Source organism: Arthrobacter sp. Z1-9, from assembly GCF_054792695.1.
Window position 1 is genome coordinate 3,642,351 of record NZ_CP096456.1, and the last position, 114,832, is coordinate 3,757,182.

98 protein-coding genes, 4 pseudogenes and 2 riboswitches (2 of these 104 only partly in view) are annotated in these 114,832 nt (G+C 63.7%); of the genes and pseudogenes, 44 read left to right on the forward strand and 58 right to left on the reverse strand.

The genetic code is table 11. From position 1 onward, the window contains the following. The 3 genes from M1D93_RS16935 to M1D93_RS16945 all read right to left on the reverse strand — a co-directional run. On the reverse strand, positions 1-476 hold the beginning of the coding sequence (locus M1D93_RS16935; protein ID WP_461172621.1) for an MFS transporter. 880 nt of this gene lie to the left of the window's left edge; only the first 476 of its 1,356 coding nucleotides appear in the window; its start codon is at positions 474-476; its stop codon lies beyond the left edge, outside the window. Positions 477-708: 232 nt separating this feature from the next. Continuing rightward, entirely contained in the window at positions 709-921 is a 213-nt protein-coding gene (locus M1D93_RS16940; RefSeq protein ID WP_461172622.1) for a hypothetical protein, read from the reverse strand. 3 nt (positions 922-924) lie between these two features. Further along, a complete protein-coding gene (locus M1D93_RS16945) occupies positions 925-2,985 on the reverse strand; it encodes a beta-galactosidase (RefSeq protein ID WP_461172623.1) in 2,061 nt (686 codons plus the stop codon). Between the two features lie 193 nt (positions 2,986-3,178). Between M1D93_RS16945 and M1D93_RS16950 the strand changes: the two genes are divergently transcribed. The 4 genes from M1D93_RS16950 to M1D93_RS16965 all read left to right on the forward strand — a co-directional run bounded on the left by M1D93_RS16950 (position 3,179) and on the right by M1D93_RS16965 (position 7,545). After that, on the forward strand, positions 3,179-4,501 hold the full coding sequence (locus tag M1D93_RS16950; RefSeq protein ID WP_461172624.1) for an ABC transporter substrate-binding protein: 1,323 nt from the start codon (positions 3,179-3,181) through the stop codon (positions 4,499-4,501). 136 nt (positions 4,502-4,637) lie between these two features. Beyond that, a complete protein-coding gene (locus tag M1D93_RS16955) occupies positions 4,638-5,603 on the forward strand; it encodes a carbohydrate ABC transporter permease (protein WP_461175054.1) in 966 nt (321 codons plus the stop codon). Positions 5,604-5,605: 2 nt separating this feature from the next. Beyond that, entirely contained in the window at positions 5,606-6,508 is a 903-nt protein-coding gene (locus M1D93_RS16960) for a carbohydrate ABC transporter permease (RefSeq protein ID WP_461172625.1), read from the forward strand. Positions 6,509-6,528: 20 nt separating this feature from the next. Further along, positions 6,529-7,545, forward strand: coding sequence for a LacI family DNA-binding transcriptional regulator (locus tag M1D93_RS16965; protein ID WP_461172626.1), 1,017 nt, complete (start codon positions 6,529-6,531; stop codon positions 7,543-7,545). A gap of 94 nt (positions 7,546-7,639) precedes the next feature. Here M1D93_RS16965 and M1D93_RS16970 read toward each other — a convergent pair whose 3' ends face one another. After that, on the reverse strand, positions 7,640-8,671 hold the full coding sequence (locus M1D93_RS16970) for a hypothetical protein (RefSeq protein WP_461172627.1): 1,032 nt from the start codon (positions 8,669-8,671) through the stop codon (positions 7,640-7,642). Positions 8,672-8,911: 240 nt separating this feature from the next. On the opposite strand from M1D93_RS16970, the gene M1D93_RS16975 reads away from it, so the two are divergent. Further along, positions 8,912-9,334 (forward strand): universal stress protein, encoded by a 423-nt coding sequence (locus M1D93_RS16975; RefSeq protein ID WP_461172628.1) that lies wholly within the window; start codon positions 8,912-8,914, stop codon positions 9,332-9,334. A 192-nt stretch (positions 9,335-9,526) separates the two neighbouring features. Here M1D93_RS16975 and M1D93_RS16980 read toward each other — a convergent pair whose 3' ends face one another. From M1D93_RS16980 to M1D93_RS17035, 12 genes are all read right to left on the reverse strand, one after another. Continuing rightward, positions 9,527-9,769: a hypothetical protein gene (locus tag M1D93_RS16980; RefSeq protein WP_461172629.1), complete on the reverse strand. Its 243-nt coding sequence runs from the start codon at positions 9,767-9,769 to the stop codon at positions 9,527-9,529. Positions 9,770-9,984: 215 nt separating this feature from the next. Then, complete coding sequence (locus M1D93_RS16985; RefSeq protein WP_461172630.1) at positions 9,985-10,203, reverse strand: hypothetical protein; 219 nt, start codon at positions 10,201-10,203, stop codon at positions 9,985-9,987. A gap of 4 nt (positions 10,204-10,207) precedes the next feature. Continuing rightward, a complete protein-coding gene (purU, locus tag M1D93_RS16990) occupies positions 10,208-11,137 on the reverse strand; it encodes a formyltetrahydrofolate deformylase (RefSeq protein WP_461172631.1) in 930 nt (309 codons plus the stop codon). Beyond that, positions 11,134-12,609, reverse strand: a complete 1,476-nt coding sequence (gene cycA / locus M1D93_RS16995; RefSeq protein WP_461172632.1) for a D-serine/D-alanine/glycine transporter — start codon at positions 12,607-12,609, stop codon at positions 11,134-11,136. Before cycA ends, purU begins: the two co-directional genes overlap by 4 nt. A 71-nt stretch (positions 12,610-12,680) precedes the next feature. After that, positions 12,681-13,433, reverse strand: a complete 753-nt coding sequence (locus tag M1D93_RS17000) for a methylenetetrahydrofolate reductase (protein WP_461172633.1) — start codon at positions 13,431-13,433, stop codon at positions 12,681-12,683. A gap of 36 nt (positions 13,434-13,469) precedes the next feature. Beyond that, entirely contained in the window at positions 13,470-14,477 is a 1,008-nt protein-coding gene (gene lipA, locus M1D93_RS17005; protein ID WP_163166089.1) for a lipoyl synthase, read from the reverse strand. Between the two features lie 13 nt (positions 14,478-14,490). Beyond that, positions 14,491-15,918: an L-serine ammonia-lyase gene (locus tag M1D93_RS17010; protein ID WP_461172634.1), complete on the reverse strand. Its 1,428-nt coding sequence runs from the start codon at positions 15,916-15,918 to the stop codon at positions 14,491-14,493. A gap of 173 nt (positions 15,919-16,091) precedes the next feature. Beyond that, on the reverse strand, positions 16,092-17,405 hold the full coding sequence (gene glyA / locus M1D93_RS17015) for a serine hydroxymethyltransferase (RefSeq protein ID WP_461172635.1): 1,314 nt from the start codon (positions 17,403-17,405) through the stop codon (positions 16,092-16,094). 11 nt (positions 17,406-17,416) lie between these two features. Next, on the reverse strand, positions 17,417-17,800 hold the full coding sequence (gcvH, locus tag M1D93_RS17020; RefSeq protein WP_163166083.1) for a glycine cleavage system protein GcvH: 384 nt from the start codon (positions 17,798-17,800) through the stop codon (positions 17,417-17,419). 291 nt (positions 17,801-18,091) lie between these two features. Then, entirely contained in the window at positions 18,092-19,240 is a 1,149-nt protein-coding gene (gcvT, locus tag M1D93_RS17025; RefSeq protein ID WP_461172636.1) for a glycine cleavage system aminomethyltransferase GcvT, read from the reverse strand. Positions 19,241-19,252: 12 nt separating this feature from the next. Then, entirely contained in the window at positions 19,253-22,105 is a 2,853-nt protein-coding gene (gcvP, locus tag M1D93_RS17030) for an aminomethyl-transferring glycine dehydrogenase (protein ID WP_461172637.1), read from the reverse strand. Between the two features lie 52 nt (positions 22,106-22,157). Continuing rightward, a riboswitch (glycine riboswitch) is annotated at positions 22,158-22,264 on the reverse strand. Between the two features lies 1 nt (position 22,265). Next, a riboswitch (glycine riboswitch) is annotated at positions 22,266-22,363 on the reverse strand. Positions 22,364-22,498: 135 nt separating this feature from the next. Continuing rightward, a complete protein-coding gene (locus M1D93_RS17035; RefSeq protein WP_461172638.1) occupies positions 22,499-22,810 on the reverse strand; it encodes a hypothetical protein in 312 nt (103 codons plus the stop codon). Positions 22,811-22,888: 78 nt separating this feature from the next. Here M1D93_RS17035 and M1D93_RS17040 point away from each other — a divergent pair, with 78 nt between their 5' ends. Next, positions 22,889-23,248, forward strand: a complete 360-nt coding sequence (locus M1D93_RS17040) for a VOC family protein (RefSeq protein ID WP_461172639.1) — start codon at positions 22,889-22,891, stop codon at positions 23,246-23,248. A 139-nt stretch (positions 23,249-23,387) separates the two neighbouring features. Continuing rightward, positions 23,388-23,672: a DUF427 domain-containing protein gene (locus M1D93_RS17045; RefSeq protein ID WP_461172640.1), complete on the forward strand. Its 285-nt coding sequence runs from the start codon at positions 23,388-23,390 to the stop codon at positions 23,670-23,672. Positions 23,673-23,763: 91 nt separating this feature from the next. Here the strand turns inward: M1D93_RS17045 and M1D93_RS17050 are convergent, their stop codons facing one another. The 4 genes from M1D93_RS17050 to M1D93_RS17065 form a co-directional block, all read right to left on the reverse strand. Beyond that, positions 23,764-24,108 carry a hypothetical protein gene (locus tag M1D93_RS17050; protein ID WP_461172641.1) on the reverse strand — a complete coding sequence of 115 codons (345 nt, stop codon included), beginning with the start codon at positions 24,106-24,108 and terminating at the stop codon, positions 23,764-23,766. A 104-nt stretch (positions 24,109-24,212) separates the two neighbouring features. Next, the gene (locus M1D93_RS17055; protein ID WP_461172642.1) at positions 24,213-24,347 is read right to left on the reverse strand and encodes a hypothetical protein; all 135 of its coding nucleotides are present in this window, start codon (positions 24,345-24,347) and stop codon (positions 24,213-24,215) included. Between the two features lie 318 nt (positions 24,348-24,665). Beyond that, positions 24,666-25,439, reverse strand: coding sequence for a GOLPH3/VPS74 family protein (locus tag M1D93_RS17060; RefSeq protein WP_461172643.1), 774 nt, complete (start codon positions 25,437-25,439; stop codon positions 24,666-24,668). Positions 25,440-25,529: 90 nt separating this feature from the next. Next, a complete protein-coding gene (locus M1D93_RS17065) occupies positions 25,530-27,176 on the reverse strand; it encodes a serine hydrolase (protein ID WP_461172644.1) in 1,647 nt (548 codons plus the stop codon). A 187-nt stretch (positions 27,177-27,363) separates the two neighbouring features. Here M1D93_RS17065 and M1D93_RS17070 point away from each other — a divergent pair, with 187 nt between their 5' ends. Together M1D93_RS17070 and M1D93_RS17075 are read left to right on the forward strand one after the other, a co-directional pair. After that, complete coding sequence (locus M1D93_RS17070; protein WP_461172645.1) at positions 27,364-27,681, forward strand: hypothetical protein; 318 nt, start codon at positions 27,364-27,366, stop codon at positions 27,679-27,681. Between the two features lie 150 nt (positions 27,682-27,831). Then, a complete protein-coding gene (locus M1D93_RS17075) occupies positions 27,832-28,620 on the forward strand; it encodes an IclR family transcriptional regulator (protein ID WP_461172646.1) in 789 nt (262 codons plus the stop codon). A gap of 24 nt (positions 28,621-28,644) precedes the next feature. Here M1D93_RS17075 and M1D93_RS17080 read toward each other — a convergent pair whose 3' ends face one another. Genes M1D93_RS17080 through M1D93_RS17100 form a run of 5 tightly spaced genes read right to left on the reverse strand, consistent with a single transcriptional unit; the run spans position 28,645 to position 34,324 of the window. Then, complete coding sequence (locus M1D93_RS17080) at positions 28,645-29,616, reverse strand: glycerate kinase (protein ID WP_461172647.1); 972 nt, start codon at positions 29,614-29,616, stop codon at positions 28,645-28,647. Continuing rightward, a complete protein-coding gene (locus tag M1D93_RS17085; protein WP_461172648.1) occupies positions 29,613-30,602 on the reverse strand; it encodes a 2-hydroxyacid dehydrogenase in 990 nt (329 codons plus the stop codon). The genes M1D93_RS17080 and M1D93_RS17085 overlap by 4 nt, the downstream gene beginning before the upstream one ends. 2 nt (positions 30,603-30,604) lie before the next feature. Further along, on the reverse strand, positions 30,605-31,591 hold the full coding sequence (locus M1D93_RS17090) for a beta/alpha barrel domain-containing protein (RefSeq protein WP_461172649.1): 987 nt from the start codon (positions 31,589-31,591) through the stop codon (positions 30,605-30,607). Then, entirely contained in the window at positions 31,588-32,838 is a 1,251-nt protein-coding gene (locus tag M1D93_RS17095) for a CaiB/BaiF CoA transferase family protein (protein ID WP_461172650.1), read from the reverse strand. Before M1D93_RS17095 ends, M1D93_RS17090 begins: the two co-directional genes overlap by 4 nt. 49 nt (positions 32,839-32,887) lie before the next feature. Further along, a complete protein-coding gene (locus M1D93_RS17100) occupies positions 32,888-34,324 on the reverse strand; it encodes a GntP family permease (RefSeq protein WP_461172651.1) in 1,437 nt (478 codons plus the stop codon). Positions 34,325-34,826: 502 nt separating this feature from the next. On the opposite strand from M1D93_RS17100, the gene M1D93_RS17105 reads away from it, so the two are divergent. Then, positions 34,827-35,591: a zinc metalloprotease gene (locus M1D93_RS17105; protein ID WP_461172652.1), complete on the forward strand. Its 765-nt coding sequence runs from the start codon at positions 34,827-34,829 to the stop codon at positions 35,589-35,591. Positions 35,592-35,629: 38 nt separating this feature from the next. Here the strand turns inward: M1D93_RS17105 and M1D93_RS17110 are convergent, their stop codons facing one another. The 8 genes from M1D93_RS17110 to M1D93_RS17145 form a co-directional block, all read right to left on the reverse strand. Next, a complete protein-coding gene (locus M1D93_RS17110; protein ID WP_461172653.1) occupies positions 35,630-36,613 on the reverse strand; it encodes a cyclase family protein in 984 nt (327 codons plus the stop codon). Then, positions 36,610-36,864, reverse strand: coding sequence for a hypothetical protein (locus M1D93_RS17115; RefSeq protein WP_461172654.1), 255 nt, complete (start codon positions 36,862-36,864; stop codon positions 36,610-36,612). Before M1D93_RS17115 ends, M1D93_RS17110 begins: the two co-directional genes overlap by 4 nt. Before the next feature lie 11 nt (positions 36,865-36,875). Further along, entirely contained in the window at positions 36,876-38,213 is a 1,338-nt protein-coding gene (locus M1D93_RS17120; protein ID WP_461172655.1) for a TRAP transporter large permease subunit, read from the reverse strand. 79 nt (positions 38,214-38,292) lie between these two features. Then, complete coding sequence (locus M1D93_RS17125) at positions 38,293-39,072, reverse strand: NAD(P)-dependent oxidoreductase (RefSeq protein ID WP_461172656.1); 780 nt, start codon at positions 39,070-39,072, stop codon at positions 38,293-38,295. Positions 39,073-39,109: 37 nt separating this feature from the next. Continuing rightward, complete coding sequence (locus M1D93_RS17130; RefSeq protein WP_461172657.1) at positions 39,110-39,739, reverse strand: RraA family protein; 630 nt, start codon at positions 39,737-39,739, stop codon at positions 39,110-39,112. Positions 39,740-39,772: 33 nt separating this feature from the next. Next, positions 39,773-40,777 carry a tripartite tricarboxylate transporter substrate binding protein gene (locus M1D93_RS17135; protein ID WP_461172658.1) on the reverse strand — a complete coding sequence of 335 codons (1,005 nt, stop codon included), beginning with the start codon at positions 40,775-40,777 and terminating at the stop codon, positions 39,773-39,775. Positions 40,778-40,823: 46 nt separating this feature from the next. Beyond that, a complete protein-coding gene (locus M1D93_RS17140) occupies positions 40,824-42,326 on the reverse strand; it encodes a tripartite tricarboxylate transporter permease (protein ID WP_461172659.1) in 1,503 nt (500 codons plus the stop codon). A gap of 2 nt (positions 42,327-42,328) precedes the next feature. Continuing rightward, complete coding sequence (locus tag M1D93_RS17145) at positions 42,329-42,832, reverse strand: tripartite tricarboxylate transporter TctB family protein (protein ID WP_461172660.1); 504 nt, start codon at positions 42,830-42,832, stop codon at positions 42,329-42,331. A 141-nt stretch (positions 42,833-42,973) separates the two neighbouring features. Between M1D93_RS17145 and M1D93_RS17150 the strand changes: the two genes are divergently transcribed. Then, positions 42,974-43,765, forward strand: a complete 792-nt coding sequence (locus M1D93_RS17150) for an IclR family transcriptional regulator (RefSeq protein ID WP_461175055.1) — start codon at positions 42,974-42,976, stop codon at positions 43,763-43,765. 107 nt (positions 43,766-43,872) lie between these two features. Here M1D93_RS17150 and M1D93_RS17155 read toward each other — a convergent pair whose 3' ends face one another. After that, positions 43,873-44,346: an SRPBCC family protein gene (locus M1D93_RS17155; RefSeq protein ID WP_461172661.1), complete on the reverse strand. Its 474-nt coding sequence runs from the start codon at positions 44,344-44,346 to the stop codon at positions 43,873-43,875. Positions 44,347-44,619: 273 nt separating this feature from the next. Here M1D93_RS17155 and M1D93_RS17160 point away from each other — a divergent pair, with 273 nt between their 5' ends. Next, positions 44,620-45,096, forward strand: coding sequence for a GNAT family N-acetyltransferase (locus M1D93_RS17160; RefSeq protein ID WP_461172662.1), 477 nt, complete (start codon positions 44,620-44,622; stop codon positions 45,094-45,096). Positions 45,097-45,168: 72 nt separating this feature from the next. Here M1D93_RS17160 and M1D93_RS17165 read toward each other — a convergent pair whose 3' ends face one another. After that, positions 45,169-46,611: an HNH endonuclease signature motif containing protein gene (locus M1D93_RS17165; RefSeq protein WP_461175056.1), complete on the reverse strand. Its 1,443-nt coding sequence runs from the start codon at positions 46,609-46,611 to the stop codon at positions 45,169-45,171. A gap of 198 nt (positions 46,612-46,809) precedes the next feature. Between M1D93_RS17165 and M1D93_RS17170 the strand changes: the two genes are divergently transcribed. The 7 genes from M1D93_RS17170 to fdhA all read left to right on the forward strand — a co-directional run bounded on the left by M1D93_RS17170 (position 46,810) and on the right by fdhA (position 58,129). Continuing rightward, entirely contained in the window at positions 46,810-47,376 is a 567-nt protein-coding gene (locus tag M1D93_RS17170) for a hypothetical protein (protein WP_461172663.1), read from the forward strand. Beyond that, positions 47,373-50,255: an ATP-binding cassette domain-containing protein gene (locus M1D93_RS17175; RefSeq protein WP_461172664.1), complete on the forward strand. Its 2,883-nt coding sequence runs from the start codon at positions 47,373-47,375 to the stop codon at positions 50,253-50,255. Before M1D93_RS17170 ends, M1D93_RS17175 begins: the two co-directional genes overlap by 4 nt. 97 nt (positions 50,256-50,352) lie before the next feature. Then, positions 50,353-50,937 (forward strand): TetR/AcrR family transcriptional regulator, encoded by a 585-nt coding sequence (locus M1D93_RS17180; protein ID WP_461172665.1) that lies wholly within the window; start codon positions 50,353-50,355, stop codon positions 50,935-50,937. Between the two features lie 423 nt (positions 50,938-51,360). Beyond that, positions 51,361-53,070 carry a choline dehydrogenase gene (gene betA, locus M1D93_RS17185; protein ID WP_461172666.1) on the forward strand — a complete coding sequence of 570 codons (1,710 nt, stop codon included), beginning with the start codon at positions 51,361-51,363 and terminating at the stop codon, positions 53,068-53,070. A 31-nt stretch (positions 53,071-53,101) separates the two neighbouring features. Further along, a complete protein-coding gene (locus M1D93_RS17190) occupies positions 53,102-54,655 on the forward strand; it encodes an aldehyde dehydrogenase family protein (RefSeq protein WP_461172667.1) in 1,554 nt (517 codons plus the stop codon). A 119-nt stretch (positions 54,656-54,774) separates the two neighbouring features. Then, a complete protein-coding gene (locus M1D93_RS17195) occupies positions 54,775-56,376 on the forward strand; it encodes an APC family permease (protein WP_461172668.1) in 1,602 nt (533 codons plus the stop codon). A 535-nt stretch (positions 56,377-56,911) separates the two neighbouring features. Further along, positions 56,912-58,129 carry a formaldehyde dehydrogenase, glutathione-independent gene (gene fdhA / locus M1D93_RS17200; RefSeq protein WP_461172669.1) on the forward strand — a complete coding sequence of 406 codons (1,218 nt, stop codon included), beginning with the start codon at positions 56,912-56,914 and terminating at the stop codon, positions 58,127-58,129. A 654-nt stretch (positions 58,130-58,783) separates the two neighbouring features. On the opposite strand, the pseudogene M1D93_RS17205 reads toward fdhA, so the two are convergent. After that, positions 58,784-59,032: pseudogene (locus M1D93_RS17205) on the reverse strand (TerC family protein); the annotation flags it as partial. 160 nt (positions 59,033-59,192) lie between these two features. Here M1D93_RS17205 and M1D93_RS17210 point away from each other — a divergent pair. The 8 genes and pseudogenes from M1D93_RS17210 to M1D93_RS17245 all read left to right on the forward strand — a co-directional run bounded on the left by M1D93_RS17210 (position 59,193) and on the right by M1D93_RS17245 (position 66,356). Then, positions 59,193-59,549, forward strand: a complete 357-nt coding sequence (locus tag M1D93_RS17210; protein WP_461172670.1) for a MerR family transcriptional regulator — start codon at positions 59,193-59,195, stop codon at positions 59,547-59,549. A 54-nt stretch (positions 59,550-59,603) separates the two neighbouring features. Further along, the gene (locus tag M1D93_RS17215) at positions 59,604-60,947 is read left to right on the forward strand and encodes an NtaA/DmoA family FMN-dependent monooxygenase (RefSeq protein WP_461172671.1); all 1,344 of its coding nucleotides are present in this window, start codon (positions 59,604-59,606) and stop codon (positions 60,945-60,947) included. After that, a complete protein-coding gene (locus tag M1D93_RS17220) occupies positions 60,944-61,456 on the forward strand; it encodes a flavin reductase family protein (protein WP_461172672.1) in 513 nt (170 codons plus the stop codon). Before M1D93_RS17215 ends, M1D93_RS17220 begins: the two co-directional genes overlap by 4 nt. 117 nt (positions 61,457-61,573) lie before the next feature. Continuing rightward, positions 61,574-62,320: pseudogene (locus M1D93_RS17225) on the forward strand (NADPH-dependent F420 reductase); the annotation flags it as partial. Positions 62,321-62,375: 55 nt separating this feature from the next. Then, positions 62,376-63,395 carry an MFS transporter gene (locus M1D93_RS17230; RefSeq protein WP_461172673.1) on the forward strand — a complete coding sequence of 340 codons (1,020 nt, stop codon included), beginning with the start codon at positions 62,376-62,378 and terminating at the stop codon, positions 63,393-63,395. Between the two features lie 54 nt (positions 63,396-63,449). Then, positions 63,450-63,599 (forward strand): hypothetical protein, encoded by a 150-nt coding sequence (locus tag M1D93_RS17235; RefSeq protein ID WP_461172674.1) that lies wholly within the window; start codon positions 63,450-63,452, stop codon positions 63,597-63,599. 108 nt (positions 63,600-63,707) lie between these two features. After that, positions 63,708-65,213: a DHA2 family efflux MFS transporter permease subunit gene (locus M1D93_RS17240; RefSeq protein ID WP_461172675.1), complete on the forward strand. Its 1,506-nt coding sequence runs from the start codon at positions 63,708-63,710 to the stop codon at positions 65,211-65,213. Positions 65,214-65,357: 144 nt separating this feature from the next. After that, positions 65,358-66,356, forward strand: coding sequence for an MsnO8 family LLM class oxidoreductase (locus tag M1D93_RS17245; protein ID WP_461172676.1), 999 nt, complete (start codon positions 65,358-65,360; stop codon positions 66,354-66,356). Positions 66,357-66,550: 194 nt separating this feature from the next. On the opposite strand, the gene M1D93_RS17250 is transcribed toward M1D93_RS17245, so the two are convergent. The 3 genes from M1D93_RS17250 to M1D93_RS17260 form a co-directional block, all read right to left on the reverse strand. After that, on the reverse strand, positions 66,551-66,844 hold the full coding sequence (locus M1D93_RS17250; RefSeq protein ID WP_461172677.1) for an SDR family NAD(P)-dependent oxidoreductase: 294 nt from the start codon (positions 66,842-66,844) through the stop codon (positions 66,551-66,553). A gap of 108 nt (positions 66,845-66,952) precedes the next feature. Then, complete coding sequence (gene metH, locus M1D93_RS17255; RefSeq protein WP_461172678.1) at positions 66,953-70,603, reverse strand: methionine synthase; 3,651 nt, start codon at positions 70,601-70,603, stop codon at positions 66,953-66,955. Positions 70,604-70,766: 163 nt separating this feature from the next. After that, the gene (locus M1D93_RS17260) at positions 70,767-72,077 is read right to left on the reverse strand and encodes a hypothetical protein (RefSeq protein ID WP_461172679.1); all 1,311 of its coding nucleotides are present in this window, start codon (positions 72,075-72,077) and stop codon (positions 70,767-70,769) included. A 213-nt stretch (positions 72,078-72,290) separates the two neighbouring features. Between M1D93_RS17260 and M1D93_RS17265 the strand changes: the two genes are divergently transcribed. The 4 genes from M1D93_RS17265 (at position 72,291) to M1D93_RS17280 (ending at position 79,323) form a co-directional block, all read left to right on the forward strand. Then, the gene (locus tag M1D93_RS17265) at positions 72,291-74,261 is read left to right on the forward strand and encodes a type I restriction-modification system subunit M (RefSeq protein ID WP_461172680.1); all 1,971 of its coding nucleotides are present in this window, start codon (positions 72,291-72,293) and stop codon (positions 74,259-74,261) included. After that, positions 74,258-75,571, forward strand: coding sequence for a restriction endonuclease subunit S (locus M1D93_RS17270; protein ID WP_461172681.1), 1,314 nt, complete (start codon positions 74,258-74,260; stop codon positions 75,569-75,571). The genes M1D93_RS17265 and M1D93_RS17270 overlap by 4 nt, the downstream gene beginning before the upstream one ends. Further along, entirely contained in the window at positions 75,572-76,090 is a 519-nt protein-coding gene (locus tag M1D93_RS17275; protein ID WP_461172682.1) for a hypothetical protein, read from the forward strand. Positions 76,091-76,233: 143 nt separating this feature from the next. After that, entirely contained in the window at positions 76,234-79,323 is a 3,090-nt protein-coding gene (locus tag M1D93_RS17280; RefSeq protein ID WP_461172683.1) for a type I restriction endonuclease subunit R, read from the forward strand. Between the two features lie 117 nt (positions 79,324-79,440). Here the strand turns inward: M1D93_RS17280 and M1D93_RS17285 are convergent. Then, positions 79,441-80,001 (reverse strand): annotated as a pseudogene (locus tag M1D93_RS17285) (homocysteine S-methyltransferase family protein); the annotation flags it as partial. A gap of 45 nt (positions 80,002-80,046) precedes the next feature. Here M1D93_RS17285 and M1D93_RS17290 point away from each other — a divergent pair. From M1D93_RS17290 to M1D93_RS17300, 3 genes are all read left to right on the forward strand, one after another. After that, positions 80,047-81,501 (forward strand): hypothetical protein, encoded by a 1,455-nt coding sequence (locus M1D93_RS17290; RefSeq protein WP_461172684.1) that lies wholly within the window; start codon positions 80,047-80,049, stop codon positions 81,499-81,501. Positions 81,502-81,994: 493 nt separating this feature from the next. Next, a complete protein-coding gene (locus tag M1D93_RS17295; RefSeq protein WP_461172685.1) occupies positions 81,995-83,446 on the forward strand; it encodes a GNAT family N-acetyltransferase in 1,452 nt (483 codons plus the stop codon). Positions 83,447-83,451: 5 nt separating this feature from the next. Continuing rightward, positions 83,452-83,871 (forward strand): ASCH domain-containing protein, encoded by a 420-nt coding sequence (locus M1D93_RS17300; protein ID WP_461172686.1) that lies wholly within the window; start codon positions 83,452-83,454, stop codon positions 83,869-83,871. A gap of 179 nt (positions 83,872-84,050) precedes the next feature. On the opposite strand, the pseudogene M1D93_RS17305 reads toward M1D93_RS17300, so the two are convergent. From M1D93_RS17305 to M1D93_RS17320, 4 genes and pseudogenes are all read right to left on the reverse strand, one after another. Then, positions 84,051-84,708 (reverse strand): annotated as a pseudogene (locus M1D93_RS17305) (ABC transporter ATP-binding protein); the annotation flags it as partial. Between the two features lie 144 nt (positions 84,709-84,852). Continuing rightward, a complete protein-coding gene (locus tag M1D93_RS17310; RefSeq protein WP_461172687.1) occupies positions 84,853-85,308 on the reverse strand; it encodes a hypothetical protein in 456 nt (151 codons plus the stop codon). Positions 85,309-85,477: 169 nt separating this feature from the next. After that, positions 85,478-87,514 (reverse strand): ABC transporter ATP-binding protein, encoded by a 2,037-nt coding sequence (locus M1D93_RS17315; RefSeq protein WP_461172688.1) that lies wholly within the window; start codon positions 87,512-87,514, stop codon positions 85,478-85,480. Continuing rightward, complete coding sequence (locus tag M1D93_RS17320) at positions 87,511-89,256, reverse strand: ABC transporter ATP-binding protein (RefSeq protein WP_461172689.1); 1,746 nt, start codon at positions 89,254-89,256, stop codon at positions 87,511-87,513. Before M1D93_RS17320 ends, M1D93_RS17315 begins: the two co-directional genes overlap by 4 nt. A 256-nt stretch (positions 89,257-89,512) precedes the next feature. Between M1D93_RS17320 and M1D93_RS17325 the strand changes: the two genes are divergently transcribed. Then, positions 89,513-89,725: a YegP family protein gene (locus M1D93_RS17325; protein WP_461172690.1), complete on the forward strand. Its 213-nt coding sequence runs from the start codon at positions 89,513-89,515 to the stop codon at positions 89,723-89,725. An 18-nt stretch (positions 89,726-89,743) separates the two neighbouring features. On the opposite strand, the gene M1D93_RS17330 is transcribed toward M1D93_RS17325, so the two are convergent. Continuing rightward, a complete protein-coding gene (locus tag M1D93_RS17330; protein WP_461172691.1) occupies positions 89,744-90,733 on the reverse strand; it encodes a GlxA family transcriptional regulator in 990 nt (329 codons plus the stop codon). 137 nt (positions 90,734-90,870) lie between these two features. Here M1D93_RS17330 and M1D93_RS17335 point away from each other — a divergent pair, with 137 nt between their 5' ends. From M1D93_RS17335 to M1D93_RS17345, 3 genes are all read left to right on the forward strand, one after another. Continuing rightward, complete coding sequence (locus M1D93_RS17335; RefSeq protein WP_461172692.1) at positions 90,871-91,509, forward strand: isochorismatase family protein; 639 nt, start codon at positions 90,871-90,873, stop codon at positions 91,507-91,509. A 115-nt stretch (positions 91,510-91,624) separates the two neighbouring features. After that, a complete protein-coding gene (locus tag M1D93_RS17340) occupies positions 91,625-91,981 on the forward strand; it encodes a DMT family transporter (protein ID WP_461172693.1) in 357 nt (118 codons plus the stop codon). Next, on the forward strand, positions 91,978-92,298 hold the full coding sequence (locus M1D93_RS17345; protein WP_461172694.1) for a DMT family transporter: 321 nt from the start codon (positions 91,978-91,980) through the stop codon (positions 92,296-92,298). The genes M1D93_RS17340 and M1D93_RS17345 overlap by 4 nt, the downstream gene beginning before the upstream one ends. A gap of 159 nt (positions 92,299-92,457) precedes the next feature. On the opposite strand, the gene M1D93_RS17350 is transcribed toward M1D93_RS17345, so the two are convergent. After that, positions 92,458-94,323 carry a glycoside hydrolase family 3 protein gene (locus M1D93_RS17350; protein ID WP_461172695.1) on the reverse strand — a complete coding sequence of 622 codons (1,866 nt, stop codon included), beginning with the start codon at positions 94,321-94,323 and terminating at the stop codon, positions 92,458-92,460. Positions 94,324-94,726: 403 nt separating this feature from the next. Here M1D93_RS17350 and M1D93_RS17355 point away from each other — a divergent pair, with 403 nt between their 5' ends. Both M1D93_RS17355 and katG read left to right on the forward strand, forming a co-directional pair. Next, on the forward strand, positions 94,727-95,830 hold the full coding sequence (locus M1D93_RS17355; RefSeq protein ID WP_461172696.1) for an ROK family protein: 1,104 nt from the start codon (positions 94,727-94,729) through the stop codon (positions 95,828-95,830). 191 nt (positions 95,831-96,021) lie between these two features. Then, entirely contained in the window at positions 96,022-98,316 is a 2,295-nt protein-coding gene (gene katG / locus M1D93_RS17360) for a catalase/peroxidase HPI (protein WP_461172697.1), read from the forward strand. Positions 98,317-98,415: 99 nt separating this feature from the next. On the opposite strand, the gene M1D93_RS17365 is transcribed toward katG, so the two are convergent. Together M1D93_RS17365 and M1D93_RS17370 are read right to left on the reverse strand one after the other, a co-directional pair. Further along, positions 98,416-99,432, reverse strand: a complete 1,017-nt coding sequence (locus tag M1D93_RS17365) for an SIS domain-containing protein (RefSeq protein ID WP_461172698.1) — start codon at positions 99,430-99,432, stop codon at positions 98,416-98,418. 34 nt (positions 99,433-99,466) lie between these two features. Beyond that, positions 99,467-100,339, reverse strand: a complete 873-nt coding sequence (locus M1D93_RS17370; RefSeq protein ID WP_461172699.1) for an ABC transporter substrate-binding protein — start codon at positions 100,337-100,339, stop codon at positions 99,467-99,469. Between the two features lie 278 nt (positions 100,340-100,617). On the opposite strand from M1D93_RS17370, the gene M1D93_RS17375 reads away from it, so the two are divergent. Next, positions 100,618-101,439, forward strand: a complete 822-nt coding sequence (locus tag M1D93_RS17375) for a PfkB family carbohydrate kinase (protein WP_461172700.1) — start codon at positions 100,618-100,620, stop codon at positions 101,437-101,439. 73 nt (positions 101,440-101,512) lie between these two features. Then, the gene (locus tag M1D93_RS17380; protein WP_461172701.1) at positions 101,513-102,604 is read left to right on the forward strand and encodes a LacI family DNA-binding transcriptional regulator; all 1,092 of its coding nucleotides are present in this window, start codon (positions 101,513-101,515) and stop codon (positions 102,602-102,604) included. A gap of 51 nt (positions 102,605-102,655) precedes the next feature. On the opposite strand, the gene M1D93_RS17385 is transcribed toward M1D93_RS17380, so the two are convergent. The 5 genes from M1D93_RS17385 to M1D93_RS17405 form a co-directional block, all read right to left on the reverse strand. After that, positions 102,656-103,837 carry an NAD(P)/FAD-dependent oxidoreductase gene (locus M1D93_RS17385; RefSeq protein WP_461172702.1) on the reverse strand — a complete coding sequence of 394 codons (1,182 nt, stop codon included), beginning with the start codon at positions 103,835-103,837 and terminating at the stop codon, positions 102,656-102,658. Positions 103,838-103,922: 85 nt separating this feature from the next. Further along, a complete protein-coding gene (locus M1D93_RS17390) occupies positions 103,923-104,966 on the reverse strand; it encodes a Gfo/Idh/MocA family protein (RefSeq protein ID WP_461172703.1) in 1,044 nt (347 codons plus the stop codon). Continuing rightward, positions 104,966-105,748: an amino acid ABC transporter ATP-binding protein gene (locus M1D93_RS17395; protein ID WP_461172704.1), complete on the reverse strand. Its 783-nt coding sequence runs from the start codon at positions 105,746-105,748 to the stop codon at positions 104,966-104,968. Before M1D93_RS17395 ends, M1D93_RS17390 begins: the two co-directional genes overlap by 1 nt. Then, positions 105,745-106,533, reverse strand: a complete 789-nt coding sequence (locus M1D93_RS17400) for an amino acid ABC transporter permease (RefSeq protein ID WP_461172705.1) — start codon at positions 106,531-106,533, stop codon at positions 105,745-105,747. Before M1D93_RS17400 ends, M1D93_RS17395 begins: the two co-directional genes overlap by 4 nt. 106 nt (positions 106,534-106,639) lie before the next feature. Then, the gene (locus M1D93_RS17405; RefSeq protein ID WP_461175057.1) at positions 106,640-107,473 is read right to left on the reverse strand and encodes an ABC transporter substrate-binding protein; all 834 of its coding nucleotides are present in this window, start codon (positions 107,471-107,473) and stop codon (positions 106,640-106,642) included. A 211-nt stretch (positions 107,474-107,684) separates the two neighbouring features. On the opposite strand from M1D93_RS17405, the gene M1D93_RS17410 reads away from it, so the two are divergent. Next, the gene (locus M1D93_RS17410; protein WP_461172706.1) at positions 107,685-108,764 is read left to right on the forward strand and encodes a LacI family DNA-binding transcriptional regulator; all 1,080 of its coding nucleotides are present in this window, start codon (positions 107,685-107,687) and stop codon (positions 108,762-108,764) included. A 320-nt stretch (positions 108,765-109,084) separates the two neighbouring features. Then, entirely contained in the window at positions 109,085-109,771 is a 687-nt protein-coding gene (locus M1D93_RS17415) for a hypothetical protein (protein WP_461172707.1), read from the forward strand. A gap of 135 nt (positions 109,772-109,906) precedes the next feature. Here the strand turns inward: M1D93_RS17415 and M1D93_RS17420 are convergent, their stop codons facing one another. The 5 genes from M1D93_RS17420 to uxaC all read right to left on the reverse strand — a co-directional run. Continuing rightward, a complete protein-coding gene (locus M1D93_RS17420) occupies positions 109,907-110,341 on the reverse strand; it encodes a MarR family winged helix-turn-helix transcriptional regulator (protein WP_461172708.1) in 435 nt (144 codons plus the stop codon). 160 nt (positions 110,342-110,501) lie between these two features. Further along, entirely contained in the window at positions 110,502-111,029 is a 528-nt protein-coding gene (locus M1D93_RS17425; RefSeq protein ID WP_461172709.1) for a gluconokinase, read from the reverse strand. Further along, entirely contained in the window at positions 111,026-112,255 is a 1,230-nt protein-coding gene (manD, locus tag M1D93_RS17430) for a D-mannonate dehydratase ManD (RefSeq protein WP_461172710.1), read from the reverse strand. The genes M1D93_RS17425 and manD overlap by 4 nt, the downstream gene beginning before the upstream one ends. Beyond that, positions 112,252-113,700 carry a mannitol dehydrogenase family protein gene (locus M1D93_RS17435; protein WP_461172711.1) on the reverse strand — a complete coding sequence of 483 codons (1,449 nt, stop codon included), beginning with the start codon at positions 113,698-113,700 and terminating at the stop codon, positions 112,252-112,254. Before M1D93_RS17435 ends, manD begins: the two co-directional genes overlap by 4 nt. Beyond that, positions 113,697-114,832, reverse strand: partial view of a glucuronate isomerase gene (gene uxaC / locus M1D93_RS17440; protein WP_461172712.1) — the 3' portion only. Its footprint extends 277 nt past the window's final position; only the last 1,136 of its 1,413 coding nucleotides appear in the window; the start codon falls outside the window, past its right edge; its stop codon occupies positions 113,697-113,699. Before uxaC ends, M1D93_RS17435 begins: the two co-directional genes overlap by 4 nt.

Consider the following 114,832-nt stretch of genomic DNA (forward strand, 5'->3'; position numbering starts at 1 on the left):
GCGTCCGGCGAGTGCTCCACGATCATGGCGCTGGCGCCGCCGAGTTCGCCTGCCACCGCAAACCCCTGGATCAGGCGGAGGGCCACCAGGAGGATGGGAGCGAGGATACCCACCTGCCCATACGTGGGCAGGAGCCCGACTGCGAACGTCGCGAAGCCCATCAGCAGCATCGCCATGACAAGCACGTTCTTGCGCCCGTGCCTGTCACCGTATGCACCCAGGACAATAGCGCCGACAGGCCGGGAGACGTATCCCACCGCGTAAGTCGCCAGCGACGCGATGATCGCCACCGTGGGATTTTCGGACGGGAAGAAGATGGCAGGGAAGATCAGGGTCGCGGCCAGGCCGTACAACGCGAAGTCGTAGTACTCGAGTGCGCCGCCGATCCACCCGCTCATCGCGGCTCTCTTCGGATCCCTGCCTTCGACGCCGGATGTGAGGCCGGGCTGGGCGTTCCCGGTGGTCGTTATGCTCATCCGTGATTTCCTTCTCGTCATTGGCAAGGAACCGGAGGTGTCCCATTCCGGATTGTCTTATTGGTGGCCGCGATTCCCGCAGGGCTTTTTAGCTACGCCCGCGATCCGTCCCAAGCCGCTCCTTGAATCGTTTCATCAAAAGTATAGGCAGTGCCGTGCATCACGTCAACGCTAGAGGAAAGCCCTTTCCGCCCCCTTGGGCCAAAGGGAGCCGAGGGGTGCGGAAGCGCGCCTAGTGGATCAGTTCGCGGGTCAGGCCGAAAGGCACCTGGTCGCTCAGCGAGACGCGGAAGTGGCCCGGATTAAGCCGGGCGACCAGGATCCCTTGTGTCCGGCTGCGGGTTGCCAGTACCTGCAGATCCTTCACGGCCGCATTCAGCCGCTCCGCAATCTGGCCGGCGCTGTCGACCCTTACTTCTATGCACTCAGCGGTTGCGGTGGTCACGTCCTACCCCTGTTCCTTGTTGGAGTGGATCACGCACACGGTGCCGGCCGGGACCACAGCGGTGCCGGTGACGGTTTCGCCGCTGAGGAGGTCGAGCCCGTTGGCCGGGTATTCGGCATCGGTGTCCGCGTGGTTGATCAGGAAGGTGAAGGTATCCGTCCCGGCGCTGCGGGAGGCGACTTCCAGCCCGGCCGACGGCCGCGGTGCCGTTTCAATGCCGGCGCTTTCGACGGCGTCACGCACCACAGCGGCGAGGTCGCCGTCGTCGAGCTTGGTGGAGACGTACCACGCAGTTCCGCTGCCGAAGTTGTTGCGGGTGACCGCGGGCCGAGAGGCTGCCGGCCCGTCCACGTAGTGACTGAGAACGGTTGCGGTACCGGGATGGATTTCCTCCGTCCAGACGCTGCCCGCGGCACCGCTGCTAAGGGTGACTGTTTCATCCTCGCGCAGCGGCAGGAACTCGTGGATTTCCAGGCCCAGCACGTCCCGGAGGCCGCCGGGTGAGGCCCCCATCGGAACGGTGTCATTGGCGTCCACAATGCCGGAGAAGTAGGAGACCAGCAGGTTGCCGCCGCCCTCGACGTAGTCCCGAAGGTTGGCAGCAGCCTCGTCCCCCACCAGGTACAGGGCGGGGGCGAGCACCAGATCGTATTTGGAGAGGTCCGCCTCCGGGTGCGCGAAGTCGGTGCTGATGCCGGCCTGCCAAAGAGTGGTGTAATACGCCTCGATACGTTCCCGGTGGTTAAGGTCACTGCTGGGCCGCCATTCCAGGTCCTGCGCCCAGAAGGACTCCACGTCCCAAAGGATGGCCACCCGGGACTTGACGGTGGATCCCTTGGCGGCGGCAAGCTTCTTCAGGTCGTCGCCGAGGTCCAGCACTTCGCGCCAGATCCGGGTGCCGGTGCCGGCGTGCGGAAGCATGGCGGAGTGGAACTTTTCGGCGCCGAACCGGGATGCCCGGAACTGGAAGAACATCACGGCGTCGGCCCCGCGGGCCAGGTGCGAGAGGCTGTTGCGCGCCAGCTCGCCGGGACGTTTGGCGATGTTACGCCCCTGCCAGTTCACGGCACCGGTTGAGTGTTCCATCAGCATCCAGGGCTTGTTCCCTGCCAGCGAGCGGGTGAGGTCTGCGTCCATGGCGAGCAGGATGTGGTTGTCCGTCCGCTGGGCTACCAGGTAGTGGTCGTTGGCAACGATGTCCACCTCTTTGCTCCACTTCCAGTAGTCCGCCGCGAGGCAGTTGGTGGCCATGAAGTTGGTGGTCACGGGAATGTCCGGCGTGTACCGCCGGATGACGTCCCGCTCGTTGATGTAGCACTCCAGCAGCGCGTCCGAGGTGAAGCGGCGGAAGTCCAGGCGCTGGGACTGGTTGCTGACGCTGGCGGAGAGCCGGGGCGCGTCGATTTCGTCCCATTCGCCGTACTTCTGGCCCCAGAAAAGGGTGCCCCAGACGTTGTTCAGTTCCTCCAGGGTGCCGTAGCGGGCACGCAGCCAGTCCCGGAACGCTGCCACAGAGTAATCATCGTAGGAGTCGCTGACCGGCGCACCGTACTCGTTGTGCACATGCCAGAGGACCAGCGCGGGGTGTGAGGCATAGCGGGAGGCCAGCTGCTCCGTGATGTTGGCGGCGGCGCGGCGGTACTCGGGCGAACTGGGACTTGCCATCCCCCGCGAGCCGTTGCCCAGTGTGACACCCTCGCGCGTGACCGGACGGGCCTGCGGGTACTTTTTCCAGAACCATGCCGGCGGCGCTGCCGTAGGCGTGCCCAGATCAACACTGATGCCGGCGTCATGCAGGAGGTCCATCAGGTGGTCCAGCCACTCGAAGTCGTACTCGCCTTCGCGCGGCTCCAGCAGCACCCAGGAGAAGATGCCGATGCTGACCAGGTTGATTCCGGCCTCCTTCATCAGCGCGATGTCCTCCACCCACACCTCGCGTGGCCACTGCTCCGGGTTGTAGTCCCCGCCGTAGCAAAGGCCGGCAGGCCGCCGGACCCAGGGCGCAGGTAAGCGCTCTGGTGCCGCAGCGGTCTGCGGCACCGTGCGGTGAAGGACGTCTGTCATGGGGATTCTCCTTAGGACTGTGTGCGGTCCCAGTTTTATCACAGTGCCAAGCAAGGGCGATAGCCTGAAATCCCTATTGACATAGCTCACATCATTGTGAATTACTGGAACCGCTCACAGTCATGCGGCCTCGGTTCGGATGAGCGGTGATAATTCAGACAGACCCATTCAGCTTTTCGACAAGGAGGACGAAATGCGCAAGTCATTTCGTGCAGGCGCCGTGGCCATGCTCGCCGCGGCCGCAATGCTTACCGCAGGATGCTCCGGCACTTCAGGTACGGACGCCGGCGGATCGGCAAATGATCCCAACCAGAAGGTGGAACTGACCTATTGGGCCTGGGCGCCCAACCTGGACAACGTAGTGGAGGTCTGGAACGAAAAGAACCCCAATATCCACGTCACCGTCAACAAGCAGGACGGCGGCGACCCCGCCGTCACCAAGCTGCTCACCGCCGTCAAGGCCGGCAGCGGCGCCCCGGACCTCATCCAGGCCGAATACCAGAAGATCCCCACGCTGGTCGCAGCCGATGCCCTCGCAGACCTCTCCGGCACCGAAGCCAACGAGACCAAGAGCCACTTCCCTGAAGGCGTCTGGGACTCGGTAACCCTCGGTGGCGACACCCTCTACGCGGTTCCGCAGGACACCGGCCCCATGGTGTTCTACTACCGGGCCGATATCTTCGAGAAGCTGGGCCTTTCCGTTCCCACCACCTGGGATGAGTATGCGCAGGCCGCCAAGGCAGTCCATGCCGCTGATCCCGAGGCCTACCTTGGCACTTTCTCTTCCAACGACGCCGGCTGGTTCACCGGCATGGCCCAGCAGGCAGGTGCCTCCTGGTGGGGCGTCGACGGCGACGCCTGGAGCGTCAACATCGACGAGGACCCCACCAGGAAGGTTGCAGAGTACTGGGGCGGCCTCGTGGAAGAGGGCACCATCGACAACAAGCCGATGTACACCCCCGAATGGAACACCGCCCTGAACACCGGCAAGCAGGTGGGCTGGCTAAGTGCAGCCTGGGGCCCGGGCGTTCTCTCCGGCAACGCCGGCGCCACCGCCGGGCAGTGGAAGGTGGCACCCATGCCGCAGTGGGATGCTTCCAAGCCCTCCACCGGCAACTGGGGCGGTTCCTCCACCGCAGTAACAACACAGTCCAAAAACGCCGAGGCCGCCGCGAAGTTCGCCACCTGGCTGAACACCGACCCCGAAGCAGTCCAGGCCCTGGTCAAGGAAACCGGTGTCTACCCGGCCGACAACGCAGGCGCCAAGTCTGCCCTCACCGAGGCACCGGAGTTCTTCTCCAACCAGCCCGACTTCTATGACGTGGTGGGCGACGCCGCGCAGAACGTGGGCTCCTTCACCTACGGGCCCAACGTCAACGTGGCCTTCAACGCCTACAACGACCAGTTCGCCAAGGCTGCACAGGCCAAGCAGAAGAGCGCCTTCCTGGACGCCGTGAAATCCATGCAGCAGGTCACCGTTGAGGACCTGAAGCAGACCGGCTTCACCGTCAAGTAACCCCGGCAGGCAGCAACAAACTCCGGTTCCGGGAAGGGCATCCCCAAGGTCCTTCCCGGAACCGGCACCACCTCAAATCCGGGCCATCCCGAATCCCGACGAGCTCCAATCCACACAAGGAAGTGCACCCGTGGCAATGACCGTGACAAAGCCCGGTCCGGCGGCAGACACCGCAGCCGGACCCTCCAGGCGGGCGAAGAATTTCAAATCCCGGGTGATCATTCCCTACGCGATGCTCGCCCCGGGCATCATCCTTTTCCTCGTTTTTATGGCAGCCCCCATCGTCTACACGCTGGTGCTGAGTTTCCAGAAAAAGAAGGTTAGCGGCCTGGGCCTCGGCAAGGGCTCCCAGAGCCAGGTTTTTGCAGGCTTTGAAAACTATGTCAGCGCCCTGACGGACCCGGAGTTCCTGGGCAGCGTGCTGCGCGTGCTGCTGTACGGCCTCATCCTGATCCCGCTGATGCTCGGCTTCGCCCTGCTGTTCGCGCTCCTGCTGGATTCCCGCCGAACCCGGGCCGGCAGCTTCTCCCGCACCGCCATCTTCCTTCCCTACGCCGTGCCCGCAGTCATCAGTTCCCTTCTGTGGGGCTTCCTGTACCTGCCCGGCGTGAGTCCCTTCCACTTTCTGGCCCGGCAGTTCGGCGTCGCGCTTCCCTCGCTGCTGGACCCGAACCTCGTGACGTTCGCCATCTGCAACATCGCCCTCTGGGGCGGCGTGGGCTTCAACATGATCGTGATGTACACATCGCTGAAGGCCGTACCCAGCGAAATCTATGAGGCAGCGAAGCTGGACGGCTGCTCAGAGATCCAGACCGCCCTGCGGATCAAGATCCCCATCATCGCCCCGTCGCTGGTCATGACAGCGCTGTTCTCGATGATTGCCACGCTCCAGGTCTTCGCCGAGCCCACCACCCTGCGGCCCCTGGCCAACAGCCTTTCCACGAGCTGGTCCCCGCTCATGCTGGTCTACCGCGACGCCTTCACGCGCAACGACGTCTACTCAGCAGCCGCCACCAGCATCGTGATCGCCGCGGCCACCTTCATCATTTCCTTCCTGTTCCTGCGCGTTGTGCAGAAGCGGGCCTTCGGACAGGAGAACTGACCGTGACCACCCTCGCCCCCAGCCGCACCCCGAATACAAAATCCGCTCGTACGTCCAAGGGCGCAGTTTCGGCCCACGACAAGCCGAGCTACCTTTCCACCGGGATCCTGATCCTCGGTGCGCTGTACTGCCTGTTCCCCGTGATCTGGGTAGTGGCCGCTGCCAGCAAGGACGGCAACGAGCTGTTCTCCACCTTCACCCTCGCTCCCAGCACCCACCTCTGGGACAACATCGTGGCCCTCACCGAATACCGGGACGGCCTGTTCTGGCGCTGGATGGCCAACACCGCACTCTACGCAGGCGTGGGCGCCATCGTCTCGACCTGGGTCTCCGCCCTCTCCGGGTACGTGCTCGCAAAGTTCGACTTTCCCGGAAAGTCCGGGATCTTCAAGGTGCTGTTGATGGGCGTGCTGGTGCCCGGCGTCATCCTGGCCATCCCCCAGTACCTGATGCTGGCCCAGGCGGGGCTGACCAACACCTACTGGTCCGTGCTCCTGCCCCAGATCATCAGCCCCTATGGCATCTACCTCGCCCGGATCTACGCAGCAGCGTCGGTACCCGGCGATGTCATCGAGGCCGCCCGCACCGAGGGTGCCAAGGAAATGTACATCTTCAACCGGATTGCGGCCCCCATGATGCTGCCCGGCCTGGTGACCATCTTCCTTTTCCAGTTCGTAGCCATCTGGAACAACTTCATGCTGCCGTACATCATGCTCGGCGACGACCACTTGTTCCCCATTACCGTGGGCCTGAACGGGCTGCTGAACCAGGGCGCCTCCGCTCCGGCCCTGTACACCCTGGTCCTGGCCGGTGCCCTGCTGTCGATCGTCCCGCTGGTCATTATGTTCCTGCTCCTGCAGCGCTACTGGCGGGTTGACCTCGCCGCCGGCGCTGTCAAGGCCTAGTCCTAGATAGGCTTTGAACCATGACTCAACCCACCTCCCGGCCGAGGCCAAAGATTGACGACGTGGCCAAAGAAGCCGGAGTCTCGCGCGGCACCGTCTCCCGGGTGCTGAACGGCGGACACTGGGTCAGCCCGTCCGCGCTGGAAGCCGTCAACGCCGCCATCAAAAAGACCGGCTACCGCGTCAACCCGCATGCCCGGAACCTGGCAACCAACCGGGCAAATTCGGTGGCCTTCCTGCTGACCGAAACCCATGACCGCCTGTTTGAGGATCCCAACTTCGCGGTCCTCCTGCGCGGGGCGGCAGACGCGCTGGCAGTCCATGACATTCCGCTGGTCCTGATCCTGGCCGGCACCGACGACGAACAGCGCCGCGCCACCGATTTCCTCACCGCAGGCCATGTGGACGGCGTGCTGCTGGTGTCCTCGCATGCCACCCGGAAAGGCATCATCTCGGACATCATTTCCGCTGGCATCCCTGCCATCTCCTGCGGTATCCCCCTCGGGTTCGAGAAGAAGATGGGCTACGTGGCGGCCGACGACTACGAAGGTGCCCGCGACCTGCTGCGGTACCTGCGGGACGCGGGCCGCCGTCGGATTGCCACGATCACGGGGCCGCAGGACACCTCCGGCGGCATCCGCCGGCTTGAGGCGTACCGCGACGATCAGGGCGCGGACATTGATGAGGCGCTCATTGTCCACGGTGACTACAGCAAGGAGAGCGGCGGGAAGGGAATGCGCGAACTCCTCGACCGGGCTCCCGATATCGATGCTGTTTTTGCCGCCAATGACCTCATGGCACTCGGCGCCCTGGAGGTGCTGCACGAGGCGGGGCGCCGGATACCTGAGGACGTCGCCGTCGTCGGCTTCGATGACATCAGCGCCTCTTCGGCTGCGGCGCCCGCGCTGACCACCGTGCGCCAGCCCTTCGAACGCATCAGCGAGGAAATGGTCCGCCTGCTCCTGGATGTCATCAACGGCAAGCGCCCCGCGGCCATCACCATTCCCACGGAACTGGTGGTCCGGGAATCAGCCTGACCTTCTTCACCTGACCACAAGAAAAACGACAGCGGACGACGCCGGGACCTCCCGCCGTCGTCCGCTTCCGTAGTTGCCGCTGCGTTACGTGCCGCTACCGGCTGAAGCGGACCTGCTTCCAAGACAGGACAGGGGCGCTGGAGGCGCTGTTGCGCGACGCCGTGAACCGGACGTAGTGGGTAACTTCTTCTGCGCCAGCCACGGTGATGCGCTGCAGGTCATCCGCGGCCGGCAGGTTGTAGACGTCCAGCCATTTTGAGCCGGCCGCGAGCGGCTTGTCCGCGGCAAAGACGTGGCTGTCGCCGTTGATGAGATAGACCGGCCCGTCGAAGCTGTTCGTTTCCTCGATGATGGTCTTCACTATCTCCTTGAAACCGGACACCGAGCTCGGGCTGGGCTGAGAGCCCTTCGGGGTCGGGGGAGCGAACATGTCGGCCTGGGTCATCAGCACCACGGCCCGGAGGCCCGCGGCGTCAGCAAACGTGTCGCGGATCTGTTGCACCGCAGCCTTGATCCGGTCATTCACGTCTTTCCGCTGCTCCGGCATAACGGTAGTTTTTTCCAAACCGGTCCAAAGCTGCAGCCCGTTGTTGCTGCCTTGGATGTTCAGCACGGAGAAGGCCACGCGGTTCTGGGTGAAGCGGACGTTTTCCGGAAGCCCGATCCCTACCTGGGACGTGACGGGCATGGCGGCACCGAGGGTGTTGCCGGGCTCGTCGAAGAACACTTCCCGCAGCTTGTCCAGCCGCTCCAGCGGGTTGTACGCGCCGTTGTCAATACGGTGGCAGTCCACCCACTCGTTGTCGCCAGGCGTAAAGACCAGGGGGTGCTCGAAGGTGTCGAACTGCTCCCGGATTTTGGTGAAATAGCCGTCGGTACAGCGGGACGTTCCGTTTTTGATGTCGCCCACGTGGGCCACGAAATCAAGCCTGCTGTCCGCGTTTAGGTCCTGGATTCGCGCGGGGAACTTGTTGACTTCCGCGCCGCCGTAGGGCATGTCCCCAATAACGCCGAAACTAAAGGAATCCTTGTTGGGGGCTTTGTCAGCAGCGTTGGCGGGCTGGGACGTCAGAAGGCCGAGCGCCAGCAGCGCCGTGGTCGTTGCAGTGAGGGTTTTCGAAGTCATCAGTTTCGCCTGTCTGCTTACCGGGTGGCTAGTTGTGCAGGTGATGAGGAGCTGCTTCAGCGCCTCGACAGCGTCAGTGTGACGTAGTCTACTCCGACGGCGAAAGCTCGTTCCAGATGATTTTTCCGAGTGCGGCACTCCTCCTGATGCTAGGCGTGGCCTGCCGTGGGGGCTTCAAGCCCAAGTTCTCTAGACTTGCCAGTGGACGCTTTAGCCACAACAGGAACAAAGGAGCCAATAATGAGCGGAGTAGTTGTTGTAGGAGTGGATGGCAGCGAGTCGGCCAGGAAGGCTGCGGAAGCGGCGAGGGACCTGGCGGTATCGCTGGGAACTGGCCTGCACATCGTGACCGCATTCGAGACCGAGAGTGCCGAGACCTTCGGTGTGGGGTCGGACCAAGTGCGGATTTCGAACGCCGACAGCGCAGAAATCGTCGCAAGGTTGCTGGGCAATTCGGGACAGGGCCTGGAGATCACCCACTCGGCCGCCCGCGGCAAGCCGGCTGATGCCCTGATCAAGGAAGCGATCCGCCTGGACGCAAAGGTGATCGTGGTAGGCAACCGCAGGATGCGCGGCATCGGCCGGCTCCTGGGCAGCGTCGCCAACAGCGTGGCGCACAACGCCCCCTGCGATGTGTACATCGCGAACACGTACGACGACTAGCAGCGAAGGCAAGCAAGCGGCCGACGACGGGACCTCCCGCCGTCGGCCGCTTGCTTTTTCTCAGCAGGGTAAGTGCGGGCCACCTGGACCATTGGTATTGCTCCCTCCACCCGGAGTGTTAGGAGCCATGCGCCCAACACGGCCAGCGCACTGATCCAGGTTGTTGCCTGCCGTTTCCGGCCCGCACGGTCCCTAGCTGGAGACGTCCTTTTCGATCTCCTCGGCGAGGTCGTCCACCTCTTCCGGGCGCAGTTCGATGCCGGCTTCCTCAAAGCGTTCCTCGAGCACATGGCTCACGTCATCCTCCACGTGGCCCAGCCGGATCTCGTCCCGGACCTCGTCCGCGATGCTTTCAGGAGTCTCTGTATGGGCTGTGTCCTCCACTGTTTCGTCGTCGTCGAAGGGGGCGTTTGAGGTATCGGCTGAGTCAGTCATACCCCATGGTTACCGGTTGCCCGTGAACGGTCAATAACCGGAACCGCAGAAGGGAAGGGGCCGACGGCGGGCCCCTCCCGCCGTCGGCCCCTCACCCTTCTGTTCAGTCCCCCAGTGGCAGCGACTGTGCAACCGTGACCGCGATCAGGACAACGAGCGTGGCACCAACCGCCCACGCTTCCAATCGCTGCCGCAGGGTCCTGCGCTTTGATCCGTTACTCGTTGATCTCCACTTGTACATAGTCCTCCCGAAGGAACATCCGTCGTTCCTGCCAGCCGTCGAGTACAACCCAGATGACGGAGCCGTCGGGCGCGGCGGCGTCCACGAAGCCGGAGCCGACAGGCAGCCCGTGCTGCGAAAGCCGCACCCGCTGCCCCATCGGCAGGGCGTTCCACGACACCCGCCGCCACTGTTGCCCGCTTGCCGCTTTCACGGGACTACCGCAGGATGACCGTGCGGTTGCCCAGCAGCAGGATCCTGCCCTCGCAGTGCCAGCGGACGGCGTTCCGCAGCGCAACGCATTCGGCGTCCCGGCCCGCGGCCACCAGATCATCGGCCGTGTACGTGTGGTCCACCTCGATGACCTGCTGGGAAATGATCGGGCCCTCGTCCAGTTCGGCGTTGACGTAATGCGCGGTGGCCCCCACGGTTTTGACGCCCCGCTCATAGGCCTGGTGATACGGCTTCGCACCCTTGAAGCTGGGCAGGAAGGAGTGGTGGATGTTGATGGTCCGGCTGGCCAGCTTGGCGGAGAGCTCGTCGCTAAGCACCTGCATGTAGCGGGCCAGGACCACGAGTTCAACGTCGAGTTCGTCCACAAGTTCCAGGAGCCTGGCTTCGGCGTCGGGCTTGGTATCCCTGGTCACGGGCACGTGGAAGAACGGGATGCCGTCCCACTCCACCAGGCTTGCCTGGTCCAGGTGGTTGGACACGACGGCGACGATCTCCACCGGAAGGTCGCCCGTCCGCGCCCGGAACAGCAGGTCGTTGAGGCAGTGCCCCATCCTGGACACCATCACCAGCACGCGGCGCTTGCGTCCGTGGGGTTCCAGCTGCCAGTTCATCTGCCACTGTTCGGCCAACGGGGTGAAGCTGGTGCGCAGGTCCTCGGTACTGAACGGCTGCTGCTGCGGACCTGGCCCGGAGGCGAAATGCACCCTCATAAAGAAGTGCCCCTGGGCCTTGTCCCCGTACTGCTTGATGTCAATGATGTCGCAGCTGTGCTCCAGCAGGAAGGCCGAAATCGCGTGGACAATCCCAGGCGACTCAACACAGTCAACCGTCAGGACATGTTCGACGGCGGCAGGAGGTTCCGCCGTCGAGGCACCTCTGGCGGGCGCTCCCGCGGGCGTTTCCAGCGTGCTCACTTTTTTACCCCGTCAAAATCCCGGCCGATGGCAGAGGCCTCGGTATCCAGGTCCTGCGCAAGCTCCGACTTGAAGGTGGCGTAGCGGGCCAGGTGAGCAGGCCGCCGTCGCAGTATCAGCCATGCGGCGCCGAGCACCAGGAACCACACCGGTGTCACCAAAAGTGCCAGCAGGGTGTCCGGCTGCGTGGTCAGTGCCCAGAGGACGAAGGCGAAGAACGCGAACACCACCCACACCATCGGCACACCGCCGGGCATCCGGTACTTGGAGCCCTCGTGCAGCTGCGGGCGGCGGCGCCGGAATGCGAGGTAGCTGGCCAGGATGATGGACCAGACGAACACGAAGCAGACGGCGGACACGGTGGTCACCATTTCGAAGGCCTTGCCGATGTCCTGGCCCGCGTACATCAGGATGACGCCGGAGAGCAGCAGCACGCAGGAGAGGAACAGCGCGTTCTGCGGAACCTTGCGCCGGGACAGACCGCGGAAGACCGCCGGCGCGTCCCCCTCCTGCGCCAGCCCGTAGACCATGCGGGAGGTGGAGTAGATGCCGGAGTTGGCCGAGGACATGGCTGAGCTGAGCACCACCAGGTTCACCACAGTGGCTGCGGCGCCCAGGCCTGCCAGGGAGAACATGGCGATGAAAGGGCTGTGGCCGGCCTGGAACTGGGTCCAGGGGGTGACGGACATCAGGATGATGAGGGCGCCCACGTAGAAGAGCAGCACGCGGATGGGGATGGAGTTGATGGCCTTGGGCAGGTTCTTCTCCGGGTCCTTCGCCTCGGCGGCCGTGGTGCCCACCAGCTCAATGCCCACAAACGCGAACACCGCGATCTGGAAACCGGCCACAAAGCCCATGAATTCGTTGGGGAACATACCGCCGTGGCTCCACAGATTCGTGAAGGTGGCAGGGCCGGCGTCGGACTGGAAGCCCGTGAAGATCATGAACATGCCCACGATGATCAGCGCCGCGATGGCGATGATCTTGATCAACGCGAACCAGAACTCGGTCTCGCCGAACGCCTTCACGGTGACGAGGTTCAGGAACAGGAGGATGGCCACGGTGGCCAGGCCCGGGATCCACAGCGGCAGGCCCGGCCAGAGTTCCTTGGAGTAGCCGGCGATCGCGATGACGTCGGCTATGCCCGTGATCACCCAGCAGAACCAGTAGGTCCAGCCGGTGAAGAAGCCTGCCCAGGGGCCCAGGAGGTCCGCGGCGAAGTCGCTGAAGGATTTGTAGTTCAGGTTGCTCAGCAGCAGTTCACCCATGGCCCGCATAACGAAGAACAGCATGAAGCCGATGATCATGTAGACGAAAATGACGGACGGTCCGGCCGCCGAGATGGTTTTGCCCGAGCCCATGAACAGGCCCGTGCCGATGGCGCCGCCAATGGCGATCAGCTGGATGTGCCTGTTGGTGAGCTGCCGCTCAAGATGCGGCTCCTGGTGGGGCGTTACAGGTTTAGTTGTCACGTGCTGCTCCTCGAATCAATGCTGTCTGGAGTGCTGAAGTTGCAGCCTTGTCCGGTCCCGCGGGCACGGAATCAAGGCTGTTGAAGCTGTAAAGATGGATGCCGGCGATGTTTGCCTGGCTGGCTTTCCAGGCCAGCGATCAGGCTGTCCGGGGAGTAGCGGTCCCCGCTCAGGAGTTTCCGGGCCAGCGGGCCCTTGCGGCTGAGGAACTTCAGGGAACTTCCGACGCCGATCTGCGCGGACAGTGCCACCAGCTTGGTCCGCGGGACGGCCCCGGCCACCCCCGCCCAGACGGGCAGGCGGACACCTTCGCGGCGCAGGAGCGCCGAGAAGTCATGGATCTTCCCCGCGGAAAAGCACATCTGCGTGACCACATGCGAGGCCAGGTACTGCTTCGCCAGGAGGCTGTCCAACAGGTCCACCGGGCTGACGAGGGGGTGGCCCTCCGGGTAGCCCGCGACGCCGGCCCGCATCATTCCACTGCTGTACTGGGCAATGTCTTCCAGCACCGGAAGGGCGGAGTGGTAAATGCCGGCGGGCTGCTTCCGGTCTCCCCCGATGACAAAGACGTCACGGATGCCGGCCGAATCGCAGCCGCGGACTATCTCGGTGAGCTCGCCACGGCTGCGGATGCTTCTTGCCGCGAGGTGCGGGATGACCTTGTAGCCGGCGTCGCCCAGCTCCATGGCAGTGCGCATGGTCCGCTCGATGCCGTGGTGCGGCAGGCACGTCACGCTGAGCGTGGTGGTCTTGGGCACCAGGGCTTTGACCTGCTCAACGATTCCCTGGGAGGGGATGATTTCGATTCTGACGGGGAACATCATTGGTCCTGTCTCTTCATCAGGTTTGGTACTCCGGGCTCAGGCTGTGGCTGCCAGGAGTGAGCTGGCTTCCTGGCGGGTGGTGCCGGAGGACTCGATGTGGGCGAGTTCTGCCGGGATGTCCCAGCCCTTCTTGCGCATCGCGGTGGCCCAGAGCCGGCCGGCGCGGTAGGAGGAGCGGACCAGCGGGCCACTCATGACGCCGAGGAAGCCGATCTCGGTGGCCTCGTCCTGGAGGTCCACGAATTCCTGCGGCTTGACCCACCGGTCCACCGGCAGGTGCCGCTCGGACGGGCGCAGGTACTGGGTGATGGTGATCAGGTCACAGCCGGCCTCGTGCAGGTCCCGGAGCGCTTCGGAGATCTCTTCGCGGGTTTCGCCCATGCCCAGGATCAGGTTGGACTTGGTCACCATGCCCAGGTTCCGGCCCTGCGTGATCACATCCAGGGACCGCTCGTAGCGGAACGCCGGCCGGATCCGCTTGAAAATCCGGGGCACGGTTTCGACGTTGTGCGCGAACACCTCGGGCTTGGAGTCGCAGATCGCGGCGATGTGTTCGGGTTTGCCGGAGAAGTCGGGGATCAGCAGTTCCACCCCGGTGCCGGGGTTCAGTTCGTGGATCTTGCGGACCGTCTCGGCGTACAGCCACACGCCCTCGTCCTCAAGGTCGTCCCGGGCCACCCCGGTGACGGTGGCGTAGCGCAGCTGCATCGCCTGCACCGACCGGGCCACCTTGGTGGGTTCGAACCGGTCCACCGGGGAGGGTTTGCCGGTATCAATCTGGCAGAAATCACAGCGCCGGGTGCACTCGGACCCGCCGATCAGGAACGTGGCTTCCTTGTCCTCCCAGCACTCAAAAATGTTGGGGCAGCCGGCCTCCTCACACACCGTGTGCAGGCCTTCCTTCTTCACCAGGTTCTTGAGCTGGACAAACTCCGGCCCCATCTGGACCTTGGCCTTGATCCAGTCCGGCTTGCGCTCCACCGGGACAGCAGAATTGCGCTGTTCAACGCGCAAAAGCTTCCGGCCTTCAGGTGCCAATGTCATTAGTCTTCTTCCTTCAGCATTCGACGACGTTGACGGCGAGGCCGCCCATCGCCGTTTCCTTGTATTTGGAGCTCATGTCCTTGCCGGTTTCCCGCATGGTGATGATGACCTCATCGAGGGAGACCCGGTGGGAGCCGTCGCCCCAGAGCGCCATCTTCGCGGCGTTGATCGCTTTCGCCGCGGCGATCGCGTTCCGTTCGATGCACGGGACCTGGACCAGCCCGCCGATCGGGTCGCAGGTCAGGCCCAGGTTATGCTCCATCGCGATCTCCGCGGCGTTTTCCACCTGCGCCGGGGTACCGCCCATCACCTCGGCCAGCCCGGCGGCGGCCATCGATGACGCCGAGCCCACCTCGCCCTGGCAGCCCACCTCAGCGCCCGAAATCGACGCCTGCTCCTTGTACAGCACCCCGACGGCGCCGGCGGCGAGCAGGAACTTCACCACGACGTCGTCGCGGTCCTCCTGGGTGGCGTTCTCCATCCCCGGCGCAAAATGCAGCGCGTAGTACAGCACCGCCGGGATGATCCCGGCAGCGCCGTTGGTCGGAGCGGTGACAACGCGGCCGCCGGAGGCGTTCTCCTCATTCACCGCAAGGGCGATCAAGTTAACCCACTCCTGCCAATATTTCGGGTCGTGGAAGTCACCGTCCTGGCCTTCATCGTCAGGGCGGGTGCTTTCCTTCTTGAGCCGCTCGTACCAGTCAGGGGCACGGCGCCGGACCTTCAGCCCGCCCGGCAGCACGCCTTCACGCTTCAGAGACGTGGCCACGCAGCCTTCCATGACGGAGTAGATGTGCAGCAGTCCTTCACGGATTTCCTCTGGCGTGCGGCTGTCTTCCTCGTTGACCCGCATCACCTCGCTGATGCTCAGGCCGGTTTCCCGGCAGTGCTCCAGCAGTTCGGCGGCCGTCCGGAAGGGCAGGGGCAGTTCTTTCTTGGACTCGTCCAGCTCCTGCTGCGCCGCGTCCTCCTCACCTTCGCGGACGATGAACCCGCCGCCGACAGAGAAGAACGTTGCGGTGTGCAGGACGTTGCCGTCGGCGTCGGAGACCGTGAACGTCATGCCGTTGGTGTGCCGGGGCAGGATGGTCAGCGGCCGCAGCACCATGTCCTTCACCCCGTAGGGCAGCGGAACAGCACCGGCCAGCTGCAGCATCCCCGAGTCGGCGATGGCGGCAAGTCGTTCCTCCACCTCGTCCGGCAGGATCAACTCCGGGTGGAACCCCTCCAGCCCCAGCAGGATCGCCGTCATCGTCCCGTGGCCGTGGCCCGTCGCCGCGAGCGACCCATACAGGTCAACCCGCAGCGACGCGACGTCAGCCAGCAAGCCGGAAGCCTTAAGCTCCTCGGCAAACACAGCAGCAGCCCGCATCGGCCCAACAGTGTGCGAGGAAGAGGGACCGATCCCAATCGAAAAGAGATCAAAGACTCCAACAGCCATTACGGGTATTCCTAACTAAGTTCTGGTCGGGGTGGAGGTGCCGTTGCCAAGGCGACGGAACCGCGAGCGTCGGTGGAGCCGGGCTTTTCGAAAGCGTGCGTCAGAGGCGAGGAACGAGCCAGCACGCGTGAAAAGTCCGGTCCGCCGTCGCGGACGCAACCGGGACAAGCCACTCAGGCGAGGTTCTGGACACCCGGATAGAGGGGGTGGGCTTTGGCGAGTGCCTCTACGCGGTGGCGCAGGCCGGAAAGGTCCGCGTCGGCGTCGGCCGTTAAAGCCTCGGCGATGATGTCCGCAACTTCACGGAACGCTGCCTCGCCGAAGCCACGCGTTGCAAGCGCCGGTGTGCCGATCCGGAGGCCGGAGGTGACCATCGGCGGGCGGGGGTCGAACGGGACGGCGTTGCGGTTAACGGTGATGTCGATAGCCGCGAGCCGGTCCTCGGCCTGCTGCCCGTTGAGTTCGCAGTTGCGCAGGTCAACGAGGACCAGGTGCACGTCGGTGCCGCCGGAGATCACGCTGATGCCCTTAGCGGTGACGTCGGGCTGGACCAGGCGCTCGGCCAGGATCCGGGCACCGGCGAGGACGCGCTCCTGGCGCTCCTTGAACTCGGCCGACGCGGCGATCTTGAAGGCCACGGCCTTGCCCGCAATGACGTGCTCCAGCGGGCCGCCCTGCTGGCCGGGAAACACAGCCGAGTTGATCTTCTTGGCGATGTCGGCGTCGTTCGTCAGGATGATGCCGCCGCGCGGACCGGCGAGGGTCTTGTGGGTGGTGGACGTGGTGACGTGGGCGTGCGGCACCGGCGACGGGTGCAGCCCGGCGGCCACAAGCCCGGCGAAGTGGGCCATGTCCACCATGAGATAGGCGCCCACGGAGTCGGCGATGCGGCGGAACTCGGCGAAGTCCAGCTGGCGGGCGTAGGCGGACCAGCCGGCCACGATCAGCGCGGGCTTGGTTTCCTGGGCCAGGCGCTCCACTTCGGCCATGTCCACGGTGTGGGTGTCCTCGCGGACGCCGTACGGGACCACGTTGTAGAGCTTGCCGGAGAAGTTGATCTTCATGCCGTGCGTGAGGTGTCCGCCGTGGGCCAGGTTCAGGCCCATGATGGTGTCGCCGGGCTTGATCAGCGCGTGCATCACCGAGGCGTTGGCCTGCGCACCGGAGTGCGGCTGCACGTTGGCGAACTCCGCACCGAACAGTGCCTTGATGCGGTCAATGGCGAGCTGCTCGACGACGTCCACGTGCTCGCAGCCGCCGTAGTAGCGCTTGCCCGGATAGCCCTCGGCGTACTTGTTGGTCAGCACCGAGCCCTGCGCCTGCATCACGGCGACGGCGGTGTGGTTTTCGGAGGCGATCATCTCCAGGCCGTCGCGCTGGCGGGTCAGTTCGTCGTCGATCTTTGCGGCGATCTCGGGGTCCAGCGCGGACAGGTCGGCGTCCAGGGACGGGGAGACTACCTGCTCGAAGGCTGCGGTTGTGGTCATGCCGGCGCCGCTCACAGCTCGCCGCCGTTGGCTGCCGCGTACTCTTCGGCGGACAGCAGGGGGCCTTCTTCGGTGACGGCCACCTTGAAGAGCCAGCCGGCGCCGTAGGGATCGTTGTTGATCAGGGCGGGGTCGGAGACCACTTCGTCGTTGATCTCCACAACCTCGCCCGTGACGGGTGCGTAGAGGTCGGAGACGGACTTGGTGGATTCAACCTCGCCGCAGGTCTCCCCCGCGGTCACGGTGGAGCCAACCTCTGGCAGGTCCACGTACACGATGTCGCCCAGGGCCTCGGCGGCCACGGCCGAGATACCAATGTTGGTGGGGCCGGATCCGTCAGCAGCAACCCACTCGTGCTCGGCGGAGTACTTCAGTTCAGCAACAACTTTTGCCATGGTGTGTTTCCTTAGGTTCGTGTTTGAAAAGTGAGAGAGCCTTAGCCCAAACCCCACATCAAGTGCGAGAGCGTCGGGCCAAACCCCGCATCAGGTGATGGAGCGTGAGCCCAAAACGTGCGGAAGGTGATGGAGCGTTGGGTTGAAAGGCGCATCAGGTGATAGAGCGTTCGGCCCCTTCGGGTCCGGCGTCCGGCAGCATGCGTCTAAGGGAGCGTCACGTCCGCTCAGCGGGCGTCTTCGCGACCGAGCATGCAGAGGAGGCCGGACCCGACGGGCCGTCGGCGTCCGTTACTTTTGGCGCTTGTAGAACGGCAGCTCTACTACTTCAAAGGGTTCTGCCTTGCCGCGGAGGTCGATGTCCAGGGCGGTGCCGGGCGCGGAGTGTTCGACGTCGACATAGGCCAGGGCGATCGGGTAACCCAGGGTGGGGCTCGGCTGGCCGGAGGTGACTTCGCCCACGACGTTGCCGTCCTTGAGGACCGGGTAGTGGCTGCGGCCGGCGCGGCGGCCCAGGCCCTTCAGGCCCACGAGCTTGCGGCCGGAGGTGGAGCCGGCGCCCAGTTCCTTGAGCTCGGCCAGCACCGCCCGGCCCACGAAGTCCGACTCCTTCTTGAGCGAAACCACAGGGCCCAGGCCTGCGGCGTAGGGGTTGCCCTCGCGGGAAAGCTCATTGCCGTAGAGCGGCATGCCGGCTTCCAAACGGAGCGAGTCGCGGCAGGCCAGCCCGGCGGGGATGAGGCCGTGTCCGGTGCCAACTTCGAGCAGCGCGTCCCACAGGCCGGCGGCGTCCTCGTTCGGGATGTAGATTTCGAAGCCGTCCTCACCGGTGTACCCGGTGCGGGCCAGCAGCAGCTCCTGTACTGTGCCGTTGACGGTAATCCCTACCTCCACAGCCGCGTAGTACTTCAGCTCCGTCACCAGCGAGTGCTGTTCGGCGGGGACCAGCTTGAGCAGGATGTCCTCGGCGTTCGGTCCCTGCACGGCGATGAGGGAGGTCTCGGCGGAGACGTCATCCACCACGACGTCGAACGCTGCAGCGCGCTCGGCCAGTGCGGCGGCAACCACCGCAGCGTTGCCCGCGTTTGGCACCACCAGATACTTGGCTGTCCCATCCGCAGCCGCGGGAAGGCGGTACGTGATGAGGTCGTCGATGATGCCGCCGTCTTCCTGGCAAATCAGGGAGTACTTGGCCTTGCCCACGGCCACAGCGGACAGCTTGCCGGCCAGGGCGTAGTCGAGGAAAGCCCCGGCGTCGGGACCGGTGACCCAGACTTCGCCCATGTGGGAGAGGTCGAACAGGCCGGCGGCGTTGCGCACGGCGTGGTGCTCGGCCAGCTCGGAGCTGTACTTCAGGGGCATTTGCCAGCCGCCGAAGTCGGTGAAGGAGGCGCCGGCAATCTTGTGTTGCTCGTAGAGCGCTGTGTAGTTCTCGGTCATTTGAAGAAGTCCTTAGTTTTCGAACTCGGAAAGCGGAGGGCAGGAGCAGACCAGGTTGCGGTCCCCTGCCGCGCCGTCGATGCGGCCGACCGGCGGGAAGTACTTGTCCTGGCGGAGCGAAGCCACCGGGAAGGCTGCCTGCTCACGCGGGTAGGTGCGGTCCCAGTCGGAGGAGACGACGGCGGCTGCCGTGTGGGGTGCGTTGCGCAGCGGAGACTTTTCCACCGGGAAGTCACCGTTTGCCACCTGGTCGATTTCCTGGCGGATGGTGATCATGGCTTCGATGAAGCGGTCGATTTCCGCGAGGTCCTCGGACTCGGTGGGCTCCACCATCAGCGTGCCGGCCACCGGGAAGGACAGCGTGGGGGCGTGGAAGCCGAAGTCGATGAGGCGCTTGGCCACATCCTCGGCGGTGACGCCGGTCCTGGCCGTCAGGTCGCGGAGGTCCAGGATGCACTCGTGCGCCACCAGGCCGGTCTCCCCCGTGTAAAGGACAGGGAAGTGCTCGTCGAGCCGCGCCGCAACGTAGTTTGCAGCCAGGAGCGCGGACTTGGTGGCCTCGGTCAGGCCCTGCCCGCCCATCAGCTTTACGTACGCCCACGAAATCGGCAGCACGCCCGCGGAACCAAAGCGGGAAGCCGAAATCGCAACCCCATGCCCGGCTTCGTGGGCAGCCTTGTTGGCATCGCCCGGCATAAACGGTGCCAGGTGCGCCTTGGCAGCAACAGGTCCGACGCCGGGCCCGCCACCGCCGTGCGGGATGCAAAACGTCTTGTGCAGGTTCAGGTGGGACACGTCGCCGCCGAACTTGCCCGGCTGCGCCAGCCCAACGAGGGCGTTCAGGTTCGCGCCGTCAACGTACACCTGGCCACCGGCGGCGTGGATGGCATCACACACCTCGCGGACGTCCGAGTCGTACACGCCGTGCGTAGACGGGTACGTGATCATGATGGCGGAGAGGACGTCCTTGTGGGCCTCGATTTTGGCCTGCAGGTCGGCGTGGTCGATCGTGCCGTCAGCGGCGGTTGCCACCACAACAACCTTCATGCCCGCGAGGACAGCGGACGCCGCGTTGGTGCCGTGGGCGGAGGCCGGGATCAGGCAGACGTTGCGCTGCTGGTCACCGCGGGAGTGGTGGTAGCCACGGATCGCCAGCAGCCCGGCGAGCTCCCCCTGGGATCCGGCGTTGGGCTGGATGGACACCTGGTCGTAGCCGGTGATCTCGGCGAGGTCGGCTTCGAGTCCGGCAATGAGTTCCCGCCAGCCTTCGGTCTGGGAGTCAGGAGCGAACGGGTGGATTGAGGCGAACTCGGGCCAGGAGATGGCTTCCATCTCGGCGGTGGCGTTCAGCTTCATGGTGCACGAACCCAGCGGGATCATGGTGCGGTCCAGCGCCAGGTCCCGGTCGGAAAGGCGGCGGATATAGCGCAGCAGCTGGGTTTCCGAGCGGTGCGTGTTGAACACCGGGTGCTGCAGGAAGGCGGAGGTGCGCAGCACGGACTCCGGCAGCTCAAACCCGGCAGCCTCAACAACCGGACCGGCACCAAAGGCGACGGCAACCGCGGAGAGGACCTCCGGCGTCGTGGTTTCATCGACTGACACGCCAACTGTGTCCGCATCGATGAGGCGCAGGTTGATGCCGCGGGCTTCGGCGGCGGTGATCACCTTGGCGGCCTTGCCGGGCACGCGGACGGTGAGGGTGTCGAAGAAGGTGTCGGACACCAGTTCGCGTCCGGCGGTCTTCAGCGTGGTGGCCAGGGCGCGGGCGTTGTTGCGGACGGTTTCGGCGATCGCCTTCAGTCCGTCGGGGCCGTGGTAGACGGCGTAGAAGGACGAGACGATCGCGAGCAGTGCCTGCGCGGTGCAGATGTTGGAGGTGGCCTTCTCGCGGCGGATGTGCTGCTCGCGGGTCTGGAGGGCCAGGCGGTAGGCGGGGACACCGGCGTCGTCCTTGGAAACGCCCACGATCCGGCCGGGAAGGGTGCGTTCCATGCCCTGGCGCACTGCCATGTACGCGGCGTGCGGTCCCCCAAAGAACAACGGCACGCCGAGGCGCTGTGTGGAGCCGACGGCGATGTCCGCGCCCTGCTCCCCCGGCGGGGTGATGAGGGTGAGGGCCAGGAGGTCAGCGGCGACGGTGACCAGGGCACCGCGGTCCTTGGCCTCGGCGATGACGCCGGACTGGTCCCAGACCCGGCCGGAGACGCCGGGCTGCTGGAGGACGACGCCGTTGATGTCGCCGTCGGGCAGTCCGTTGGTGAGGTCGGCGACCTCCACCTCGAAGCCGAGGGCCTCGGCGCGGCCCAGCACGATGGCGATGGTCTGCGGGAGGAGGTCGGCGTCGAGGACGGTCTTGCCGTCCTTGGCCGTCTTGGACTTGTTGGCCCGGCGCATGAGCAGCACCGCTTCGGCGACGGCGGTGGCTTCGTCGAGCAGGGACGCGTTGGCCACCGGGAGCGCGGTGAGGTCCTGGACCATGGTCTGGAAGTTCAGCAGTGCTTCGAGCCGGCCCTGGGAGATTTCCGGCTGGTACGGGGTGTAGGCGGTGTACCAGGCGGGGGCTTCGAGGATGTTGCGGCGGATCACCGGCGGGGTCACGGTGTCGTAATAGCCCTGGCCGATCATCTGCACGGCCATCTTGTTCTTGCCGGCAAGCTTGCGGAGCTCGGCGAGGACCTGGACTTCGCTCAGGGCGCCCTCGAGGGTGAGGGGCTTGTCCTGGCGGATGGAATCGGGGACCGCGCTGTCGACGAGGCCATCGACGCTGTCGTAGCCGACGGCCTTGAGCATGGTGTCGATGTCGGACTGGCGGCGCGCGCCGATATGGCGGTCTGCGAAGGTGGTTGGGGACGATTGAACCGTCATGAGAGGAACTCCATAATTCAGGTGGTGCCGAAACACCACGTTGATTCGGGTTCCTCCCCGCTCTGTATTGGACCTGAGAGTTTTGCGTTGCCCTGCTGTCAGCAGGACGCCACTTGCACCGTCGGTGAGCCCGGTTGCCCGGACTGCTTTCCAGAGTTGCCTTGCCGCGGCGGTACGTGGGCCTGAGAGATTCCTGGGGAGGATTTGCTCCTACGGCGCCTGCAGAACGTACCGGCAGGACTCTCCCGCCGCAGATCATCAGCACGTGCCACTGGTGGGTGACACGGCTCACACCATACCGGGTTCCGGGGCGGGATGCAAAACGGGGGCCGCTTTTCAGGCAAGCGTACGACGGCGGGAGGTGCCGCCGTCGTGCCCTCACCGAAGCGCGGGTCAGGGGTTCCTGGTGCCGGCTTTCCTGCCGATTCGATACCCGGCCCAGAATGCCAGGACGAGCAAACCCGCGACGGCGATTGCCAGGCCGGCCTGCGTCCCCGGCGTGACGAAAGACAGGCCGCTTCCGCTGAAAGGCTCGTTGTCCAGCGGCGCATAGGCGAACCAACCGAAGCTGACATTCTGGCTGTTGCTCCACGCGATGAAGCACCCCGCGAGCACCACGGCGAGCGCCGCTATCGGCAGGACGGCTCCGCGGAGGCGGGCAGTCCTTGGCCTTGTGTGTTCTCCAGGTGTGTTGTTTTCCCCCATGCTGGCGAGTCTAGTGGTGCTGCTGATTGTTACCCGGCACCCGGGACAGACGACGCCGGTGGTGGCTAGGCTGGGCGGATGTTGACCATCGGCAGCACCGTTCTTGGCGTCAATGACGTCGCCCGCGCCACAGCTTTTTGGCAGGCCGCCCTCGACTATGTCCCCCGCGGGCCCGGCGACGAAACCTGGGTGATCCTTGTGCCGGCGTCGGGACCGGGAACGCAGCTGGCACTCATGCTGAGCGAGACGCCCGTCCAGGACCGCCCGCGCATCCACTTGGATTTGTACGCGGACGATCAGGCAGCAGAGGTGGAGCGGCTGATCTCACTCGGTGCCCGGAGCGTCGACTGGGACCTGTACCCGGAGGACTCCGACTTCGTGGTGCTCGCCGACCCCGACGGGAACCGTTTCTGCATCATCGACCAAAGCCCGCGGTAGCACCGCCGTCGAACCTTGTGCCGGTAATACTCGTTGTGGGCGGTTGTACGGGCAATCCGGGAACAAGCGCGCCCTCCATGCCGTTTGCATGCCTACGAGCGGCATTCCCATGCGGCGGCACCCAACAGAACGGAACCACATGGTCAGGGCTATCTGGAACGGAAAAGTCATCGCCGAATCCACGGACACCGTGGTGGTGGAGGGCAACCATTACTTTCCGCGCGACGCGGTCAACGCGGGCTACCTCAGGGACAGTGACCTGTATTCGGTCTGCCCCTGGAAGGGCAAGGCCAGCTACCACTCGCTGGAAGTGGACGGAAAGCTGAACGTGGATGCGGCCTGGTTTTACCCGGAGCCCAAAGTGCGCGCCAAGCAGATCGAGGACCGCATCGCGTTTTGGCGCGGCGTGACCATCGAGGCGTAGCAGCGGACAGCAAACGGGCGGCGTCGGGACTTCCCGCTGTCGCCCCTTGCTTTTGCCAGGGCCCGCCATCGCACCTCCGTGTCCAGTCGGGCTACGCCGCCAGCGGCAGATCGAACAGTTGCTCGGCCAGCCGGATGAGGTGGCGGGGAGCGTCGGTCTCTTCGCCGGACTTTGTGTGGCCAAGGAACATGGCGGTTCCGTGGATGGTTTTATCGAGATCGATGCCCGCTTCTCGGATGAGGACCTCGGCGCGGAGGTTCTCGGTGTACCTGATCCCCTCGCTGTCCAGGTAGGCATGCCAGTCAGTGCCGGCAATACGCCCTACTTCCCCTGCAGCCACCCGCTGTAGTGCTGAAAGGTCCAGCTCCACGGTCTTGATGTGAACCGGATGAACGAGGCGGGCAGGGACTACTAAGGCGTTGACGGAAGTGTTCATGGTGGTGTCCTTGTAGCTGAAAAACGTGGGTAAGGCGCCGCTGGCGGAATGGCGCGGGCAGCCGACTGGGCTAGGAGTCCCGTTTCGGCTGCCCGCTGGCTTGTTTAGCACTGGTTTTTGCGCGGCTTTATGAAGTTAATTTCGCTGTTTTCGCTTTTGGCTCTTTTGTCGGCTCTTTTTTCGAGGATCGATTTGCCGGCTTTTTTCGCGGCTCCGCTTTTCGGGGTTTTTCCTGACATGGGAATCACGCCTTTCCATGCTTTGCGTTACCCGATACCATACCTACTTTTATTTTTTATGCCAGTCCTGGAAAAACCTGGCGCAGCGGCAGTCCGGCGGCCCCAGCACTGGGCGAGGAGTGTGACCACGACGGTTATCTCCTTTTCCAGTTCCTGGCAGAAGGACCTTTATTCGTTTTTTCTTTCAACGATCGCAAGGAAAGCTGGAATAACAGCGAATTCGTGGCGCGGCTTTTTGCTGCAGTCTGGCTACATGCGATCCGGTGGCTCCTTAACGGGGATTGGCCCTATAGCCGAGCGTCGACAGTTCCCGCAGGATCAAAGATTTGCGGCTTCTTCCTCCGCCAGCCTGATCATGCGGAGCTCATCCTCCACGGCGCGGGACGGCCAATAGTCCTTGGACAGCTCACTTGACCGGATCCTGTCTGCCTCCGGGAAGAGCTTCCCGAGCAGTCCGGACGCCTGAAGCAGGGCGATCAGCACAATGGTCCGGACATCGGTCGCCTTGGAAACGTGCTTGGCCCCGGGCGGGTTGGGGCCACGCTCCGCAGATGCGGTCGCCCCGCCATCCGCCGTCCCCACACCAGGTGCTGGGCCCCCGGCTGCCGTCGTATCCGGCACTTCGAGGTTGGACGGTGCGCCGCTGAGCGCGGCCTCGATCCTCTTCAGGAGCGCCGCCTCCGGGGCATGGTCCTTCTCCGGGAACCGCACGGCCCGGAACCGGCCCAGGTGCTTTTCACCCACATGTTCCACGATGCCAAGCGACACCAGCCCGTCGTAGACACGCAGCACTTCTGCGCGGCTCTCCAGCACCGACACCCACCACTTGGGAGTGTGGGGACGGGATTTGCTGCGGATGAGTTCCAGTTCGTGCTGGTAGTCCGTTGCGGGGGCAAAGCCGGTAGCCCTGACGTGTTTCCCCTGCAGCTCGATCGCGTCGAGCAGGTCCAGCTCGGCCAAAATCGCCCCGGCCACAGTGGTCCTGAGTGCGAACAGCGGCACTTCAGGTTTGCCGTTCTGGTCATTTGTGGCCAGGAGCAGGAACTCCTGGGGAAGGCTCAGTTCCACCGGTCGGGTTGTTTCAGCATCCATAGCATCATGGTGGACCAGTTGGGCACCCACCACAACGAAGTTTTATAACGGATGACGGCGGGGCCTCCCGCCGTCATCGAATCCATGGCCTTACTCGGCCCGCGTGAAGGTCCCCAGCCCCGTTCTGTTGTAAAAGTCCAGGGTGACGCGGGGCGAGGAGCCGCCGCCTCCCCCTGCAAAGATCGCACCGGCCAGGCCGTTGCCGTTCTCGCCAATGGTCTCGAAGCTGAACGTGTCTCCGTCGAAATGGGTGAGGGGGAAAGTGGTGGGACCGCCAGCCGGCCCCATCCTCATGGCCAGCTTTCCGCCCTCTTCGAAGACCACAAGCGGACCATAGTAGTAGCTGTCATAGGTGCCTGTGTAGGCCCTGTTTTGCCTGGCAGGCGAGGGGTTGGCGGGAACCTTGGTGTAGTCGACCTCAGGTTTGCCGGCCTCGTCCTGATGCTTGAAAATGCCAGCGATAAAGGTCAGCCAGTCGACCGTGGGCGATCCGTGCTGGGCGGTGTCCATAAAGTCGGCGTTGACTGCTTCAGGAATCCCTTGCGGGCGGCCGTTGGTCAGGGCCACAATGGCCAGCTGTTCACCGGGAAGCATCGACACCGCGGTGGCTGCGCCGAGGCTGAATGCGCCGGAGTGTCCCAGCTGGACGCGGGCCTGGTCGTCGTAGGAAACGTTCCAGCCCAGCCCGTAGAAGCGGGAGCGGGCTGCAGGGGCCGAGGCCGGACCGGAGAAGGCATGGGGAACATGCGTTGTTTGGAGGGCAGCGGCATCAATCACCGGTTTGCCCTCGTAGCTGCCGTTGCCCAGCTGCAGCCGGAGCCACTGGGCCAGGTCCCGCACGGACGAACTCGCGCCCCCGGCCGGAGCCTCGGCGTCAGGGTAGCGGCGGTATTTCGCCGCCCACTCCTTGTTCCCGACCGGCACATGGAGGATGGCCTTGTTTCCGGCTGCCTCATAGTCCGAGTGGCGGTAACTGGATGCGGACATGCCCAGCTTGCGGAACAGGATCTCGTCGGCCAGATCCTCCCAGGTCGTCTTCATCGCGTCGGCTGCGGCCTGGCCAGCCTCGGTGAAGCCGAAATTGCTGTAGTTGTAGCTGGCCCGGAACGTGTCAAGTGGTTGCTGGACGAGGTGGCTGAGGATGTACTCACGATCGAAACCGAGATCCTCCAGCAGGTCACCCGAACTCGTTCGTAGCCCGCTGCGATGGGACATCAGGTCAGCGAAGGTTGCATTCCGGGTGACGTAGTCATCGTTGAACGCGAAGCTCTTGTTGTGTTCGATGACGGGGTCGGTCCATTCGATGACCTTTTCTCCCACTACCCCTGCCACCACTGTTGAGGCCAGGGGCTTGGAGACGGAAGCCACCTGGAACACGGTGTCAGGGGTGATCGTCTCAGGCTTTCCGACTTCCCGGACCCCAAAGCCTTTGGAGAACACCACTTCGTCCCGGTACACCACCGCGACCGCCATACCCGGGAGCCCGGTACTTTCCATCGCGTCCGAAATGAATACGTCGAGCCTTGCGAGGGCATTATCGACTTTCGCCCGGTCCAGCAGTGGTTCAACTTGTCCGGGCGGGGCAGGGAGCAGCGATGCCGGCGGCGGCGCCGGTGCATGCTGTACAGCTGTGGCGGCGGAAGCGGACAGAACGTGTGCACCGGCTGCCCCGGCCGCCCCAATCCCGGCCGTCTTCAGCAGCGTGCGTCGGTTCGGGAAAACGGAACCATTATTCATGTCGAATCCTTGATCCTCAGGCGGTGGGCGTTTTAGTAGGCCCCAGCCTTCCCGACAGGCTTAATGGTGGACCCCGCACAGGAAGCAGGCAATGGAAACGGCGGAAGTTGGGTAGGCCCGGGCGCCTTTACCATCAGCGGGCATAAGCTGGTACCACCAGTTCCCTTCCAGCATCCGGGAGGTCATCGTGGACGCTGAAACCGCCGATGTGGTGGGCCATGATGTCACCACCATCACCTGCGTCTGCGGCAACACTGTCAGCCAGGATGGTTTGATTCAGGCGAACTCTGAGGGCATGCCTGTTTATGCCGAGTCCCCTGTCCCCGAAGGGCTGGCGGCGTGGCCGGCGGACGAGGACCTCTACACATTGTGCCCTCGATGTGGCCGCGTGTACCGCGACGCCGTTATTGAGGAGACAAGCACAGCGCCCGTCGCTTTCCGGGTGGACGTCACCACCGGCCCCGTCGCAGAGGCAATCCAGGTCCACTGGGACCTCAGCCCGTAGAACCGGGCGGCAAGACCCGCAGCAAACGCAAGCGGACGACGGCGGACGCTCCCGCCGTCGTCCGCCTGCGCTGGGCAGCAAGCACTTTCGCCCAGCGCCGCTGGGAGGGGCGAGTGGATTCAGCTGCGGGCAGCGTCTAGCGTGAGTTCCATGGCGTCCGATGCTTCAGCGAATTCCAGCGGCAACCCGCTCCTTGTCCTGGGCAAGATCACCTCGATCCTCGACGCGTTCTCCCTTGCCAGGCCGGTTCTGTCGCTGAGTGATATCCGCGAGCACACGGGACTGCCCACGTCGACCGTCCAGCGGCTCGTCACCAACCTGACATCCCAGGGATTCCTTGACCGCGAGGAAGACGCCTACCGCATCGGGATGCGGATGGCCTATTGGGCGGCGCCCGCAACCCGCGGGATGGAAGTTGTGGACATCCTGAGCCCGCTGCTCAAGACCTTGCGCGACACTACGGGCGAAACGACGTGCTTCTTCAAATCCGAACAGCATTACCGGGTATGTGTGGCCATGGCGGAAACCCGGCATGCCCTTCGGCGGGAGATGCACCTGGGTAAGGTGGCGCCGCTTCATGCCGGCTCGGCCGGGCGCGTTTTGTTGGCCTGGGATCCGGAGTTGATGGACGCGGTCCTCCGTGATCCTTTGACCCAGATCACGGAGTCCACCATCACCACCTCCGAGGAGCTTGCTGTTGCCGTCAAGCAGACCCGCAGGGATGGGTTTGCCATTACGGTGGGCGAGCGTGAAGACGGGGCTTCGGGTCTTTCGGCCCCGGTCTTTGACCCCGCGGCGGCTTTGGTGGGCGCTGTCACCATCAGCGGTCCTACCCTGCGGATGCCGCTTGAGGCGTGCGAAGCGTGGGTGGAGCCCCTGCTCACCACGGCGGAGCACATGACACGACTGATCGGCGGCCGGTTTCCTGGTGAGTCCTGAGTCCCGCCAGGAGATTAAGGGGCGCTACCGCGCCGCGATAGCCTTTCCGGCCGCGCGCATTGCAGCAGTATCTGTAGCGATGAGGATGTCGGCGAAGTTTTCCGCGTAGTTTCCCAGGTCGTCGGCTACGGAGCCCACAACGGCCACGAGTGGAATCTTTCGGCCGGAGTTCCGCACGCGTTCCAGGATCGCGGAGATGATCTTTCCTTCGCCGGTCTGCGAATCCAGCCGCCCCTCCCCCACCACCACGGCTACGGCAGACTCAAGACGCCGGTCAAAGTCCCCCGCGTCCAGGACGGCATCCGCGCCGGACAACAGTTCTGCCCCGAAGTGCGCCCACAATCCACCCGACAGGCCTCCGGCGGCACCCGTTCGCGGTACGCCGGTCGGGTTGCGCGGATATAACGCGGCCAGCTGCTCCAGCCGTTCTTCCAGCAGCTTTACCGTGGCTGGATCTGCTCCCTTCTGGGGTCCGAAGACGCGGGCAGCATCCAGGAAGCTGGTGGTGACGTCGGACAGGACAGTGATCCGGGCACCCTGAAGACCGCCCCTTTCGGAGATGGCCTGCACAGCACCGGCCCCGCCGTCGGTAGTGGCGGAACCGCCAGCCGCCACCAGGACGTGCGTGGCGCCATGGCTGACAGCGGCTGCAATAAGCAGCCCGGTCCCGTACGTGCTGGCCGACAAAGCGTCAGCCGGGGTGTTCCGGGCGGCGGTCAGGCCGTTTGCCTGCGCCACCTCGACGACGGCGGTACCGTCGGCAGCCAGCCCCAGGACGGCCTGGAGCGGCTCACCCCAGGAATCAACGACGTCGACAGTCACCGGCGAGGCCCGCAGACTGCGGCAAAGGGCGTCGAAGGTTCCCTCGCCGCCGTCGGCGACAGGCAGTTCGACAGCCTGCAGTCCTCCGTCCTCGATGCCTGCGGCAATGGCAGCGGCGACTTCAGCGGCAGAATAAGTCCCTTTAAAACTGTCTGGGGCAACAAGGATCGTCATGCCGGGACGGGCCGGTTGACCGGGTGAAGCGGCAGGCGGCCCTCGGCGATGGCGATGGCGTTCAGTGCGCTCAGCCGTGCCATTTCGCACCGGACCCGCACGGTGGCACTGCCGACGTGCGGCAGCAGCACGGTGTTGGGCAGCTCTGCCAGCCCGGGTGCGAGCTGCGGCTCGTCCTCGAACACGTCCAGCCCGGCACCGGCAATAACCCCGGTGCGGAGCGCCGCCACGAGGGCGGCTTCATCCACCACAGGACCGCGCGCAGTGTTGATAAGGATGGAGTCCGGCTTCATCCGCGCCAGCACATCCGCATTCACCAGATGCCGGGTCTGGTCATTCAGCGGAACGTGGAGGGACAGGAAGTCGCTCTGCTCCACGAGTTCAGTCCAAGGAACCTGGCGGATCTTGCCGGCGAACTCCCCCAGTTCCTCATCGCTGACAGGACGGTCCCCTGGCGGCCGCGGCGAGAAGACCACCTCCATCCCAAACCCGAGGGCACGGCGGGCCGTTGCGCGGGCGATCCTTCCGAACCCGGCCAGGCCAAGCACGGCGCCGGAGACATCCCTGCCGAGCAGGAGTTCCGGTTCCCACCCGAGGAAGTTGCCGTCGCGGACCAGCCGGTCGGCCTCCACCACACGCCGGGCGGTGCCGAGGATGAGCAGCATGGCGATGTCCGCCGTCGCGTCCGTCAGGACACCGGGGGTGTTGCCCACCCGGATGCCGTGCCGGGTGGCGGCGTCGACGTCGATGTTGTTGTAACCGACGGCGTAGTTGGAGATGCCCTTCACCCTGGCGTCGGCGAGGAGCGGCGCGTCGATGACGTCGCGCAGCTGGGTGAGGACGACGTCGAAATCCCCCGAAGCGCATAGTGTCGCCAGTGTCCGGTAGTCAGGCGGTTCGGGCAGGACCGTGACCTGGCCGGCGTGGGACAGCAGCTGCAGCCCGGGTTCCGGGATGGCAGTGGTGACCAGGAAGTGGTTGCCCATCGTCACTTTCCTCCAGTGGTGCAGTCAGGGGCGGCGGAATCTGCGGGAAGGACCCATTCAAAGGCCGGCGCCTTGGAGCGCGCGCCCTGGGCAGCTTTCGAGCGGTTGGGTTCGCCCAGCTCGGCAAGCAGTTTCTCGGAGAGGACAACCAGGTCCGCGAAGGTTTCCGTGGTGAGCCACTCTGGCCGGGTGGCGAACAGGATGTCTTCGCTGGAGGTGTTGCCGCTGGCGCCGGGCGCGAAGGGGCAGCCGCCCAGCCCGCCGAGTGCGCCGTCCACCATCGCTGCGCCGGCCTGGATGGCGGCGAGGGTGTTGGCTACGCCCAAACCCCACGTGTCGTGGCCGTGATAGACGATCCGCCGGGCCGGAGATTCATCCCGTACCCGTGCAATCAGCCCGGAGACCTGGGCCGGAAAGGCCTGGCCCAGGGTGTCGCAGAGGACGATGTCCGTGGTGCCCTCAGCCCGGGGATCGTTGGCGATGGCCAGGACCCGCTCCTCCGGAACGTAGCCTTCGAACGGGCAGGTGAAGGACGTGGCGATGCAGAGCTGGATCTTCCCGTTGACGGCCTTGGTGTACTCGATCGCCCGCGGCAAGGCGGCCAGGCTTTCTTCGGTGGTGCGGCCGATGTTCGCTTTGTTGTGCGAGTCCGATGCGGAGAGGCAGTACTGGAAGTTCCGCGCTCCGGCGGCTGATGCCTTGGCGACGTGGCCTGGCGTGGCCACCCAAATCCAGCACTTTTCCAGTTCCTCGGGAGTGAGGGCCTGGACAACTTCGAGCGTGTTGGCCATGGTGGGGACCAGGTCCGCGCGGGCCATTGATCCAAGTTCGATCGAGGGCACGCCCAGCCGGATCAGTTCCCGGACCGTTTCGACTTTCCGCTCCGTGGAGAGCATCTTGCCGGTGAGCTGGAGCCCGTCCCGCAGGGTCACGTCCCTCAGGATGGTGTTGCCCAGGGTGGTGGCGAGGCTGTTTTCGTGCTGATTCATGGCTGGAGTGCCTCCTCGCGGCCGGAGGCCGCACTGATCTCTGCCGGGTCCATGTGGAGGAGCCCGCTGAGGATTTCTTCGGTGTTTTCGCCCAGGTCCGGTCCGAGGTTCCGGATGGGGAGCGACTGGTCGCCGATCACGGGGACAATGCCGGGGAAGCCCACCCCGGGCAGGATCTCTTCGCCGGTTGAGACGTCGAACTTCTGGATCATGTTGCGGGCTTCGTACTGGCTGTCGGTGCTAATGTCCGCGGCCGTGTAGATGGGACCGGCCGGAACGCCGGCGGCGTCCAGGGCTGCCAGTGCATCGGCGGCGTCCAGCTCTGCCGTCCACTTTCCAATCGCCTGGTCGAGCTCTTCACGCCGTTCCCAGCGGCCGGCGTTGGTCTGCAGGGCGGGGTCGGCTGCCAGGTCGGGCCGGCCGATGGTGTCCATGTACCGCTGGTAAATCGAGTCTCCGTTGCCGGCCACCACGATGCTGGCGCCGTCCTTGCACACGTAGGCGTTGGAGGGCGCGATCCCTTCCATCCGGCCGCCCACGCGCTGGCGGTCCACGCCGTAGGCCTGGTAGTCGGGAATCAGGGATTCCATCATGGAGAACATGGCCTCGTTAAGGGCAACGTCGATGATGCGCTCGGTGAGGGGTGCGGCGCCGGCCGAGTCCCGCCGTCGTGCTTCCCTTTGGTAGAGGCTCATCATGGAGCCGAAGGCGGCGTACAGGCCCGCGATGGAGTCTCCGATGGAGACACCTACCCGGACGGGTGCGCGGTCCGGGTCGCCCACGAGGTTGCGGAACCCGCCGTAGGCTTCGGCGACGGCGGCGAATCCGGGCCGCTCGGACAGGGGGCCTGTCTGTCCGAAGGCTGAGATGCGGGTGATGATGAGGTCGGGGTTGGCCTGGTTGAGGACATCGGGACCCAGGCCCCACCGTTCCAGCGTGCCGGGCCTGAAGTTTTCGAGCAGGATGTCGGACTTGGCGGCGAGGGCGAGGACTGCCTGTTTGCCTGCCTCGGTCCGGAGGTCCAGCACCACCGACTTCTTGTTGCGGTTGATGGTGCGGTACAGCATGGAGGTGTCGCCCTTGTGGAGGCGCCAGTTGCGCAGCTCGTCGCCGGTGCCGGGGCGTTCAACCTTGATGACTTCGGCGCCGAAATCGGCAAGCAGCCTGCCCGCGGTGGGGGCGGCTATGTAGTTGCCGAGTTCAAGGACGCGTACCCCCTCCAGGGGTGCGATGGGTGTCTGTGTCATGGGATTCTTCTTTCGTTGGCGGGTGTCCGGACGGGGGTGGTGGGCCCGGTCAGAACAGCAGGCTCATGGGCAGGATCAGGAGAATCGCTACGACGGAGGCCACCGAGACGCCGACGGTCACGGATTTCAGTGCGCCCCGCACGCTCTGCCCCAGCAGCGACTGCAGGAGCCAGAAGGTGTTGCTGGTGACATGGACCATGAACAGGGATCCGGCGCCGGCGGCAAGCGCGAGGAGCACGGGATCCAGCCCGATGGCCGGAGCAATCGGCGCCAGCAGTCCGGCCGCGGTGATGGCGGACAGGGTGACGGAGCCGACGGCGATGTGAAGTACGGCGGCAATGGCCCAGACCACCAGGAGCGGGGCAACCGTGCTGGCGGAGAAGAACCCGCCCAGGATGTCTCCAAGGCCTGCTGCGGCGACAGTTGCGGCGAGGGATCCGCCCACGCCGGTGAGGATCAGGATTTGCCCGCTTTCCTTGAAGCCAATGGTGATTGCTTCTTCAACGCGGGATTGGCCGATGGCGGAGCGGGTGACGAGGCAGGTGCCGATCAGGCCGATGAGCAGGGCAATGACGGGTTCGCCGAGAAGCTGGAGCCAGGGCAGGTCGATTTCGAGGATCTGAAGGATGGCGCCGGCCCCGATCAGGACCAATGAGGTCAGGAGCGGGGCGAAGAGGGCAAGCAGCGGAAATTCCTTCTTGCCCCGCTTGGCCAGTGCAACGGTGCTGGGCTGCAGGTCCGCAGCTTCCCTGACCGAGTTCCGCTGTGGCGTATTGGTTGGCTGGTCCGCAGCAGCTTCGTAGTCGTCTTCGCCTTCACGGTCTTCTTCTGCCACGAAGGTGTGGTCTTCGTCCTTCTCTTCATTCCAGAAGCCGCGGCGGAAGAGGAACGTCATGATGGCAATGGAAATGATGATGGTGGGGATCACCAGCAGGAGGCCGAACAACAGCATTTTGCCCAGGGGCACGTTCAGGAGGCCGGCAAGGGCCAGGGATGCGACGCCGGGAACCATGAACACAATGCCGCACTCGAGGGCGATGGCCATGGCCGTTGCCATCCGTGCGGTGCCGAGCTTGCCGATCTTCGGCGCGAGCTTGCGGGCCAAGGGGGCGGAGATGACCAGCAGGACGTCCAGGAAGATCGATTGCAGGACCGTTCCGATGGCCAGGCCCATGGTGTACGGCAGGCGTTTGGGGCCGAACGTATTCAGCAACAGTTCCACCAGGCGGCGGATAGCTCCGCTTTGATTGAGGATGGAGCCCATCAGCACACCGAAGGCGATCAGCAGGCCTACTTCCACCATGATTTCACCGAATCCGGAGGTGATGGTTTCAACGGTCTTTTCGACTCCGAGGCCAACAGCGAGGCCCAGGTAAACCGAGCCGATCACCAAGGCGATGACGGGGTTGACTCTAAAACGGACGATCAGCACGACGGCGGCAAGGACTGCCACGGCCGTGTTGATAAGGACGGCTATGTCTGACATGAGGGGGAATCCGATCATTGGGCCTTCCACTTTGAAGGCTTGGGAACAGATGGGCATCGTGAGGAGGGCCACATCGCTAAACCCATATTATGGGATGCATCTCATAATGCAAGACATTTCTTTTGCTCGCAGTTATCGCGCTACCTTGCGCGGGCTGGATCTCCTTCGTCTGGTATCGCCACCGCGGCCCTGGCTGCCGTCCTGACCAGCCGTTATGCTGATTCAGCTATCCCAGGGGGATGGTTGGGGGCACAAGGGGGCGCTGGTGGAATCAGGTTTCGGCAAGGACACTTCGGGCAGGTTTGGCAGGGGGCATGATGTTCCGGGCGTTCGGCGTTCGCCCAGCGGGCGCATCCCGCAGTGGTCCATAGATGAGGCACTCGGAAAACTTCAAGATCCCGAGCCGTGGCGTGCAGCCCCGCCGCCAACTGTAAGAAAGAGCCGCGGGTATCGCAGGATCAAGCCAGGGAACACCCGCAGGTGGAAGTTCCGGTGGGCCACCGTGCTGGGCCTCGCACTCGTCGTGGGGCTTTACTTCACACCCACGCTCTTCGACCGGTTTGTCTGGTCGGCGGCGCTGCCACACCTCCCTGGCTCCGATGTCCCTCCACCGGGGTTTGAGGCCGCTTCGTCTCCCCTTGGCGTCCCGCCTGCCACGACCGGATCCACCGCCTATGTCCTGCAGGAATCTCCCGATCCGGACCAGCCCTTTGTTGCCTACGACCCCTGCCGCCCGATCCACTACGTGATCCGGCCGGACTTAGCGCCAGCCGGAACGGATCAGCTCATTCGTGAATCCGTCGCCGCGGTCTCCGCTGCCACCGGACTGCAGTTCGTGTACGACGGACCCACGTCCGAAGCGCCGGTGAAGGACCGCGAGGCGTACCAGCCTGATCGGTACGGCAAGAAGTGGGCTCCGATCCTGATTGCGTGGTCCACGCCGGAGGAAGCACCTGAGCTGGCGGGGAGGGTTGCTGGGACAGGGGGCAGCACCTCAATTCAGGTTCAGGGTGAGCCCTATGTGTATGTCTCCGGCCAGGTTCTTCTTGATGCACCGGGCCTGGCAGAAACTCTGGCCTTTCCTGATGGACCTGCTTTGGTCCGTGCCGTCATCATGCACGAGTTGGCGCATGTGGTGGGGTTGGGCCACGTGAATGACCCCACGCAGTTGATGTTCGAAGAGAACAACGGCCAGCTCGACTTCGCGGCCGGCGACCGCGCAGGACTGGCGTTGTTGGGAACCGGCGAATGCGTACCGCGTTTGTGACCGGAAACAGACGACGGCGGGAGGTGCCCGCCGTCGGATCACGTCAACGCGATGGCGTTCGCGGGTGAGCCAGTTCCGCCGGTGATATTCAGCGGCTTGATGCTGAGGAAGGCGTCCCAATTGCCGGTGCTTCGGGTGTGCCTAGTGAGAGGGCCGAGACGCCATAGTTCGCCAAGGGGCATGCCGAGTTTGGCGAGGAGTTGCTGGTGCATCATGCCGTGGTCGTTGAAAGCGCTCTCAAGGTAGGGGCTGGAGGGAACAGCTGGCAGGCATTCGAAGGCGAAGTTGTCGGCCGCAAGGAGGGCGAGCCGGTTGTCCCACGCCCAGGCGACAAAGTCTTCGGACTGGGCAATGCCCGTGGCCCGGCGCCTGTCCCTCGTTCTTTGTTTTCCCTCCGGCGGCAGCGCCAGGAACCATTCGCACCAGCCGGTGTGCAGCATCAGGATGTCCCCCGGCAGGAGACCGACGGACTGCTTCTTGATTGCCGCCTCGATCAGGTCGAGGCCCAGGGGCTCACCGGCGGCATGGTCGATGGGATCTCCCTGGCCATTGCGGTATCCCTCAAGGTCAACCACCACACCCCTGCCGACGATGGGACTGTCCGCCCAGTCCTGGATGCCGAGATCCGGCGTACCTTCCCGGACCCGGTCATCGGGGGTGCCGTTGTAGAAGCCGATGTCGTCCGCCCGGCGGTGCCGCAGACCGTCAATCTGGGTTGATCCCTGCAGGTAGTAACCGTCAAGGTAATCGTCCCGGTGCGCAGGGTGGGACGAGTAGATGGTGTGCCGGGGAGCGCCGCGCTTGAGGGACATTCCGGGGTCGAAGGCATCCGCCGGATAGTCCAGGCCGAACGCGGTGCCGGTTCGAATGCAGTTCCGGGCCTCCAGTATTGCGCCCGGTGTGATGAACGACGGCGTTCCGCGCGTCGGCTCCGGAAACAATCCCCAGGAGGTCCCCGCCAGCACGCCTTCCCGCCGCAGCAGCCCGGCGAACGAAGGATAGTTCCCCGCTGGGGAAGTCATCGCGCCCCTGCCTTCTGCGGCTGTTCCTGGTTCTGGTGGCGTTTGTAGCTCAGGAGAAACCCGGCGATGGCGCAGGCGGAGGCGGCAATACACATCGGCGTCTTGATGGTCTCGTTCAGCGCCGTCAGCCATGCGCCCTGCCCGGCGACCAGCGCAACGGCCTGGCCGGTCACGAACACAACTCCGCCAACGAGCAGCGCTGCCAGGGTCAGGACGAAGAAGACTTCAACGGCCCTTCGGATCTTATGCATGTGGTGTTCCTTTAGATCGGCAGGACGCCAAGGATGATCAGCACGCCGATGCCGAGCAGCGGCAGGGCGTAGTGGGTCAGCAGCCGGGCGAAGGTCTTGATGGGGTCCACGTCAGCGATCCCGCACGCCACATACAAAGGGGCCCCTCCCGGCGGGACCGCCGCCTCGCAGGAGGAAAAGACCAGGACGGCAACGGCTGCGGTGGTTGCCGGCACACCTGCCGCGACGAGGGTTGCGACGCCGACCGTACCGACGGCCGCCATCGTCGCCGTCGCGGAGAGCGGTGCTGCAACGGCGATGATAATCAGCCCAATCAGGATTGCCAGGAGCCACAGGGGCAGGTTCATCCCGTTCAGCAGTTCCGTCATCTGCTGCGGCAGTCCGGTGGCGGCGAGCGCGTTCGCACCGGCAAAAGCGAAGACAACCGTCACGCCGACAATCCCGAACCGTGGTGCGGAATCCTGCAGCAACGCCCACCAGGCACGTCCCTTACGAGGAAGATTCTTCCAGCCCAGCAGTAAACCGGTGATGATGAGGACCACCGGGATCCAGACGATGACGCTTACTGCCTTGGTGACATCTCCCCCGGTCCAGTCCGACACGGCTTCGGCGATGGCGCCGGACGTGATGACCAGCGGAATGGCCACCACGACGAACAGCAGCAGGGTGGCCCAGCCACGGCTGAACGCTGAACCGACAGAAAGCCGGTGGGCGGCATCAAGCGGCGTCATCCCGCTTTTGCGGACCAGCAGCCAGGTGACAATCAGCCGGTGCAGGAAGCACCAGAGACCGCCGAACAGCAGGGGCAGGACGAGCGCGTTGATGTCCAGCAACGGCCCCACCGTGGCTGACCCGACGAGAACGAACATCGACGCACTGAACGGGAAGGTGATACCCATGCCGGCGTTGCCCGCGACGAGCGTGGCCGCCGCGGGCTTGTCCAGCTTCGATTTTTCCATCCAGGGGATGGTGACGGAGCCTACGGTGGCGGCAATGGCGGCCTGGTTGTGGACTACTCCGCCCAGGCCTGCCGATGCCACGGTGGATACCCAGGCTGGTCCCCCTTTGACTCCCCCGATGAGGGAGTTCAGCAGGTCGATCAGCCGGTCGAGCACCCCGGTTTTGTCCAGCAGGTATCCCATAAAAACGAACGCCATGGTTGCGTAGACGATTTCGTCGGTTATCGCCGAGTAAAGCGCCGTCCATCCGATCTGGCCGGCTGCCGCACCGGTGAAGGGGAGCACAACCAGGAAGCCGAGGATCATGGCTTCCCCGACGCTGCGCTTGATCACTGTCGTCCAGAGCAGGATCACGGTCAGGTAGGCGCCAAGGGCCCAAATGCCGATCATGCTGCTGCTCCTGACCGTGACCTGCTGGTGGTGTGGATACTCAAGTGATACCTGTCCATGATTGTGCCCCACACCGGGGTCAGCGCAAGGCCGGCACCGTCTCCCCGGCCATGCGGCTGAGGGCGGCGGCGGAGGCAGTGGTCATTTCTGCAGGCACTCCGAGGTCGGAAAGGTAATTCGCAGTGTCTTGCATTTCCTTTGAGCGACGGAGGGCATGCTTGGCTGTGCCGGCCAGGAAACGGTCGATGACTGCCTGGCCGTCCCCGGCCAGCTGGCCCGCGATCTGGGCCCGGATCCATTCTTCCAGTCCAGCTGCCTTCCCGGCGTTGACGGCTTCGACCACCACTGAGGCCAGCCCCTTCATCAGGACGCTTCGCAGGAGTTTGTGGGCCATGGCTGCACCGGGCTCCCCTTCCGCGATTTCGATGTCCACACCAAGCGGGCTCAACAGATCCGCGACTGCCTGGGCGCCGGGGCCGCTGACCATCAGCGGTGTCTTTTCGCCCAGTGCGGATACCGGTCCGAGAATGGCGACGTCTGCGAAATCGGCTTTGCCGGGAAGCTGTCCGAGCTCGCACATCACGCCCGGGGAGGATGACGTGAAATCGGCGTAGCAGCTCCCTGCTTCCAGGACCGGAAGGCATTCCTGCGCGACGCTCCGTGCTGCCGCAGCTCCTGTCAGTACCAGGACGATGTCAGCCCCGGAACAGGCTTCGGCCGCAGTTGCTGCACGGGTGACGCCGGCAGGAGTGGACGGGGCAACCGGATCAAACCCGGTGACCTGGTGGCCGGCGGCTGTAAGTGCCGCCGCGTAGGTGGCTCCGGCTTCGCCGAGACCGATGACGGTTACCGCTGTCATGATTTTCTCTGTCTTTCTTGTAATGGTGGCGGGCTGCTTAGTGGCGGGCTGCGACGATGGCTTGCCGGCGGTTGGTCTCGTCGGCAAAAACTGCTTCCGCAGCTTCGGCAACTGCCGCTGCCTGCTCACGGGGAATGACCACGACGCCGTCCGAGTCACCGATGATGACATCGCCCGGCAGGACGGGGACGCCGCCGAAGGCGAGCGGCGTTCCCAGGCGGAACGGGCCGTTTTTGTAGGGACCGGCCGGGGTAGTAGCCCGGGCGAAGACGGGCATGCCGATCTCAGCCAGCGCCTCGGCGTCGCGCGCTGCTCCGTCCAGTGCGAAGCCCGCGATGCCCAGGTTGATGGCGCGCTCCCCTATGAGTTCTCCCAGAAGTGCGCGGGACTCATCCCCGCCGCCGGCGACAACGATGACGTCTCCGGGCCGGGCTGACTCCAGGGCCTTGTGGATGCCCTGGTTGTCACCGGGCCGGGTCCAGACGGTGAAGGCAGGCCCGGCGAGGAGGGCGCCGGGCCAGATGGCCTGGATCGCGGAGCTGGCGACGCCGAGCCGGTCCATGGCGTCACCGATGTTGGCGGCAGGAAGCTTGGCGAGCCGTTCCACCAGGTCCTTCTCGGGGCGGGGAAAGTCGGCGCCGATGGTGTCAAGTGCTGGAGTTGTCATGATGGGTTCTTCCGTCAGGTCGATGCGGGAGGGTTAGTCGGTTTTCTGGACCAGCGGGAGGGCCTTCTTGAAGTCCTCTTCCTGTCCGGCCCAGAACTGCTTGTAGTCTTCGGCGGGGAGGTAGCTGGTCTGCAGGCCAAGGTCGTTCATCTTCTGCACCACTGTCGGGTCTTCGACGGCCGTCTTGATGGCGGCTTCGAGCTTCTTCGCGACGCCTTCCGGCAGCCCTGCCGGGGCGGAGTAGCCCCGTGCGGTCCCGGCTTCGAGCTCGTAGCCGGATTCCTTGAACGTGGGAACGTCGGGCAGCGAAGGTGCGCGTTCTGAGGTCATGACGCCCAGGACGCGGGCCTTGCCCTGCTTGGTCAGGTCGGTCACGTCGCTGACGTTGGCCACGAGGATGTCAACGTGCTTGCCCAGGAAGGCGGTGGTTGCCTGCGAAGCACCTTCGGAGAAGTGAACAGGGGCGAATTCTGCGCCAGTGGTCTCCTGGACCTGTGCCAGCGCGAAGTGTTCGCCTGTCTGCAGGCCGGTGGTGCTGGCGGTCATGGACTTCGGGTTTGCCTTCGCAGCGTCCAGGAGGTCCTTCAGCGTCTGGTACGGGCTGTCCGGCTGGACGGCGATGACGGTGGGGTCGATGACCTGCCGGCCGAGGGGCTGGAAGCTGTCGCGGGTGTATTTGGCGCCGCGGGCCGGATCCAGGGGTGAGACGACGACGGACGGGGAGCCCGTGGCGCCGATGGTGTAGCCGTCGGGAGCGGCGCTGGTCAGCTGGGTGTAGCCGATCTGGCCGCCGGCGCCGGGCTTGTTGATGACCTCGACGTTGGTGCCGAGCTCCTTTTCCAGGATGGGCTGGATGAGCCGGGCGGCAGTGTCGACGGCGCCGCCCGAGGAGAAGGCGACAACCAGGTCGATGCTCTTGCCTTTCTTGGGGAAGTCGTCGGCGGCGGTGTTGCCGGCCCCGGCGTTGGCGCCGCAACCGGTGAGGGCGATCAGGGTGGCTGCCGCGAATGCAGCGATGATGCGTGAACGGGTGTTCATTGTTCTTCTCCTTTGAAGGCGTATGGAGGGCAGTGCGGTGAAGGGTTTAGGTTTCGGGGTCTTCGTTCAGTGCCTTGGGCTTGCGCAGCTTGAGCAGCGGGCTGAAGACGATCAGGAGGCCGAGTCCGATCAGGACGGCGGAAAAGGGACGGTTGACGAAGATGCCGAAGTCGCCTTGGGAGATCTCGAGGGATTCCCGGAGGGAGCGTTCCATGAGGGGTCCGAGCACGAGGGTCAGCACCATGGGCGCCAAGGGGATCTCCAGGTGCCGCAGGGCGAGGCCAAGGAGGCCGAACCCGATCATCACGAAGACATCGAAGACGCTGAAGTTGATGGTGTAGGCGCCGATGACCATAAAGAGCAGGATCAGTGCGGTGAGGATCGACGACGGGACGCGGAGGATGGAGGTCCACAGGCCCACCAGCGGAACGTTCAAAACCAGCAGGAGCAGGTTGCCGATGAAGAGGCTGGCGATGATGGCCCAGGCAATTTCGGAGTGTTCAGTGAAGAGGGTTGGCCCCGGGGTCAGGCCCTGCTGGAGGAAGGCTCCCATCAGCACGGCGATGGTGGGTGATGCCGGGATGCCGAGGGTGAACAGCGGGATCAGTGCGGCGTTGGCGTGGGAGTTGTTGGCTGTTTCGGGGCCGGCGACACCTTCGATGGCGCCCTTGCCCAGTTCGTTGCGGTGGCGGGAGAATTTCTTTTCCGCGCCGTAGGCCAACAGGGAGGATACCGAGCCGGTCATGCCGGGGATGAGTCCCAGGCCGAAGCCGATGCCGGTGCCGCGGGCCATGGCCGGGGCGCTCCGGCGCCATTCCTTGCCGGTGGGGAGCAGCGAACGGAAGTTGGGCGCGTGCACCGCAGCCGGCTGGTCGCCCTTGCGGTATGACAGGAGTTCCGAGAGGCCGAAGACGCCCACGATCACCGCGACGAAGCTGAGGCCGTCCAGGAGCCGGTCCATGCCGAACGTGAAGCGCGGGGCACCGGCCACCGGGTCGATGCCCACCATGGCGATCAGAAGGCCCAGGGCGCCGGAGATGACTGCCTTCACCATGGATTTTCCGGCCAGCGCGACAAGGAGCGATATGCCCACCACCATCAGGGCGAAGAATTCCGGTGGTCCTACAAGCAGGCCGAGTTCGCCGAGGGGCTTCGCGGCTGCGACCAGGCCCAGGGTGGCTACTGTTCCCCCGACAAAGGATCCAACGGCGGCGATGGTCAGTGCTGCACCGGCCTTGCCGAGCTTGGTCATTGCGTAGCCGTCGATGGTGGTGATGGCTGAGGCGGCTTCACCGGGAGTGTTCAGCAGCACGCTGGTGATGGTTCCCCCGTAGGCGGTGCCGTAGAAGATGGCACACAGCATGATGATTGCGCCGGTCGCATCCAGGTTCAGCGTGAGGGGGATCAGGAGGGCGACGCCGGCCACCGGCCCGATGCCGGGCAGGACCCCGATGATGGTGCCGAGGAGGCAGCCCAGGAAGGCAAAGAGCAGGTTTTGCCAGGTCATGGCGGCGGCGAAGCCGCCCAGAAGTTCGTTGAAGATGTCCACGGCTAGAGTCCGATCGTGTTCAGCAGGGGGAAGGCCGAAACGGGCAGGGACACGTTCAGGCCGTAGTTGAAGGCGTAGAAGGCGCCCACGCTGCCGGCGAGGGCGATGATGAGGGACGAGATCCAGGTCCGGTGTCCGCGCAGCTTCAGGTGGTACATCAGGAACAGGAACATGCTCAGCTGAAAACCGAGCAGGTCCATGACTGCTGCGAGGATCACCAGGCTCAGGACGACGGCGATGACCAGGCCGCGGTCAACGCCTTCCACGGTGTCGCTGGGCCGGCGGAGTTCCTGGATCAGCCAGAGGACGGCCATGGCTGCGAGAACTGCACCCATGGCGAAGGGGAACAAGCCGGGGCCGGGTCCCAGGGAAGTCCAGAGGCCAAGCTCGATCGAACTGACCAGGACGTAAACGCCGACTGCCGCGAAAGCACCGATACCCACCAGCACGGAGGGAGCCACTCGTGCGGCGCTCTCGGGTTTCGTCATGAGTGACTCCGTTGTCATCGGGTTCCTTCTAACTCTGGGTGTTTTCACTCCGTGTTGTTTTATTTCACAGAATGAAACTATATTGCGTACAAAGAAATAGTGACAGCAGACACACCCACTGTCAAGCGCAAGGAACTTACATAGAATGAAAGAATGGCAATGACGACATCCACGGAACCTTTGGCTGAGGAGGGCCCCAAGGCCTCCAACATGCGCTCCCTCTCCCGGGCCCTGGAGGTCTTCGCGGAACTTCAGCGGGCCGAGCGCCCGCAGCGGCTCAGCGATCTTGCCAAGGCCTGCGGGATGAGCCTGCCTACCACCCTGAGAATCCTGCGGGTGCTTCAGGATTTCGGCATGGTCAGCCAGACGGACAAGTCCTACCGGATCGGCCCGGCTGTCCTGCCCGCCGCCCGAAGCTTCCTTGAGAATGACCCGCTCGTCGTCTCCGCCCGCCCCGTCCTCCAGCAGGTGGCCTCACAGACCGGACTTACGGCGTCGCTCTATACGCGGCTCGGGTTCGAACGCATCCTGGTGGCCCGGGTCGACGGCGAGGCTCCCCTCCGGTACGACCTCCCCCTGGGTAAGCGGCTCCCCCTCACGCTGGGCGCTGCGGGCAAGATCCTGCTCGCGTCAGCGTCCGACGACGAACTTCAGCAGGTGGTGGCCGCGGCAATCGCAGGCGGCCAGGAGGGCGCCGGGTTCACGGTGGAGGTGCTGCGCTCCCGGCTGCCTGAGCCCACCGCCGACTACGCGTACTCAGCTGATGAGCGGGCCACAGGAGTTGTCTCTGTGGCCGTCGCCGTGCCAAACAGGCTGGGGCGGCCCAGCGAGTCCATCTCACTCACCAGCCCGGTGGAGGCAGCCAGCGAAGCCACGCTGAAAGCCGGGGTGCCAGAACTCCGCCGCGCCGCCGGCAGGCTTTCGGAACTGCTTGAGGGTTCCGTCTACTAGGGGTTCCAGCCACGGGCGCGGGCAAAATGAACGACGGCGGGAGCCTCCCGCCGTCGTTCTTTCTGTTGGTTCCGCGTCGATTTCCTCAGCTGGTCCCACTGGCACTTTCAGAACTGCCCCGTGGGGCCGCTGTCCTTGACTTCGCCACGCCAGCCGCCGGTTTCGGTACCGCGTGATTCGATGAAGGCCTTGAACTTCCGCATGTCGGCCTTCACCTGCATCTCGTCAATTTTCAGTGCCGCACCCGCCTTTTCAGTGACGGTTTCCGGTGCCCATTCGAAGTGGACCTTGACCTTGGTGTGATTGGCATCCACCGGCGTGAACCTGATGATGCCGGCGTGGGACTTGCCGTCGGTGCTGCGCCAGGCAATCCGGTCGTCAGGTTCCTGGTCGACTATTTCGGTATCGAATTCCCGCTGGACACCGCCCACCTTGGTCACCCAGTGGTTGGTCTTGTCGGTCAACTGGGTTACTGATTCCACCCCGGACATGAACTGCGGAAAGGACTCGAACTGGGTCCACTGGTTGTACGCGGTCCGCACCGGGACAGCGACATCGACGGTTTCTTCAACGTGTTCCATCTGCTTCCTCCTCGTGACGGGCGGCAGCAACAGCGGACTGGCAGCATTTGCCTTCCTGCCAGTCAGGCAGCCGCCACATTTGCACGATAAGTCCGCGGGTTACCAGTGTCCATACCCTCTGAATCTGAAGTTCACCGCACCCCCACTGGCCCAATGTGCCACGACAATCAGGCGCCGAAGGTAGGAGCTGCGACGGACGACGGCGTGAGGCACCGCCGTCGTCCGCTTCCGTTTTGGTGCCCATTGGCAGCCGCAGCCGGTAGATTTGAGCCGATGATTTCCATTGACCGGGACAACCCCGCACGCGGCGACGTCCATCAACTCCTCAGCGAACACCTGGCCGACATGTACGCCACCTCACCGGCCGAAAGCGTCCACGCCCTGGACCCCTCCGCCCTGTCCGCACCGTCCATCACGTTCTGGACAGCCCGCGAGCACGGCAATCTTTTAGGGTGCGGCGCGCTCAAACTCCTCGATGCGCCGCCCGGGGCAGCGGCGGACGGCGAGATCAAGTCCATGCGCACTGCGGCAAGCGCACGCGGACGGGGCGTAGCCACATTGATGCTCCGCCACATCCTCGATGACGCCCGCGCCCGGAACCTCGGGCGCCTCTACCTTGAGACCGGCACCGAGGACTACTTCGCGCCAGCGCGCCGCCTGTACGCCCGCAACGCCTTTACGGAATGCCCGCCGTTTGCGGGTTACGCCCTGGACCCCAACAGCGTTTTTATGGAGCTCCGCCTCTCGTGAAGGACCCCCTCCAACGGACACGTTGAAACACAGCCCGTTCAGACACGGCCCGTCCAAACACAGCCCGCGGCATCAGGCAGCGAGGCGCATCAGGATGGCCTGTTCCAGGGGGCTCACAGAAGCAGGCAGGCAACCTGGAGGCATGAGTGGTGGTTCCCGGTCCGGGTGCTCGCCTGGATAGTATCGGCCGGTCGGCGACATCCAGCCAGGTGGCCGGTCCTTCGTTGCCTGCGTTGGTGTCCATGGTCGCCGGTGTTTGAGCCGGTGGTGTTTTGGGCATAGCTGTCCGAGGTTGCTGATCCCGGTGGTTCCGCCGTGCTGCCAGGCGGTGAGATGGTCCGCCTCATTGTCCAGGCTGTGGTTGCTGCAGCCCGGAAAAGTGCATCTGCCGTCCCGCATCTTGAGCCACCGCTTGAGCGTTTCCGGGAGACGGTAGTTGGTACGGCTGATTTCCAGCGGTGCGCCGTCACGGGGGTCCAACAGGACGCGATAGAACGAACTGGCACCGTCAGCAACCAGCTTCCGTGCCATCGACGCCGGGACTGGCCCCAGCCCATCGACTTCGGCGGGTTCGTCCGTCAGTCCGAGAAGGGAGAAGACCGGAACGGTCACGAGCACCTCAACTTTAGGAGGAGGCACTTCTCCGGCATTCTGGTTCGCACCGCCCAGCAGCAACCCTGCGGCGATGTCGGCGCGCAACTGGGTGAGGGTGCGTGATTCCTCCGGGCCTTGGAGGCCGCGGGCCTGCGCGGTTGTCCTGTTCCGGATGGCACAGGCAGTATCCCCGGGAACGTACAGCGAGATCCAAGCCATGCCGTCCCGGTCCGGGCTGTACTCCATCCGCCGGTCCGCCGCGCTCTTCGCGTGGCGTTCCTCAATTGACTCGGGGTGGTGGCGTTCGCGCCAGTCCCGGACCTTCCTCCGGAACCGGGCGGGCACCAAATCTCCGGGTGCGGCTCCGGGAACCTGTTCGTCGGGGCCGAAGAAGTGTGCCTCCAGGGCAGAGGCTGCTGCGGGGGTGAGGCCGGTAGTTTCCTCGACCACGATGCGGGCGTGCGGCCAGCCGATGGTGCCGGATTGCAGGGCATCGAGTGCCGCCGGCAACGAGGTGGTCAGCGCATGGGCTTCCCCAAGGAGGGCAGCTGCGGCGCGTTCGCCGATGGTGAGCGTACACGCGACTTCTGCCACGCGGCTCATCTCCTGCGCGGTCGCCTCGTATGCGCTGGCCGGCGGCCCCTCCATCGCGTCTGTGGCTTCCGCGTAGCCGGCCACAAGCCGGACCTTCGCCGCCGCCGTCGCAGCCTCAACCCGTGCCAGCACCTCGAGGCCATCCAGACACGCTTCGGAAAACTCCTGCAACGGATCAGTATCAGCGTCGGGACAAACCACAGCTCCATCCGCGGCCATCGGGCAGGCAACAACACCGGCGAGCTCATTAACCAGCCCTGCCATCGAAGCGACGGCAGCCGCCAACGCCGCCCTGCCTTCCGCATCGACAACCACACCGGTCTCCATAACCAAAAGCATGGCAGGGGGGTGTGACATTCGGGCTTATGACGGCGGCACCCGCCCCGAAGTAACAACGACGGCGGGACCTCCCGCCGTCGTCCGCTTAATTTTTGAACGGGGCGTCCGCCAACACCCCGGGAAGAGCTGACGTCACAAAACGCGACGGCCTCCGGATCCTGACAGCCAACGCCCTACCCTTAACAGGTGACTTTGACTAAGATTCGCACCGCCGCCGCGAGCTCGCTCGCCGCCGCCGGTCTCCTGTTTTCCCTGGCCGCCTGTTCCGCGCCGGCCACCCAGCCAGCCGCCTCTGAGCCCGCCTCCACGGCAGCGGCTTCATCGAGCGCTGCACCCAGCACCTCCGATGGGCCCTGCGACGGCGTGAAGGTCATCGTCGATTCGGGCGCCCTGAAGCAGGCTGCCGCTGACACCTCCGTGTGCGTTCCCGTCAACGAGCCCACTGTCGCTGCCGATGTGCTCAAGCAGGCCAACATCAAGACCGAGGGAACCGAGCAGTACCCCACCGAACTGGTGTGCCGCGTGAACGGTGTGCCCGCCGCTGACCTCGACATCACCCACAAGGGCGGCACGTACCGGGAAGAATGCAAGGGCATGCCCGCCGCCTTTGCCTACTGGTCCCTCTGGGTCAAGCCGGCCTCCGGTGACTGGGCCTATGCCCAGGAAGGCCACGCCACCCTGAAGGTGAGCCCCGGCGAGAGCCTCGAACTGCTCTACACGGTCGACGGCGAACCGGCCGCCCCCACGGCATGACCTTCCGACCCGCGCCGTTACGTGCAGCGGCGGCCCTCGCCGTCGTCTTCATTGCGGCGCGGGTCATCTACCGCATCCTTTTCAACGGGGCGGGCATGGGCGAACCGGTCCTGCTCGACCTGCCGGCGATGCGGCTTCCTGCCCCGTACGCGCATGTGGTCTTCCTTGGCCCGGTTACGGGACAGGGCCTGTGGGCGGCGGTTGTGTCCGCCCTGCCGATTGCCGCCATGTTCCTTGGCTTCGGCCTGCTCAACGCGTTCGTGGACGTGGCCCGGGGCTTCGTGCACCTGGCCCGCCGCGGCCCCATGCAGGGCATCGGCCGGATGCTTGTGGTGGCCTGGGCGGCGCTTCCGGCGCTGGCCGACGCCGTGACCTCCGTGCGCCTGGCGTTCCGGTTGCGCGGCGAAAAGTTTGGACCCCGCGCCCTGGTGCCCATCCTCGAGCGCACCCTCGAACACGCGAGCCGGGTTGCCGCAGCCCTGGAGTTGCGCGGCTTCGGGAGCCGGGCGCCACACAACCTCAGGAACGACGACGACGGCCCGCTTCTGGTGCGGGACGCCCAGTTCCGCATTGGCGACGCACAGGTGCGCGTTTCAGAATTCACGCCGTCAAGCGGTTCAGTAACCGTCATCACCGGGCCGACCGGCTCCGGCAAGTCCACCATCCTGCGTGGCATCGCCGGCCTCCTCTCACACGTTGACGGAGGTGAGATCACCGGGACGGTGCGCGTCGCCGGAGCCGACCGTGCCGCCAGTCCCCCGCGTGACACCGCCCGCGCTGTAGGCGTCGTCCTGCAGAATCCCCGCGCCGCCTTCGCCAGCACCCGGGTCCGGGACGAAATCGCCCTCGCCCTTGAGTTGCGCGGTATGCCATCCGCTTCCACCAAGGCCCGCTTGCTGGGGGTCGCCGGGCGTATCGGGGTGACCGATCTGCTGGACCGGAATCTCAGTACCCTCTCCGCCGGTGAGGCAACGCTCGTCGCCATTGCAGCCGCGGTTGTGGATCATCCGGCCCTGCTCCTGGTGGATGAGCCCCTGGCCGATCTCGACACTACAGCCCGCGGACGCGTCATCGCCGTGCTCAACGCCCTTGCCCGCGATGCCGGTGTCTGCGTCATTGCGGCCGAGCACCGGGCGGAAGCGCTCGTGCCGATCGCGGATTCATGGTGGACCATCAACGACGGCGCCCTGGTACCGGGTACCGCGCCATCGCTTTCGCACTCTATGAAGGCCCGTGAGTCACCGGCCCAGGCTCAGCCGACGGACCTCGCGCCCGTGCTGACGGCGACAAACCTTGCGGTGCACCGCAAGGGCAAGCCACTTGTGCGCGACGCGTCCCTCACGCTGCACCGGGGTGAAGTGGTGGCCCTGGTGGGGCCGAACGGGGCCGGGAAGTCCTCCCTCCTGGTGGCGCTCGCCCTGGGTGAGGACACGGGCAGTGAAGGCTCAGGCGTTGTAGAAACGTACGACGGCGGCACGGCCGACGGCGTCCGCGTCGCCCTCGTGCCGGACGCCTCGGACGACCTCTTCACCAGGGATACCGTCGCGGGCGAGCTCCGTGGCGCAGAGCGGCGCCTTGCGCGCCGAAAGAACGGCGAACAACCCGCGCCTGGATCCGCAGCTGCACACCTTGCCCGGTTGCGCGGCGACATCTCCATTCCCATCGGGCACGAGCATCCCCGCGACCTCTCTGCAGGCGAGCGCAGGATCCTGGCCATCGCGCTTCAGACCATGGACGATCCCCAAGCGCTCCTGATCGACGAGCCCACCCGCGGACTCGATCCTGCGGCGCGCACAGCAGTCTCGGCGGCGCTCCGTGCCGCAGCCGACGCCGGTGCAGCAGTCCTGATCGCAACCCACGACCTCGACTTCGCCCACGGTCTCGGCGCCCGGATCCTCCCGATGCGGGACGGCGTCGCACCGTCTTCCGCGCCGGAAACCGCCCGGGCGGTTTCCGCTCCTGCACAGCCCGCCGCAGCACCGTGGATCCCGGCACCACGATCCGTCACCGAACCAACTGACATCACCAGCGCGAAGAAGCCACACCGCATCCGGATGCCGCGCGGCGTCGAGCTCACAGTCCTGGCAGCCGCGAACCTCCTCGCCTTGGGTGCCTTCTGCTGGCCGCTGCTCGCCGCGGCCCTCCCCCAGGACGCCGCCGCAGCCCTGCCCTACGCGGCGCTGGCCATCGCGCCCGTCGCCGCGGTCGCCGTCGTCATTTCTTTGGACGGCTCAGTCCGTTCCGCACACATGGTGGCGCTGCTCGGCGTCCTGGCAGCGGTAGGTTCGGCGGTGCGGGTGGCGAGCACCGGCGTCGGGGGCGTGGAGGCGGTCTTTATCCTGCTGATCCTGGCCGGCCGGGCGTTCGGTCCCCGTTTCGGCCTGCTGCTCGGCGCCGCCACCATCGCCGTCTCCAGCGCAGTGTGGGGTGGCATCGGGCCATGGACACCGTTCCAGATCTTCGCCTGCGCATGGGTAGGCGCGGGCGCCGGCCTGCTCCCCCGCCGGGTGCGCGGGCGGGCGGAACTGTGGATGCTCTGCGGCTACGGCGCCGTGGCGTCCTACCTGTACGGGTTGCTGCTCAACCTGTGGTTCTGGCCCTTCGCGGTGGGCGCGGGCACCGGCATCTCGTACCAGCCCGGCGCACCGCTGGGCACCAACCTCAGCAGCTTCCTGCTGTATTCGCTGGTGACGTCGACGGCGGGCTGGGACACCCTGCGTGCCGTCACCACGATCATCGGAATCGTGGTGGTGGGGCGGGCCATTCTCGCCGCGTTCCGGCGGGTCAAGCCCGTCTCCAGTGCGGGCGGAAGCCCGGGCGGGCACGCCACGCAGGCGCGCTCCGATCCGACCAGTGACCGGGTTGATCTCGGGGTCTAAGTATTCTGTCGGCCGCCGCACCCATGAGATGCCGATGACCCCCGCCATCCACCTGCTGCAGGATGCGCCACCACGGCATTGCCCATAGTCTGGCCAAGTGGAGACCAAGACTGTGAAACCCGGCGAACAGGTCGACAGGCAGTCGCGCATCCTGGAAGCGGCCTTGGATCTGCTGTCGCGCCACGGTATTTCGGGAGTCAGTATGCGGGCCGTGGCCCGTGAGGCTGGCGTGGCTCTCGGGCTGGTGAACTACTACTACGAAGACAAGCTGAGCCTGATCCGTGCGGCTCTGCACCGGGTAGACCAGCATGACCTGATGCTGGTCACGCCCGACCTCGATTCATCCCCCTGCGAGCAGCTGAAGAAGGCCCTTCAGCGGGTCGCGGGCCCGGAATTCCTTACCACGCAGTACCTGTCCCTGCGGCTCCACCTATGGGCCCTGGCACAAGCCCATGAAGACTTCGCCTCCATCAATGCCGCAGCGTTTGAACGCTACCTCCAAGGGCTCGCGACGTTGATCGGCAATGCCAGGCCCAAGCTTTCCAATGACGAATGCAGGGAGCGGGCAGCAGACATCGTCGTCGTGCAAAACGGGATGTGGCTCACCGCGCTCCTTGGTGTTGACGAGGATTCCATCCGGCGGAGCATCGCCCGGACCGAAGAGATCGCCTTCGCCGCTTAGCAGGCTGCTTTACCCTCTTTCGCGGATGGAAGTGCGGCTGGAACCGATCCGCACTTCCATCGCTGCGCCCTTCCGTGCGGTTCCCGCGTTCATGACAGCCGCCCGTCATATTGATGCCCGAAAGCGGCTTTTCACCTTCATTTCACGGCCCGATGTTTCAACCGCGTTAAATATTGAACGTTTGTCCAGTCGGACTATTGAACACTCGTTCAACGTCCATTACTGTGCATGAGTATGACGTACACCACACCCCAGGGATTTCCGGCACCGCGTTGAGTCAGCGCTGACGCATCAGCAGTTCCGCATCCACCACTTCAGGATTTCCAACGCTTGTCCGGTATCGCGGCGCATCGCCGGCTTCCGGAAGAAGGACCACCAGCCCTCAGCGGCTGGCCTGCACCAGGTAGAAAGAGAGTTTCCAGCATGACAAAAACCCACTACGACTACGTCATCGTCGGCGGCGGAAGCGCGGGCTCCGTGCTCGCCAACCGCTTGAGCGAAGGGGGCAACAGCAGCGTCCTGGTTCTCGAGGCCGGACGCAGCGACTACCCCTGGGACCTGTTCATCCAGATGCCTGCCGCGCTGACCTTCCCCAGCGGCAACCCGCTGTATGACTGGCGCTACGAATCGGACCCGGAACCCTTCATGGGCGGCCGCCGCGTAGCACACGCCCGCGGCAAGGTCCTGGGCGGCTCCAGCTCCATCAACGGCATGATCTTCCAGCGCGGCAACCCCCTCGATTACGAGCGCTGGGGCGCCGACGCCGGTATGGATACCTGGGATTTCGCGCACTGCCTGCCCTACTTCAACAAGATGGAAAACGCGCTGGCGGCGGATCCGGATGACGAACTGCGCGGCCACGACGGCCCGCTCGTCCTGGAACGCGGCCCGGCCACCAATCCGCTGTTCCAGGCGTTCTTCAAGGCAGCCCAGGAAGCCGGCTACCCCCTGACCGACGACGTCAACGGCTACCGCCAGGAAGGCTTTGCGGCCTTCGACCGCAACGTCCACAAAGGCCAGCGCCTCTCGGCATCCCGGGCACACATCCGCCCCAACGCCGGCCGTCCGAACCTCACCGTCCTCACCCGGGCGATGGTCACCAAAGTCAACTTCAAGGGCACGGTAGCCACCGGCGTCACCTACCGCCGCAACGGCCAGACCCACGTGGTGAACGCCGGCGAGGTCATCCTGTCCGGCGGTGCCATCAACACCCCGCAGCTGCTGCAGCTCTCCGGCGTGGGCGAAGCCGGGCACCTCAACTCCCTGGGCATCAACCCCGTGGTCAACCTTCCCGGCGTCGGCGAGAACCTGCAGGACCACCTGGAGGTCTACATCCAGCACGCCTGCACCCAGCCGGTGTCCATGCAGCCCAACCTGGACCTCTGGCGCTACCCGCTCATCGGCCTGCAGTGGCTCCTGGGACGCAAGGGCCCCGCGGCCACCAACCACTTCGAAGGCGGCGGGTTCGTCCGCTCCAACGAGGACGTGGCCTACCCCAACCTGATGTTCCACTTCCTGCCCGTGGCAGTGCGCTACGACGGGCAGAAGGCGGACGCCAAGCACGGCTACCAGGTGCACATCGGCCCCATGTACTCCGATGCCCGCGGCACCCTGAAGATCAAGTCCACGGACCCCACCGTCCACCCGTCCATGATCTTCAACTACCTCTCCACCGAGCAGGACCGGCGCGAATGGGTGGAGGCCATCCACGTAGCCCGCGACATCCTGGGCCAGTCCGCCATGACGCCCTTCAACGGCGGGGAACTCTCGCCCGGACAAAGCGTCCGCACCGACGCCGAAATCCTGGACTGGGTGGCCCGGGACGCCGAAACCGCCCTGCACCCCTCCTGCACCGCCAAGATGGGCCCGGAGTCCGATCCGATGGCGGTGGTGAACCCGCTCGACATGTCCGTCCACGGAACGCAGGGCCTCAGGGTTGTGGACGCCTCGGCCATGCCCTACGTGACCAACGGCAACATCTACGCCCCCGTCATGATGCTCGCCGAGAAGGCCGCCGACCTCATCGCGGGGAAGGCCCCGCTGGCACCGCAGCATGCCGAGTTCTACCGGCACGGAATCAGCCCGCTGGAGCGTAACGGTGCCGCGGCAGCTGCCCCTGCGGCAAAGGCATAGGCATGATTGATGGACTGGAAAAGGAGAAACGATGACCGCCACCGCTGAGAAGATCCGCGACGCCGGACAGGCGCAGGACGCCATCAAGGGCTTGTACATTGACGGCGCCTGGCACCAGGCATCCGACGGCGGCACAACCGTTGTGCGCTGCCCGGCGGACGGGCGCGAAGTGGCGGTAGTCGCCTCGTCCACCCCGGAGGACGCGGAGCGGGCAATCGCCAGTGCCCGGGCAGCGTTCGACGGCGGTGCGTGGCGCCGGCTGACCGACATCGAACGCGGCGAGGTCCTGCTTCGCGTCGCCGCGCTGCTGGAGCGGGACAAGGCAGCTTATGCCCGCGCCGAAGCACTCGATACGGGCAAGCGCCTCGTCGAGGCCGAGTACGACATTGACGACATCGCCTCATGCTTCCGCTACTACGGCAAAATAGCGGGCCTCGATGCCGGACGGGTCATCGATACGGGCCGGCCGAACGCCATCAGCCGCGTGGTCTACGAACCGCTCGGCGTCTGCGCCCTCATCGCACCCTGGAACTACCCGCTCCTGCAGGCGGCCTGGAAAGTGGCGCCGGCACTCGTTGCGGGAAATTCCTTCGTGCTCAAGCCCAGCGAGCTCACACCGTCCACCTCCATCCTGCTCATGGAAACTCTGGCGGAGGCAGGGGTTCCGGCCGGCGTCGCTAACCTGGTCACGGGGTCCGGGTCGAGGGTGGGCCCCCTCCTCAGCTCCGATCCGCGCGTGGATCTCGTCTCCCTCACCGGGAGCCTGGCCACGGGTCAAACCATCATGGCTGCGGCCGCAGAGACCGTGAAGCGGGTCGCCTTCGAGCTCGGCGGGAAGAACCCCAATGTCGTCTTCGCTGACGCAGACTGGGACGCCGCCGTCGACAATGCCCTGACCGCTGTGTTCCTGCACTCCGGCCAGGTCTGCTCGGCAGGGGCGCGGCTCGTCGTCGAGGAGTCAATCGCCGACCGTTTTGTAGCCGAGGTGGTGGAACGCGCCAAAAAGATCCGGATGGGCGGGCCTTTTGACGCCGACGCGGAAACGGGCCCGCTGATTTCCGCCAGGCACCGTGACCAGGTCCACGCCTACGTCCAGGCTGGCATCGCGGAGGGCGCGGAGCTTTTGTGCGGCGGCTACATCCCCGACGACGGGCCCCTTGCGGACGGGTTCTTCTACCCGCCCACGGTGCTTGGCAACTGCCGCTCCGGCATGAGCGTGCTGCAGGAAGAGTCATTCGGCCCGGTGCTGACCATCGAGACATTCCGGACCGAGGAAGAGGCCATCGCCATCGCCAACGACACGGAGTACGGCCTGGCGGGTGCGGTCTGGACATCAGACGCATCGAAGGCGCAGCGCGTTGCGGGAGCCCTGCGGCACGGAACAGTATGGATCAATGATTACCACCCGTACGTCCCGCAGGCGGAGTGGGGCGGTTTTGGGAAGTCCGGCATTGGCCGTGAACTTGGCAGCGCCGGCCTTAACGAATACCGCGAGGCAAAACATATCTGGCAGAACATCCAGCCCGCGCCCAGCGGCTGGTTTGGTTCACCTGCCAGTGACGCCGGGGTGGGGGCCGCCGGCTAGCACCAGCATTTGGGGAAATGGCCGGGCGCCGCAGGCGCGGTGCCCGGCCGCCGATATAACCCGTGTCCAATGGCGGCCACGGGTCATCACCATCGTGCTTTTCTGATCTAGGAGTTCAGATGTTCGAACCCAGCAAGAGTACTGATTCAAGCGGCATGGACGAGTTCGGCTATGCCCAGACCCTTGACCGCAGCATCGGAAAATTCGCCAGTTTCGCGGCCGGAGTCAGCTACATTTCCATTCTCACCGGCGTTTTCCAGCTGTTCTACTTTGGTTTTTCCATGGCCGGCCCCGCCTACGCGTGGTCCTGGCCCCTCGTTTTCGCCGGCCAGCTCATGGTGGCGCTCTGCTTCGCCGAGCTTGCCGGACGGTATCCGGTGGCCGGCTCGGTCTACAACTGGGCCAAGCGGCTCTCGTCAGGGACGTTCGCCTGGCTGGCGGGCTGGCTGCTGCTCATCTCCTCAATCGTGGCGCTCGGCGCCGTGGCCCTTGCACTGCAGCTCACCCTGCCCCAGATCTGGTCCGGTTTCCAGATCATCGGCGACGGCACCGGCACCTACGATTTCGCTCTCAACGGCGTGCTGCTCGCCAGCATCATGATCTCCATCTCCACCCTCATCAACGCCTTCGGCGTGAAGCTGATGACCAAAATCAACAGCATCGGTGTCTTCGTGGAGCTCGCCGCCGCCGTGCTCCTCATCCTGGCCCTTGGCTGGCATGTGGTGCGGGGGCCGGAAGTCCTTTTCAGCACCGAAGGCTACGGCATGGACCACGACCTTGGCTTCTTCGGGGTGTTCCTCATCGGGGCCATGGCCTCCGGTTACGTGATGTATGGCTTTGACACGGCCAGTTCCCTTGGCGAGGAGACGAAGGACCCGAAAAAGACCGCCCCCAAGGCCATCCTCCGTGCCATCACGGCGTCCTTCATCCTCGGCGGTCTGATTCTCCTTGGCGGACTCCTGGCCGCTCCTGACCTCAACGACCCCAAGCTGGGCGCTGCTGACGGCGGCCTGCAGTACATCGTGCTCTCCGTGTTGGGAGGCCCTTTCGGCAAGGCGTTCCTGGTGTGCATCGTGGTGGCCGTAACCGTCTGCACCCTGGCCGTTCACGCTGCCGCCATCCGCATGATGTTCGCCATGGCCCGGGACAACAACCTGCCCTTCAGCCGCCAGCTCAGCAAGGTGCATCCCGAGCGGAAGACGCCCACGGTGGCGGCCATTGTCATCGGTGTCATCGCCATCATGCCGCTGATCGTCAACGTCTCCCAGCCCGCCATCTTCACCATCCTTTCCAGCATCAGCATCGTCCTGATCTACCTGTCCTACCTGCTGGTCACCGTTCCGCTGCTCCGCAAGCGGTTCCAGAAGAAGTGGCCGCTTGCGGATGACGGCACCGAGCCGGGCTTCAGCCTGGGCAAGTGGGGACTGCCCGTGAACATCCTCGCGGTGCTGTGGGGCGGCGCCATGACCCTGAACCTCATCTGGCCCCGCCCGGAGATCTACAACTCGGTTCCCCCGTTTGAGTGGTACCTGCAGTGGGGCGGCGTCATCTTCGTGGCCGCCGTCGCCGGAGGCGGGGCACTGCTGTACCGCCTGAAGATCAGGCACCAGACGGGCGTCCTGGCCGAACACGCGGCAACCGCCCAGCCGGCTGCGGATGCCAGCGGACCGGACGCTCCAGCTGCCCCTCAGCTGGTGGCCGCACCCGTTTCCAACGCTTAGCCCTTATCAACCAGTAGCAATACCTATCCGTGGCACGAGCCAACCCCGGACGCGCTGCCCGGTCCTGACGGGCATCCCCTTGCAGTACCTGCAAGGGGATGCCCGTCAGTGCTGTTATGGCCGGTTCCGGGAAGCTGTCCGGCCGCACGAGCTGCGAGATGAGCTGGCATCGATCATGCACCTCTTCCGCATGGTTATCTCCAAGATCTTGCGCTTTTATTGCAGCTCTTGTGACCCTAGTCTCATCACTACAGGCTCTTCGGCCATCGGGCTCATAGTTGTCCGATACAGCGCCGGGCAGGCAGCAGGGGGATGCTGTTCCACTGGACACGGCATCCCACTGACAGCCCTCGCCCTCGCGAAGGAAGAGCTGTCCCGTGCCCGTGAAGGGTGCTTCGGTGGCCTGAAACCTGGGGAGGTATCCTCATCGAAGCACCGCTTTCGGGCCTGGGGCAGCGCCTGCAACTTTGCCGGACCAGTGCCAGGCCATCCGAGTGGAAGGCCTGGCACCATAGCCCTACCAAAAGGAGTGTCCATGTCAGGAAACAAAGCCGTTGCCTACAAAGAACCCGGTGTCGTCGAAATCATCAACACCGACTACCCGACGTTCGAACTCAAGGATGGGCCTGGCGTCAATCCCGCCAATGTGGGCCGAAAAGTACCCCACGGCGCGATCCTGCGTACAGTAACCACCAACATCTGCGGCTCGGACCAGCACATGGTGCGGGGCCGGACCACGGCTCCCCAGGACCTCGTCCTTGGCCATGAAATCACCGGCGAGGTGGTGGAGGTCGGTTCGGACGTGGAGTTCATCAAGGTGGGAGACATTGTCTCTGTACCTTTCAACATCTCCTGCGGCCGTTGCCGGAATTGCAAGGAGCGCAAGACGGGCATCTGCCTGAACGTCAACCCTGACCGCCCGGGCAGCGCCTATGGCTATGTGGATATGGGCGGCTGGGTTGGCGGCCAGGCGGAATACGTGCTGGTTCCCTACGCTGACTGGAACCTGCTCAAGTTCCCGGACCGCGACCAGGCCCTGGAAAAGATCATGGACCTGACCATGCTTTCCGATATCTTCCCCACCGGCTTCCACGGCGCCGTCACTGCCGGAGTGGGCGTCGGATCCACCGTTTACATTGCCGGTGCCGGCCCGGTGGGCCTCGCAGCCGCCGTGGGAGCGCAGCTGCTCGGTGCCGCCGTCGTGATTGTCGGGGACATGAACGAAGACCGGCTGGCACAGGCCCGCTCCTTCGGCTGCGAAACCGTGAACGTCTCCAACGGCGATCCGAAGGACCAGATCGAGCAAATCCTGGGCGTTCCCGAAGTGGATTGCGGCGTGGACGCCGTAGGATTCGAAGCCCGGGGGCACGGCAAGAACGCCTCACACGAAGCCCCGGCCACTGTGCTGAACTCCCTTATGGACATCACCGCCGCAGGCGGGGCCCTTGGAATTCCCGGCCTGTATGTCACCGGCGACCCCGGTGGAATCGACGACGCCGCCAAGCAAGGCTCCCTGTCGCTGTCCTTGGGCACCGGATGGGCAAAGTCCCTGTCCTTCACCACCGGCCAGTGCCCCGTCATGTCCTACAACCGCCAGCTGATGATGGCGATCCTGCACGACAAGGTCCAGATCGCCAAGGCAGTAAACGCCACAGCGATCCCACTTGAGGATGCACCACGCGGTTACGCCGAATTTGATGCCGGTTCGGCAACGAAATTCGTGCTGAACCCGAACGGATACATCAAGGCGTAGAACCTCACGTAAGCAGCAATCCACCCGGATGGCACGGGCCTTCCTGGCCCGTGCCACCGGCGCACATCCACTCTCCCCGCATCAGCAAAGGTAATCACATGACCCATGGCACTGACCAAGAATCAATTCTCCGCCTTAGCAGCAACGGGAAGGAGCCTGTTGACATCCGGCTCGAAGCAGCAAGTCCGGTGACCGTTCGGCTCCAGCTGGATGGTGGCTGCAATTGCCAGCATGGCACTGAAAATCGCCCGGGTTCGTATGTTGACAGCGACCTCGGCGTCCGCTGACAGTGGCTGTACAGGCCAGCTGGCAGCCCTAAGGCCGGGACCACGCAGATACGCATCTCAGCAACCTTCGCTGCACAGATGCTCGTGAGTGTCACGCCCAGCTACACCCAAGGCTGACACTCGGTTCCTTGCCCGGTCCCGGCCTTCGCCAGCGTAGGGATGAGCACCGGCATCACCTGCACCTACAGCTGGTTGCGGAATGGTTCCTCATGGCCCTCATGCTCACCGGACGTACCGGCACCGTCACATTTGTCTCCGCCTTTGCCCTCTCAGCCATGCCACGTCTCTACGGCCTCTTTCCACCATCGGGTAACAGCATCCTGCTGCGGCACGTCTCTCCGTCCCCGGCCTGGCTGCCGGTGGGGAGCTACTTCGACGTGGCAGTCCGCACCGCCTTCTTGTCGACCTCAGATTCCTCATTCCGTGAGTCGGCGGTGACCATCACTGGTTCGTTGTGAATCGGTCCGCGGCCGTCCTTATTGTTGTCGCCATGGGTCTTCAGCAGACTCGCGATGGTCGCTACGACGATGGTTGCGGCGATGAAGAGCAGCGAGAGCCAGATGGGGATCTCCGGCACCCAGAGGAGCGGTTCCCCGCCGTTGATGAAAGGGAGCTCGAGGCCACACAGCATCGCCCCTGAGTTGGTTCCGGCGCAGGTGGCTCACCGTGCCACCTTTCCACTAATGTGAAGGTCGATCCAACCTGCGTTACGACCGAGAGGGATGAGCATCTTGCGTATAGGCGAACTGGAACAGAGATCTGGAGTACCGGCTCGAATGCTTCGGTACTACGAGGAGCAAGGGTTGGTGACACCGCGCCGCCTGGACAACGGTTACCGGGAGTATGACGAATACCTTGTGGATCGCGTGGCAAAAATCCGCGGGCTCATCGACTCGGGTATCCCGACCAGGATCATCGGCAATATCCTGCCGTGCTTGAACCAGCCGCAGACAGTCGTCGTCGATGATGCGGACCCGGAGCTCCTGGAGATCCTGCTGCAAGAGCGGGATCGGATGACTCACAAGATTGACGTCCTTTCCCAGAACCGGGACGCCATCACCCGCTACATCCACGCCCTGGAGGCCGCCGCCGGCAGCAAGAGCAGCATCGTCACAGAACGCCAGCGGGCGTAGCAGGACGCCTATGATTTGACCTTGTCACTAGTGAGAAGGTTGCACGATGGATAGGTGACTTCCTTCTCCTCTTCCAAAATGATCCTCGGCATGCAGCTCGGTAACGGATACGGCGCCCACGGGTCGGCCTGGCGCGCCGCGGGCGTGGATCCGACCAATTACACCGACTTCGACGCACAGGTGCGGTACGCCCAGGCCGCTGAACGCGGGAAGTTCGCGTTCCTGTTCCTGCCCGACTTCCTGGCCTATAAAGCAGATGGCGTGCAGGAAGCGCCCATGCTCACCCTGGAACCCATGCTGACCCTGGCGGCCATAGCCCGCGCGACCGAGCGCATCGGTCTCGTAGCGACCGGCTCCACGACCTTCAACGAGCCCTACAACCTCGCCCGCCAGTTCAAGGCCCTGGACGTGATGAGTCACGGCCGAGCCGGGTGGAACGCCGTTACAACCAGCGACCCCGGGTCCGCCGCGAACTTCGGGCAGGAGATAGCGCCCCGGCCGCAGCGCTACCAGCGGGCGCACGAGACCATCCAGATCACCCAGGCTCTCTGGGGCAGCTGGCAGCAGGATGCCTGGATCAAGGACACAACGAACGGCCGGTTCATCGATCCAGAGAAGATCGAGGCCATCAACCTGCAGGGAGAATATGTCGCGTCCCGGGGACCGCTGCCCATCCCGCCCTCGGAGCAAGGCCAACCTGTGGTCTTCTCGGCCGGCGGAGGCGCGAACGGCCTCGAGATTGCTGGTCGGTACGCCAGCGCCGTCATCGGCGCCGTGTTCACCATTGAGGACGCGCGCGCCCAGCGTGAAGCGATCCGTGACGCCGCACGCAGGGCCGGACGCGACCCTGACGAGGTGAAGTTCATCGCTGGAGTCATGCCGGCCATCGCCGCCACCAAACGGGCGGCCCTGGACCGCCGTGTTGCTCTCGGCGACCAAGCCGCCCCGGCCCTCGTGCCCTATCTCGGCTCGATGTTGGGACTGACTCTTGATGCGAGCCAGATCGACGAGCCACTCAGGCCCGCCCAGCTGGCGGGAGCCCGACCCAGCCCCTTCGATCCCCGCTCCCCGCGGGCGCTCGAAGTCGCCCGCGAAGGATGGACGCTCCGCGACATCCTCGCTCACGGGGTCATCGATTACCACCCCACCCCCGTTGGCCCGGCATCCGTCACCGCGGACCACATGCAGGAATGGTTCGAAGCAGGCGCCTGCGACGGCTTCTGGGTGTCGATCGACGTCTACGAGGACGGCATCGACACCTTCGTTGACGAAGTTGTCCCCTTGCTTCAGGAGCGCGGTCTTTTCCATGACGACTACGAAGGCACGACCCTCCGTGATCACCTCGGCACCCCAGCCCAGTACGGCCTGGACGCCCGACTCGCGAAGCCAACCGAATGATGACAGCCGCCGACACCCCCAGCCAAAGCCACAGCATCGATCAGAGTTCCTTCCGCAGTACCGTCGGTCGCTACGCCTCAGGCATCACGATCATCACCGGCTACGATGACCAAGGACCAACCGGGTTCACCTGCCAATCGTTCTACAGTGTCTCGGTCGACCCGCCGCTCGTGTCCTTCAGCGTCATGAAAACCTCCACCACCTACCCGAGGATCCGCGACACCGGAACCTTCACGGTCAACGTCCTCTCAGGCGGCCAGAAAGCAGTATCCAACCAGTTCGCCCGAAGAGGCACGGATAAATGGGCAGACATCCAATGGAGCCCAACAGAACTCGGCAACCCGATCCTCGATAAAAGCTTGGCCTGGCTCGACTGCACAACCTGGGCAGAACACGACGCCGGCGACCACATCATCGTGCTCGGACGCGTTATTGAACTAGGAATATCCGCTGGCGAACACGCTGATCCCTTGCTGTACTTCCAAGGCCAATACCGGGCCCTCCGCTAGCGACACCGCGCTTTGCACGCACCCACGGCCTCGCGATCCGGCGTGGTTCCCTTCCCGATTTGACCTTCACACTAATGGCAAGGTTGAGAATGAAGGGACAAGAATTGCAAGAGGAGAAGCATGAAAATCGGAATCATCGGCGCGGGCTCGATCGGCTCGACCATCGCTCGGCGGCTCAGTCGCCACGGACACGACGTCGTAATCGCGAACTCACGCGGCCCGGAGACGATCGCAGCAGCAGCCTTGAGCACCGGCGCGCGGGCAGTCACAGCCTCAGAAGCGGTCAACGACGTCGATGTCCTCATCGTCTCGGTTCCGATGAACCGCAACAAGGACATCGCCGCCCACGTCCGGCGCGCACCCGAGGCCGCGGTCGTCATCGACACGTCCAACTACTACCCGGCCCGCGACGGCATCGTCCCCGCCTTCGCTGAGGGGCAACCTGAAAGCACCTGGTTGTCCGAGTTGTTCGGCCGCCCCGTCACCAAAGCCTGGAACGCCATAACGTCCCAGTCGTTTGACGCCAAGGCCACCGAGGCCGGTGCTGCAGACCGGGTCGCCATTCCGGTGGCATCTGATCACGACGACCACCGGAACCTCGCCATGTCCCTGGTTGAGCAGACCGGTTTCGACGCTGTCGATGCCGGAGTCCTCGCTGAGTCCTGGCGTCAGCAGCCCGGCGCCCCCGTCTACTGCACCGACCGTACGCGCGAGGAGATGCCCGCCTTACTGGCAGCCGCCGACAAAGAGCGCGTCCCACAGCGCCGCGATCTGGCCATGGAAGCCATTGGAGGGTACATCGCCGCCGGCGGCAGGCCGGATGGCAAGTTCCTCGTCGCGATCAACCGTGCCTGCTACAGCTGACGCTACGGCCCCAACTTCACGCGCCCACACACACGCAAGCCAGGATGAATAACGAATGACCGCTCCCGAAGCTACAGAAATGCAGGAGGTCGGCGGTAACGGATCACCGTCCGACAGTGCAGGCCAGACGCAGAAAACATCATGGGCGGGAGTAGCGTCGCTGAGCGTGGGCGTATTCGCCCTCGTGATGGCCGAATTCCTGCCGGCGAGCCTTCTCTCCCGGGTTGCCCAAGATCTGGGAGTGACAGAAGGCCTGGCTGGTCAGTCCGTCGCCATCACCGCCATCGTCGCAGCAGTTTCCGGCATCACCATCCCTGTCCTGTTATCGCGCATGGACCGCCGGCACCTGATGATCATCCTCTCGGCGCTTGCCGTCGTATCGGACGTGCTGGTGGCGATCGCACCGACCTACCCGATACTCCTCGCTGCCCGCGTCCTGCTGGGCATCGCGATTGGTGGTTTCTGGGCGCTTGCGATTTCCATCACAGCGCGCTTGGTTCCGGCGTCGAAGCTCGGCCTGGGTTTGACGATCGTGAACGTGGGCGTGACGTTGGCCACCGTCGCCGCCGTCCCGCTCGGCACTTTGCTCGGTGAAGTCTGGGGCTGGCGTGCGGTGTTCGCTCTGGCCGCGGGCGTCGGGATCATCGCGGTCATCATCCAATTCATCGCCCTACCCTCGATGCTTGCCGGCCCTTCGGGCGGATTCCGGCCCCTGGTGCAGACACTTCGCTCCCGACTGGTTCTGCTCTGCCTGTTCACCATGGCGCTGATGGGTGCCGGCCACTTCGCCGGCTTCACCTACATCCGTCCTGCGGCCGCCGAGGTGGGCGGGCTCAATCCCGGGCAGCTCGCTGTCCTGTTGCTGGTGTACGGCCTCGGAATTGTGGGCGGCAATCTGGTCGCCGGACCTCTCGCCGACCGCATGCTGCGCATCGCGGCACTGGTCTTCCCGCTCGTGCTCGGTCTCGCAATGGTCGGCTTCGTTTACATGGGTAGCAGTATCGGTCTTCTTTTCGCCGCCGCAGCACTGTGGGGAGCCGGTTTTGGTGCTCTTCCTACTGTTATCTCGACCTGACTCGCACGAGCCGAACCGAGCCGCCTCGAAAGCATTGGCGGACTCCAAAGAGGTGTGTTCCAGGTCGCGGTCGCCCTCGGCGCGTTCCTTGGCGGGCTTCTCGTCGACGGCGCGGGCGTACAGACCGCCCTGGTTCTCGGCGGCCTCGCCTCCATGCTCGGCGCCCTACTACTGGTGCTGGTCAAACCCCGGACGCTGGCGTAACCGAAAAGGGCTAGCCGACCCGAACTTGTCTCCGCTGGTGGCGCCTGCCGCACCTGGATTCCGACCCGAGCCGATAAAATCATACGAGCACCTAGGATTCAACAACTTATGAGTACTGACACGCACCTCGCCCCTGCAACAGGGGCCGTCGACATCGTCGACGATCCCCAAGAAACGGTTACCGGCCCGATCGCCACCAGCCCGGCGCCGACGAAGCGATTGTCTCCGGGAGAGGTTCTAACAATCTCCGTCCTGGTCTTCTCGGCGTTCGTGGCGTTCCTGTCCGAGATGGTGGTCGGGGTGGCGCTGCCGCAGATCATGGACGACCTGAACATCACGGCTACGACCGGGCAGTGGCTCACCACCGGCTACGCCCTCACCCTCGCGGTGATCATCCCGACCACCGGGTACATCATGCAACGGTTCCAGCTTCGGACGATCTTCATTGTCAGCGTCGGATTGTTCACCCTCGGCACTTTGATCGCGGCCGTCGCACCCGGCTTCGCGCTGCTGCTCACCGGCCGAATTGTGCAAGCACTCGGTACGGCGGTGTTGGTTCCGCTGCTGATGACGACGTCGATGGGTCTGGTTGCGCCGTCTCGCCGTGGACAGATGATGGCGTTGGTCACTGCCGTGTCTGCCGTCGCACCCGCCCTCGGACCAGCCTTCTCCGGCCTCGTGATGTCACAGCTGACCTGGCGGTGGCTGTTCATCATCATCTTGCCGCTGTCGCTACTCGGCCTCCTCATCGGTGCGATCAAGATGCCGAACCTCACGACGCCGCGGCGCATCGGATTCGACACGCTGTCGCTGGTGCTCTCCGCGATCGGGTTCGGCGCACTGGTCTACGGCCTGGCCAGTGCAGGCGAATCCAGCGGCGGTCACTTCTCAGCTGCGTTCTGGATCGCCATCCCGCTCGGCATAGCAGGCATCGCAGCATTCGTGTTGCGTCAGCTCCGTTTGCAGCGCCGTGACGCGGCCGTTCTGGACATGCGGATCTTCACGTACGCCGGGTTCGCGCGACCCGTCATCGTCTTCACGTTCCTGGTCATGGGCGCCTTCGCTCTCGCCACCCTGCTCCCCCTGGTCATGCAGGAATCCCTCGGACTCGGTTCATTGGAGACCGGGTTGCTCATGGTGCCCGGCGGCGCGACGATCGGGATCGTATCCCTCCTTGTCGGCCGCTACTACGACCGCATGGGAGCACGGGGGCTTGCGATCCCGGGAGCTATCGTCGTCAGTGCCGGATGGTGGTTCATGACGACCTTCACCGAGAACACCTCGATGTGGGTGGTCCTGACCACCTACGTGTTCATCTGCGCCGGACAAGCATTCGCCTGGGTCGCTCTCTTCACCATGTCGCTGGGATCCCTTCCAGGCGCCCTCGCTCCGCACGGCAGCGCCGCGCTCAACACCATCCAGCAGCTCGGTGGCGCGGCCGGCTTGGCAGTACTCATCGCGGTTCTCAGCTCGAACGCCGACGGCGCCGACGCCACTTCCATCGCAAATGGTGCACGCGCTGCCTTCACAGTCGGCGCTGTTATCGCAGTCGTCGCCCTCGTGACCACGGCATTCCTTCCGCGACACACGCGCAACGAGGTCGTCTCGGCCTAGTCCCGACTAGCGCAGCCTCGACCGCCGCCAGTTCAGGGGCAGTGAGCAGAGCGCGCAGCGGACGATCTTAGCGGCGGGTTGTGTTCTCTGCCGCAGCCGCGACGACCCCGGATGAAACCCGTTATCCGCCGCGTTGGGACTAATATGCAGCTTCCGCCAATTCCGCTCTCCATTTTGGACCGCGCCAATGCCCGCGACGGGGCAGTGCCGGAGGCTCTCGGCTCAACTCTGCAACGAGCAAAACAAGCCGAGCAGCTCGGCTACCACCGGTTTTGGGTTGCGGAGCATCACGGTGTACCAGGGATTGCCGGTTCCGCTCCAACAGTGTTGATGGCCGTGATCGCCGCGCAAACAGAGCGAATTCGCGTCGGCTCGGGCGGGGTGATGCTGCCGAACCACCAGCCCTTGGTTGTAGCTGAGCAAGCGGCGACTCTCCAGGCAATCTTTCCCGGACGGATCGATTTGGGCATTGGACGTTCCGTTGGCTTTACATCAACAGTACGAAGGGCGCTCCGCCAGGACAGAGATGCAGCTGATCGCTTCGAAGAGGACTTGGCAGAATTGTTGTCCTACCTTAGCGGCAGCGCTGCAATGATCGCCCGCCCGTACGACGGCGGCGCAACCCCACCGTTTGTACTCGCTACAGGCAAAGGCGTGGACATCGCCGCCAGCGCGGGCCTCGCCGTCGTGGTCGGTGGTCCAACTTTCACCGGACCTAGAACAGAACTTGCCCATGTGGTGCTTGACCGCTATCGCAAAAATTTTCGTCCTTCCATGTACTACGCGGAACCATATGTGATTCTCTCCGCGAACGTCGCCGTGGCGGAGACCACCCAAGCGGCCCGGGATGTGCTGATGCCGGAGGCTTGGGCGCTGGCGCAGTCACGCACCCAGGGGCAGTTCCCGCCGCTTGAGCCCACAAAATCTATTCAAGAACAAGCAATGACCCCACGACAACGGAACCTTATAAGCGAGACACTCGACGCGGCGATATATGGAACCGCCAATGACGTGGCGGAGCAACTAAGCGTGTTGCTCGAGGTGCTCAAGGCTGACGAACTTATGGTTACCACCAACACCTTCGACACCGCCACGCTAGCCGATACTGACGGCAGGCTTGCCGCCCTCTTCGGGCTGGGCTGATGCACTTCTCATCGGCCACGTCGGAGCCTTTACCGTCAAGGGTCGCTTGACCCAGGTCTACGGAATTAGCAGAGAGACGGTACCAGTACCTGCGCCAGGCAAAGCCAGCCTAGAGTCCTGACCCTTCCTCATATATGGCCAGACCAGCTGTGAATTCAGACCGTGCCTGCATGGTCCTTTGGTGGGTTCCTGGATCAGGTTCCCATTCCCAGGTGTGCTCCGCCTGCCACATCGAGGGATACGCCGGTGATGTAGCGGTTGTCCGGGTCGGCGAGGAAAAGGATGGCGCGGGCGACTTCGTCTGGTTCGGCGAACCGGCGCATGGGAAGCTGGGCGGCGCGCTTGGCCCGGTTGGCGGCTGCATCCGGGCCCGAGTCCTTTGCGAATTGTGCCCACATGGGAGTGTTTACCGGGCCGGGCGCGATGGCGTTGACCGAGATGCCGTTGGGGCCGAGCAGCTCGGCAAAGGACCACATGATGTGGAGCACTGCGAGTTTGCTTGGGGGACAGCTCTAAATTCCAAGCTGACATGTGGCAGCCTGGGTCCGCCCAGGCGTTTTGGCCTCCACACGCGCAGGCCAAAGACTGCCCCCAACTCACACCTTGAAGTACTTCGCCTCCGGGTGGTGGAACACGAACGCGTCGGTGGACTGTTCGGGGTGCAGCATCAGCTCGTCGCTGAGGATCACGCCCATCCGCTCGGGCTTCAGCAGCTCCGTCACCTTCCGGCGGTCCTCCATGTCCGGGCACGCCGGGTAGCCGAGGGAGAACCGGGCACCGCGGTAGTCGAGCTTGAAATACCCTGCCGTGTCCTTCGGCTCCTCAGCCCCGAACCCCAGCTCCTTGCGGATCCGCGCGTGCCAGAACTCCGCAAGCGCCTCGGTGAGCTGCATGACCAGGCCGTTGAGCTCGTAGTAGTCGCGGTACTGGTTGGCGGCGAACATCTTGGACGTGAACTCTTCGATCTTCGAGCCGGCGGTCACCAGCTGGACCGGCAGCACGTCGATTTGTCCCGACTCGCGCGACTTCACAAAGTCGGCCAGGCACAGGTGCCGGTCGCGGCGCTGGCGCGGGAAATCGAAGCGCAGCCGGTCGGTGCCGATCGGACCGCCTGAACCACCATCCGGGGCGAGGAGACCCGCGGCGCCCAGGACGCCGTCGTGATCCTCCCCGTGGTGGAGCACCACCACCTGTCCCCCTTCGGAGACCACCGGGAAGTAGCCGTAGGCGACGGACGCGTCGAGCATTCCCTCGGCGAGGATCCGGTCCAGCCAGTACCGCAGGCGTGGCCGGCCCTCAAGTTCCACCAGTTCCTCGTAGGAGGCGCCGTCCTCGCCGCGGCCGGGCTTGAGCCCCCACTGCCCCATGAACGTGGCGCGCTCGTCGAGCAAGGCAGCGTAGTCGTGGAGAGCAACGCCGCGCACGATGCGCGTGCCCCAGAACGGCGGCGCGGGCACGGGGTTGTCGGTTGCGACGTCGGAACGGCCAGGCATCGCCTCCGGCTCGGTCACCGTGAACTTCGCGCCGCCCTTGTGGATGCGCTTCTTCAGCGGCGGCAGGCCGACGTCGTCCGGTGACTCGCCGCGGGCAACACGCACCAGCGGTTCCATGAGGGCGAGCCCCTCGAAGGCGTCCTTGGCGTACCGGACCACGCCATCAAACTGCTCCGCCAGGTCCTGCTCCACGTAGGCGCGGGTCAGGGCAGCGCCGCCGAGGATGATGGGCCACTTCTTCGCCAGCCCGCGGGACTGCAGCTCGGCGAGGTTCTCCTTCATCACCACGGTGGACTTCACCAGCAGCCCGGACATGCCGATCACGTCGGCGTTGTGCTCCTCGGCCGCGGCCATGATCTCGGCGATCCCCTGCTTGATGCCGATGTTGATGACCTTGTAGCCGTTGTTGGTGAGGATGATGTCCACCAAGTTCTTGCCGATGTCGTGCACGTCGCCGCGCACGGTGGCGATCACCATGGTGCCCTTGCCCGAGGAATCCGACTTCTCCATGTGCGGCTCGAGCAGCGCGACGGCGTTCTTCATCACCTCGGCGGACTGCAGCACGAACGGCAGCTGCATCTCGCCGGCACCGAAGCGCTCGCCCACCACCTTCATGCCTTCGAGCAGGTGGTCGTTGATGATGCCGAGCGGGGTCATGCCCTCGCTGCGGGCGAGGTCCAGGTCCGCTTCGAGGCCCTTGCCTTCGCCGTCGATGATGCGCCGTTCCAGGCGCGCACCGGTGGGCAGGGCCGCGAGTTCCGCGGCGCGCTGGTCCTTGAGTGCTGCGGTGTCGACGCCGGCGAACATGTCCAGCATGATGGCCAGGGGGTCGTACGTGGTGTTGCCGTCGGCGTCGTATTCGCGGCGGTCCCAGACGAGGTCCAGGGCCACCTTGCGCTGTTCCTCGGGCAGTGAGGCGAGCGGCACGATCTTGGCGGCGTCGATGATGCCGCTGGTCAGGCCGGCCTGCACGGCCTCGTGCAGGAACACGGAGTTCAGGACGACGCGCGCTGCCGGGTTCAGGCCGAAGGACACGTTGGAGACGCCGAGCGTGGTGTTGATGCCGGGGTACTTCGCGGTGATCTGGCGGATGGCCTCGATGGTTTCGATGCCGTCCCGGCGGGTCTCCTCCTGGCCGGTGGCGACGGGGAAGGTCAGGCAGTCGACGATGATGTCCTCGACGCGCATCCCCCATTCGCCCACCAGGGCGTCGACGAGGCGCGAGGCGATGGCCACCTTGCCCTCGGTGGTGCGTGCCTGGCCCTCTTCGTTAATGGTCAGGGCGATCACGGCGGTGCCGTGTTCCTTCACTAGCGGCATGATGCGCGCGAAGCGGCTGTCCGGGCCGTCGCCGTCCTCGTAGTTGACGGAGTTGACCACCGGGCGGCCGCCGATGAGTTCGAGACCTGCCTGCAGCACGGGCGGTTCGGTGGAGTCGATGACGAGCGGGAGGGTGGAGGCCGACGCGAAACGTGAGACGACCTCCTTGATGTCGGCCACGCCGTCACGCCCCACGTAGTCGATGCAGACGTCCAGCAGGTGCGCGCCGACGCGGACCTGCTCGCGGGCGATGTCCACGCAGTCGTCCCAACGCTCTTCAAGCATGGCCTGGCGGAACGCCTTCGAACCGTTGGCGTTGGTGCGCTCACCGATGGCGAGGTAGGCGGAATCCTGGTCGAACGGCACGTGGTGGTAGAGGGAGGCGATGCCTGCTTCCCGCTCGGTGGGGGTGCGGGCGGGCTGTGTCTTGCCATCCCCGGTGGTGGCCACGGCTTTGTTGCGGAAGGGCGCAAGGCGTTCGACGACGGCGGCCATGTGCTCCGGCGTCGTACCGCAGCAGCCGCCCACCAGGCCCAGGCCGAATTCGCGCACGAACTGCTCGTGCGCGGTGGCGAGTTCGGTGGGTGAGAGCGGGTAGTGCGCGCCGTTGGGGCCAAGGACGGGGAGGCCGGCGTTGGGCATGCAGGCGATGGCGACGGAGGACTGCTTGGAGAGGTGGCGCAGGTGCTCGCTCATCTCGTCCGGTCCGGTGGCGCAGTTCAGGCCGATGGCGTCGACGCCGAGCGGCTCGAGGGCGGTGAGCGCGGCGCCGATTTCGGAGCCCATGAGCATGGTGCCGGTGGTCTCGACGGTCACCTCGACGAAGATGGGGAGCCGGATGCCGCGGGTGACGATGGCCTGCTTGCAGCCGTTGACGGCGGCTTTGGTCTGCAGGAGGTCCTGGCTGGTTTCGATGAGGAACGCGTCAGCGCCGCCGTCGATGAGGCCCTCGGCCTGCAGGGCGAAGGTCTGCTTGAGGTAGTCATAGGTGGTGTGGCCGAGGCTGGGGAGTTTGGTGCCGGGGCCCATGGAGCCGAGGACCCAGCGCATGCGGCCGTCTGTTTTTTCTGCCGCTTCTGCACGGTCGCGGGCGATCTCGGCGCCCTTGCGGGCGAGCTCTTCGATCCGGTCGTCGATGCCGTAGTCGGAGAGGTTGGACCAGTTGGCGCCGAAGGTGTTGGTTTCGACGGCGTCGATGCCCGTGGCGAAATAGGCGTCGTGGATGTCGGCGAGGACATCAGGGCGCGTGTCGTTGAGGATCTCGTTGCAGCCTTCGAGGCCCTGGAAGTCTTCCTCGAGCGATAGGTCGCGGCCCTGCAGCATGGTACCCATCGCGCCGTCGGCAATGACGACCCGGTGGTTCACGGCATCCAGCAGCTCCTGCGCACGGGCAGGGCGGGGCACGGACTCAATATCAAGCGCAAAACGAGGCATCTAAACAGGTTAAGGGCGACACGCCGAAACATTGCTTCCTGTGTCCGTGTACTACGTCGGGGGTCCGCTTTCACTGTCCTCAGCGATCGACACGATCCGGGCCAAGGATGGCCGTGACCGTCGGCTCAGATGGCGTAATGGGGGGTGCTGACGGCTGCCGCCGTCAGTTGGCGGAGCCCGCCTGCTGCTGTGTGATGGCCACATCCTCAGGAGCCTCAGGCTGAAGTTCCGCTTTCTCGATGTCCTTGGGGCTCTGTCGTCGCGCCTCGATTCCCTGGGCTACGTGCAGGATCGTATCTTCGACAGTTTCCCCGATGGCTTTGGGGACTGAAGCTACCCCTTCGGCGACGGCAGCGGCGGAGTTCACCACGACACCCCCAGCTTTTTGGCCAAGGCGGATCACGGATTCGTGCCAGTGCGTACGCTCGATCGACGCTGGCTCCGGCATATCGAAGGACGAGCTAAAGACCCGCAATAGTCGCTGCATCTCCTCAGCGGCAGTGTAAAGCTTTGGCATTTCCAGGGGGTTCGTAATGCGGGTAAAGCTATCGACATCCACAGCTTTTGAAATAGCGTCTGACAAGTTTTGGATTGCCGTGCTAGTGGCGGTCATGCGCTGCTCGCGCGCCTTGGCGATATGCCGGTCATGAGCCGGGGAGTCTGACCCATCCTGCACACTTCGGACAGCCTCAAGGGCGTCCATGCGAACCATGTTTGTCAGAGCCACGGCTGCAATGACCAGCCAGTGCTTCAGCTCCCCCCTTGCAGCAGTCTCAGCGTTATTGACTCGCTTGCCGAAGTTTTTGACGGTAAGACTGTCGGCAATGGTATTCAGGTGGTTCAGGGCGACGGCGTGAGCCTGGGCAAGAGCCGCCGCCTGCCCCGACACCTGGTCCCAGAGAGCATCGTTCAGCCGCCCCGTCTCCTCGAAGTATCCAAATGCCTTGTCTAGGACGTGGGTCGTGCCCTGTACGCTGCCGAGCGCTTCGTCACGGTTATCCCGGACAATTGTGTCCAGCTTCGCGTCCACAGCCTGAACAAGCGTATCGAGGTCTTTGAGGGCCACACGGATCGCCAAAGTCGCGGCCATGAGCTGCACGTTCGCGGCCGCGGCAGGGTTGACTGGAGAAGAGCTCACCAGTTCGATGATCGTGTCAATCCTCCCATCTGACTGTCGTAGCACCCCGCTGACAATCCCGAGCTTTTCCTCGGTGGAACCGACGAGTTCCAGGAATCGAGCGTAGGACTCGGGAGTCATGTGGAAGGAGTTGCCCGGGATATTTGCCGACATTGCCATCGCAACCGCCCCAGCCAGGCCGGCGAGGAGATCAGCCACCCCTGACCCCAAGTTGGCACGGTCCTCTGGCTTGACATCCAACTTCCGGAAAAGCTCCGCAATGGCTGACGGATCGCCCGCCACCAAGGCATTCTTGCCGTCAACATACAGGGAAAGCTCGTGGTCGTTGTCACTCATTTGAACATCTTCACACATCCTTCCGCCGCAGCACGGCGAAGCGATCTCGGACTCTACATAACCCATCGATCACCCACCTAGCCACCCTCGCCAATACAATGCAATGGCAAGTACGTGCGTGATCGATTGAACGCTGCACGGCAATGGGGGCGCCGACGGCGTGATCGGCTAAAGTCAGCGCACCCACTGCCCGCGGCACAGAAAGTGGGAACAGTGGCCGGCAACAACAACGCCAACTTGGTGTGGAGCATCGCGAATATTCTGCGGGGCACCTACAAACCGGCCCAGTACGGCTCAGTGGTCCTCCCCTTCACCATCCTCCGCCGCCTCGACGGCGTCCTCGAGAAAACCAAGGACGCCGTCCTGCAGGAGGCTGAGGCAAAGAAGGATCTGAACATTCCGCTCGACACCTTCCTGCAGAAGGCCTCGGGCCACAGCTTCTTCAACACCTCCAAGTTCAACTTCGCCAAGCTCCTGGACGATCCCACAAACATCAAGGCGAACATCCTCAATTACGTTCAAGGCTTCTCGGAGAACACCCGCGACATCTTCGAGCGCTTCGAGTTTTACAAGACGCTCGAGAAGCTGGACGGCTCGGACCTGCTCTACCACGTCACAAAGGACTTCGCGGCGATCGACCTCCACCCGGAGACCATCAGCAACATCGAGATGGGCCTCATGTTCGAGGAGCTCATCCGCCGCTTCGCCGAAGCTTCCAACGAGACCGCCGGTGAGCACTTCACACCGCGCGAGGTCATCCAGCTCATGGTCCAGCTCCTGCTGAATTACGACGACGACGTCCTCACCAAAGAGGGCATCGTCCGGTCCATCTATGACCCCACCGCCGGAACTGGCGGCATGCTCACGGTCGCCCAGGAACACCTGCACGCACTGAACCCGAGCGCCTCGCTCGTCGCCTACGGGCAGGAAATCAACGACGAGTCCTACGCCATCTGCAAGTCGGACCTGCTGATCAAGGGCCAGGACATCTCCAAGATCTCCGTTGGTGACACCCTCGCCAATGATCAGAACATCGGCCAGCAGTTCGACTTCATGCTCTCCAACCCGCCTTTCGGTGTGGAGTGGAAAAAGATCCAGCCGCAGGTCCAGAAGGAGCACGAGCTCCACGGCTTCGAGGGCCGGTTCGGCCCGGGCCTGCCCCGCGTCAGCGACGGCTCGCTGCTGTTCCTGCTGCACCTGGTCCGCAAGATGCGCCCCGCGCACGACGGCGGCTCCCGCATCGGCATCGTCCTCAACGGCTCGCCACTTTTCACCGGCGGCGCCGGCTCAGGCGAGTCCGAGATCCGCAAGTACCTGATCGAGAACGATCTCGTAGAGGCCATCATCGCGCTGCCCACGGACATGTTTTACAACACCGGCATCGCCACCTACATCTGGATCCTCTCGAACAGCAAGAAACAGAAGCACCCGGAGCGCATCGGCAAGATCCAGCTCATCAACGGGGTCGATTTTTTCCAGAAAATGCGCAAGAGCCTCGGTTCAAAGCGCAAGGAACTCGGCGCCAAGGACATCGCGAGCATCGTCAACCTCTATGGTGAATTCGAGGACAACGGCGAAACCTCCAAGATCTTCAACAACCAGGACTTCGGCTACTCCACCATCACGGTGGAACGGCCGCTAAAACTCAACTTCGCCTGTTCCCCCGAGCGTATTGACGCGGTGCTGGCGCAGAAGCCGATTGAAAAGCTGTCCGACGACGACCGGCAGCTTCTGGAGAAGGCTCTCACCCGAGTGGGTGAAGGCGATGACAAGCTCTGGAAGAACCGCGAAACGTTCCTCAAGGTCCTCAAGCCAACGCTGGCAAGTAATGACCTAAAGCTTGGTGCTCCTGTTCTCAAAGTTATTCTGGCCGCTCTTTCCGAACGTGACGAGACCGCCGACGTCTGTAACGGCCCGAAAGGAGTGCCCGAACCCGACGTGGATCTCCGCGACGCCGAGAACGTGCCGCTGGGCGAGGACATCCAGACCTACTTCGAACGCGAGGTCCTCCCCCACATCCCCGACGCCTGGATCGACGAAACCAAGACCAAGGTCGGCTACGAGATTCCGTTTACCCGGCACTTTTACAAGTACGTCACACCTCGTGCGCTGGACGAAATCGACGCCGACCTCAACAAGCTGATCTCCGAAATCACGAAGCTCCTAGCCGAGGTCGAGAAGTGACCAAGCTGAAGCCGTACGACGGATACCAGGAGTCCGGTATTGAGTGGGTAGGACCTATTCCGGCGGGGTGGGAAACCCGTCCTCTGTTCGCAGTAGCTCGGGAGAATACCGCGTCGAACAAGGCTGGCGCCGAGTCGAATCTTTTGTCCCTCAGTTATGGGCGAATTGTGCGCAAAAATATTGCGGGCAATCACGGACTCTTGCCGGCGTCCTTCGACACGTACCAAGTTATTCGCCACAATGACATCGTTCTTAGACTTACTGACCTTCAGAACGATAAGCGAAGCCTGCGCTCCGCAATTTCGCCCGAACGAGGCATCATCACCTCGGCGTACCTTGCAGTTACTCCCACGAAAATTCGTCCCAAGTTCCTCAGCTATTTGCTACGGGCCTACGACCTTCAGAAAGTGTTCTACTCGATGGGCGGCGGCCTGCGGCAGTCGATGAAGTTCTCCGACATGAAGTGGCTCCCGGTCATCCTTCCGCCCGAGTCCACCCAACGGGAAGTCATCGCTTATCTCGACCGCGAAACGGCGCAGGTCGATGAGCTGATAAGCAAGCAGGAGCGGCTCATCGAACTGCTCGCCGAGAAGCGCCAGGCCATCATCACCCACGCAGTGACCAAAGGTCTCGACTCTACCGTCCCGACCAGACCCTCCGGCATCGCTTGGCAGGGGTCTGTTCCCGAGCACTGGACAGTGCAACCGCTCAAGAATCTGATGCGAATGCAGACTGGCGTTACGCTCGGCAAGGATTTCTCCGAGATCGAGACCGAGACGTACGCGTACCTGCGAGTGGCTAACGTCCAAATTGGTTACGTAGACCTGAACGATGTCAAAGAAATCGACCTACCGTCAGAGATCGCGGCCTCTTCTATGCTGCGGCAGGGCGATGTGCTCATGACCGAGGGCGGCGATCGAGACAAGCTCGCCCGCGGGTGCATCTGGCATGGATCAATCAGCCCGTGTGTTCACCAGAACCACATCTTCGCGGTTCGCACCGGTCCTCATCTACTCAACAGTTTCTTGGTCCTGGTGTTGGACGCAGACCCCGCGCGCACTTATTTTTACCTGACGGGAAAACAGTCGACCAACCTCGCATCCACTAACTCGACCACCGTCAAAAACTTCAGGTTCGGTGTCCCGCCGATCAGCGAGCAGCTTCGAATTGTCGAGCACCTGAAGAGCGAAACGCTCCGGATGGACGAGCTCTCGGAGAAAGCCCACGCGGTCATCTCGACGCTCAAGGAGCGTCGAGCCGCCCTTATTTCCGCTGCCGTGACTGGCAAGGTAGACGTCGGGAGCAGCTAGATGGACGGACAGTCCATAGCCAACCTGATTACCGCCCTGGGTGTCGTTGCGTCGATCGTCCTCGGAGCCCTGAACATGCGCAGCCAGCAGAAGCTGGCCCAAGCAGCAGCTGATCGCGCCGAAGCCGCCGGCCGAGTCAGTGCCGACAATACGGAGAAGGTAATTTCTGCGCTAGAGAAAATGGCCGAAACCGCAGAGATTCTTGTCAAGCAGCCACGCAGCGGCGTTCTTCCTCCCGCGCCTGCCAAACGAGCCAGATGGCGACTCGAGCACTTCAAGGGCGACACGTACCAGCTGACCAATATTGGCAACGCTACTGCAGCGAACTTCGAAATCGGCGCTCACGAGTCCCTTATTTTCCGAGGACCGGAGTCGCCCATCGTTCTGCGTCCAGACGAGGCTGCTACTTTCCTTGCTGCGGCCTCCCTGGCCACGCATGACAAGACGATTACCGTCCGATGGAATGCGGAGGATGGAACAACGACGGACTGGAAATACCCGCTGCCTCCGAAGCCTTAGTCCAAGGAGCATAGTTCGATTGCCAACAGATCATGTGTGACAGCATCATTCGCACAACAGCTTAGAAGACAACCGAAGGACGAACATTCGGCTCACTAGAGAATGTTCCCTTCGTTTTCATCGCAGTTCAGGGGGGAAAGTGTATGGCGCAGCATAATGAAGTGACCTTCGAGGATGAGATCTGTCAGGCCCTCGTCGCCGAGGGATGGATTTACGAACCACACCGTAAGGCCGCCGATCTCTACGACGCCGGCAGGGCCCTGGTCCCCGAGGACGTTTTCGCATGGCTCGCGGATACCCAGCCGGAGCAGCTGGCCAAGGTTGTGAAACCGACTGACTCTCCCGCGGAGCACGAGGTCGCCAGGATCCTGCTTCTGGACCGGCTGTGCAAGGTCCTGGACAAGACCGCGGCCAAGGAAGCCGGCATGCTCGCGGTGCTGCGCACCGGCTTCAAGGACGTCGCCGCGAAGTTCGAGATGTGCCAGTTCAAGCCGGCCATGGGCCTGAACCCGGAGACGCTGGACCGCTACCAAAAGGTGCGTCTGCGCGTCATACGGCAGGTCCACTACTCCACTGTGGACACCCTGAAGAGCATCGATCTGGTCTTGTTCGTCAACGGCCTGCCGGTGGCGACCATAGAGCTTAAGACGGACTTCACACAGACCATCAATGACGCCGTCGAGCAGTACCGCAAAGACCGGCTGCCGCGGAACGCCAGGAACAAGGACGAGCCGCTCCTGTCTTTCGGGCGCCGCGCCCTGGTGCACTTCGCCGTCAGCAACGACGAAATCCAGATGACCACCGAGCTCAAGGGCAAGGACACCTATTTCCTGCCCTTCAACCTTGGCCATGACGGCCAAGCCGGTAACCCGGTTAACCCCAAGGGTTCAGCCACCAGCTACCTCTGGGAACAGGTCCTGCAGCGCGACACCTGGCTGAACATCATCGGCAAGTTCCTTCACCTGCAGGTCAGCGACAAGACCAACCCGGTTACCGGCGAGCGGGAAGTCCGTAAATCCCTGCTGTTCCCCCGCTACCACCAGTGGGATGTGGTCAACAAGCTCGTCGACACGGCCCGCGCCGAAGGTCCCGGCCACCGCTACCTGGTCCAGCACTCCGCTGGGTCCGGTAAAACCAACTCGATAGCCTGGACCGCTCATCAGCTCAGCTCGCTGCACGGGGCCGACAACCAGAAGATTTTCGACACCGTCATCGTCGTGACGGACCGGACAGTCCTGGACGCCCAGCTGCAGGACGCGATCTACCAGATCGAGCACAAGTCGGGCGTCGTGGTTCCGATCCGGGGCAACGCCGGCTCGAAGTCCGCCGAACTTACCGCCGCTCTGGCGGCACGGACACCGATCATCATCGTCACCATCCAGACCTTCCCGTTCGCACTGAAGGCCATCGCCGAATCCCAGGCCCTGAATGGCCGGAACTTCGCCATCATTGCGGATGAGGCGCACTCCTCGCAGACCGGTTCCACTGCGAACAAGCTCAAGAAAGTCCTCTCCGCCGAAGAACTGGCGGACGTGAACGACGGCGGCGAGTTCGACGTAGAAAGCTATCTGGCAGCCGAAATGGCTGAGCGCGCCGATGCCAAGAACATCAGTTACTTCGCCTTCACCGCCACCCCCAAGGCCAAGACGCTTGAACTGTTCGGACGCAAGGGCCCGGACGGGCTGCCGCAACCATTCCATCTGTACTCCATGCAGCAGGCCATCGAGGAGCGCTTCATCCTCGATGTGCTGCAGAACTACACCAGCTACAAAGTGGCGTACCGGCTCACCCACGAGGGCCGGGACTATGAGTCAGACGACGCCCAGGTGGAGAAATCCGAAGCGCTGAAATCCCTGATGAACTGGGTGAAGCTGCATCCGTACAACATCAGCCAAAAAGTCCAAGTGATCGTTGAGCATTTCCGCGCGAACGTCGGCTGGCGGCTGGACGGCAAGGCCAAGGCGATGGTGGTCACCGGCTCCCGCAAGGAAGCCGTCCGGTACAAGCTCGCCATCGACAAATACATTCTCGACGCCGGCTATTCGGGTTTGGGCACGATGGTCGCCTTCTCTGGCGAAGTGAACGACAACGAATCCGGACCTGAAGCGTTTACCGAGCTCAACATGAACCCCGGGCTCAAGGGGCGCACACTTCCCGAGGCGTTCTCCACCGACGAGTACAAAATCATGCTGGTGGCCAACAAGTTCCAGACCGGCTTCGACCAGCCGCTGCTCGTGGCCATGTACGTGGACAAGAAGCTTTCCGGTGTCTCCGCCGTGCAGACGCTCTCCCGGCTGAACCGCACGGCCGTGGGCAAGGACCAGACGTTTGTGCTGGATTTCGTCAACGACCCGGATGAAATCCTGGCGTCCTTCCAGCCATACTTCCGCGAGGCCGCCCTAGAGGGCGTTTCCGATCCGAACGTGGTGCACGATCTGCAGGCCAAGCTCGATGCCGCCCAGGTTTACCTGGAGTCAGAGGTTGACGGGCTGGTGAAGTCCTATGTCCTCGAGGAAGGCAACAACGCGCTCTCCGGCTGGGTGGCTCCGGCGAAATCGCGCTTCAACACCCGATACAACGCCGCGGTCGCGGAGGGCAACAAGGCCGCCCAGGACGAGCTGGACCTGTTCCGGAAGGATCTCGGCTCGTTTGTCCGCGCCTATGATTTCCTCTCCCAGATCGTCGACTTCGCTGATACGGACCTGGAGAAGCGCTCGATCTACTACAAACATCTCCTTCCGGTGCTCCGCGTGAACGACGCGAAGGTGGCACTGGACCTCTCCGGGGTGGTGCTCGCCAAATACGCGCTCAAGGACAAGGGACAGGCCCAGCTGCAGCTCTCCGGCGAGGATGCGCTTTTGAAACCGCCCACAGAGGTGGGCACCGGACAGGCGAAGGACCCGGTTCTCGCGACGTGGGAGGAGATCATCCAGCAGGCAAACCTTCCATTCGAAGGCGAGGAACTGGACGCTGTAACCCACTTTGTCGAGGGAGTGCGCAGGGAGCTAGTGAAGAACGAGACGCTTCAGAAACAGGCGCAGAACAACTCACGGAACCACTTCGGCAGCAGCCCGCATCTGGTAAAGGCCGTCACGGACGCGGTCTCGAACTCGATGGACAGCCACTACAACCTGAGCCTCCAGGCGCTCGGCGACAAGACAAAGATGCACGCGCTCCTGAAAATGCTTAGTGAATTGGTCTACGAGGAATTGCAGGGGTCCAAGACACCCTGAAAGCCCTCCCACTACCGGCAAAGGTGATCGTCTTGAACGGAAGGAAAGCTCTTTAGCGGGAGAAGTGGTCTGCAGGAGGTCCTGGCTGGTTTCGATGAGGAAGGCGTCCGCGCCGCCGTCGATGAGGCCCTCGGCCTGCAGGGCGAAGGTCTGCTTGAGGCAGTCGTAGGTGGTGTGGGCGAGGCCGGGGAGCGTGGTGACGGGCCCCATGGAGCCGAGGACCCAGCGCATGCGGCCGTCTGTTTTTTCTGCCGCTTCGGCGCGTTCGCGGGCGATCGATCCGGTCGTGCGACGCGTAGTCGGCGAGGTTGGACCAGTTAGCGCCAAGGTGTTGGTTTCCACAGTGACGCTGCCCACGGCGAAGCTGTTAGTCGAACGCGGTATCAAGCTAAAGGAAGCAAACGACAACGCAACAGCTATAGGAGGCCTGTTCCCCTTACCAAACCCGGCGGTGGCTCCATGAGTGGTACGCCGCTTAGCAGCTATCGAAGCGGGACGCCTGGACCAACGCAACGAGAGGTGCCATGAGCGAGGTCGGATCCGCAGTTGACGATACCTCCCTGCTGGCCTTGGTCGAATGACCCATTGGCCCGATCTGTTTCCTGATTGATGACAGGAGACCCGTCGCTGAGTCGCAAATTCGGCTTTTAGCTGAAGGAGCGATTTTATTGGACGCACCCCACGACAATATAAGCAATATCAATGCGGAGAATGTGGTGTTCGATGACTAGGTACTCTCAGTTTAAACAAACGGTCCGGCGATACGCCCCATCGGTCTTACTGCCTGCGGTTGCCGCACGTACCTCACAAATTGCTGGCCAGGCGCTATTGACGGGATCTCTCACCACGTCCGGACTTAAGACAACTGTTGCTTACAGCGCAGTAGCCCGCCTCAGCCTGCTCTTCGGCAATGAATATCGTTACAACCTTCCGGATGCCGATGGTCTAGAAAAACTGGTGGATCTCTTTTGGGAAGCCTCAGATCCAGTAGATGCTGGCGATTATGATGTCTGGGCGCTGGTGGAAGCATTCATGTACGAGCAATTCAGATACCAGTATCCAGTGAGCGACGAGCTGACGCGCAGTTACCTGATGCTATGCGAGACGGAAGTTGAGGAAGCCCTCTCGCAACCCGATCCTTTGGCCTGGACCGAGCTCTTGGGCGCTTCGATCCAAGAAGCATTCAGTGCCTCATTTATGTTCTACGTCAGCGCTCTCCACGGCGGAGGACTCGTTGACCCCACGTTCCTAGAAGCAGACGGTTACAAGAAGTTCGAGTCATCAGTGCCAAGAACATCGGCCCAAAATGTACTTCGCACTCTGACCGCCACAATCGATGAGGCTAAAAAAGATTGGTCCGAGGCCTCCAGCAGGGCTGAGATACCGCTTGCATTGGAACGCTTCGCTTACAGCCCTCTTTCTAAGACACCAATAATCGATTTAGGTACTCTGGGACAAATAGCACCTCAACCTGACTTCATCATCAGGGCAATGCATCCCGAAAACTTGTATTACCGAGGGATGAGAAAATGGGCCGATAAGGATTTTGGTAAAGCCTATGGGGCTCGAGTTGAGGCGTACACGGGTCTCCAGCTTAAGCACACCGGTAAACTCCACGTGGAGCCAGAGTTCACATATCCTACATCTTCAGGTGACGCCCGGTCCTCAGACTGGTTCGTTATTACCCCTACTGCAACAATACTAATAGAATGTAAATCGGCACGCATGGCATTAGCTGCGAAGACTGGAGCTGAACCCTTTCCCAAGGTCTTCGAAGAGCACCTAGTTAAGGCATACAAGCAACTGAACCGAAATGCTGGTGAAATTACCGAAAAAAACCTTCACTTTGCGCATATCCCGAGTGATCGACCGATCATAGGATTGATAGTCACGGCAGAGCCCCTATATCGTGCCAACGACCCGAGTATTGTTCAAAAATTTCCGAAGCCGAAGATCCCGATCCTCACGCTGTCCCTTCGAGATATCGAAAATGTCGCTACTCTGGAACCAGACGAAGTGGGACGCGCGCTTATGATAGTCGCGAATGACACCTCGAGCCCAAGCTGGAACGTTTCTCAGGCGATTCTGGATGCGATCGGTTTGAAATCGTTTCCCACTAATAGCCTAATTTCAGATACCTTCGAAAAGGTCTTCCTGCCGATATCTGACTCCGATTAGCCTGCGGCCAAAGGTAAGTGATTCGGTTTCCATGCGAGCAGCTCGTGAGATCCCCGCGCTAGTCAGCTCGACTCCGGGAGCAGTAGATCGTTCTGCCGATTCGAACGTTGACCGGAAGGACTTCCTATGGGTCGAGATCAGACAGACCCTCTTCCGCAGCAAGGTCTCCTGATCCCGGAAGGCCGACCCGGGGCCGCCGGCGCCATGCGGAATCTGAGGCCCCTCTTTTGAGTTTTTACTCATCGTTGAGCAGCGTGGGACGCCGTTTGGGTCCAGCTCTGTGCCAGACTTCAGCGTCTCCGGCACGGCTGGAAAACTATGGCGAGCTACGGTTGTTGCTGTTTATAGGGTCAGGTTAAGCAGATAGATAGCCGCTTCAGCTCCATCCTGTGTGGGGAAATAATCCCAGGTGATTAAGCGAGTAGCATGCATGCTCATAGTTCCTTGAGGCCCAGTCCAGATAGAGTAAACGAATGATGAGTGTGGCCAAGGCATGAAGGTACTACTGGATGCCAACATCGTTATTGCCATTGAAGGCGACACTAACCGGCAGCACGTTAATTCCGTACTCGCTGCCTCATTGCATCGTTTAATTCTTGCTGCGGATGGTACGCCCTGCATCATCGAGAATGTTCGCGACGATTTCGTCCGCACGACTGACACGGAGCTTCGGGCTAGACGGCTCCGGGAAATATCGAAATATTTAGCCCTAGCCCGCCTGAGTATTGGACGTGTTTTCGCCGAGAAGGCTGGTTACAGGTGGCCCTTGGCGCCCAATGACAAGGTTGACGCAGCCCATCTGCTTGCCGTTGATCGCAATGCTGTGACGTGGCTGGTTACCGAAGATCGAGGCATCCACCGCAGGGCCCAGAATCTCGGACTGGCAGACAGGGTAATGTTTCTGGCTGACGCTGTTGTCAGTCTCAAGGCTCTCATCTTCGAGCCCATCGAACACTATGCGGTCGAGAGCGTGAGTCCCCACCAACTCGACCTGTCCGATCCAATTTTTGATTCCTTGCGAGTCGGCTACCCGGGCTTTGATGCCTGGTGGCAAAGCAAAGTGGTGGCTGAAAATCGACATTGTCTCGTTTTGGGCTCAACGGAACGGGTTTCAGGCTTTGCGGTTCTGAAGACTGATTCGCCAGATGTCGGCGGTCTGCCCGGCCGAGTCTTAAAGATTTGCACATTCAAAATTTCAGATACTGCCATCGGCGCCAAACGCGGTGAGCTCCTGCTTGGAGCCGTCATCGAACATGCGCGGTCTAACGCCTACAACTCGTGCTTCGTCGAGGTTCAGGAGCACCACGGTCCATTGATTGCGCTTCTGCGAGAGTTCGGTTTCTACGCGCTCGGTGAGAAGTCTCCTGGTGAGCAGGTGTTCGGGAAGATTCTCACGCCCCACTTAGACGTTGAAACATGTGACCATCCGCTTGAATACAATCGGAAGTACGGGCCAGGTGCGATGCTAGTTAGGCGGGCATATCTCATACCCGTTATACCGATCTGGCATGAAATGCTGTTCCCGGCAACGAGTCCTCAACCTAGCCTTTTTGACCAGACCTACGGCAACGCCGTGCGCAAGGTCTACCTCTGCCACTCAAACATCAACAAATTGTCGCCTGGTGACGCCCTCTTCTTCCTCAGGACTCATTCTAAACAGGCGATTCACGCCGTGGGGGTGTTGGAAGCGACGCTTCGGACCAGTGATGTTGATCAGGTAGTAGCTTTCGCTGGCACACGGACAGTATTCTCCCGCGCTGAAATCGAAGGCATGTGTGACCGGCCCGTCTTGGCGATCCGGTTCCGTCTGAATGCCATACTGGAGAGGCCTCATAGTGTGGGCGAGCTCCAGGAACTAGGTGTACTCAAGAGGTCGCCGCAGTCCATAGCCGAATTGAGAAGCGAGAGGGGGAAGCAGTGGGCCCGTGCCGTCGTGGAAGAGTAGCTTTGATGTCTATTCACCCAGAGTTTGCTCAAGCCATCATCGATGGGCGAAAAACGGTCGAGTTTCGGAAGCGGCCTGTCGCTCCTGATGTAAGCCACATCCTAATTTATGCGACGATGCCAGTAGGAGCGCTTGTTGGCTGGTTCGCTGTCGAAGGCCAGTTGACGACCGAGCCTAGAAATCTCTGGAAGAAATTTTCGGAAAATGGCGCAATTTCGAGAAGTCGGTTTTTTGAGTACTACAGCAGTGGATCCCTTGGAACAGGAATAAAAGTCGGAGCCGCGGCCAGCTTCGACCGCCCATTGTTACTTTCGCAACTGGAGGGCATTTCTCGACCACCCCAAAGTTTTCAATATCTCTCCGAACAACAGGCCGCCGAATTCTTTGATAGCTATGTTGAATCGAGAGGGTTAGTTACGGCATAGTGCCTATACCTTGTGCTCGCTCCATGAGGTTCACCACCCGGAAAGCGTTGGCAGCTCGAACTGCCAAAGTCAATGGTCTTGTCAAGCGTACTTCGATTGCGCTTCTGGAACCATAGCGACTGATTTCGAAGGCGGTGAAGGATCTTATTTTGCCTACTAGCCCGAAAATGGGCAGGCAGTTACACGTCCGCCGCCGGCGCCGCGAACTGGGCCTCGTACAACTCGCATAAGCCCTGCCGGCAGCCAGCGATGAAGCGTGCGTCCCCTGCTCCACGAACCGGCCGGCCTCCATCCCCAGGATGAGGTCGGCTTCGCGGTGGTGGACAGGCGGTGGGTGATGACAAAAGAAGTACGGTCGGACCGCAGGGCACTTATCGCCTTCTGCACCAGCACCGTCGTCCGCGTGTCCACCGACGACGTCGCCTCATCCAGGATCAAAACCGAAGGCCGGGTCAGGAACGCCCGCGCAATCGTTTGCAGCTGCTTCTCACCGGCAGACACGCTGGAGCCCTCGTCCTCCAGAAGCGTGTCGTACCCGTCCGGCAGTGACCGCACGAACGGTCCACGTACGTGGCCCGGGCCGCCTCAAAAATTTCAGATTCAGTCGCCTTAGGCCGCCCATACGCGGTGTTGTCCCGGATCGTCCCCGCGAACAGCCACGTATCCTGCAGCACCATCCGCGAGCGCAGCTCGCGGATGGTGCTGCACCGAGGTGACGTCCACTCCGTCGAGGGTTATCCGCCCCGCATCAATCTCATAGAACCGCATCATCAGGTTCACCAGCGTGGTCTTCCCCGCCCCGGTGGGCCCCACAATCGCCACCGTCTGCCCCGGCTCCCCACAATAGGGGGAGGAGAACGGCGCCTTCCGATGAGTAGGGAACCTATTCAGGCAGCCCACCTGGCAGAGCAACGTGTTCAGAAGAGCAAGCACTCTTACTGACTGACCTTCGGGTTCAAAAAGGGTCAGGGCACAGTTCTGTCACATAGTTTTCGACGCAACTTCAACATCTGCCCGGGCCACTTCAACGAACCTGTCTACCTCATCACGGCAGTCCTCGCCCAGACGGTTCAGTTCCTCCCGGTTTGCTACGTCCTTCAGCGCCGTGATTCTGTCCAGAATCTGGCGACCCGACTCACCCAAGTGCTTATCTCCCGTCAGCAGGCGAACGCCGTAGTAGGCAGACCATGCGGAGCTGCGAGCGCGGTGAACTTCATCGTCATCCGTCCACTTTTGCAGTTGATGCTCTTCAAACCACTGATCCATGACGGCCCGGCGGTACTCCATGGCCGTAGTGGCAAAGAGCTTGTAGGCCTCTATTCGCGACTCATGAAGCCTCAAAGAAACAGCCTTCCTGCGATCTAGAACATAGGTCAGGAAGGCACCAAGTAGCACGCCGGCAAGGCCCCCGACTAGGCCGATAGTGGCAGCATCCATCCAGTCAAACTAGCAACAGAATCACGGGTGACAAAGGCTCGCCGAGATCGAATCGATCCGGCGCGCAGCCCTCAACTGATTGGCGATTGGGGCCATCACTGCGTCACAGTGTTAGTTCCTGGTGAGGAGTGTCTGCGCAAGGTCCAGTCTCAACGGGCATGGACGAAATCTAAACCTCCGCCGCAGGAGCCGCGAACTGGGCCTCGTACAGCCGCGCATATGCCCCGCCGGCAGCCAGTAGTGAAGCATGCGTCCCCTGCTCCACGATCTGGCCGGCCTCCATCACCAGGATGAGGTCGGCGTCGCGGATCGTGGACAGGCGGTGCGCGATCACAAAAGAAGTCCGGTCGGACCGGAGTGCACCCATCGCCTTTTGCACCAGGACCTCGGTCCGGGTGTCCACTGAAGAGGTCGCCTCGTCCAGGATCAGCACCGAAGGCCGGGCCAGGAAAGCCCGCGCAATCGTCAGCAGCTGCTTCTCCCCCGCGGACACGTTGGACCCCTCGTCCTCGAGGAGCGTGTCGTACCCGTCGGGCAGCGACCGCACGAACCGGTCCACATACGTCGCCCGCGCGGCCTCCAAAATCTCAGCTTCGGTAGCCCCAGGCCGCCCGTACGCAATGTTGTCCCGGATCGACCCCGCGAACAGCCACGTATCCTGCAGCACCATCCCCATCCGCGAGCGCAGCTCGCGCCGCGGCACTGAGGTGACGTCCACGCCGTCGAGCGTTATCCGCCCCGCATCAATCTCGTAGAACCGCATCATCAGGTTCACCAGCGTCGTCTTGCCCGCCCCGGTGGGCCCCACAATAGCCACCGTCTGCCCCGGCTCCGCCACCATCGACAGCGAGGAAATCAAGGGCTGGTCCGGTGAATACGAGAACGACACATCAGAGAACACCAGCCGCCCCCGCCCAAACACAGGAGAAGCAGAAGCAACAGGCTCAACGGACTCCTCGTCCTCATCCAACAAAGAGAACACCCGCTCGGCGGACGCCACCCCGGACTGCAGGACGTTCGCCATGGATCCCAGCTGCGCCAGCGGCATGGTGAACTGCCGCGAGTACTGGATGAACGCCTGCACGTCGCCCAGCTGCATCGCCCCGGACGCCACCTGCAGCCCGCCCACCACGGCGATCCCCACGTACACCAGGTTCCCGATGAACGTCATGGCCGGCATGATCAGCCCGGAAATGAACTGAGCGCCAAAACTGGCCGAGTACAGCTCCGCGTTCTTCTGCCGGAACCGCTCCCCCACCTCCTGCTGCCGCCCGAACACCTTCACCAGCGCATGCCCGGTGTACGTTTCCTCAATCTGCCCGTTCAGCTCGCCGGTGTGCTTCCACTGCGCCACAAACAGCTTCTGCGAACGTTTGGCGATCAGCGCCGTCAGCCCCAGCGTCAGCGGAATGGTCACCAGCGCGATCAGCGCCAGCGTGGGCGAAAGGATCACCATCATCACCAGCACGCCCACCACGGTCAGCACCGACGTGACCGCCTGGCTGATGGTCTGCTGCAGGCTCTGGGAAATGTTGTCCACGTCGTTCGTGACCCGGCTGAGCAGCTCGCCGCGCTGGATCGAGTCGAAATACCGCAGCGGCAGCCGGTTGATCTTCGCCTCGATCCGCTCCCGCAGCCCGAATACCGTCCGCTGCACCACCCCGTTCAGGACATACGCCTGCACCCACATAAACGCCGACGACAGCACATACAGCACCAGCGCCCACGTCAGCACACTGCCCAGCGCCGCGAAGTCGATCCCCTGCCCCGGCACCAGGTCCATGGCACTGAGCATGTCCGCGCGCTGCCCCTCCCCGGACGCCCGCAGCTGTGCAATCACCTGCTCCTTGCTCACCCCGGCCTGCAGTTCCCGAGACACCACGCCGGCGAAGATCAGGTTGGTGCCCTCCCCCAGCAGCCGCGGCCCGATCACGGACAGCGCCACCCCGGCCACCGCCGTCGCGAACACCAGCAGCAGCCAGGCCCTCTCCGGCCGCAGCGTCCCCATCAGCCGTTTGGCCGACGGCCAGAAGTTCATCGCCTTCTCCGCCGGGACGTTCATCCCCGCGAACGGTCCGCCGCGCCCCGGCCCGCCTGCCGGACGGGGAATGCGGACGACGTCGGCACTTGCCGTTTTGGCCCCCGGCGCGGTTCCGGCGGTGGTTCCGGAAGAGGCGGACGACGGCGGGCGGTGCGGCGTGCTCATACCGTCTCCTCCGCTGCCAGCTGGGAGGAGACGATCTCGCGGTACGTTTCAGATGTCTCCAGCAGCTCGCGGTGCGTTCCGCGCCCCACGATCCTGCCGTCGTCGAGCACCAGGATCTGGTCCGCGTCCACGATGCTGGAAACGCGCTGGGCGATGATCACCAGGGTGGCGCCGGCGGTGCTGCGCTTGAGGGCCTGGCGGAGGCGGGCGTCGGTGCCGGTGTCCAGCGAGGAGAACGAGTCGTCGAAGATGTACAGCTCGGGCCGTTTCACCAGGGCCCGGGCGATGGCCAGCCGCTGCCGCTGCCCGCCCGAGACGTTGGTGCCGCCCTGGCTGATGGGCGCGTCCAGCCCCTCGTCCATCCGCTCCACGAAGTCGCGGGCCTGCGCGATCTCCAGCGCGGTCCAGAGCTCGTCCTCGGTGGCGTCCGGTTTGCCGTAGAGCAGGTTGCTGCGCACGGTGCCGCTGAACAGGTAGGGCCGCTGCGGGACCAGGCCGATGTGCCCCCAGAGCAGGTCCGGGTGCAGCTCGCGGACGTCCATGCCGTTCATCCGCACCGAACCTTCCGTGGCGTCGAACAGCCGGGGCATGAGGTTCACCAGGGTGGTCTTGCCGGCGCCGGTGCTGCCGATGATCGCCGTCGTCTGCCCTGCCCCGGCGGTGAAGCTGATCCCGGTGAGGACCGGCTGGTCGGCACCCGGGTAGGCGAATCCGACGTCGCGCATTTCCAGCTCGCCGCGGCGGCCGTCCTGTTCCGCCGTCGTACTGACCGGATGAAGCGGCGGCCGGACGCTCGACTCCGTCCGCAGCACCTCCCCGATCCGGTCCCCGGACACCGCGGCGCGCGGGATCATCACGGCCATAAACGTGGCCATCATGACGGACATCAGGATCTGCAGCAGGTAGCTCAGGAACGCGATGAGCGTGCCCACCTGCATGGAGCCGTCCTGGATGCGGAACGAGCCGAACCAGATGACGGCCACGGACGAGACGTTCAGGACCAGCATCACCACCGGGAATGCGAGCGCCATGAGCCGGCCGGCGCGCAGTGCGGTGTCCGTGACGTCCTCGTTGGCGCGGGCGAAGCGCTCGGTTTCGATGTCCTCGCGGACGAAGGCGCGCACCACGCGGATGCCGGTGAGCTGCTCGCGGAGGACGCGGTTCACGGTGTCGATCCGCTTCTGCATTTTGCGGAACAGCGGCACCATCCGGACGGTGATCAGGCCGACGCCGATCAACAGCACCGGGACCGCGACGGCGATCAGCCAGGACAGCTGCGCGTCCTGCCGCACCGCCATGATCACCCCGCCGATGCTCAGCATGGGCGCGGTGACCAGCATGGTGGCGGACATGAGGACCAGCTGCTGGACCTGCTGGACGTCGTTGGTGGACCTTGTGATGAGGCTGGGTGCGCCGAATTTGGTGACCTCCTGCTCGGAGAAGTCCCCCACCCTTGTGAAGATGGCGTCCCGGAGGTCCCGGCCCACGCCCATGGCCGCCTTCGCCGCGAAGTACACCGCGATGACCGCGCACACGATCTGCAGCAGGGTGATCCCCAGCATGACGCCGCCGAGGCTGAGGATGTACCCGACGTTGCCCTTGGCCACGCCCTCGTCGATGATGTCCGCGTTCAGGGTGGGCAGGTACAGGGACGCGATGGACTGTGCCAGCTGGAAAACCACGACGGCGGCCAGCAGCTTCCGGTGCGGCCGGACGTATTCAACAAGCAGTTTCCAGAGCATGGGCGGCTCCTGACACAGTGTCCACAAGGGGTGTGGTGCGAAGGTCAGTTTACGTCCGGGGGCTGGGAACGCGGCGGGTGCTGTGGGGCAAGTTTGGCCGGTTACACGGACCAGTACCATCGCCCGTACTAGTAAGTAACCGGTTTCTCATCTACCGTTGAAACATCGGGCGGCTGGGGGGCCGAAACGCAACGATGCGTTTGCATTTGGTAAAAATAATCCCGAGGTCAAGGCCCCGGGGGTTTAGGGGTAAACCATGACCGGAAAATTCGAACTCTTTATTGACGAGCACGCGTCCTACGCGTTCAGGCTCAAGTCTCACGACGGTGCAGTCGTGGCGGTGTCGGGCCCGTACCCAAGCAAGGAATCCGCTGTTCAGGGCATCCGTGATGTGCGTGAATGTGCCGCCACCGGGTTAATCAGCGACCAGTGCAGCTCTTCGAAATCCGTCCACCCTGAGAACGGCTGATTGCGTCCTCGCCCCTTATCAAAACTCCCCGGTATGCAGCGGCCGGGGCGCGCCCGCTGTCCCAATCCGCGCGTCAAAGCGCCGCCTGTACCCCGTTGGCGTCGTTGAGAAGGCAGCCGCAAAGTTCTGCCGGAGGGTGACGGCGTTGCCGAAGCCGCAGTCGGCGGAGATCTGGTCTATTGAAAGATCTGTGGTTTCGAGCAGCCGCCGGGCTGCGTCGAGGCGGCGGGCACGGATCCATGCGGCCGGCGTCGTCCCCGTTGCTGCCCGGAAGGAGCGGACAAAGGTGCGGCGGCTCAGGTGCGCCTGCGCGGCGAGCCGGTCGATGGTCAGGGGTTCAGCCAGGTGGCCCAGGGCCCATTCGAGCAGCCGCGAGACCGGATCATCGGTGGAGCGGTCCGGCACGGGATGCTCAATGTACTGCGCCTGTCCGCCCTCCCGGTGGGGAGCGATGACAAGGCTGCGTGCCACCTGGTTCGCCGCCTCAGCGCCAAGCCGGGCACGCACCAGGTGCAGGCAGGCGTCCAGGGCGGAGGCCGTGCCGGCCGAGGTGAGCACGTCACCGTGATCGATGTACAGCACAGACTGGTCAAGCGGGACATCGGGATGCCTGGCAGCCAGGGACTCGAAAGCCTGCCAATGCGTGACGGCCCGGCGCCCAGCAAGCAACCCCGCGTCCGCCAAAGGAATCGCGCCAAGGCATAACCCCAGAAGTGGCACACCTCGCCCGTGCGCCCCTTGGAGCACCTGGCGCAGTGAGTCGCTGGGGACGCGCCCGTCGTCGAACCATGAGGGCACCACCACCACGTCGGCCTCTTCAGCTGCCCCGGGCCCCTTCACCTCGCCCAGCCGGTAACCCTCAGCTGTTGTAACCTCGCCTGCCTGGTCAGAGAAAAGGAAGGTCTTCCAGTCGGCAAGGCCTTGACGGGCCACCTCGTCAAAAACCATCTGTGGAACAGCGAGGTGAAACATCGTTGCGCCATCGAAGGCGTAGACGGCGATCCTCATTCCAGCGTTCTCCTCTAGCTTGGCCCGATTCCATCGTATATGGGCCTTCGTGCCACTGGTGGCGCCGATAGGCACCGGGAAGACTAGAGAAGTTGCTGATCGGCAGCCTGAAAATCACCACCCGGGAGAAAACAACCATGACCACCCCTCGTCGCGCCCTCATCCTCATCGACGTGCAGCAGCAGTACTTTGGCGGCCCCCTCGAAATCCAGTACCCGCCGCACCAGGAGTCCCTGCCCACGATTGCGCGGGCAGTGGATGCCGCCACCGCCGCGGGCATTCCCGTCGCGGTCATCCAGCACTCTGCCGGCGAAGGTGCACCGGTCTTTGCGCCCGGCACGCCAGGCTTCGAACTGCACCCCGAGATTGAACGCCGCAAAACTGATGCATGGAAGCCGCTGGTTAAGCAGTACGGCTCCGTCTACGCCGGCACGGACCTGGCCGAATGGCTGCGGAAGCACGACGTCGACACGGTCACCTTGGCGGGCTACATGACCAACAACTGCGTGCTCGCTTCCGCCGTGGAGGCGGAGTTCCTTGGCTTCACCACCGAGGTCCTGTCAGACGCTACCGGCGCTATCAACCTCGCCAATGAGGCAGGCTTCGCAGATGCAAAGACGGTGCATACGACACTCCTCACGCTGCTGAACTCGAATTGGGCAGCCGTGGCCGATACTGAAACCTGGACCAGGGCCCTGAACACCGGGCAGATCCTCTCAAGGAGTGACCTTGGCAGCTCCGCAATCGCGGGCGCGGAGCTCGTTCCCCAAGCCTAAACAGCTGCCCGGGCTGCCCAGCTGTCTTCGCCGGGGCGGGAAGCCCGGGAACATCACCAGCACTTCCTTTGTTGCAGCAGGGGAACCAGGCCCAACAATTCTAAGGACTCATTGAATGAAGTGGATTCTCCTCGCCGGTGCAATCCTGAGTGAGGTGACGGCGTCACTCTCCTTGAAAGCGGCCCTGGATAATCCTGCATTCTTCATCGTGGTTGTTCTCGGCTATTCCGCTTCCTTCGGTTTCCTCGCAGCAGTCCTCCGGAAAGGCCTGGGCCTCGGCGTTGCCTACGGTATCTGGGCCGCGTTGGGAGTGACACTCACGGTGCTGCTGGCCGCCCTCATCTTTGGTGAGGCGCTGACCCCGGTGATGATGATCGGCGTCGCCATGGTCATCGCCGGCGTGCTCTGCGTTGAACTCGGATCACACAAAGAACCCGCGGAAGAACCCGCGCAGGAAATGGTCGGCTCATGATGTGGCTGTTGCTGGCGGCGGCAATCCTCACCGAAGTAACCGCCACCCTTTTCCTGCGCGTCGCATCCACCGGTAAGCGGCGCTGGTACATACCTGTCGGCGTCGGGTACTTCCTGGCGTTCACGCTCCTCACCCTGACCCTGGACCAGGGAATGAGCCTCGGAGTGGCGTACGGCATCTGGGCCGCGGCCGGCGTCGCACTGACAGCCCTTGCCAGCCGCGTCTTTTTCAAGGAGACAATCACGCCCGTCATGATGCTCGGGCTGGGGCTCATCATCGGCGGTGTCCTGCTCATCGAGCTGGGCGCGGCGCACTAGGCAGGAAGTGACCGATGCAGATCCACCGGCGCACGGAGGCACGGCACTAACTCAGGTCGATCCGCGGCCGGGCATCTTGCCGCCGGAAACAGGGAGGTGGGCAAAAAAGGCTGCACCCCGGGTTTCCGGGGTGCAGCCTTTAGATTCTGCCGGGGCCCTCTAGCTCCTGGGACCGTAGGACAGTCCGAATCTGTACTCGAAGAGCGGGTTTGCGGTGTCGTTGGGTACGTCGGGCAGCTGCACCTTGACTTCTTCCATGGAGGAAGGAAGCTCAAAGGGCAACCGGCCCTCGGGTTTCGCGCGTCCAAGGATTGTATTGAGCAGGGCTTTGTCCGATACGCCGTAGTTGGCGAGGACGGCATCGGAGTGCTCAAGCACGTTGCCCAGGATCAGCGGCCTGGAGAGGTTCGGCACGGCGATGGTTGGCACCCCGGCGTTGGAGGCGGCAACCAACGCCTGGTAGTCGGCTTCGGAACCCGAGAAGTTGAGATCGGTCAAATCCGAACCTCCGCGGGGGTCCGTCAGCCTGATGACGGCCACGTCGGCGGCGGCGGCATCGCTCACCGGCACGAGTCCTGCGGCTTGCGCCTCCGCAGGATCAACCCCGTAAAGGAACACCTTCTTGCCGGCATTCTTCCTGAGCGGCAGCGTATCCCCAGTGTTCTGCAGCAACGTCAGTGATCGTTCCTGAGTGTCCAGTGCGACGGTCCGGGACGCGGCGCTGCCCACGATTCGATCGGCCGCGGCCGGCTCTACATAGGGGTTTTCAAACAAGCCCAACTGGAACTTCTGCTCCAGGACGCGAACAACGGCCTCCTTCAGCCGTTCCTCGGTCAGCAAACCCTGCTCCACCGCCTGCACGACATATTCGGGCCTGTCACTGCCGCCGATGATGTCCACCCCGGCATTGATGGCGCTGGCATACCGCTCCGGAAGAGTCAGGTCTTCGACGCCCCACGGCATGCCGACGCCGTGGGGTCCCCAGAACGGGGCAGGCGGCTGCAGCGCCTGGCAGCTGGCGGGGCAGTCGTTGGCGATGCCCCAGTCAGAAGTGATAACACCCCTGAATCCGTATTCCCCGCGCAGCAGGTCCTGCAGCAGATACTCGTTGTGACCTGCCCCGACCTGTTCGACGGCAGTACCGTTCAGCTGCAGGTCCTTCAGGATGGAATACGTGGGCATGATGCCGCTGGCACCGGCGGCGAAAGCACCTTCATAAGGAGTCACGTGCTCCTGGAAATTGCCGCCCGGGAAGGCAGCGTAGCGCCCGTAGTAGTAGTGGCTGTCATAACCGTTGACCTGGGCGCCGTATCCGACCCAGTGTTTCACCACGGTGGCCACGCTGTCCGGGTTGAGCCCTTCGCTGCCGGCTTGAAGCCCCTCGACGTAGGCTTGCACGTGGTCTTTCGCGGCATTACCTGTTGAGCCGAAGGTGCCGTTGATACGGGTCCAGCGCGGCTCTGTGGCAATATCCGCCTGCGGGGACAAGGCCTCGTGGATGCCCACGGCCCTGTACTCCTTGCGGACGATCTCCGCCAGCTTCTTCGTCGTAGCAGGATCCCCTACGGCTCCCATGCCGATGGGATCGGGGAAAGGCGTGAAGTCTCCGTTAGCTACAGTCTGGCCGGCAGTCTCGGAGAAACCGTTGCGCGGATCTGTACTGACTTTCAGTGGAATGCCAAAAGGCTGCTGCTCAGCCAGAGCCTGCAGCTGATTATGTTCATCTGCCAGCTTTCCGGCACCGACGCTCAGCCGGGAGATGTAGGTGGTGATGTGACGCTCCGTGAGGAGACGGCCAAACGCATCCTTGTCGTAGGCTTCGCTGCCGGTAAGGGAAGCATGCATAAGTTGGCCGGCTTTTTGGGCCAGGTCAAGACGTCCCGCCAGGTCTTTTGCCCTGTCAGATGGACTGAGCCGCCAGTCCTCATAGGGCGTCAAGTCGCCGCTGCCGTCCAGGTCGCGGAACTTTTGGCCCTCGACTTCAATGATCGCTGCACTGCGCGTTGACAGCGCAGGGGAGGTCATGCCGGCTGGCTTTTCAAAGGCGGGGCCCCCTTGAGCGCCGGCGGGCGCCGCCGCACCCATCATGAGCGCGGTAGCCGTTAGTGCCGCTGCGCCAAGCTGCTTTGCGCCGGTCTTTTGATTCGGCAGGTGACCGAGTTTTCGTGGAACAACCACCATGTTGCTCTCCCTAGTATTTTCAAAAATGAATAAACCATCAGACCATATGACTGCAGTCACAGGAGAGTCAAAGGGATCTGTCACGAGCGCGAATATTAGGGTGACGAGTGCCGGGTGGTAGCCTGCGTTCGACAGAGTCCGCCAGTGAAATGGACGAGGAAACAAGTACGTGCTTTCCACCCAGCGCTCTCATGAACGTCCGGCCGGGCGGATGGACGTCCTAAGAGCCCTCACGGCACGCGGTCCAATGTCACAATCCGATTTAGTACGCGTCGCAGCCCTGGCACCTTCCACTGTGTCCGGCATCGTTGCGCAGCTGCGCGCCGAAGGCATGCTCGCAGAGTGGAACGGAGACGCCAGGGTGGCTCCTGGCCCTAAGGGAGGACGGCCGGGAACCATCTGGGCCCTCCAGTCCTCCGTGGGCGTGGTGGCGGGAATTGACTTCGGCAGGAAGCATGTTCGCGTAGCGCTCGCTGACCTCGCCCACAACATCCTCGCGGTGAAGAGCGCTCCCCTGGTTCCTGACGCCCCTGCCTCCGCGCACATTGCGCGGGCAAGCGCCCTGCTGGATGAAGTACTTCCGGAAGTCGGGCTGAAGAAGGATGCAGTCCTGAATGTGGGAGTGGGCATTCCTGGACCCCTGCATCCCGCAAACAGGCAACTTGTAAACTCCAGCATCCTCCCGGGATGGGCTGGCGTGGAAGTCTCCGATGCTGTGGGCGCAGCCTTGAGTCTTCCCGTCCACGTAGCCAACGACGCCGATTTGGGCGCCCTCAGTGAGTGGATGTGGGGTTCAGCCCGGGGGCGTAAAGACGTCGTCTATCTCAAGGCCTCCTCGGGCATCGGTGCCGGACTAATCCTGGGCGGGATTCCCTACGGTGGAGCCGGAGGTACTGCCGGAGAAATTGGACACGTCCCTGTCGATCCACAAGGACAGGCCTGCCGGTGCGGAAATACCGGGTGCCTTGAGACTGTGGCCGGTACGGGTTCACTGTTGGAAGGCTTGAAGCATCTCGACTCAAAATTGACGGTGGACCGCCTTATCCAGCGCGCCAAGGCGGGTGAGCCGGCGTATGTTGGGGCCCTTGCCCTCGCAGGCCACGCCATCGGCATCGCTTTGGGAATGCTGTGCAACTTGATTAATCCAGAAAGGATTGTGGTCGGTGGCGAACTGGCAGCGGCTGGGCCGCTTCTCCTCGTTCCCATGCGCACTGCCCTGCGCCAGGCGGCTTTGGACTCCGCTGTGGATGACCTCACTGTTGTAGAAAGCGAATTGCAGGGCCGTGCGGAGGTGCTCGGCGCCGTTGCACTGGCCCTGCGTACCGCCGTCCCCTCCCGAACCCAACGTTAGGACCCGATCACTTTTCCCGCGGCCGTAAACCGGTTGTAGAAATCCCCCGACGTGTGGTGTTCCCTACTTTTCCTGCAGTTTCTCTTATGGCGGACGGGCTCTCCCACCCACACCCCGTCCATGGTCAAATGGGAAGGTTGAACCGGCCGCCCGAGTCCGCTCCACGGCCTCGGCCACATGGAAGGAACCAGATGACCGAACGTCCGGAACACCCCCCGATCCCCACCCCCGGAAGCGCCCAAGGCCTGGACAGCAAGGTTGAAGGCGGATGCCCGGTGGCGCATGGCAGCGTGACCTCGCACGGCAGCGAGAGCGAAAACCCGGCCATCGATTCGCCGCATCCCAAGGGGCACCGGCCGCGGACCGTCGCCGACTGGTGGCCCAACCAGCTGGACCTCTCAGTACTGCACAGCCATAATGCCAAGGGCAACCCGCTCGGCACTGGCTTCAGCTACCGCGAAGAGTTCCAGAAGCTCGACGTCGAGGCGCTCAAGCAGGACATCACCGAGGTCCTCACCACCTCCCAGGACTGGTGGCCCGCGGACTTCGGCCACTACGGCGGCCTGATGATCCGGCTGAGCTGGCACGCCGCCGGCACCTACCGCGTCCACGACGGCCGCGGCGGCGCAGGAGACGGCAGCCAGCGGTTCGCGCCGCTGAACAGCTGGCCGGACAACGCCAATTTGGACAAGGCCCGGCGGCTGCTGTGGCCCGTGAAGCAGAAGTACGGCCAGAAGCTCTCCTGGGCGGACCTGCTGGTCCTGGCCGGCAACGTCTCGCTCGAATCCATGGGATTCAAGACTTTCGGCTTCGCCTTCGGCCGCGAAGACGTGTGGGAGCCCGAGGAGATTTTCTGGGGGCCTGAGGACACGTGGCTCGGCGACGAACGCTACATCGGCGAGGGCCAGATGTCGGAGGAGGTCGGCTCCACGGAGATGGGCCTGATCTACGTCAACCCCGAGGGACCGATGGGCAACCCGGATCCCAAACTCGCGGCAGCCTTCATCCGCGAGACCTTCAAGCGGATGGCGATGAACGACGAAGAGACGTTCGCGCTGATCGCGGGCGGCCACACGTTCGGCAAGACCCATGGCGCCGGTGACGCCGACGCGCACGTGGGCCCGGAGCCGGAAGGCGCCAACCTCGAGACGCAGGGGCTGGGCTGGCTCAGCACCTACGGCAGCGGCAAGGGCGCCGACACCATCACCTCCGGCCTCGAGGTCACCTGGACGGACCGGCCCACCCAGTGGAGCAACCGCTTCCTGGAGATCCTGTTCGAGTACGAGTGGGAGCTGGTCAAGAGCCCCGCCGGCGCCCACCAGTGGGTGGCCAAGGATGCCCCGGAGATCATCCCGGACGCGCACGACCCCGGGAAAAAGCACCGGCCCACCATGCTGACCACGGACCTGTCGCTGCGCTTCGACCCGGTCTATGAGGAAATAGGGCGGCGCTTCCTGAAGAACCCGGACGAGTTCCAGCTCGCGTTCGCCAAGGCCTGGTACAAGCTGCTGCATCGCGACATGGGCCCGGTTGGCCCGCACATGCTCGGGCCGTGGGTTCCGGAAGCGCAGCTCTGGCAGGACCCCGTTCCGGCAGTGGACCACGAGCTGATCGGCGAGCAGGACATCGCCTCGCTCAAGGCCCAGCTCCTGGACTCGGGCCTGTCCGTCTCACAGCTTGCCACCACTGCCTGGGCCGCGGCGTCCACCTTCCGCAAGACCGACCGGCGCGGCGGCGCCAACGGCGCGCGGATCCGGCTGGAGCCGCAGCGCAGCTGGGAGGTCAACGAGCCCGAGCAGCTTGCGACGGCGTTGCGGGCCATTGAGGGCGTGCAGCAGCAGTTCAACGCTGCCCAGGCCGGGGCCAGGAAAGTCTCGCTGGCTGACCTGATCGTCCTCGGCGGCTGCGCCGCGGTGGAGAAGGCCGCAAGCGACGCCGGGTTCCCCGTTACCGTGCCGTTCCGTCCGGGACGCACCGATGCCGCCCAGGACCAGACCGACGTCGAGCAGTTCCAGTACCTGAAGCCGCGGGCGGACGGGTTCCGCAACTATGTGCGCCCCGGCGAGAAGCTCCAGCCGGAGACCCTCCTGCTGGACAAGGCGTACCTGCTGGACCTCTCCGCGCCGGAGATGACGGCGCTCGTCGGCGGCATGCGCGCCCTCGGCACCAACGTGGGAGGTTCCGCCCACGGTGTCCTCACGGACAGGCCGCAGGTCCTGACGAACGACTTCTTTGTCAACCTGCTATCCCCCGGCACGAAATGGAAGGCCTCGGAGGCAGAGGAGAACGTCTACGAGATCACCGACGTCGCCACCGGCGAACTGAAGTGGACTGCCACACCGGTGGACCTGGTCTTCGGCTCCAACTCGCAGCTCCGGGCAATCGCCGAGGTCTACGCCAGCGACGACGCGAGGGAGAAGTTCGTCAACGATTTCGTGGCGGCCTGGGTGAAGGTCATGGAACTGGACCGCTTCGACCTGCGCTGAGCTCGCTTTACTAGATGACGCGTCCGGGCCGGCTGCAGCTGCGGCCGGCCCGGACCGTTGTCCTGACGCTTAGGAACTCGTCAGCCCACGCGGGGCTGGCTAGTACGCGAACTGCCACATGTAGCGGCGTCCTTCCAGTGAATATCCCCGCACCGCCGCGTAGTGGGCTGCGAGCCGGAACGCGATCGTGTAGAAGACCAGCGGTGCGACGAACGCCCGCAGGTCCTGGGGAATGCCGGGGAGCTCGAGTTCACGGCTGTCCACCCGGAACGTCTCGCCGCTGTACTCCTCGAGGAAACGGTCGGCGCGTTCGGCCATGGGGCGGGTCTCGTCTTCGCCCAAGTACAGGATGCTTTTGGTGTTTTTGTCGAAGACCTCGAACGGGCCCTGAAAGAACTCGTTGGCGTTGATGGTTGCCGCGTGCATCCACTGCATTTCCTGCAGGAAGCAGCTGGTGAAGGTGGTACCCATGCCCTGCAGTGATCCCGATGCGATGAGGTACGTTACGGGAACGTCCTTCATGTTCTCAGCGATTTTGGCTGCGTAGGGCTCGAAGGCGTGAACCGCGGCTTCGGTAGCGGCCGGGAGGGCAGCCAGGGCAGAGAGCTCTGCAGACACACTCTGGCCTTCGCGTTCCAGGATTGCGAGAGCGAGCAGCTGCAGGAGGATCTGGTTGCCGTCCCCGTTTTGGCCAACAAAGGCCGTGTTGACCGCCTGCGCAAGGGTGCCGTCAGGGTTCAGGGTTACTGCTACTACATCGGCCCCGCGCTCCTGTGCCCAGGAGGCTGCCTTTACGGTTTCGGGGGTCATGCCTGCAGCAGAGAAGGAGACAACGAGGGCGCCTGGCCCCACTGCCGGCGATGCCCGATAGTAAAACTCGTCGGAATTCACCGACGTCACCGGCGTTGTGGCCCGCCGGTCCAGGACGTACTGCGCGGCATGGAGGCCGGAAAGTGAGCCTCCGGCGCCGACAAAGTAGACCCTCTTGAGCTCCGGCAGGCCCAGGATGTGTGACCTGATCTCCGGCCAGAGGGTCAGGGCGTGCTCCTGCGATCCGCGGATATCGCCAGGGATTTCCTTGACGGGCTGGATGCCGATGTAGGTGCCGTCGGTCATTGTTGTTCCTCTATCTTCTGTTGCGGGAAGGGGCTTATTTGCTTGCGGCCGGTGCGGGCGTTGCCGTCTGCTCGGCCTTGGGCAGGTACTGCTCGGGCATCGGGGAGCCCGGGAACCACTTCTGGTACAGCGTCTTCCAGGTGCCGTCCTCCATAGCCTCTGCAAGGGCTTTGTTCAGGGCTTCCTTGAAAGCGGTCTTGTCCTTGGCGACGGCGAAACCGGCGGGTGCGTCGAAGGACGGGATGTCGGCAACACTGACCAGGCCGTGCTGCTCGGTGTAGTCCTTGGCCGTTTCATAGTCCAGGAAGTGGGCATCAGCTGAGCCGCTGTTCACGGCTGCGATTGCTGAGTTGTTGTCCGGGAAACGGACCAGGTTCGCGGTGGTGAAGTTCTTCACGGCATAGGCTTCCTGCAGTGTTCCCTGCACCACGCCCAGGCGCTTGCCTGCCAGATCCTCGATGCCGGTTACGCCGGAGGTCTTGGTGGTAGTGACCGTGAGGAAGCCGGCAAGGTAACCGTCGGTGAAGTCCACGGTTTCCTTGCGCTTTTCGGTGATCCCGATAGCCGCCACGCCGACGTCGAACTGGCCGTTGGTCACGGCGGGAAGGATCGCGGAGAAGTCCTGGCCGGTGAAGACAACATTGTCCACTCCAGCCCGCTTGGCGACGTCCTTGAAAAGCTCAACATCGAAACCGGTAAAGTTGCCCTGCGCATCGGCAAAGGCATAAGGCTTCAGGTCGCCGACGCTGGCAACCCGGACAGTGCCCGGCTGAATCAGACCGTAGGAGTTGTCCTCAGAGGAGGATGACGGGGAACTGCCGCCACAGGCAGTGGCAAGGGTGGCGAGCAAAGCAGCTGAGGCCATGGCAACGCCGAGGCGGAACTTCCGTGAACGATAGGTGGGCATTGCTTTCCGATCTGTGAAAGAGATAGTCGTCCCGAAGCCGCAGCTGGAGCGGGACATGTCGCAGCATTTGTGAGAGCGTTATCAGGTACAGCAAAGCTACAGCTCGCTTTTTCGGCCGTCAAGAGTTCGAAGGAATCGTGGAAGCCGCGGTCCGCATGGGGCAGTGGCGCGGATTTCATCACGGTGCAGGCGGAGGGTGGGCTTGTTGTGTGAAGACCTCGACTCGACATTCTGCGAACGTTCTCCTACTCTCGTTGCATATCTACTTGGGAGGCACAATGGTTTCGATCCTGACAGCGAGGGACAACGTCGTCGACTGCTACCCGGATGAAGGGCAGGTTTTTCCGGGCGGAAACGCCCTGAACGTCGCGGTTTTCGCCCGGCGGGCGGGAGCAGAAGCAGCCTATGCGGGCACTGTCGGAACGGATGCCGCCGGGGCCCTCATCAGGAAGGCCCTGAATTCTGAGGGCGTGTCCACCGACTTTCTGCAGGTCCGGCCCGGGAGCACCGCCTACTGCGTGATCGGCCAGAACAACGGGGACAGGGTGTTCCGGGAAGTCGGGGTCGGAGTCTCCCGGGCTGAATTCGAAGGCGGATTCGTTGCACCGGCGTCAGAATTCGATGCTGTCCACCTCAGCGTCTCGAGCGCACTCGAGGATCTGGCGCCCAACCTCGCGTCTGTTTCACGCCTTTCGTTCGACTTTTCGACCACCAGGGACACAGCCCTGGTCAAGGCGGTCACGCCGCACTGCTATCTCGCATCCTTCTCGGGAGGGGATCTCAACGGCCCGGAGGGACTCGATCTGGCCCGGACCACCGTCGCCCTCGGTGCCACTTGGGCGCTGGTAACGCGTGGAGCAGACGGTGCCGTCCTGGTGAATCGGGAAAAGGCGTACGAAGCGCCAGCAGCGAGCACCACTGTGGTGGACACCCTGGGGGCAGGTGACACTTTCATCGCCACCGTATTGACGAAGCTCCTGCAGGAAAACAGCCCCCAGGAAGCCCTGGTCAAGGCAGCGGAAGCCTCCGCCCTCACCTGCAGCCGGCTCGGAGCTTTCGGGAGGGGAGAGCGTCTTACCGCCGTGCCTCTGCCAACATAAGGAAGGTAAGCTACTGACCCCTGCTCCCGGGCTGCGCACGCACCCGGAACATTCCCTTCACGGAAAGACTCCCATGCCGCCACCGCCCAGGATCACCATCACCCAGGTCGCAGCTGAAGCCGGTGTCAGCACAGCTACCGCCGGGCGGGCTCTGGGCGGTTACGGTTATGCCAGTGATGACGTGGCAGCCCGGGTCCAAGCCGCAGCCCGGAAACTGGGCTACAAGCCGAACATGGTGGCCCGAAGCCTGGTCACCGGGCGAAGCCAAACCATAGGCGTCGTTGCCGCCGACATCGACAACGCCTTTTACGCGCGGGTCCTGCGAGGGATCGGCGACGTGGCAAGATCACGCGGGTTCGGCGTCATCCTCACCAACAGCGATGAGAACCTTGAACGCGAAAAGGAAGCCGTTCAGCTTCTCCTTGAAAAACGCGTTGACGGACTCATCATCACCCCTTGCGATGTTCAGGGATCCGAACATCTCCGCAGCCTCATTGCCGGCGGCTGCCCAACGGTGCAGATTGACCGGGCGGCCTACGACCTGGCGGCGGACTCAGTGACAGTGGACAATCGCGGCTCCGCCCGTGAAGCAGTCGCTCACCTGCTCAAAGCAGGGCACAGCCGAATAGGAATTATCGCTGAACTCGAGCAGATCGAAAACGGCAGCGTTGAGGAGTTCGTCGCCCAGGCGGCCTTTTCCCCCGTGACCGCACAAACGCTGTACCCCAGCTGGCAGCGTCTACTCGGATACCTCGACGCCCACCGGGACGCAGGCGTCCCCGTGCAGGCCCAGCTCATCCGCCGTGCCGGAGCGTACTCCTCGGATGCCGCACGCCAGGAGGCAATTCGGCTCCTCGAGTCCGGTAACCGGCCTACCGCCGTCTTCACCGCAGACGGAACCATGTCCCACGGACTCATGCAGGCCATCGCTGACCTCAACATCGCGGTCCCCGACCAACTTTCCGTCATCTGCTTCGACGACCTCGACTGGATGACGTTCATGAAACCGGCAATATCATCGGTGCACCAGCCGGTGCACCGCATCGGCTCAATGGCAGCGGAGCTTCTCCTGGCCAGGATCGCGGGCGAGACATCCGTCCCGAAGCATAATGTCCTGGAAGCACGGCTCAATATCCGCGACTCCGTTGGCCCTCCCCCGGCCTGAACATAAAGGAGGGAAGTGGTGGAGGGGCGGCTTCCACCACTTCCCGCCCTGCTAGTTCTGGTGTACGGGGGCCCAGGCGCCCGTGCTTACGGTCTCCGGTACAGCCACGTCGGTGTCGAAGCGGTCGAGGCGGAAGGACTTCAGCACCGGGGATGGGGTTCCGGTGAGAATTTCCTCGGCAAGGAGTTCACCGAGGATAAGCCCGAGCGTTGCACCCGAGTGCGTGAACACCGTGGACAGTCCTGCGATTGAAGGCACCGGGCCGACCACCGGTTCGCCGTCGCCCGGAATGGGTTTCAGTCCTGCTCCCACACGCTGCGCGGTCAGCCGGGGATTCCCGGCGAGCACCTTTGAGGCCTCGTCGAGCAGACCCTGCACCGATTCTTCGGGCACCGTGAAGGAACCGTCGTCCTCGACAATCACCGACTGCTCTGCCCAGTCGGCATCGAGTACGAGCCGTCCGTCGGGCGTGGGCCGCACCGCGACGCGGGGGGTATTCAGCACCGTGGTTACCTTGACGTCGATCGGGTCGGTGAACAGCACGAAGGCTGCAGGTGTGGCATCTGGAACCGTGACGCCCAGGGCCGCAAGCTGGGCCGGAACATCACCGCCGGTGGCGAGCAGTACGTGGTCAGCCGCCAACCGTGTCCCGTCTCCGAGTATTACGCCTGCGGCTACGCCGTCCTGCACGTCAACGCGCACATCGCCGGCGTGCTCGATGATCCGCGCGCCGTTGCCCGCCGCTTCAGCCACCAGGGCAGGGATGAAGTCCGGCATGTTCACCCAGCCTTCGCCCGGGTTGTAAATCGCGCCTTCTTCGGCCACCGCATCCGCGTTCACGTCCGGCGCGATCCGGGGCACATCGTCACGGTCAATCCAGAGGGAGTGGTACCCGGTTGAACGTTCGAAGGCGAAGGTGTCACGGAAGGTTTCATCGGGGCCGGCCCACTTCATTGCGCCGTCGAACCGGATGTAGCCGCGGCTCTCGGGGTGGTGCGCGCTCCAGGTACGGTAGCGGTCGATGGCAAGCATCCGCAGGTAGTGGTATTCGGCGGAGCGGGCACCTGATGAGTTCAGCCAGGCGATCGAGCGGCTTGAGGCGCCACTCGCGAGCGGCCCGGCTGTTACAAGTGTTACCTGCGCGCCGCCCCGTGCGAGGTGCATGGAGGTCGCTGCGCCAAGGATGCCGCCGCCGATGACGATGACATGTTTGGCTGGAGCTGTGGAGGACATGGTTCTCCCTTTCTGGATGTGTTTGGGACGATGATGGGCGCAGGGCTGCACATGGCATGCCCCTGGCTGCTCGGTTCGCCTGCAGCTAGGCGAAGGCGTGAATTTTTTCGATGATCCGAAGGACTTCAAGGGACTGGGCCGGGTTGACCGGCAGCGTTCCCTCGCCGCGAAGGGCGGCGGCCAGTTCTGAGTAGAACCGGGGGTACGCCCCTGTCTCGGCGGGCACGCGCGTGGTGGAACCGTCGATGCCCAGGACCCCCCAAGCGTCCTGGGGCTCCACGCCGTACGAGGGGTCCAGCGGGGACATGCCCGCTGCCAGGGCGGGTTCCTGGTGGTCCAGGCCCCACTTGGTGTAGCCCGCCTGGGTACCCAGGACGTGGAAGCGGGGGCCCACCTGCGGCGCCATGCCGTTCATCCACAACCTGGACCGGACACCGGATTCGTGAAGCAATGACACGAAGGCCTCCGTGTCGGCTCCGTCCGGATGCGGACCGTGGTTTGCCGTTTCCCCGTAGCTTTCGTCGACCGGACCAAACAGCTGGACTGCCTGGTCTATCAGGTGGGCGCCGAGGTCGTGGAGGATGCCGCCGCCTTCCGTGAGGGAAGCGGTGTCGCGCCAGTTTCCGAAGCCTTCGGGCCGCCACCACTCAAAGCGGGACTCGAAGCTGCGGACCTGGCCCAGGGCACCTTCCCGCAGCAGCTTCTGGAGGGTCAGGAAGTCCGCGTCCCACCGGCGGTTCTGGAATACCGTCAGCTGCACACCGGCGTCGGATGCGCGTGCCATGACCTCCTCGCCATGGGCTGAGGAGGTCACGAACGGCTTATCCACCACAACGTGGAGCTTGTGGGCCATCGCTGTCGAGGCAAGGTCGAAGTGGGTGAGCGGCGGGGTTCCGAGGATTACCAGGTCAAGATTGCCGGAGAGGGCGAACAGGTCCTCCGGCCTTGGAACTACCCGGGCCTGGGGGTAAAGCCGGGCCGCCTCAGCAGTACGGGCTGGATCAGCCGTGACAATGACATCAAGTGAATACGCAGGGTCCGCCTCGAGAAGGGGTGCGTGGAAGACGCGCCCGGAGATTCCAAAGCCGACGACGGCGGTACGGATGGGTGCGGCGGCTGCTGTCCCCATCACAGGACCTCGGAGAGGAAGCGCTGGAGGCGTTCGCTCTTGGGGTTGTCGAAGAGGTCGGCGGGGGTGCCGGCTTCGACGACTTCTCCTTCGTCCATAAAGACCACCTGGTCAGCCACCTTGCGGGCGAAGCCCATTTCGTGGGTGACGACGAGCATGGTCATTCCGCGGCGGCCGAGTCCTGCCATGAGGTTCAGGACGCCTTTGACCAGTTCCGGGTCCAGGGCGCTGGTGGCTTCGTCGAAGAGCATGACTTCCGGTTCCATGGCAAGGGCGCGGGCGATGGCGACGCGCTGCTGCTGTCCGCCGGAAAGGTCCCGGGGTCGGTGGTCGGCGCGTTCGGCCAGGCCCACTTCTGCCAGGCGGCGGCGTGCGCGCTCCCGTGCCTCTGCCTTGGACATCTTCTTCACGCTCCACAGGGCCAGGGCCACGTTTTCCAGGGCCGTGTGGTCCGGGAAGAGGTTGAAGTGCTGGAACACCATGCCGATGCGGGCGCGGAGGATGTCGGGGTTGACCTTCAGGGCGCTTTCGCCGGCCAGGAGCACGTCCCCGCTCTTGGGTTCATGCAGGCGGTTGACTCCGCGCAGGAGGGTGGATTTGCCTGAACCGGAGGGCCCGATGATGCAGGTGGTGGTGCCTGGTTTTACGGTGAGGTTGACGTTGCGGAGGACCTCGATGTCCCCGTAGGCCATGGTGAGATTCTGCAGTTCCAGGCTGGAGCCGTGGAAGGTCTCGATGTCTGGGGCTGTGTTGCTGCGTGAGGTGTTGCTGGCGAGGCTCATGTGTTGCTCCCGGTGATCAGCGGCGAGGCCGCGTCGAGTTCTTTGACTTCCTTCAGGCCGCTGGTAGGCGCTGCGGGCCGGCGACGGCCGGTGCGGAACCTGTTATCGAAGTAGTTGACCAGGTGGGTCAGCGGCACGGTGATGACGAGGTAGAAGATGCCGGCCATGACCAGCGGGGAAAGGTTTCCGGAGAGCACTGCGGCGTCCTGGCCGACGCGGAAGAGTTCGCGTTCGCTGACCAGCAATCCGAGGAAGTAGACGAGTGAGGAGTCCTTGACGATGGCGATGAACTGGTTCACCAGTGCCGGCAGGACGCGGCGGACGCCTTGGGGAATGACAACGAGTGCCATGGATTTGGCGTAGCTCATGCCGAGGGCGCGGCACGCCTCGCCCTGGCCCTTGTCAACGCTTTGGATGCCGGCGCGGAAGATCTCACCGATGTAGGCGCTGGCGATCAGGCTCAAGGCGATGATGCCCAGCGGGTACGGCGAGGGCCCGAAGATGGACTGGCTCAGCCGGGCGAACCCCTGGCCAATCAGCAGGATGGTCAGGATGGCCGGCAGGCCGCGGAACAGGTCCGTGTAGATGCGGGCCGGAACGCGCAGCCATTTGGAGGGGGAAATGCCCATCACGGCGATGATCATGCCCATAAAAACACCCAGGATGGTTGCCGCGATGGAAATGATCAGGGTGTTCAGGAGCCCGACTCCGAGGAGTTGCGGGAAGACTTCGGCCATCGCCTTGAAGTCGAAAAAGGTGCGGATGATGGTGTTAAACCAGTCCATGGTTGCTCTCAGACGTAGTTGGCTTATGAATCCCGGGCGGACCGCGAACCTGCGGTCCGCCCGGTTAGTTGCAGCCGGCTGGTTTCCGGCTTATTCGGTGAGGCGCTTACTTGGTTGCGGCTGGTGCGGGCGTTGCCGTCTGCTCGGCCTTGGGCAGGTACTGCTCGGGCATCGGGGAGCCCGGGAACCACTTCTGGTACAGCGTCTTCCAGGTGCCGTCCTCCATGGCCTCTGCAAGGGCCTTGTTCAGGGCTTCCTTGAAAGCGGTCTTGTCCTTGGCGACGGCGAAACCGGCGGGTGCGTCGAAGGACGGGATGTCGGCAACACTGACCAGGCCGTGCTGCTCGGTGTAGTCCTTGGCGGCTTCGTAGTCCAGGAAGTGGGCGTCAGCCGAGCCGCTGTTCACGGCTGCGATTGCTGAGTTGTTGTCCGGGAAACGGACCAGGTTCGCGGTGGTGAAGTTCTTCACGGCGTAGGCTTCCTGCAGTGTTCCCTGCACCACGCCCAAGCGCTTGCCGGAGAGGCCATTGGTGTCCTTGATGCCGGAGTCCTTGGTGGTCAGGACGGTCAGGTAGCCGGCAAGGTAACCGTCGGAGAAGTCCACGGTTTCCTTGCGCTTTTCGGTGATTCCGATGGCCGCCACGCCGACGTCGAACTGGCCGTTGGCCACGGCGGGAAGGATCGCGGAGAAGTCCTGGCCGGTGAAGACAACGTTGTCCACTCCAGCCCGCTTGGCGACGTCCTTGAAAAGCTCAACATCGAAACCCGTGAAGTTGCCCTGCGCATCGGTGAACGTATACGGCTTCGAATCACCCAGGCTGGCAACCCGGACAGTACCCGCCTCGATCAGCCCATAAGGGTTGTCAGCTGTGGATTGAGCGGGAGTTGACCCCGCGCAGCCCGACAGCGCCAGGAGAGCCGCGACGGCGGCCGCGACCATAGCCGCGGGGCGGAAGTTGAATCGTGTGCTCAAGGTTTTTCCAATCGTGGGAAGCAGTTTGGCCCTTAGGCCCTTATTGGTGTTGCTGGCTTTGGTATTGCTTGCTGAGTCCGGTCTCAAGCGCTACGGTTGAGACCGGGCTCACATGGGGGTTGGTAAAAATGTAACTCAAGCCACACCGGCCGTCAAGGCCGGTTTCGGAAAGGCAGAAATGAGCAGCAACAATGCCAGGCGCCGTGACGTCACAGTTGCGGATGTGGCCAAGGCGGCGAGCGTCTCCAAGGCACAAGCTGCGCGGGCGCTGGGTAATTACGGGGCCGTGAGCGACGATGTGCGGGAGCGTGTCCTGGCCGCAGCGGAGGAACTTTCCTACCGCCCGAATGAGCTCGCGCGCAGCATGAACACGGGAAAATCACACACCATAGGTGTGGTGGTAGGTGACATCGAAAACCCGCACTTTGGTCTGGCCACGAGGGGAATTACCGATACCGCCAAGAAGAGCGGCTACAACGTCATCCTGGTGAACACGGACGAGGAACAGGCTGCGGAAATCGAGGCGGTCCAAGTTCTGCTGGACAAGCGGGTGGATGGCCTTATCGTGGCTCCTGCATCGTCCAACGAAACAGAACATTTACAGCGTGTTTACGAGTCAGGGCGGCCTCTGGTCCTGCTTGACCGGGCGGCCAACGGACTCGCGGCAGAAACCATCGCTGTCAATATGACCGGGATCGCCTACGAATCCACAAGGTATCTGCTGGACTCCGGCCACCGCAGGATTGCCTTCATCTCAACGTTGAAGTCCGACTCGACGTTGAGCCCGGAGACCCAGGTGGATTCTTCACAGATCTCCGAGCGGCTGGACGGCATGTGGCGGGCATTTGAGGAGAAAGGACTCTCGTTTCCCCACGATTTGGTACGGCTCAATGCCGGTGATGAAGACTCCATCCGAACCATCACGCGCGAACTACTCCTCCTTCCGGAGCCGGCGACGGCCGTCGTGGCATCAGACGGACTCATTGCCCTCGGCGTCCTGGCGGCCATACAGGAACTTGAACTCTCAATCCCCGACGACGTCTCGTTCCTCATGTACGACGACTTCGCATGGACACGGCTCACTACGCCGCCGCTGACAGTCATTGCCCAACCCGTCTATGACATAGGGGCCGCCGCTGCCACTGCTTTGATCCGGCAGATTGAAGGACGAAAAGCATCCGAGAGCGCACCCGCTCTTGAAGCACGGCTGATACAGCGAGGCTCAGTGGGGCCAGCCAAGGTGTTATCTCCTTCGTAGGCCGGCGCGGGCTCAGCCCCGTTTGTACTCCTGCGGTCAGTACCGGCGGAGGCCGCGCTGTAACGCTTTCAGAATTAGGGCACGAAACTTTGCATTTTCGGTTCTAGGTAATCTTCTTTTAGGTCGCCTAAATTCCCTCACTAGCCAAGATGCAATGCCACACGAACGCCGTCTACGAACGGACTCCAGTTGACATAATCTCGGTTATCGGCGCTTAGAAATGGCCGGGGGAGAGGTCTGAAATAGCCCTCCGCTTATCTACCGCCCGGTAGGATGGTCAGCGCCATCCGGATGAGGGTGGCGTTATTGGGGGAGAAGTAATGAAAGTTCCAGTCAGGCATGGGCTCGGCAGAAAAATCATGACGGCGGCTGCCGCACTTGTGCTGCTCCCCGGCATCAGCGGCTGCAGCCTGTTCCCGTCGCCGCCGCCTCTGCCGGATATCGCTCCGGCGACGCCTGTGTCGGCGCTTCCGCCGGAGTGCCCCTTCGTTGGCCAGAACGACCTAACGCCGGTCCGGATCCCCCTGGGCACCCCGCGCGAGACGATCGGCAGTGTCCTGAACGCCTACAGCGGCTGGTTCAATGCCGGTTCCGAGCTGATCGCCGCCTGGAGTCCAGGCACGGCCGTCCCTGAGAGCTGTGTTGAGCGGCTCGCCGCAAGGAACGCGGAGGCCTACTCGGCCACCCTGTTCACCACGCACAGCGACGTGGCCTGGCAGCAATACTTCACCTCTGTAAAGGTGATGAACCAGCAGAACCTGGCAGCGGTCCGCTCTGCCGAGCCGGAGGGCAGCGGGCGGGGGAAGTTCGAACTCTTGCAGGAGATCGATTCGAGCGCCACAGACAGCGGAACGTTCGTGAAGTTTGATGCCGTCTACCGCCCCGTGGTGGCCGGCCAGGGCAATTGGGAGGACCTGGACAAGCCGACCCGCTGGTACGTGGAACTGGTCCCGGCGGGAGAGTTCCTGGTCATCAACTACATCGAGACCAAACCCGCCGCCGGTTAGAAACTCTCGTTAATCAACCAACTGGTGTTGCTGTGAGTGCATATGGCTAGTCATACCGACGTGCAACAGTGACCCCTGAGGCTGCGGTTTGCATTTGGACTCAAGGAATTAGGCGCTTCTTCCTGACGCCCGCGGTCATTTTTTCCTGAGCGACTCAGTGAGTTGACGAAGGACGGCCCCCGCTCTCCTCGCATCGTCCTCGGTCCAGTCCAATAGATGCTCCTGGAACATGGTTGACCACTGGCTTTGCAGGTGCTCAAGTTTGTCCACGCCCAGCGGTGTTAGGGCTACGACGTGGGCCCGGCCGTCATCGGGATCCTTCCTGCGGACCACCAAACCCTGTTCCTCCAACTCCGCGATTTGGCGGCTGAGGACTGGAGTACCAACACCAAGTCGCCCGGCGAGCCTGGTGGCCCGGCACTCCCCCTCATTTACCAGTCGAAGTACGAAATGCAGAGCTGGGCCAGTTCCTTCCCCTCGCGAGCTGGTTGAAGTGATGCAACGCACTGCCCGTTGGAGATCAAATATCTCGGACACCAGATTCGCTGCCGTGCCGGGATTCAGTGTCATTTCGGTAGTCCTAGAGAGCCGCGAAGAAGTCCACTGACTCAAGGTTTAATGTTTCGTGGCTACTCGGGGCCGTTGAGCTGGAGGACCTGCTTGAGAGTTCAGCGTGGTCCGCTGGAGCGGCCTTCGCTTCGCTGGCTTCTTCATGATCTGTTATTGGGGCCTATGCGGTCCCGCGAATCGATAAGGCCGCGGAAACTACGTTCTGGATGGGTGCTGCGATGTCCACCACGACGCCGGGTTCGTCGCCTGCTAGTGGTTCCAGCGTGGCGAGCTGGGATTCCAGCAGCGCCGGCGGCATGAAATGCCCTGACCGCCCTTCAGTCCGTGCCCTCAACACCTCCTTGCTGCCGTGCAGGTGCAGGAAGACGGTGTCCGGAGCCTGCTGCCGGATGGCGTCACGGTAGCTGCGGCGCAGCGCGGAGCAGGCCAGGACCATGCCGCCGTCGCCCGCGTCTGCCAACTGGCTGCCCACGGTGGCGAGCCATGGCCAGCGGTCCTCGTCGGTCAGGGGCGTCCCGGCCGCCATTTTGGCCACGTTCTCCACAGGGTGGAGCGAATCGCCGTCGAGGAACGGGATGCCAAGTTCCCGTGCGACGAGGTCGCCGATGGTGGTCTTGCCGCAGCCGGAGACCCCCATCACGATGACGCGGAGCTTGGGCTGCCCGGCCTGGGGGTTGGAAGTGTTCACCAGTCGTGGACCGTTCCGTCGATGAGGCGGTTGTAGGGCAGGTAGGCCTGCTGGTAGGGGTAGGCGGCCGCGGCTTCCTCGTTGAATTCGACGCCGATGCCGGGCTTGTCGCCGGGGTGCAGGTAGCCGTCAACGAAGGTCATGGACTGTTCGAAGACCTCGTTGGTCTTGTCCGAGTGCTGCATGTATTCCTGGATGCCGTAGTTATGGATGGCCAGGCCCACGTGCAGCTGCGCGGCGAAGCCCACCGGGGAGATGTCGGTGGGGCCGTGGAAGCCGGACTTGATCTGGTACTGCGCGGCGAAATCCATGACCTTCTTCAACGGCGAGATCCCGCCGAAGTGGGTGGACGCGGCGCGGACGTAGTCGATCAGCTGTTCCTTGATGATGGTCTGGTAGTCCCACACGGTGTTGAAGATTTCACCGATCGCCAGCGGCGTGGTGGTGTGCTGCCGGACCAGGCGCAGGCCCTCCTGGTTCTCGGCCGGGGTGCAGTCCTCGAGCCAGAACAGGTCGTAGGGTTCCAGGGCCTTGCCCAGTTTGGCGGCCTGGATGGGGGTCATGCGGTGGTGGCCGTCGTGCAGCAGCGGGATCTCGGGGCCGAACTCGTTCCGGACGGCCTCGAACACGGTGGGCAGGTGGCGCAGGTAGGCGCGGGTGTCCCAGTCCTCCTCCAGGGGGAAGGTGCCCCGCCCGGCGGGCTCGTAGTCGTAGCGTTCGCCGGAGGCCTGTGCTTGGGCGGCCACGCCGTAGACGGCGTTGATGCCTGGGACGGCGGTCTGGATGCGGATGGATTTGTAGCCGAGTTCCAGGTGCTCCCGCACCGAGTCGAACAGGGCCGGGATGTCCGAGCCGGAGGCGTGGCCGTAGGCGCGCAGCCCGTTCCGGGAGGCACCGCCCAGGAGCTGGTACACCGGCATGCCGGCCATCTTGCCCTTGATGTCCCACAATGCCATGTCCACGGCGGCGATCGCGGCCATGGTCACCGGGCCCCGGCGCCAGTAGGAGCTGCGGTAGAGGAACTGCCAGGTGTCCTCGATCCGGTGCGGGTCCTTGCCGATCAGCAGCTGCGCAACGTGCTCTTTCAGGTAGGCGGCGACGGCGAGCTCGCGGCCGTTCAGCGTGGCATCACCAATACCCGTCACGCCATCCTCGGTGGTGATCCGGAGGGTCACAAAGTTCCGGGAGGGGCTTGTCACAAAGACTTCGGCGGCAATAATTTTCACGGCAAATCCTTTCGAGGGGAGGCAAGTGCCTGAGTTGAAGTGGAGGCGGGCTTGTCGAAGCTTCCCTGCAAGCTCTCGATGAGTTGGACCACGGAGTCGTTAGCGGCCAATGTCGGGTCAACCAAGGCCAGCAGGGCACGGGTCCGGTTGGTGTCGGTTAGCAGATTGGCGGCGTCCACGGCGTCAGCCAGCGGGTCTTCAAAGGAGGCGCTTGCAGCGGTGTAGTCCATCCAGGCCGCGATCATGGACGCAGCGGCAGCACCGGACCTGCCGGTGGCACGTTCGGCCTGCAGTACCGGCACCGCGCGCATGCGCAGCTTGGTGCTACCGTCCATGGCGATCTGCGTCAGGTTGTGGGCAATCCTGGCGTTGCCAAAGCGTGCCAGGAGCGCGGCACGGTACTCCGGGATCTGCAGCCCACCGGGAAGGTTGGCTTCGGCTTCGTCCCAGAAGGCTTCCACTGCTCTGCGGCATACTGGGTCCGCCAAGGCCTCCGCCACGGTGCTGTGGCCGCGCAGCTGACCCGAGTAGGCGAGCAGGGAATGTGCGCCGTTGAGCAGCCAGAGCTTCCGGTTCTCATACGGTTCAATATCGTCCACGAAGAGGGCGCCGGCGTCTTCCCAGCGCGGCCGTCCGGCGGGGAAATTCCCACTCAGCACCCAGCTGGAGAAAGGTTCGGCCACGACCGGTAAATTGTCCCGGTAGCCGCAGGCATCCCGGACGTCGACGATGTCCTCCTCCGTGGTCCGCGGGGTGATGCGGTCCACGGAGGTGCTGACGAAGCTGGCGTTGCTGTCGATCCAGGCGGCCAGCCCGGCATCCAAGGCAACGGCGAAGCCGGCCACGGCCTCCCGCGCAACGGCCCCGTTGTTGGAGAGGTTGTCGCAGCAGACCACTGCGATGGGCCCGGCCCCGGCGTCGCGGCGGGCGGCGAGTGCCAGCACCAGCCGTCCCAGCGGTGTGGCCGGGTGCCCGCTGCCGGAACCCAGCAGGGCAATGTCAGCGGCGACGTCGGGCGCTGCCGTGTCGAGCTTTCCGTCAGTGCCCAGGCCGTAGGCGGCCTCGGTGATGGTCAGGGTGACCACTGCTGTGCCGGGCGCGGCTACCAGCTCGGAAAGTCGCTTTACGTCGGCTCCGTCCACCGCTTCAACGATGCTGTCAACCACAGTGAACGAGTCGCCGGTGTCTGCCCGTTCCACCAGGGTGTACAGCCCGTCCTGGTCAGCCAGCGCGAGGGCGGCATCGGGGCGGCGGCCGGTGAAGGCGGCAATCCCCCACTCCGCGGCGTCCCCTGCCTGCTGGGTGTACCAGGCCTGGTGGGAGCGGTGGAAGGCTCCCAGGCCCAAATGGACAATGCGGACCGGGGCTTTCGGGGCAGGGCGGAGTGCGCGGTCCAGCTGTGGATAGTCCGTGGCCGAGGAGGGGACACGCAGTTCAGTGCTCATAGCTTGAACACCCGGCGGGGTGAAGCATCTACGATGTCGACGATGAGTTCGTGGGCACGGTTCTCGCTGACACGGTGTTCCGCCACCAGCCGGGCCAGGAACGAAGCCTCGATGCGGCGGGAGGCGTCGTGGCGGGCGGGGATGGAGCAGAAGGCCCGGGTGTCGTCGATGAAGCCGGAGGAACGGGAGAAACCGGCCGTCTCGGTGACCGCAGAACGGAACCGCAGCATCGCGTCGGGGGCGTCCAGAAACCACCAGGGCGCGCCCAGGTAGACGGACGGGTAGAAGCCGGCCAGCGGGGCGAGTTCGCGGGAGAACACAGTCTCGTCCAGCGTGAAGAGCACCAGGTGGAAGTCCTTCGCGGTGCCAAAGTCCTGCAGGACGGGCCGGATGGCCTCCGTGTAGTTGATAGCGAACGGGATGTCATGCCCGGTGTCCGCGCCGAAGGCCTGGAATGTGGGCTCGTGGTGGTTGCGGTACGAGCCTGGGTGAATGGTCATTACCAGCCCGTCCTCGACGGACATCCGGGCCATCTGGTACATCATGTGGGCTTCGAAGTCGGCGCGGTCCTGCGCCGTGGCCTTGCCGGAGCGGGCACGGTCGAACAGCTTCGCCGCATCCGCGGCGACCAGCTTGAGCGTCGCCGGCGTCAGCACACCGTGATCCGCCGAGACGGCACCGTGCTCCACAAAATAGCGCCGCCGGTTCTCCAGGGCGGTGAGATAGGCGCCATAGCCTGTGCCGCCGTCGCCCGCTGCTGCGATCAGCCGGTCCACGTTCTCGGACCACGATGGGTGGGCGATGTTGAGGTAGGCATCGGGGCGGAAGGTGGGCAGGACACGCCCGTGGAAGCTCGGGTCCTGGGCGATGGCCTTGTGGCTTTCCAGGCTGTCCAAGGGATCATCCGTGGTAGCCAGGACCTCGATGTTGAAATCCTTGAACAGCTCCCGCGGCCGGAAGCCGGGTTCCTGCAGCTTGGCGGCAATGGCTTCATAACTGGCATCAGCCGACATATCCCCCAGGTCAGTGCCCAGCTTGAACACGGAATCGAGCTGTGTGCGCAGCCAGTAGCCCGAGGCCGTGCCTTCAAACAGCGGCCAGGATTCCACAAACGTCCGCCAGACCTCACGCG

Bases quoted from the DNA above. Each gene is read 5' to 3' on its own strand.
- M1D93_RS16945 (WP_461172623.1), bottom strand. From the start codon at position 2,985: ATGACAGACGTCCTTCACCGCACGGTGCCGCAGACCGCTGCGGCACCA.
- M1D93_RS16950 (WP_461172624.1), top strand. From the start codon at position 3,179: ATGCGCAAGTCATTTCGTGCAGGCGCCGTGGCCATGCTCGCCGCGGCC.
- M1D93_RS16955 (WP_461175054.1), top strand. From the start codon at position 4,638: ATGACCGTGACAAAGCCCGGTCCGGCGGCAGACACCGCAGCCGGACCC.
- M1D93_RS16965 (WP_461172626.1), top strand. From the start codon at position 6,529: ATGACTCAACCCACCTCCCGGCCGAGGCCAAAGATTGACGACGTGGCC.
- M1D93_RS16970 (WP_461172627.1), bottom strand. From the start codon at position 8,671: ATGACTTCGAAAACCCTCACTGCAACGACCACGGCGCTGCTGGCGCTC.
- M1D93_RS16975 (WP_461172628.1), top strand. From the start codon at position 8,912: ATGAGCGGAGTAGTTGTTGTAGGAGTGGATGGCAGCGAGTCGGCCAGG.
- M1D93_RS16980 (WP_461172629.1), bottom strand. From the start codon at position 9,769: ATGACTGACTCAGCCGATACCTCAAACGCCCCCTTCGACGACGACGAA.
- M1D93_RS17000 (WP_461172633.1), bottom strand. From the start codon at position 13,433: ATGATGTTCCCCGTCAGAATCGAAATCATCCCCTCCCAGGGAATCGTT.
- lipA (WP_163166089.1), bottom strand. From the start codon at position 14,477: ATGACATTGGCACCTGAAGGCCGGAAGCTTTTGCGCGTTGAACAGCGC.
- M1D93_RS17010 (WP_461172634.1), bottom strand. From the start codon at position 15,918: ATGGCTGTTGGAGTCTTTGATCTCTTTTCGATTGGGATCGGTCCCTCT.
- glyA (WP_461172635.1), bottom strand. From the start codon at position 17,405: ATGACCACAACCGCAGCCTTCGAGCAGGTAGTCTCCCCGTCCCTGGAC.
- gcvH (WP_163166083.1), bottom strand. From the start codon at position 17,800: ATGGCAAAAGTTGTTGCTGAACTGAAGTACTCCGCCGAGCACGAGTGG.
- gcvT (WP_461172636.1), bottom strand. From the start codon at position 19,240: ATGACCGAGAACTACACAGCGCTCTACGAGCAACACAAGATTGCCGGC.
- gcvP (WP_461172637.1), bottom strand. From the start codon at position 22,105: ATGACGGTTCAATCGTCCCCAACCACCTTCGCAGACCGCCATATCGGC.
- M1D93_RS17035 (WP_461172638.1), bottom strand. From the start codon at position 22,810: ATGGGGGAAAACAACACACCTGGAGAACACACAAGGCCAAGGACTGCC.
- M1D93_RS17040 (WP_461172639.1), top strand. From the start codon at position 22,889: ATGTTGACCATCGGCAGCACCGTTCTTGGCGTCAATGACGTCGCCCGC.
- M1D93_RS17045 (WP_461172640.1), top strand. From the start codon at position 23,388: ATGGTCAGGGCTATCTGGAACGGAAAAGTCATCGCCGAATCCACGGAC.
- M1D93_RS17050 (WP_461172641.1), bottom strand. From the start codon at position 24,108: ATGAACACTTCCGTCAACGCCTTAGTAGTCCCTGCCCGCCTCGTTCAT.
- M1D93_RS17055 (WP_461172642.1), bottom strand. From the start codon at position 24,347: ATGTCAGGAAAAACCCCGAAAAGCGGAGCCGCGAAAAAAGCCGGCAAA.
- M1D93_RS17060 (WP_461172643.1), bottom strand. From the start codon at position 25,439: ATGGATGCTGAAACAACCCGACCGGTGGAACTGAGCCTTCCCCAGGAG.
- M1D93_RS17065 (WP_461172644.1), bottom strand. From the start codon at position 27,176: ATGAATAATGGTTCCGTTTTCCCGAACCGACGCACGCTGCTGAAGACG.
- M1D93_RS17075 (WP_461172646.1), top strand. From the start codon at position 27,832: ATGGCGTCCGATGCTTCAGCGAATTCCAGCGGCAACCCGCTCCTTGTC.
- M1D93_RS17080 (WP_461172647.1), bottom strand. From the start codon at position 29,616: ATGACGATCCTTGTTGCCCCAGACAGTTTTAAAGGGACTTATTCTGCC.
- M1D93_RS17085 (WP_461172648.1), bottom strand. From the start codon at position 30,602: ATGGGCAACCACTTCCTGGTCACCACTGCCATCCCGGAACCCGGGCTG.
- M1D93_RS17090 (WP_461172649.1), bottom strand. From the start codon at position 31,591: ATGAATCAGCACGAAAACAGCCTCGCCACCACCCTGGGCAACACCATC.
- M1D93_RS17095 (WP_461172650.1), bottom strand. From the start codon at position 32,838: ATGACACAGACACCCATCGCACCCCTGGAGGGGGTACGCGTCCTTGAA.
- M1D93_RS17100 (WP_461172651.1), bottom strand. From the start codon at position 34,324: ATGTCAGACATAGCCGTCCTTATCAACACGGCCGTGGCAGTCCTTGCC.
- M1D93_RS17110 (WP_461172653.1), bottom strand. From the start codon at position 36,613: ATGACTTCCCCAGCGGGGAACTATCCTTCGTTCGCCGGGCTGCTGCGG.
- M1D93_RS17115 (WP_461172654.1), bottom strand. From the start codon at position 36,864: ATGCATAAGATCCGAAGGGCCGTTGAAGTCTTCTTCGTCCTGACCCTG.
- M1D93_RS17120 (WP_461172655.1), bottom strand. From the start codon at position 38,213: ATGATCGGCATTTGGGCCCTTGGCGCCTACCTGACCGTGATCCTGCTC.
- M1D93_RS17125 (WP_461172656.1), bottom strand. From the start codon at position 39,072: ATGACAGCGGTAACCGTCATCGGTCTCGGCGAAGCCGGAGCCACCTAC.
- M1D93_RS17130 (WP_461172657.1), bottom strand. From the start codon at position 39,739: ATGACAACTCCAGCACTTGACACCATCGGCGCCGACTTTCCCCGCCCC.
- M1D93_RS17135 (WP_461172658.1), bottom strand. From the start codon at position 40,777: ATGAACACCCGTTCACGCATCATCGCTGCATTCGCGGCAGCCACCCTG.
- M1D93_RS17145 (WP_461172660.1), bottom strand. From the start codon at position 42,832: ATGACAACGGAGTCACTCATGACGAAACCCGAGAGCGCCGCACGAGTG.
- M1D93_RS17150 (WP_461175055.1), top strand. From the start codon at position 42,974: ATGACGACATCCACGGAACCTTTGGCTGAGGAGGGCCCCAAGGCCTCC.
- M1D93_RS17155 (WP_461172661.1), bottom strand. From the start codon at position 44,346: ATGGAACACGTTGAAGAAACCGTCGATGTCGCTGTCCCGGTGCGGACC.
- M1D93_RS17160 (WP_461172662.1), top strand. From the start codon at position 44,620: ATGATTTCCATTGACCGGGACAACCCCGCACGCGGCGACGTCCATCAA.
- M1D93_RS17165 (WP_461175056.1), bottom strand. From the start codon at position 46,611: ATGGAGACCGGTGTGGTTGTCGATGCGGAAGGCAGGGCGGCGTTGGCG.
- M1D93_RS17175 (WP_461172664.1), top strand. From the start codon at position 47,373: ATGACCTTCCGACCCGCGCCGTTACGTGCAGCGGCGGCCCTCGCCGTC.
- betA (WP_461172666.1), top strand. From the start codon at position 51,361: ATGACAAAAACCCACTACGACTACGTCATCGTCGGCGGCGGAAGCGCG.
- M1D93_RS17190 (WP_461172667.1), top strand. From the start codon at position 53,102: ATGACCGCCACCGCTGAGAAGATCCGCGACGCCGGACAGGCGCAGGAC.
- M1D93_RS17195 (WP_461172668.1), top strand. From the start codon at position 54,775: ATGTTCGAACCCAGCAAGAGTACTGATTCAAGCGGCATGGACGAGTTC.
- fdhA (WP_461172669.1), top strand. From the start codon at position 56,912: ATGTCAGGAAACAAAGCCGTTGCCTACAAAGAACCCGGTGTCGTCGAA.
- M1D93_RS17210 (WP_461172670.1), top strand. From the start codon at position 59,193: ATGCTTCGGTACTACGAGGAGCAAGGGTTGGTGACACCGCGCCGCCTG.
- M1D93_RS17220 (WP_461172672.1), top strand. From the start codon at position 60,944: ATGATGACAGCCGCCGACACCCCCAGCCAAAGCCACAGCATCGATCAG.
- M1D93_RS17230 (WP_461172673.1), top strand. From the start codon at position 62,376: ATGACCGCTCCCGAAGCTACAGAAATGCAGGAGGTCGGCGGTAACGGA.
- M1D93_RS17240 (WP_461172675.1), top strand. From the start codon at position 63,708: ATGAGTACTGACACGCACCTCGCCCCTGCAACAGGGGCCGTCGACATC.
- M1D93_RS17245 (WP_461172676.1), top strand. From the start codon at position 65,358: ATGCAGCTTCCGCCAATTCCGCTCTCCATTTTGGACCGCGCCAATGCC.
- metH (WP_461172678.1), bottom strand. From the start codon at position 70,603: ATGCCTCGTTTTGCGCTTGATATTGAGTCCGTGCCCCGCCCTGCCCGT.
- M1D93_RS17260 (WP_461172679.1), bottom strand. From the start codon at position 72,077: ATGAGTGACAACGACCACGAGCTTTCCCTGTATGTTGACGGCAAGAAT.
- M1D93_RS17275 (WP_461172682.1), top strand. From the start codon at position 75,572: ATGGACGGACAGTCCATAGCCAACCTGATTACCGCCCTGGGTGTCGTT.
- M1D93_RS17280 (WP_461172683.1), top strand. From the start codon at position 76,234: ATGGCGCAGCATAATGAAGTGACCTTCGAGGATGAGATCTGTCAGGCC.
- M1D93_RS17290 (WP_461172684.1), top strand. From the start codon at position 80,047: ATGACTAGGTACTCTCAGTTTAAACAAACGGTCCGGCGATACGCCCCA.
- M1D93_RS17295 (WP_461172685.1), top strand. From the start codon at position 81,995: ATGAAGGTACTACTGGATGCCAACATCGTTATTGCCATTGAAGGCGAC.
- M1D93_RS17300 (WP_461172686.1), top strand. From the start codon at position 83,452: ATGTCTATTCACCCAGAGTTTGCTCAAGCCATCATCGATGGGCGAAAA.
- M1D93_RS17310 (WP_461172687.1), bottom strand. From the start codon at position 85,308: ATGGATGCTGCCACTATCGGCCTAGTCGGGGGCCTTGCCGGCGTGCTA.
- M1D93_RS17315 (WP_461172688.1), bottom strand. From the start codon at position 87,514: ATGAGCACGCCGCACCGCCCGCCGTCGTCCGCCTCTTCCGGAACCACC.
- M1D93_RS17320 (WP_461172689.1), bottom strand. From the start codon at position 89,256: ATGCTCTGGAAACTGCTTGTTGAATACGTCCGGCCGCACCGGAAGCTG.
- M1D93_RS17325 (WP_461172690.1), top strand. From the start codon at position 89,513: ATGACCGGAAAATTCGAACTCTTTATTGACGAGCACGCGTCCTACGCG.
- M1D93_RS17330 (WP_461172691.1), bottom strand. From the start codon at position 90,733: ATGAGGATCGCCGTCTACGCCTTCGATGGCGCAACGATGTTTCACCTC.
- M1D93_RS17335 (WP_461172692.1), top strand. From the start codon at position 90,871: ATGACCACCCCTCGTCGCGCCCTCATCCTCATCGACGTGCAGCAGCAG.
- M1D93_RS17340 (WP_461172693.1), top strand. From the start codon at position 91,625: ATGAAGTGGATTCTCCTCGCCGGTGCAATCCTGAGTGAGGTGACGGCG.
- M1D93_RS17345 (WP_461172694.1), top strand. From the start codon at position 91,978: ATGATGTGGCTGTTGCTGGCGGCGGCAATCCTCACCGAAGTAACCGCC.
- M1D93_RS17350 (WP_461172695.1), bottom strand. From the start codon at position 94,323: ATGACCTCCCCTGCGCTGTCAACGCGCAGTGCAGCGATCATTGAAGTC.
- M1D93_RS17355 (WP_461172696.1), top strand. From the start codon at position 94,727: ATGTCACAATCCGATTTAGTACGCGTCGCAGCCCTGGCACCTTCCACT.
- katG (WP_461172697.1), top strand. From the start codon at position 96,022: ATGACCGAACGTCCGGAACACCCCCCGATCCCCACCCCCGGAAGCGCC.
- M1D93_RS17365 (WP_461172698.1), bottom strand. From the start codon at position 99,432: ATGACCGACGGCACCTACATCGGCATCCAGCCCGTCAAGGAAATCCCT.
- M1D93_RS17370 (WP_461172699.1), bottom strand. From the start codon at position 100,339: ATGCCCACCTATCGTTCACGGAAGTTCCGCCTCGGCGTTGCCATGGCC.
- M1D93_RS17375 (WP_461172700.1), top strand. From the start codon at position 100,618: ATGGTTTCGATCCTGACAGCGAGGGACAACGTCGTCGACTGCTACCCG.
- M1D93_RS17380 (WP_461172701.1), top strand. From the start codon at position 101,513: ATGCCGCCACCGCCCAGGATCACCATCACCCAGGTCGCAGCTGAAGCC.
- M1D93_RS17385 (WP_461172702.1), bottom strand. From the start codon at position 103,837: ATGTCCTCCACAGCTCCAGCCAAACATGTCATCGTCATCGGCGGCGGC.
- M1D93_RS17390 (WP_461172703.1), bottom strand. From the start codon at position 104,966: ATGGGGACAGCAGCCGCCGCACCCATCCGTACCGCCGTCGTCGGCTTT.
- M1D93_RS17395 (WP_461172704.1), bottom strand. From the start codon at position 105,748: ATGAGCCTCGCCAGCAACACCTCACGCAGCAACACAGCCCCAGACATC.
- M1D93_RS17400 (WP_461172705.1), bottom strand. From the start codon at position 106,533: ATGGACTGGTTTAACACCATCATCCGCACCTTTTTCGACTTCAAGGCG.
- M1D93_RS17405 (WP_461175057.1), bottom strand. From the start codon at position 107,473: ATGGTCGCGGCCGCCGTCGCGGCTCTCCTGGCGCTGTCGGGCTGCGCG.
- M1D93_RS17410 (WP_461172706.1), top strand. From the start codon at position 107,685: ATGAGCAGCAACAATGCCAGGCGCCGTGACGTCACAGTTGCGGATGTG.
- M1D93_RS17415 (WP_461172707.1), top strand. From the start codon at position 109,085: ATGAAAGTTCCAGTCAGGCATGGGCTCGGCAGAAAAATCATGACGGCG.
- M1D93_RS17420 (WP_461172708.1), bottom strand. From the start codon at position 110,341: ATGACACTGAATCCCGGCACGGCAGCGAATCTGGTGTCCGAGATATTT.
- M1D93_RS17435 (WP_461172711.1), bottom strand. From the start codon at position 113,700: ATGAGCACTGAACTGCGTGTCCCCTCCTCGGCCACGGACTATCCACAG.